Origin of the sequence: Stenotrophomonas sp. S49, assembly GCF_016624905.1 — a bacterium.
GTDB lineage: Bacteria > Pseudomonadota > Gammaproteobacteria > Xanthomonadales > Xanthomonadaceae > Stenotrophomonas.
Map to the genome: position 1 here is coordinate 1 of NZ_JACVUD010000001.1, position 111,438 is coordinate 111,438.

At 65.0% G+C, this 111,438-nt stretch carries 110 protein-coding genes and 5 tRNA genes; 89 read left to right on the forward strand and 26 right to left on the reverse strand.

Annotated features, from left to right (window positions below):
* Positions 1-550: 550 nt before the first annotated feature.
* The 5 genes from IAE58_RS00005 to ahpC form a co-directional block, all read right to left on the reverse strand.
* Positions 551-1,507 carry a transaldolase gene (locus tag IAE58_RS00005; RefSeq protein ID WP_108752237.1) on the reverse strand — a complete coding sequence of 319 codons (957 nt, stop codon included), beginning with the start codon at positions 1,505-1,507 and terminating at the stop codon, positions 551-553.
* A gap of 50 nt (positions 1,508-1,557) precedes the next feature.
* A complete protein-coding gene (gene rnk, locus IAE58_RS00010; RefSeq protein ID WP_108755472.1) occupies positions 1,558-1,962 on the reverse strand; it encodes a nucleoside diphosphate kinase regulator in 405 nt (134 codons plus the stop codon).
* Positions 1,963-2,084: 122 nt separating this feature from the next.
* A complete protein-coding gene (locus IAE58_RS00015; RefSeq protein WP_199932123.1) occupies positions 2,085-3,050 on the reverse strand; it encodes a LysR substrate-binding domain-containing protein in 966 nt (321 codons plus the stop codon).
* Between the two features lie 87 nt (positions 3,051-3,137).
* Complete coding sequence (gene ahpF / locus IAE58_RS00020) at positions 3,138-4,730, reverse strand: alkyl hydroperoxide reductase subunit F (RefSeq protein ID WP_199932122.1); 1,593 nt, start codon at positions 4,728-4,730, stop codon at positions 3,138-3,140.
* A gap of 228 nt (positions 4,731-4,958) precedes the next feature.
* The gene (ahpC, locus tag IAE58_RS00025) at positions 4,959-5,522 is read right to left on the reverse strand and encodes an alkyl hydroperoxide reductase subunit C (RefSeq protein WP_199932121.1); all 564 of its coding nucleotides are present in this window, start codon (positions 5,520-5,522) and stop codon (positions 4,959-4,961) included.
* Between the two features lie 394 nt (positions 5,523-5,916).
* On the opposite strand from ahpC, the gene prmC reads away from it, so the two are divergent.
* Both prmC and pip read left to right on the forward strand, forming a co-directional pair.
* Complete coding sequence (gene prmC / locus IAE58_RS00030; protein ID WP_199932120.1) at positions 5,917-6,774, forward strand: peptide chain release factor N(5)-glutamine methyltransferase; 858 nt, start codon at positions 5,917-5,919, stop codon at positions 6,772-6,774.
* Positions 6,775-6,823: 49 nt separating this feature from the next.
* Complete coding sequence (gene pip, locus IAE58_RS00035) at positions 6,824-7,765, forward strand: prolyl aminopeptidase (RefSeq protein WP_199932119.1); 942 nt, start codon at positions 6,824-6,826, stop codon at positions 7,763-7,765.
* A 176-nt stretch (positions 7,766-7,941) separates the two neighbouring features.
* On the opposite strand, the gene IAE58_RS00040 is transcribed toward pip, so the two are convergent.
* Positions 7,942-8,841, reverse strand: a complete 900-nt coding sequence (locus IAE58_RS00040) for a LysR family transcriptional regulator (RefSeq protein ID WP_199932118.1) — start codon at positions 8,839-8,841, stop codon at positions 7,942-7,944.
* A 90-nt stretch (positions 8,842-8,931) separates the two neighbouring features.
* On the opposite strand from IAE58_RS00040, the gene IAE58_RS00045 reads away from it, so the two are divergent.
* A complete protein-coding gene (locus tag IAE58_RS00045) occupies positions 8,932-10,344 on the forward strand; it encodes an MFS transporter (RefSeq protein WP_199932117.1) in 1,413 nt (470 codons plus the stop codon).
* Positions 10,341-11,012: a hypothetical protein gene (locus tag IAE58_RS00050; protein ID WP_199932116.1), complete on the forward strand. Its 672-nt coding sequence runs from the start codon at positions 10,341-10,343 to the stop codon at positions 11,010-11,012. Before IAE58_RS00045 ends, IAE58_RS00050 begins: the two co-directional genes overlap by 4 nt.
* A 96-nt stretch (positions 11,013-11,108) precedes the next feature.
* On the opposite strand, the gene IAE58_RS00055 is transcribed toward IAE58_RS00050, so the two are convergent.
* The 4 genes from IAE58_RS00055 to IAE58_RS00070 are packed head-to-tail and all read right to left on the reverse strand — an operon-like array spanning position 11,109 to position 13,975.
* Entirely contained in the window at positions 11,109-11,906 is a 798-nt protein-coding gene (locus tag IAE58_RS00055; RefSeq protein ID WP_199932115.1) for an N-formylglutamate amidohydrolase, read from the reverse strand.
* Positions 11,899-12,453, reverse strand: coding sequence for an NUDIX hydrolase (locus tag IAE58_RS00060; RefSeq protein ID WP_199932114.1), 555 nt, complete (start codon positions 12,451-12,453; stop codon positions 11,899-11,901). Before IAE58_RS00060 ends, IAE58_RS00055 begins: the two co-directional genes overlap by 8 nt.
* Positions 12,450-13,373 carry a 5'-3' exonuclease H3TH domain-containing protein gene (locus IAE58_RS00065; protein ID WP_108754732.1) on the reverse strand — a complete coding sequence of 308 codons (924 nt, stop codon included), beginning with the start codon at positions 13,371-13,373 and terminating at the stop codon, positions 12,450-12,452. The genes IAE58_RS00060 and IAE58_RS00065 overlap by 4 nt, the downstream gene beginning before the upstream one ends.
* 23 nt (positions 13,374-13,396) lie before the next feature.
* Positions 13,397-13,975, reverse strand: coding sequence for a nitroreductase (locus IAE58_RS00070; protein ID WP_199932113.1), 579 nt, complete (start codon positions 13,973-13,975; stop codon positions 13,397-13,399).
* A 331-nt stretch (positions 13,976-14,306) separates the two neighbouring features.
* Here IAE58_RS00070 and IAE58_RS00075 point away from each other — a divergent pair, with 331 nt between their 5' ends.
* Both IAE58_RS00075 and IAE58_RS00080 read left to right on the forward strand, forming a co-directional pair.
* On the forward strand, positions 14,307-16,625 hold the full coding sequence (locus tag IAE58_RS00075; RefSeq protein ID WP_108752246.1) for a DUF1631 domain-containing protein: 2,319 nt from the start codon (positions 14,307-14,309) through the stop codon (positions 16,623-16,625).
* A 52-nt stretch (positions 16,626-16,677) separates the two neighbouring features.
* Entirely contained in the window at positions 16,678-17,757 is a 1,080-nt protein-coding gene (locus IAE58_RS00080; RefSeq protein WP_199932112.1) for an NAD(P) transhydrogenase subunit alpha, read from the forward strand.
* Between the two features lie 115 nt (positions 17,758-17,872).
* Here IAE58_RS00080 and IAE58_RS00085 read toward each other — a convergent pair whose 3' ends face one another.
* The 3 genes from IAE58_RS00085 to IAE58_RS00095 are packed head-to-tail and all read right to left on the reverse strand — an operon-like array spanning position 17,873 to position 19,245.
* Complete coding sequence (locus tag IAE58_RS00085; RefSeq protein WP_199932111.1) at positions 17,873-18,334, reverse strand: DUF3106 domain-containing protein; 462 nt, start codon at positions 18,332-18,334, stop codon at positions 17,873-17,875.
* Between the two features lie 3 nt (positions 18,335-18,337).
* A complete protein-coding gene (locus IAE58_RS00090) occupies positions 18,338-18,664 on the reverse strand; it encodes a hypothetical protein (protein WP_199932110.1) in 327 nt (108 codons plus the stop codon).
* The gene (locus tag IAE58_RS00095) at positions 18,661-19,245 is read right to left on the reverse strand and encodes an RNA polymerase sigma factor (protein WP_199932109.1); all 585 of its coding nucleotides are present in this window, start codon (positions 19,243-19,245) and stop codon (positions 18,661-18,663) included. The genes IAE58_RS00090 and IAE58_RS00095 overlap by 4 nt, the downstream gene beginning before the upstream one ends.
* 98 nt (positions 19,246-19,343) lie before the next feature.
* Here IAE58_RS00095 and IAE58_RS00100 point away from each other — a divergent pair, with 98 nt between their 5' ends.
* Complete coding sequence (locus IAE58_RS00100; RefSeq protein ID WP_199932108.1) at positions 19,344-19,664, forward strand: NAD(P) transhydrogenase subunit alpha; 321 nt, start codon at positions 19,344-19,346, stop codon at positions 19,662-19,664.
* Positions 19,661-21,121, forward strand: a complete 1,461-nt coding sequence (locus tag IAE58_RS00105; RefSeq protein WP_199932107.1) for an NAD(P)(+) transhydrogenase (Re/Si-specific) subunit beta — start codon at positions 19,661-19,663, stop codon at positions 21,119-21,121. Before IAE58_RS00100 ends, IAE58_RS00105 begins: the two co-directional genes overlap by 4 nt.
* Positions 21,122-21,188: 67 nt before the next feature.
* Here the strand turns inward: IAE58_RS00105 and IAE58_RS00110 are convergent, their stop codons facing one another.
* Entirely contained in the window at positions 21,189-21,608 is a 420-nt protein-coding gene (locus tag IAE58_RS00110; protein ID WP_199932106.1) for a hypothetical protein, read from the reverse strand.
* A gap of 122 nt (positions 21,609-21,730) precedes the next feature.
* On the opposite strand from IAE58_RS00110, the gene sufT reads away from it, so the two are divergent.
* From sufT to IAE58_RS00125, 3 genes are all read left to right on the forward strand, one after another.
* Positions 21,731-22,282 carry a putative Fe-S cluster assembly protein SufT gene (gene sufT, locus IAE58_RS00115; protein WP_108748620.1) on the forward strand — a complete coding sequence of 184 codons (552 nt, stop codon included), beginning with the start codon at positions 21,731-21,733 and terminating at the stop codon, positions 22,280-22,282.
* Positions 22,283-22,341: 59 nt separating this feature from the next.
* The gene (locus IAE58_RS00120; RefSeq protein ID WP_199932105.1) at positions 22,342-23,436 is read left to right on the forward strand and encodes a branched-chain amino acid aminotransferase; all 1,095 of its coding nucleotides are present in this window, start codon (positions 22,342-22,344) and stop codon (positions 23,434-23,436) included.
* 427 nt (positions 23,437-23,863) lie between these two features.
* The gene (locus tag IAE58_RS00125) at positions 23,864-25,612 is read left to right on the forward strand and encodes a S8 family peptidase (RefSeq protein WP_199932104.1); all 1,749 of its coding nucleotides are present in this window, start codon (positions 23,864-23,866) and stop codon (positions 25,610-25,612) included.
* A gap of 200 nt (positions 25,613-25,812) precedes the next feature.
* On the opposite strand, the gene IAE58_RS00130 is transcribed toward IAE58_RS00125, so the two are convergent.
* The 3 genes from IAE58_RS00130 to wrbA all read right to left on the reverse strand — a co-directional run bounded on the left by IAE58_RS00130 (position 25,813) and on the right by wrbA (position 27,303).
* Complete coding sequence (locus IAE58_RS00130; RefSeq protein ID WP_108748623.1) at positions 25,813-26,298, reverse strand: asparaginase domain-containing protein; 486 nt, start codon at positions 26,296-26,298, stop codon at positions 25,813-25,815.
* 79 nt (positions 26,299-26,377) lie between these two features.
* Positions 26,378-26,713 carry a DUF2069 domain-containing protein gene (locus IAE58_RS00135; protein ID WP_108755485.1) on the reverse strand — a complete coding sequence of 112 codons (336 nt, stop codon included), beginning with the start codon at positions 26,711-26,713 and terminating at the stop codon, positions 26,378-26,380.
* Positions 26,710-27,303: an NAD(P)H:quinone oxidoreductase gene (gene wrbA / locus IAE58_RS00140; RefSeq protein ID WP_199932103.1), complete on the reverse strand. Its 594-nt coding sequence runs from the start codon at positions 27,301-27,303 to the stop codon at positions 26,710-26,712. The genes IAE58_RS00135 and wrbA overlap by 4 nt, the downstream gene beginning before the upstream one ends.
* Positions 27,304-27,380: 77 nt before the next feature.
* Here wrbA and IAE58_RS00145 point away from each other — a divergent pair, with 77 nt between their 5' ends.
* A complete protein-coding gene (locus tag IAE58_RS00145; protein WP_199932102.1) occupies positions 27,381-28,655 on the forward strand; it encodes a YihY family inner membrane protein in 1,275 nt (424 codons plus the stop codon).
* Positions 28,652-29,215 carry a TlpA disulfide reductase family protein gene (locus IAE58_RS00150; protein ID WP_199932101.1) on the forward strand — a complete coding sequence of 188 codons (564 nt, stop codon included), beginning with the start codon at positions 28,652-28,654 and terminating at the stop codon, positions 29,213-29,215. Before IAE58_RS00145 ends, IAE58_RS00150 begins: the two co-directional genes overlap by 4 nt.
* Positions 29,216-29,313: 98 nt before the next feature.
* On the opposite strand, the gene ppk2 is transcribed toward IAE58_RS00150, so the two are convergent.
* From ppk2 to hemA, 4 genes are all read right to left on the reverse strand, one after another.
* Positions 29,314-30,099 carry a polyphosphate kinase 2 gene (ppk2, locus tag IAE58_RS00155; RefSeq protein ID WP_199932100.1) on the reverse strand — a complete coding sequence of 262 codons (786 nt, stop codon included), beginning with the start codon at positions 30,097-30,099 and terminating at the stop codon, positions 29,314-29,316.
* A gap of 267 nt (positions 30,100-30,366) precedes the next feature.
* Positions 30,367-32,070: a tetratricopeptide repeat protein gene (locus IAE58_RS00160; RefSeq protein WP_199932099.1), complete on the reverse strand. Its 1,704-nt coding sequence runs from the start codon at positions 32,068-32,070 to the stop codon at positions 30,367-30,369.
* A gap of 5 nt (positions 32,071-32,075) precedes the next feature.
* Positions 32,076-33,158 carry a peptide chain release factor 1 gene (gene prfA / locus IAE58_RS00165; protein WP_199932098.1) on the reverse strand — a complete coding sequence of 361 codons (1,083 nt, stop codon included), beginning with the start codon at positions 33,156-33,158 and terminating at the stop codon, positions 32,076-32,078.
* Positions 33,136-34,419 carry a glutamyl-tRNA reductase gene (gene hemA / locus IAE58_RS00170; protein WP_108748631.1) on the reverse strand — a complete coding sequence of 428 codons (1,284 nt, stop codon included), beginning with the start codon at positions 34,417-34,419 and terminating at the stop codon, positions 33,136-33,138. The genes prfA and hemA overlap by 23 nt, the downstream gene beginning before the upstream one ends.
* Before the next feature lie 63 nt (positions 34,420-34,482).
* On the opposite strand from hemA, the gene IAE58_RS00175 reads away from it, so the two are divergent.
* From IAE58_RS00175 to ychF, 8 genes are all read left to right on the forward strand, one after another.
* A complete protein-coding gene (locus IAE58_RS00175; RefSeq protein ID WP_199932097.1) occupies positions 34,483-36,168 on the forward strand; it encodes a tetratricopeptide repeat protein in 1,686 nt (561 codons plus the stop codon).
* The gene (gene lolB, locus IAE58_RS00180) at positions 36,165-36,821 is read left to right on the forward strand and encodes a lipoprotein insertase outer membrane protein LolB (protein WP_199932096.1); all 657 of its coding nucleotides are present in this window, start codon (positions 36,165-36,167) and stop codon (positions 36,819-36,821) included. Before IAE58_RS00175 ends, lolB begins: the two co-directional genes overlap by 4 nt.
* Positions 36,818-37,687, forward strand: coding sequence for a 4-(cytidine 5'-diphospho)-2-C-methyl-D-erythritol kinase (ispE, locus tag IAE58_RS00185; RefSeq protein WP_199932095.1), 870 nt, complete (start codon positions 36,818-36,820; stop codon positions 37,685-37,687). The genes lolB and ispE overlap by 4 nt, the downstream gene beginning before the upstream one ends.
* 11 nt (positions 37,688-37,698) lie before the next feature.
* A tRNA-Gln gene (locus IAE58_RS00190) sits at positions 37,699-37,775 on the forward strand.
* 138 nt (positions 37,776-37,913) lie between these two features.
* Positions 37,914-38,873, forward strand: coding sequence for a ribose-phosphate diphosphokinase (locus IAE58_RS00195; RefSeq protein ID WP_108751479.1), 960 nt, complete (start codon positions 37,914-37,916; stop codon positions 38,871-38,873).
* A gap of 109 nt (positions 38,874-38,982) precedes the next feature.
* Positions 38,983-39,600, forward strand: coding sequence for a 50S ribosomal protein L25/general stress protein Ctc (locus IAE58_RS00200; RefSeq protein ID WP_199932094.1), 618 nt, complete (start codon positions 38,983-38,985; stop codon positions 39,598-39,600).
* Positions 39,601-39,648: 48 nt separating this feature from the next.
* A complete protein-coding gene (gene pth / locus IAE58_RS00205; RefSeq protein ID WP_199932093.1) occupies positions 39,649-40,227 on the forward strand; it encodes an aminoacyl-tRNA hydrolase in 579 nt (192 codons plus the stop codon).
* Positions 40,228-40,427: 200 nt separating this feature from the next.
* Complete coding sequence (ychF, locus tag IAE58_RS00210; protein ID WP_108752266.1) at positions 40,428-41,519, forward strand: redox-regulated ATPase YchF; 1,092 nt, start codon at positions 40,428-40,430, stop codon at positions 41,517-41,519.
* A 682-nt stretch (positions 41,520-42,201) separates the two neighbouring features.
* Here ychF and IAE58_RS00215 read toward each other — a convergent pair.
* Positions 42,202-44,940 carry a TonB-dependent receptor gene (locus IAE58_RS00215; RefSeq protein ID WP_199932092.1) on the reverse strand — a complete coding sequence of 913 codons (2,739 nt, stop codon included), beginning with the start codon at positions 44,938-44,940 and terminating at the stop codon, positions 42,202-42,204.
* A 221-nt stretch (positions 44,941-45,161) separates the two neighbouring features.
* Between IAE58_RS00215 and IAE58_RS00220 the strand changes: the two genes are divergently transcribed.
* The 47 genes from IAE58_RS00220 to IAE58_RS00450 all read left to right on the forward strand — a co-directional run bounded on the left by IAE58_RS00220 (position 45,162) and on the right by IAE58_RS00450 (position 81,695).
* Entirely contained in the window at positions 45,162-46,130 is a 969-nt protein-coding gene (locus IAE58_RS00220) for a cyanophycinase (RefSeq protein ID WP_233614456.1), read from the forward strand.
* Between the two features lie 52 nt (positions 46,131-46,182).
* Entirely contained in the window at positions 46,183-47,196 is a 1,014-nt protein-coding gene (locus tag IAE58_RS00225) for an isoaspartyl peptidase/L-asparaginase (protein ID WP_199932090.1), read from the forward strand.
* A gap of 136 nt (positions 47,197-47,332) precedes the next feature.
* Positions 47,333-47,418: transfer RNA gene (locus IAE58_RS00230), tRNA-Tyr, on the forward strand.
* Between the two features lie 24 nt (positions 47,419-47,442).
* A tRNA-Gly gene (locus IAE58_RS00235) sits at positions 47,443-47,516 on the forward strand.
* Between the two features lie 49 nt (positions 47,517-47,565).
* A tRNA-Thr gene (locus tag IAE58_RS00240) sits at positions 47,566-47,641 on the forward strand.
* 41 nt (positions 47,642-47,682) lie between these two features.
* Positions 47,683-48,873: an elongation factor Tu gene (gene tuf, locus IAE58_RS00245; protein WP_108752273.1), complete on the forward strand. Its 1,191-nt coding sequence runs from the start codon at positions 47,683-47,685 to the stop codon at positions 48,871-48,873.
* 103 nt (positions 48,874-48,976) lie between these two features.
* A tRNA-Trp gene (locus IAE58_RS00250) sits at positions 48,977-49,052 on the forward strand.
* Between the two features lie 50 nt (positions 49,053-49,102).
* A complete protein-coding gene (secE, locus tag IAE58_RS00255; protein WP_199932089.1) occupies positions 49,103-49,516 on the forward strand; it encodes a preprotein translocase subunit SecE in 414 nt (137 codons plus the stop codon).
* A 10-nt stretch (positions 49,517-49,526) separates the two neighbouring features.
* Positions 49,527-50,087 (forward strand): transcription termination/antitermination protein NusG, encoded by a 561-nt coding sequence (gene nusG, locus IAE58_RS00260; RefSeq protein ID WP_108748649.1) that lies wholly within the window; start codon positions 49,527-49,529, stop codon positions 50,085-50,087.
* A gap of 280 nt (positions 50,088-50,367) precedes the next feature.
* Positions 50,368-50,796 carry a 50S ribosomal protein L11 gene (gene rplK / locus IAE58_RS00265; RefSeq protein ID WP_004145248.1) on the forward strand — a complete coding sequence of 143 codons (429 nt, stop codon included), beginning with the start codon at positions 50,368-50,370 and terminating at the stop codon, positions 50,794-50,796.
* Between the two features lie 4 nt (positions 50,797-50,800).
* Complete coding sequence (gene rplA, locus IAE58_RS00270; protein ID WP_199932088.1) at positions 50,801-51,499, forward strand: 50S ribosomal protein L1; 699 nt, start codon at positions 50,801-50,803, stop codon at positions 51,497-51,499.
* A 386-nt stretch (positions 51,500-51,885) separates the two neighbouring features.
* Entirely contained in the window at positions 51,886-52,422 is a 537-nt protein-coding gene (rplJ, locus tag IAE58_RS00275; RefSeq protein WP_108748651.1) for a 50S ribosomal protein L10, read from the forward strand.
* Between the two features lie 63 nt (positions 52,423-52,485).
* Positions 52,486-52,854 carry a 50S ribosomal protein L7/L12 gene (gene rplL, locus IAE58_RS00280; protein WP_108752271.1) on the forward strand — a complete coding sequence of 123 codons (369 nt, stop codon included), beginning with the start codon at positions 52,486-52,488 and terminating at the stop codon, positions 52,852-52,854.
* A 357-nt stretch (positions 52,855-53,211) separates the two neighbouring features.
* On the forward strand, positions 53,212-57,366 hold the full coding sequence (gene rpoB, locus IAE58_RS00285) for a DNA-directed RNA polymerase subunit beta (protein WP_199932087.1): 4,155 nt from the start codon (positions 53,212-53,214) through the stop codon (positions 57,364-57,366).
* A gap of 89 nt (positions 57,367-57,455) precedes the next feature.
* Complete coding sequence (gene rpoC / locus IAE58_RS00290) at positions 57,456-61,676, forward strand: DNA-directed RNA polymerase subunit beta' (protein WP_108748653.1); 4,221 nt, start codon at positions 57,456-57,458, stop codon at positions 61,674-61,676.
* A gap of 282 nt (positions 61,677-61,958) precedes the next feature.
* A complete protein-coding gene (rpsL, locus tag IAE58_RS00295; RefSeq protein WP_004145320.1) occupies positions 61,959-62,333 on the forward strand; it encodes a 30S ribosomal protein S12 in 375 nt (124 codons plus the stop codon).
* Between the two features lie 12 nt (positions 62,334-62,345).
* A complete protein-coding gene (rpsG, locus tag IAE58_RS00300; protein ID WP_108748654.1) occupies positions 62,346-62,813 on the forward strand; it encodes a 30S ribosomal protein S7 in 468 nt (155 codons plus the stop codon).
* A gap of 138 nt (positions 62,814-62,951) precedes the next feature.
* The gene (gene fusA / locus IAE58_RS00305; protein ID WP_199932086.1) at positions 62,952-65,093 is read left to right on the forward strand and encodes an elongation factor G; all 2,142 of its coding nucleotides are present in this window, start codon (positions 62,952-62,954) and stop codon (positions 65,091-65,093) included.
* Positions 65,094-65,144: 51 nt separating this feature from the next.
* Positions 65,145-66,335 carry an elongation factor Tu gene (gene tuf / locus IAE58_RS00310; RefSeq protein WP_108752273.1) on the forward strand — a complete coding sequence of 397 codons (1,191 nt, stop codon included), beginning with the start codon at positions 65,145-65,147 and terminating at the stop codon, positions 66,333-66,335.
* A gap of 332 nt (positions 66,336-66,667) precedes the next feature.
* A complete protein-coding gene (gene rpsJ / locus IAE58_RS00315; RefSeq protein WP_005408208.1) occupies positions 66,668-66,979 on the forward strand; it encodes a 30S ribosomal protein S10 in 312 nt (103 codons plus the stop codon).
* 11 nt (positions 66,980-66,990) lie between these two features.
* Positions 66,991-67,641 (forward strand): 50S ribosomal protein L3, encoded by a 651-nt coding sequence (gene rplC / locus IAE58_RS00320; protein ID WP_004145336.1) that lies wholly within the window; start codon positions 66,991-66,993, stop codon positions 67,639-67,641.
* Positions 67,642-67,653: 12 nt separating this feature from the next.
* Positions 67,654-68,259 (forward strand): 50S ribosomal protein L4, encoded by a 606-nt coding sequence (gene rplD, locus IAE58_RS00325; protein ID WP_102944279.1) that lies wholly within the window; start codon positions 67,654-67,656, stop codon positions 68,257-68,259.
* Positions 68,256-68,555 (forward strand): 50S ribosomal protein L23, encoded by a 300-nt coding sequence (rplW, locus tag IAE58_RS00330; protein ID WP_049470489.1) that lies wholly within the window; start codon positions 68,256-68,258, stop codon positions 68,553-68,555. Before rplD ends, rplW begins: the two co-directional genes overlap by 4 nt.
* A 10-nt stretch (positions 68,556-68,565) precedes the next feature.
* On the forward strand, positions 68,566-69,393 hold the full coding sequence (rplB, locus tag IAE58_RS00335; protein WP_108748657.1) for a 50S ribosomal protein L2: 828 nt from the start codon (positions 68,566-68,568) through the stop codon (positions 69,391-69,393).
* 6 nt (positions 69,394-69,399) lie between these two features.
* Complete coding sequence (gene rpsS, locus IAE58_RS00340) at positions 69,400-69,669, forward strand: 30S ribosomal protein S19 (RefSeq protein WP_005415413.1); 270 nt, start codon at positions 69,400-69,402, stop codon at positions 69,667-69,669.
* Positions 69,670-69,681: 12 nt separating this feature from the next.
* Entirely contained in the window at positions 69,682-70,017 is a 336-nt protein-coding gene (gene rplV / locus IAE58_RS00345) for a 50S ribosomal protein L22 (protein WP_080375339.1), read from the forward strand.
* An 18-nt stretch (positions 70,018-70,035) separates the two neighbouring features.
* On the forward strand, positions 70,036-70,770 hold the full coding sequence (rpsC, locus tag IAE58_RS00350) for a 30S ribosomal protein S3 (RefSeq protein ID WP_005415414.1): 735 nt from the start codon (positions 70,036-70,038) through the stop codon (positions 70,768-70,770).
* 5 nt (positions 70,771-70,775) lie between these two features.
* Complete coding sequence (rplP, locus tag IAE58_RS00355) at positions 70,776-71,189, forward strand: 50S ribosomal protein L16 (protein ID WP_025879305.1); 414 nt, start codon at positions 70,776-70,778, stop codon at positions 71,187-71,189.
* Positions 71,189-71,374, forward strand: coding sequence for a 50S ribosomal protein L29 (gene rpmC, locus IAE58_RS00360; RefSeq protein ID WP_004154487.1), 186 nt, complete (start codon positions 71,189-71,191; stop codon positions 71,372-71,374). Before rplP ends, rpmC begins: the two co-directional genes overlap by 1 nt.
* 11 nt (positions 71,375-71,385) lie before the next feature.
* Positions 71,386-71,655 (forward strand): 30S ribosomal protein S17, encoded by a 270-nt coding sequence (rpsQ, locus tag IAE58_RS00365; protein ID WP_004145355.1) that lies wholly within the window; start codon positions 71,386-71,388, stop codon positions 71,653-71,655.
* A gap of 12 nt (positions 71,656-71,667) precedes the next feature.
* Complete coding sequence (gene rplN, locus IAE58_RS00370) at positions 71,668-72,036, forward strand: 50S ribosomal protein L14 (RefSeq protein ID WP_010483978.1); 369 nt, start codon at positions 71,668-71,670, stop codon at positions 72,034-72,036.
* A gap of 16 nt (positions 72,037-72,052) precedes the next feature.
* Positions 72,053-72,370, forward strand: a complete 318-nt coding sequence (rplX, locus tag IAE58_RS00375) for a 50S ribosomal protein L24 (protein ID WP_108748658.1) — start codon at positions 72,053-72,055, stop codon at positions 72,368-72,370.
* A gap of 11 nt (positions 72,371-72,381) precedes the next feature.
* Positions 72,382-72,924: a 50S ribosomal protein L5 gene (rplE, locus tag IAE58_RS00380; protein WP_004145361.1), complete on the forward strand. Its 543-nt coding sequence runs from the start codon at positions 72,382-72,384 to the stop codon at positions 72,922-72,924.
* An 18-nt stretch (positions 72,925-72,942) separates the two neighbouring features.
* On the forward strand, positions 72,943-73,248 hold the full coding sequence (gene rpsN, locus IAE58_RS00385; protein WP_199932085.1) for a 30S ribosomal protein S14: 306 nt from the start codon (positions 72,943-72,945) through the stop codon (positions 73,246-73,248).
* Between the two features lie 259 nt (positions 73,249-73,507).
* Positions 73,508-73,906: a 30S ribosomal protein S8 gene (gene rpsH / locus IAE58_RS00390; protein WP_005408210.1), complete on the forward strand. Its 399-nt coding sequence runs from the start codon at positions 73,508-73,510 to the stop codon at positions 73,904-73,906.
* Between the two features lie 18 nt (positions 73,907-73,924).
* A complete protein-coding gene (gene rplF / locus IAE58_RS00395; protein WP_199932084.1) occupies positions 73,925-74,449 on the forward strand; it encodes a 50S ribosomal protein L6 in 525 nt (174 codons plus the stop codon).
* Positions 74,450-74,505: 56 nt separating this feature from the next.
* The gene (gene rplR / locus IAE58_RS00400) at positions 74,506-74,859 is read left to right on the forward strand and encodes a 50S ribosomal protein L18 (protein WP_108748662.1); all 354 of its coding nucleotides are present in this window, start codon (positions 74,506-74,508) and stop codon (positions 74,857-74,859) included.
* 160 nt (positions 74,860-75,019) lie between these two features.
* Entirely contained in the window at positions 75,020-75,562 is a 543-nt protein-coding gene (gene rpsE, locus IAE58_RS00405; RefSeq protein ID WP_053448882.1) for a 30S ribosomal protein S5, read from the forward strand.
* Positions 75,555-75,746 (forward strand): 50S ribosomal protein L30, encoded by a 192-nt coding sequence (gene rpmD / locus IAE58_RS00410; RefSeq protein ID WP_004145412.1) that lies wholly within the window; start codon positions 75,555-75,557, stop codon positions 75,744-75,746. Before rpsE ends, rpmD begins: the two co-directional genes overlap by 8 nt.
* A gap of 6 nt (positions 75,747-75,752) precedes the next feature.
* Positions 75,753-76,196: a 50S ribosomal protein L15 gene (rplO, locus tag IAE58_RS00415; protein ID WP_004154498.1), complete on the forward strand. Its 444-nt coding sequence runs from the start codon at positions 75,753-75,755 to the stop codon at positions 76,194-76,196.
* A gap of 7 nt (positions 76,197-76,203) precedes the next feature.
* Entirely contained in the window at positions 76,204-77,571 is a 1,368-nt protein-coding gene (gene secY / locus IAE58_RS00420) for a preprotein translocase subunit SecY (protein ID WP_108752276.1), read from the forward strand.
* A gap of 347 nt (positions 77,572-77,918) precedes the next feature.
* Positions 77,919-78,275, forward strand: coding sequence for a 30S ribosomal protein S13 (gene rpsM, locus IAE58_RS00425; RefSeq protein ID WP_004145437.1), 357 nt, complete (start codon positions 77,919-77,921; stop codon positions 78,273-78,275).
* Positions 78,276-78,286: 11 nt separating this feature from the next.
* Complete coding sequence (rpsK, locus tag IAE58_RS00430) at positions 78,287-78,676, forward strand: 30S ribosomal protein S11 (protein WP_042614211.1); 390 nt, start codon at positions 78,287-78,289, stop codon at positions 78,674-78,676.
* A 15-nt stretch (positions 78,677-78,691) separates the two neighbouring features.
* Complete coding sequence (rpsD, locus tag IAE58_RS00435) at positions 78,692-79,321, forward strand: 30S ribosomal protein S4 (protein WP_004145446.1); 630 nt, start codon at positions 78,692-78,694, stop codon at positions 79,319-79,321.
* A gap of 55 nt (positions 79,322-79,376) precedes the next feature.
* Positions 79,377-80,375 (forward strand): DNA-directed RNA polymerase subunit alpha, encoded by a 999-nt coding sequence (gene rpoA / locus IAE58_RS00440; RefSeq protein ID WP_010483975.1) that lies wholly within the window; start codon positions 79,377-79,379, stop codon positions 80,373-80,375.
* A 199-nt stretch (positions 80,376-80,574) separates the two neighbouring features.
* Positions 80,575-80,958, forward strand: a complete 384-nt coding sequence (gene rplQ, locus IAE58_RS00445) for a 50S ribosomal protein L17 (protein WP_108748664.1) — start codon at positions 80,575-80,577, stop codon at positions 80,956-80,958.
* 230 nt (positions 80,959-81,188) lie between these two features.
* Complete coding sequence (locus IAE58_RS00450) at positions 81,189-81,695, forward strand: disulfide bond formation protein B (RefSeq protein WP_199932083.1); 507 nt, start codon at positions 81,189-81,191, stop codon at positions 81,693-81,695.
* A gap of 55 nt (positions 81,696-81,750) precedes the next feature.
* Here the strand turns inward: IAE58_RS00450 and IAE58_RS00455 are convergent, their stop codons facing one another.
* The gene (locus IAE58_RS00455) at positions 81,751-83,877 is read right to left on the reverse strand and encodes a TonB-dependent receptor (protein ID WP_199932082.1); all 2,127 of its coding nucleotides are present in this window, start codon (positions 83,875-83,877) and stop codon (positions 81,751-81,753) included.
* Positions 83,878-84,109: 232 nt separating this feature from the next.
* Here IAE58_RS00455 and IAE58_RS00460 point away from each other — a divergent pair, with 232 nt between their 5' ends.
* Positions 84,110-85,501 carry a 3-deoxy-7-phosphoheptulonate synthase class II gene (locus IAE58_RS00460; RefSeq protein ID WP_108748666.1) on the forward strand — a complete coding sequence of 464 codons (1,392 nt, stop codon included), beginning with the start codon at positions 84,110-84,112 and terminating at the stop codon, positions 85,499-85,501.
* A 374-nt stretch (positions 85,502-85,875) separates the two neighbouring features.
* On the forward strand, positions 85,876-87,018 hold the full coding sequence (locus IAE58_RS00465; RefSeq protein ID WP_199932081.1) for a mechanosensitive ion channel family protein: 1,143 nt from the start codon (positions 85,876-85,878) through the stop codon (positions 87,016-87,018).
* A 39-nt stretch (positions 87,019-87,057) separates the two neighbouring features.
* Here the strand turns inward: IAE58_RS00465 and IAE58_RS00470 are convergent, their stop codons facing one another.
* Genes IAE58_RS00470 through typA form a run of 3 tightly spaced genes read right to left on the reverse strand, consistent with a single transcriptional unit; the run spans position 87,058 to position 91,048 of the window.
* A complete protein-coding gene (locus IAE58_RS00470; protein WP_199932080.1) occupies positions 87,058-88,680 on the reverse strand; it encodes an amidase in 1,623 nt (540 codons plus the stop codon).
* 41 nt (positions 88,681-88,721) lie between these two features.
* Positions 88,722-89,189: a DUF2127 domain-containing protein gene (locus IAE58_RS00475; protein ID WP_108752281.1), complete on the reverse strand. Its 468-nt coding sequence runs from the start codon at positions 89,187-89,189 to the stop codon at positions 88,722-88,724.
* 11 nt (positions 89,190-89,200) lie between these two features.
* Positions 89,201-91,048 carry a translational GTPase TypA gene (typA, locus tag IAE58_RS00480; protein ID WP_108748670.1) on the reverse strand — a complete coding sequence of 616 codons (1,848 nt, stop codon included), beginning with the start codon at positions 91,046-91,048 and terminating at the stop codon, positions 89,201-89,203.
* Between the two features lie 221 nt (positions 91,049-91,269).
* Here typA and IAE58_RS00485 point away from each other — a divergent pair, with 221 nt between their 5' ends.
* From IAE58_RS00485 to IAE58_RS00570, 19 genes are all read left to right on the forward strand, one after another.
* Positions 91,270-91,764, forward strand: a complete 495-nt coding sequence (locus tag IAE58_RS00485) for a peptidylprolyl isomerase (RefSeq protein WP_108748671.1) — start codon at positions 91,270-91,272, stop codon at positions 91,762-91,764.
* Between the two features lie 118 nt (positions 91,765-91,882).
* Positions 91,883-92,869, forward strand: coding sequence for a malate dehydrogenase (locus IAE58_RS00490; RefSeq protein ID WP_108748672.1), 987 nt, complete (start codon positions 91,883-91,885; stop codon positions 92,867-92,869).
* Between the two features lie 270 nt (positions 92,870-93,139).
* The gene (locus tag IAE58_RS20035) at positions 93,140-93,274 is read left to right on the forward strand and encodes a hypothetical protein (protein WP_267908051.1); all 135 of its coding nucleotides are present in this window, start codon (positions 93,140-93,142) and stop codon (positions 93,272-93,274) included.
* A gap of 172 nt (positions 93,275-93,446) precedes the next feature.
* Positions 93,447-94,493, forward strand: a complete 1,047-nt coding sequence (locus IAE58_RS00495) for a hypothetical protein (protein WP_199932079.1) — start codon at positions 93,447-93,449, stop codon at positions 94,491-94,493.
* On the forward strand, positions 94,490-96,277 hold the full coding sequence (locus IAE58_RS00500) for an asparagine synthase-related protein (protein ID WP_199932078.1): 1,788 nt from the start codon (positions 94,490-94,492) through the stop codon (positions 96,275-96,277). The genes IAE58_RS00495 and IAE58_RS00500 overlap by 4 nt, the downstream gene beginning before the upstream one ends.
* A complete protein-coding gene (locus IAE58_RS00505) occupies positions 96,249-97,151 on the forward strand; it encodes a transketolase (protein WP_199932077.1) in 903 nt (300 codons plus the stop codon). The genes IAE58_RS00500 and IAE58_RS00505 overlap by 29 nt, the downstream gene beginning before the upstream one ends.
* Positions 97,148-98,059 (forward strand): hypothetical protein, encoded by a 912-nt coding sequence (locus IAE58_RS00510; RefSeq protein ID WP_199932076.1) that lies wholly within the window; start codon positions 97,148-97,150, stop codon positions 98,057-98,059. Before IAE58_RS00505 ends, IAE58_RS00510 begins: the two co-directional genes overlap by 4 nt.
* Positions 98,060-98,079: 20 nt before the next feature.
* Positions 98,080-98,898 (forward strand): galactosyltransferase-related protein, encoded by an 819-nt coding sequence (locus IAE58_RS00515; protein ID WP_199932075.1) that lies wholly within the window; start codon positions 98,080-98,082, stop codon positions 98,896-98,898.
* A gap of 3 nt (positions 98,899-98,901) precedes the next feature.
* Positions 98,902-99,927: a glycosyltransferase gene (locus tag IAE58_RS00520; RefSeq protein ID WP_199932074.1), complete on the forward strand. Its 1,026-nt coding sequence runs from the start codon at positions 98,902-98,904 to the stop codon at positions 99,925-99,927.
* Positions 99,928-100,097: 170 nt separating this feature from the next.
* A complete protein-coding gene (locus tag IAE58_RS20065) occupies positions 100,098-101,336 on the forward strand; it encodes a M1 family aminopeptidase (RefSeq protein ID WP_199932073.1) in 1,239 nt (412 codons plus the stop codon).
* 23 nt (positions 101,337-101,359) lie between these two features.
* Positions 101,360-102,679, forward strand: a complete 1,320-nt coding sequence (locus IAE58_RS00530) for an HlyD family efflux transporter periplasmic adaptor subunit (protein WP_199932072.1) — start codon at positions 101,360-101,362, stop codon at positions 102,677-102,679.
* Between the two features lie 37 nt (positions 102,680-102,716).
* Positions 102,717-104,816, forward strand: coding sequence for a peptidase domain-containing ABC transporter (locus tag IAE58_RS00535; protein ID WP_325166807.1), 2,100 nt, complete (start codon positions 102,717-102,719; stop codon positions 104,814-104,816).
* A gap of 165 nt (positions 104,817-104,981) precedes the next feature.
* Positions 104,982-105,533 carry a hypothetical protein gene (locus IAE58_RS00540; protein ID WP_199932070.1) on the forward strand — a complete coding sequence of 184 codons (552 nt, stop codon included), beginning with the start codon at positions 104,982-104,984 and terminating at the stop codon, positions 105,531-105,533.
* Positions 105,534-105,648: 115 nt separating this feature from the next.
* Positions 105,649-105,807, forward strand: coding sequence for a hypothetical protein (locus IAE58_RS00545; RefSeq protein ID WP_199932069.1), 159 nt, complete (start codon positions 105,649-105,651; stop codon positions 105,805-105,807).
* Positions 105,808-105,875: 68 nt separating this feature from the next.
* Positions 105,876-106,478: a TIGR02466 family protein gene (locus IAE58_RS00550; protein WP_199932068.1), complete on the forward strand. Its 603-nt coding sequence runs from the start codon at positions 105,876-105,878 to the stop codon at positions 106,476-106,478.
* Between the two features lie 31 nt (positions 106,479-106,509).
* A complete protein-coding gene (locus IAE58_RS00555; RefSeq protein WP_199932067.1) occupies positions 106,510-107,400 on the forward strand; it encodes a TauD/TfdA family dioxygenase in 891 nt (296 codons plus the stop codon).
* A gap of 269 nt (positions 107,401-107,669) precedes the next feature.
* Positions 107,670-108,302 (forward strand): hypothetical protein, encoded by a 633-nt coding sequence (locus IAE58_RS00560; protein WP_199932066.1) that lies wholly within the window; start codon positions 107,670-107,672, stop codon positions 108,300-108,302.
* Positions 108,299-110,518, forward strand: coding sequence for a TonB-dependent receptor (locus IAE58_RS00565; RefSeq protein ID WP_199932065.1), 2,220 nt, complete (start codon positions 108,299-108,301; stop codon positions 110,516-110,518). Before IAE58_RS00560 ends, IAE58_RS00565 begins: the two co-directional genes overlap by 4 nt.
* Before the next feature lie 166 nt (positions 110,519-110,684).
* Positions 110,685-111,299: an RluA family pseudouridine synthase gene (locus tag IAE58_RS00570; RefSeq protein ID WP_199932124.1), complete on the forward strand. Its 615-nt coding sequence runs from the start codon at positions 110,685-110,687 to the stop codon at positions 111,297-111,299.
* Positions 111,300-111,438 lie beyond the last annotated feature (139 nt).

Below are 111,438 nucleotides of genomic sequence, written 5' to 3' on the forward strand. Positions count from 1 at the left end.
CTGCCCTAGCCGCCTGATCCCCCACCTGTCCAACTTCAGGGGGTCACTTCACCATGGGGGCTCGGCCACGGCATCCATGCCGTGGACGGTCCCGCCATCTGTGCCCGCCCTGCTTTCGATCATTTCCTGGTGACGGTGGGCAAGAGCAGTGGGTTGGTGACGAACTGATGGAAAAGAAAAAGGACGCGGCTTTCGCCGCGTCCTTTTTCTTTGGCCGTGCACCGCGCCGTCGCCGCGATCGTGGTCTTTGGTCGTGCATTGCCCCGTAGAGTCGAGCTTGCTCGACTGCGAGCAAGCGCAGCGCGCGACCCACGTTTGCTCTTCTTTCTTTCTTCCGTGGCGGGCGGCCACCGGAAACTGTCAGAGGGCGGGTTGGGTTCGCGGGAGTGTCCGCGGCATGGATGCCGCGGCCAAGCCCCCATGGACGGGTTTACGGCGTCCCCCGCGAACCCGACCCGACCGCCCAGCGCGGCTGTTGTTCCAGCAGTCAGTCGAGCAAGCTCGACTCTACAAAGCCCCCCGCCACGAGGGGCTCAGCCGTTGGCCGCAATCACAGTTCCGAACGGATGCGCTCGCGCAGCGCCTGCAGGTCCTTGGCGAAGGCGTCGATACCGGTAGCCAGCTTCTCGGTGGCCATCGGGTCCGCTGCCAGGTCGGCCGCGAACTTCGCCGCGTCGATCGGGGTCACCGCCACGCCGTCGGCCGCACCGGCCACCAGCTTGCGCGGCAGTTCGCCGTGGTCGGCGTCCAGCTTTTCCAGCAGGTCCGGCGAAATGGTCAGGCGGTCGCAGCCGGCCAGCGCTTCGATCTGCGCGGTGGAACGGAACGAAGCGCCCATCACCACCGTCGGCGAACCACGGCGCTTGAACTCGGCGTACACGCCGCGCACGAACTTCACGCCCGGGTCTTCGTCGATGTTGGCCGGGGTCTGGCCGTTGGCCACGTACCAGTCCAGGATGCGGCCCACGAACGGCGAGATCAGGAACGCGCCGGCTTCGCTGCAGGCCAGCGCCTGGGTCGGGTTGAAGATCAGGGTCAGGTTGCAGTCGATGCCTTCGGCCTGCAGGATGCGCGCCGCTTCCACGCCTTCCCAGGTGGCGGCGATCTTGATCAGGATCTTTTCGCGCGGCACGCCGGCGTCGGCGTACATCTGGATGAACTGGCGGGCCTTGGCCACCGTGGCAGCGGTGTCGTGGGCCTGGTCGGCGTCCACTTCGGTGGACACGCGGCCCGGCACCAGGGTGCTCAGCAGGGCACCCACGCCGATGGTCAGGCGGTCGGCCACGGCATGCACCACGGCTTCGCGGTCGCCGCCCTGCTGGCGGCCCCAGGCCAGTTCGCGCTCGATCAGCTCGGCATAGACCGGCAGGTCCAGGGCCTTCTTCACCAGGGTCGGGTTGGTGGTGCAATCCACCGGCTGCAGGCGCTTGATCGCGTCGTAGTCACCGGTATCGGCAACGACTACCGACAGTTCGCGCAGCTGGGACAGTTTGGACGTGTTGCTCATTACGGCTCCTGGTGCAGGGAAATCGGATCGCGCGCGGTGCGCAGCGGGTTTCAGGGGCGGTCGTTGTGGACCGCGGTCACGCGCAGCCGCAGCTTGCGGCCGCCGGGGGCGTTCCAGTCGATGCTCTGGCCAACGGCCAGGCCCAGCAGGGCGCTGCCCACCGGGGCCAGCACGGACACCTTGCCTTCATCGACATTGGCTTCGCGGGGGAAGACCAGGGTCAGCACGTGTTGCTCGCCGGACACCTCATCTTCGCACTCCACGCGCGAATGCATCATCACGATGCCTTCGGGAATCTGATCCGGCGCCAGCACGGTGGCCCGGTTGAGTTCCTGGGAAAGCGCGAGCGCGGCAGGCGTCTGGCTCAGCGCGGGGGAATCGAGCATGGCCTCCAGGCGGTCCATGTCGAAGCTGGAAACGGTGATCGACGGCGGCAGGCCGCTGGCGGTGTTCATGGTGGTGCTCCTTGGTTGAAAGCCATGCAAAAGGCGGCGCTTCGAGCGCCGCCTGGGACTATTGTGGGGACAAATGTGGCCGGAATCGACTCCCGGCCGTGCCGCGGCAGGTTCGACGGGGTTCAGCCGTTCAGCAGCGGCGGCGCCACCACCGGCGCTTCGCCGGCCGGCACGCCCTGGTCGTCCAGGGTGAACAGCGCCTGCGGCAGCTGTTTGAACTGTTCGGCCAGGTCCATCAGGAAGCCATGCATGGCCGAGCTGCGCCGCCAGATCATGGCGATGCGGCGGCTGGGACGGCCTTCGCCGACGAAATCGATCAGGCGGATGTTGCTCGAGCGCGGTACCGGCGGCTGCACCGACAGGCTGGGCAGCAGGGTGATGCCCACGTCGGCGGCGACCATCTGCCGCAGGGTTTCCAGGCTGGTGGCGCGGAATTCGGATTTCTCGTTGGCGCCGAACAGGCGGCACACTTCCAGTGCCTGGTCGCGCAGGCAATGGCCGTCTTCCAGCAGCAGCAGCTTCTGCGTGGCCAGTTCCTGCACATCCATGTGTTCGCGGCGGGCCAGCGGATGGCGGCCGGAAACGGCCAGCAGGAACGGCTCTTCAAACAGGAATTCGGCATGCAGCTGGTCGTCCACCACCGGCAGTGCCAGCAGCGCCGCGTCCAGCCTGCCATCGCGCAGGCGCTCCAGCAGTACGTCGCTCTTTTCTTCCACCAGCAGCAGTTCCAGTTCCGGGAAGCGGCTGCGGATGCGCGGAATGACGTGCGGCAGCAGGTACGGCCCCAGGGTGGGGAAGATGCCCAGGCGCACGGTGCCGGCTTCCGGGTCGCGGTTGCGCCGCGCCGCTTCCTTCAACTGCTCCACTTCGGACACGATCACCCGCGCCCGCGCGGCCGCTTCCTGGCCGGCGGGGGTCAGCATCACCTTGCGTGGCGCACGTTCCACCAGCGGCAGCCCCAGCTCTTCCTCCAGCTTGCGGATCTGGGTGGACAGCGTGGGCTGGCTGACGAAACAGGAGGCGGCGGCCCGGCCGAAATGCTTGTGATCGGCCAGGGCCACCAGGTACTTCAGATCGCGTAGGTTCATCCTTCAGACCCCAGGGAAAACGGACCGGCGGTCGGCATGGTCGACCCAGCAGGCTAACGATGTTCCCGGTGGGCTGGGAACGGTGGATCAGGCCGCTTCGGCCACCGCACCACTGCCGGTGCTCACCGACGAGCGGATCAGGTGGTCGAAGGCGCTGAGTGCCGCGGTGGAACCGGCGCCCATGGCGATGATGATCTGCTTGTAGGGTACCGTGGTGCAATCACCGGCGGCGAACACGCCCGGCACGTTGGTCTGGCCACGGTCGTCGATCACGATCTCGCCGCGCGGCGACAGCGCCACGCTGTCCTTCAGCCATTCGGTGTTGGGCAGCAGGCCGATCTGCACGAAGATGCCTTCCAGCTCGACCCGGTGGGAATCGCCGCCCGCGCGGTCCTTGTAGACCAGGCCGGTCACCTTGCTGCCATCGCCCAGCACTTCGGTGGTCTGCGCGCTGGTCAGCACGGTCACGTTGCCCAGGCTGCGCAGCTTCTTCTGCAGCACTTCGTCGGCACGCAGGCTGGCATCGAACTCCAGCAGCGTTACATGCGACACGATGCCGGCCAGGTCGATGGCCGCTTCCACGCCGGAATTGCCGCCGCCGATCACCGCCACGCGCTTGCCCTTGAACAGCGGGCCATCGCAGTGCGGGCAGTAGGCCACGCCCTTGTTGCGGTACTGGTCTTCGCCCGGCACGTTCATCTGCCGCCAGCGCGCGCCGGTGGACAGGATGACCGAGCGCGACTTCAGCACCGCGCCATTTTCCAGCTGCACCTGCACCAGGCCGTCTTCACCGGCCGGCACCAGCGCGGTCGCGCGCTGCAGGTCCATGATGTCCACCTCGTACTCGCGCACGTGCTGTTCCAGCGCGGTGGCCAGCTTCGGGCCCTCGGTCTCCTTCACCGAAATGAAGTTCTCGATCGCCATGGTGTCCAGCACCTGGCCACCGAAACGCTCGGCGGCGATGCCGGTGCGGATGCCCTTGCGCGCGGCGTAGATGGCCGCTGCGGCACCGGCCGGGCCACCGCCGACCACCAGCACGTCGAAGGCGTCCTTGGCGGCGATCTTCTCGGCATCGCGCTTGCCGGCGTTGGTATCCAGCTTGGCCACGATCTGTTCCAGGGTCATGCGGCCCTGGTCGAACACTTCACCGTTGAGGTACACGGTGGGCACGGACATGATCTCGCGCTTCTCCACTTCGTCCTGGAACAGCGCGCCGTCGATGGCTACGTGCTGGATGCGCGGGTTGAGCACGGCGGCCAGGTTCAGCGCCTGCACCACGTCCGGGCAGTTCTGGCAGGACAGCGAGAAGTAGGTCTCGAAGCGGTAGTCGCCTTCCAGGTTCTGCACCTGCTCGATCAGCTCGGCGGTGGCCTTTGACGGATGACCGCCCACCTGCAGCAGGGCCAGCACCAGCGAGGTGAACTCGTGGCCCATCGGCAGGCCGGCGAAGGTCAGGTGGATGTCCTGGCCCGGGGTGCCCAGGTCAAAGGACGGCACGCGGCCCTGGCCGTCGCGCAGGACCTGCAGCGAGATCTTGTCCGACAGGCTTTCCAGGGTCTGCAGCAGTTCCAGCATTTCCTGCGACTTGGCACCGTCATCGGCGTGCGCGGTGATCTGGATCGGGCGGGTCACGCGCTCCAGATAGGTCTTCAGCTGCGACTGCAGGTTGGCGTCCAACATGGTCTTCTCCTGGCTTCAGGCAAACAGGGGGCGTGGCACCGCTGTGAAAGGTAGCGGACCAGCGAGGGGGTAGGGGTGAACCCAAGGCAGCAGAGACAGCTGTGGAAGGGGCTGGCGAGCGATGGCTTGCTTGCTCGGCTGTCTTGGGTTCACCCCCACGCCGGCGTGGGGCCGGCACGGGGATGAGGGGCGCGCGCTGGCGTGGGGCCAGCGCAGGCCGGTAGCGCTTTAGATCTTGCCGACCAGGTCCAGCGACGGGGTCAGGGTCTTTTCGCCTTCCTTCCACTTGGCCGGGCAGACCTGGTTCGGGTTGGCGGCGGTGAACTGGGCGGCCTTCAGCTTGCGCAGGGTCTCGGCCACGTCACGGGCGATCTCGTTGGAGTGGATCTCCTGGGTCTTGATCACGCCTTCCGGGTTGATGATGAAGGTGCCGCGCAGGGCCAGGCCTTCTTCTTCAATGTGAACGCCGAAGGCGCGGGTCAGCTTGTGGGTCGGGTCGCCCACCAGCGGGAACTGGGCCTTGCCCACGGCCGGCGAGGTTTCGTGCCAGACCTTGTGCGAGAAGTGGGTATCGGTGGTGACGATGTAGACCTCGGCTCCGGCCTTCTTGAATTCGGCGTAATGGTCAGCTGCGTCTTCGATCTCGGTCGGGCAGTTGAAGGTGAAGGCGGCCGGCATGAAGATCAGGACGGACCACTGGCCCTTCAGGCTGGCATCGGAAACCTTGATGAACTCGCCGTTGTGGTAGGCGTTGGCTTCGAACGGCTGGATCTGGGTGTTGATGAGGGACATCGTTTTTCCTCTGGGTGAAGGGGAGTGGGTGAATCGACAGGAGCTAGGTTACCGATTCCACATAGATAAGAACAATGCATTGATTTCATCCATTCAATAGATGATATCTATTGAAATTCAATGGGTAGCTTGCCAGTTGGACGCCAGCCGCCCTGCAACTGTCTGTATGGAAAGAAAAATTTCCAGAACCGGCAGCGTGAGCCTGATAGCCCTTTCTTATCCCGCCTCGGGTAACCTGAACGGACCCCGCTTTTGTAGGTCGAGCTTGCTCGACTGCTTTTGCCAGGAGCAGTCGAGCAAGCTCGACTCTACGAAGGGCGCGAAGCAGTCGAGCAAGCTCGACTCTACGAAGGGCGCGAAGCAGTCGAGCATGGCTCGACTCTACAATTGCGGCATGTCCTTTGAATCCGAATCATCGCTGCGCCAGGTCGTGGCCGCGGCCAGCGCCCGCCTTGGCGGCCTCGACGCCCGCCACGAGGCCGAACTGCTGCTGCTGCACGTGCTGGAGCGCCCGCGCAGCTGGCTGTTCGCCCACGCCACCGATCCGCTGCCGGAGGCTGAACAGGCAGCGTTCGAGGCGCTGCTGGCCCGCCGCATGGCCGGTGAGCCGGTGGCCTACCTGACCGGCCGCCGGGGCTTCTGGACCCTGGATCTGGACGTCGACGCCGCCACCCTGATCCCGCGCCCGGAAACCGAGCTGCTGGTGGAACTGGCGCTGGAGCGCCTGCCGCTGGACCGCGCCCTGCAGGTGGCCGACCTCGGCACCGGCAGCGGCGCGATCGCCCTGGCCCTGGCCAGCGAGCGCCCGCAGGCGCAGGTGCTGGCCACCGACGCCAGTACCGCCGCACTGGCCGTCGCCGCGCGCAATGCCACGCGCCATGAACTGCGCAACGTGCGCTTCGCCGAAGGTGGGCGTGACTGGTATGCGCCGCTGCACGGTGCGCGCTTCGATCTGATCGCCAGCAATCCGCCCTATATCGCCAGTGACGACCCGCACCTGCAGCAGGGCGACCTGCGCTTCGAACCGGCCACGGCACTGGCGTCGGGCGTGGATGGCCTGGACGACATCCGTGCCATCGCCGAAGGCGCCTGCGCGCACCTGCAGCCCGGTGGCTGGCTGCTGGTCGAACACGGCTGGGACCAGGGCGCGGCGATCCGCGCGCTGTTCGACGCCGCCGGCCTGGCCGAGGTAAGCACCGCGCAGGACCTTGAACAGCGCGACCGGGTCACCCTGGGGCGGCGACCGGCCTAGAATGGGGGTTCTCCTGCCAGCGGCAGGGCACCACCACGGAGCTGCAAGCATGCGTACGCTGTACCCTGCCATCACCCCCTACGACGTCGGCACCCTGAAGGTCGACGACCGCCACACGCTGTACTTTGAACAGTGCGGCAACCCGGACGGCAAGCCGGTGGTGATGCTGCACGGTGGCCCGGGTGGCGGCTGCAGCGACAAGATGCGCCAGTTCCACGACCCGGCCAAGTACCGCATCATCCTGTTCGACCAGCGCGGCGCCGGCCGTTCCACCCCGCACGCAGACCTGGTCGACAACACCACCTGGGATCTGGTGGACGATATCGAAAAGCTGCGCGAGCACCTGAAGGTCGATCGCTGGCAGGTGTTCGGCGGCAGCTGGGGGTCGACCCTGGCGCTGGCCTATGCCGAAACCCACCCGCAGCGGGTGACCGAACTGGTGCTGCGCGGCATCTTCATGCTGCGCCGCTGGGAACTGGAATGGTTCTACCAGGAAGGCGCCAACCGCCTGTTCCCCGATGCCTGGGAGCATTACCTGAAGCCGATTCCGGCGGTCGAGCGCCATGACCTGATCTCGGCGTTCCATCGCCGCCTGACCAGCGAAGACGAAACCACCCGGCTGGAAGCGGCCAAGGCGTGGGCGGTGTGGGAAGGCGCGACCAGCTTCCTGCACGTGGACGATGACTTCATCAACAGCCACGAAGATCCGCACTTCGCCCTGGCGTTCGCCCGCATCGAGAACCACTACTTCGTCAACGGCGGATTCTTCGAGGTGGAAGACCAGCTGCTGCGCGACGCGCACCGCATTGCCGATATTCCCGGCGTGATCGTGCACGGCCGCTATGACGTGGTCTGCCCGCTGGCCAACGCCTGGGACCTGACCAAGGTGTGGCCGCAGGCGAAGCTGGAAATCACCCCGGCGTCGGGTCATTCGGCGTTCGAAGCGGAGAACGTGGACGCGTTGGTGCGCGCCACCGACAGCTTCGCGTAATGCCGAAGGGGTCAGATCCCTTTCCCACGGAAAGGGCTCTGACCCCGTTCCGACCGTGTAGCACCGGTAGCGCCGGGCCACGCCCGGCGGCATTCCGTTCCGCCGTCGCGATGCGGCTCGCCGGGCATGGCCCGGCGCTACCGCGTATCAGGGATTCATCCACGCATGGCGTGGATCTACCAATGCCCGGCCAGCAGGGCTTCGGCCAGTACCTGCAGCTTCGGTGAGTGCTGCCGCGACGGCGGGTAGATCAGCGACAAGGCGCGGCTGCGGCCTTCGAACGGCTGCAGCACGCGCTGCAGGCGGCCGTCGGCCAGGGCGTCGGCCACGGCGAAATCCATCACCTGCACGATGCCGATGCCGGCGATGGCCGCTTCCACCAGCGGGTCGCCGCTATCGAACACCATGCGGGTAGCGGGCGCCATTTCGCACAGCTGGCCGTTCTGCATGAACTGCCATTCCACCACGCGCCCACTGCGCAGATTGCGCACCGCCAGGCAGGCGTGGGCCTGCAGATCGGCCACCTGCAGGGGCGTGCCGCAACGGGCCAGGTAGACCGGGCTGGCCACCGTGACCCAGCGCAGCGGTCGCAGCGCGCGCGCCACCATGCGCTGGTCGGCAATCGGGCCGGTGCGCAGGGCCGCATCGAAGCCTTCTTCCACCAGGTCCACCAGCCGATCGCTGAGCACGGCGTCCACCTGCAGCTGCGGATGCCGTTCCAGCAGTGGCCCCAGCATCGGCACCAGTACCTTGCGCCCGAACATCGAGGGCGCGCTGATCTTCAGCACGCCCGAGGGCATGCAGGGGCGATCGGCCAGTTGCCGTTCGGCGTCTTCCAGCCCGCACAGCAGGGGCGTTACCTGCTCCACGAACTGGCGGCCATCCGGGGTCAACGCCACGTTGCGGGTGTTCCGCTGCAGCAGCTTCACCCCCAGTGCGGCCTCCAGCCGCCCAATGGCGCGCGACAGGCCCGACTGACTCAGCCCGAGCTGGCCGGCGGCCACGGTGAAACTGCGCGCTTCGGCCACCTGCACCAGCATGCGCACGGCATTGAGATCGGTTGACGGTCCATTCATGCGAAAAATCATCGCAGATATCGACGCGAAGGGGTTTATTGATCCTGCTGCATCAATGAGACTGCGCTCCCCCCTTGTTCCAGACCGCCGATGCCTCCCCTCAAGTACCCCCGCTGGGCGCTGACCCTGCTTGCCACCGCGCAGCTGATCATCGCCCTGGATGCCACCATCATCTTCGTTGCCCTGCATGACATGGGCCGCGCGCTGCAGATCAACGCGCAGCAGCTGCAGTGGGTGGTCAGCGCCTACACCGTGGCGTTCGGCGGCAGCCTGCTGCTGGGTGGGCGCGCGGCCGACCTGATCGGGCGCCGCCGCTTCTACCGGCTGGGCATGCTGCTGTTCGCACTGGCTTCGTTGCTGGGCGCGCTGGCACCCAATGCCACGCTGCTGATCATCGCGCGTGCGGCCCAGGGCATCGGCGCCGCGCTGTTGTTCCCGGCCACGCTGGCGCTGATCAACACGCTGTATGCCGAAGGCCCGGTGCGCAACCGCGCGCTGGCGATCTGGAGCATGGCCAGCGCGGTCGGCCTGGCGCTGGGCACCCTGCTGGGCGGGGTGTTGACCCAGGCCTTCGGCTGGCCGGCGGTGCTGGCGGTGATCGTGCCGCTGGCCACCGCTTGTGCCATCGCCGCCGGTGCGTGGCTGCCAGCCGATGGCCCGCGTGCGCAGGGCCGTTCATTCGACCTGGCTGGCTGCATCACCGTCACCCTGGGCGGCAGCCTGCTGGTGACCACCCTGGTGCAGGGGCCGGAATGGGGCTGGACCGCGCCGGCCACGCTGGGCTGCCTGGTGCTGTCGGCGCTGTTGCTGGTGGCCTTCGTGCAGATCGAGCAGCGCAGCCGCGATCCGCTGATGCAGTTCGCGCTGCTGCGCCTGCCGGGCCTGCGCGCAGCGCTCGGCCTCACCTTCGCCTTCATGAGCAGCTATGGCGTGCAGTACTACTTCATGGCGCTGTACTTCCAGGATGGTTACGGCTGGAGCCCGCTGCAGGCCGGCCTGGCGTTCCTGCCAGCCACGGCGGTGTGCACGCTGGGCATCCAGTTGGCCGAGTGGGCCTTGCAGCGCTGGAGCGCACGCAAGGTGCTGGTGCTGGGCCAACTGGCCGGTGCCCTGGGCATCGCCTGGGTGGCGGCCACCCTGCCGCACGGATCGAACTTCTGGCCGCTGCTGCCGGGCGTGGTGGTGTTGAGCATCGGCCAGGGCATGACCTGGACCTCGATGTGGATCGTGGCCGGGCAGGGCGTGCCGGCTGCACAGCAGGGCGTCGCATCTGGCATAGCCGCCACCGCGCAGCAGATCGGCGGCGCACTGGGCCTGGCGGTGCTGGTGATGGTGGCCAATGCCGGCGCCGGTGCGGCGGGTTCGGCCACTGCGCTGGACGGCCTGGTGCGTGCCGAATACGGTGCCGCGCTGTTCGCCCTGTTCGGTGTGCTGATCGCGCTGGGCCTGCGCCCGGCAACGGTAGACTCGAACGCCCCTGCCTGCCTGGCCAATGACGCATGATCGAACTGCTGGACCTGGAACAGACGCTGCAGGCCTTCGCGGCCTGCAATGACGACCACGACGTGTATGCATCCTTCGGCTGGGTGCATGCCAGCGAAGGCGATCTGCTGCAGGCCCGCTTCTGGCTGCCGCCCGACGAAGACACCGCCTTCGACGATTACAGCGAGGTGCCGGCCGAGGCGCGTGCGCTGGGGCTGACCACCTACCTGGAGCCGGCCACGTTTGCCGACGTGCTGGACGTGCAGAAGCGCCAGCATCCGTTGTCCGGCCTGGCCGACTACGCAGCGGCGCTGGCGTACTACCACGAGTACGACGCCTTCCAGCAGGTCGAGGGCATTGACGAGGCGCTGGGCGAAGCCACGGCCGAAGCGCAGGCGGCGGCGCGCGCGGCCGGTGTGGGCGCGGGCATCTTCGCCGCGTTCGATCTGCAGATGGTGGCCTGTCCGGACGCTCAGCTGAAGGCCGCTGCACAGTGCGTGGCCCGTCTGCACGGGGTGCCGGTGGGTGAGGCGCTGGCACGTTGCCGTGCACTGCCGCTGCCATTGGGCGAAGCGCTGGACCGCAACCGCGCGCAGGCCATCAAGCACGAATTCGAGGCCATCGGCGCGACCGTGCAGGTGCACGGATTCAAGCCGTTTCCGTGGATGGACGCGCCCCGCCTGCGGTAGCGCCGGGCCATGCCCGGCGAGGCGCAACGCGGCGGTGGATTCCGATGCCGCCGGGCATGGCCCGGCGCTACCGTCCTTTGATTACGTGGATGGCGCTCATGCCGCCGCCAACAGCGCCGGCTGCAGTGCGCTGAACATCCGCGCCAACCGCTGCGCCCATGCCTGCTGGCCGGCGGCATCGGCAATCAGGTCCTGGCGGATCTCCAGTTCCACATGCACCAAGCCACGGTCTTCGCCATGCACCGGCACCGCGTAGTCGCTGTTGCGGTTCACCGAATACGGTTCGTTGTCGCCCACCACCAGATCGCCCTCGTTGCGCAGGGCCTGCAGCAGTGCCTGTGCGAAGCGGGTGTCCTGGTGGTAGAGCACGCCGGCGTGCCACGGTCGCTGCACGCCGTTCATTGCCGGGGTGAAGCTGTGCATCATCACCAGCAGGGTCGGCCGGCCCGCATCGCGGCGCGCGTCCAGTTCGGCATTGATGCGCGCGTGGTAGGGCGCATGGATCGCGTCGATGCGCTGCTGGCGCTGCGCTGCCGACAGCCCGGCGTTGCCCGGCACCACCGTGTGGTCGCTCACTTCCGGAATCAGCGTGGGCGATGCCAACGGGCGGTTGCAGTCGATCAGCAGGCGCGAATAGGTCTGTTCGATCGCCCAGGCATCAAGCAGCACGGCCAGTGCACGGGTGGTGCCGGCAATGCCGATGTCCCAGCCGATATGGCGATCCAGTTCGTGCTTCGGCAGGCCCAGCTGTGCCAGGCCGCGCGGTACCTGCTGGCCGGCGTGGTCGGCCAGCAGCAGGTAGGGCGACGCCCCCTGTGCGCGGTGGACGGTGTAGATGGCCGGGTCGTCGGCCCCCAGCAGGGCCGGCAGCCCGTGCAGGTCGGCGTCAGCCACGCGGGCGACCATCCAGGTGGTGTTCGATCATCCACAGCCCCGCCCACAGCTTGGCGTCCAGCTCGTAGCCTTCGCCCATCTTCTGCACCAGCCAGGCGGCCGCGTCGTTGCGCGGGATCTCGTGCACGGTGATGTCTTCGCTGTCATCGCCGCCGCCGCTGCCCACCCGGCGCAGGCCGGTGGCACGCACGAAGGCGATCTTCTCGCTGCTGGCGCCGGACGAGGTCGGGCCGATCATCAGCACTTCGGCATGGTCGGCGGTCCAGCCGGTTTCTTCTTCCAACTCGCGCACCGCCGATGCTTCGATCGATTCGCCCGCGTCCACATCGCCGACCAGGCCGGCCGGCATTTCGATGGTCGGGGCCTGCAGCGGCACGCGGAACTGTTCGACGAACAGCACCTTGTCCTCGGGGGTGACCGCAATGATGATCGCGGCCAGGCCGCCTGCGTGGGTGCGTTCGCTGTATTCCCAGGTGCCGCGCACCACCATGCGCTGGTACTTGCCTTCGTAGACGACACGCGGTGCTTCAGTGTTGCGCTGGCTCATGCGGGCTCGCTGGGTGTGGGAAGAGGGTCGGCCATGCCGGTGGCGGCGAACAGGCGGCGGCGGGTCAGCGGCCCGAAACGCAGGGTTTGGCACAGGCCATCCAGCAGCTCCGGGTCGGCGGGCTGGCGCAGCAGGCCCGGTGCGCTGCCGTCCAGCGGCGCGTCCAGGGCAATGGTGGTCAGCTGCCGCCACAGCAGGGCGTGCTCGCGCTGTTCGCGCAGGCGCACGGCCATCTGTGCCGCACCGCGCAGGCGCAGGAACGGCACTTCATCGATACGTTCAAACAGCGCATCCATGCTGCCGAAGTGGGCCAGCAGCACCGCCGCCGATTTGGCGCCCACGCCGCTGACGCCGGGAATGTTGTCCACCGCATCGCCGCACAGCGCCAGGTAGTCGGCAATCTGGTGCGCGTGCACGCCGTGGCGGGCCTTCACCCCGGCCACGTCCCAGCGCTGGTTGCGCGCGTAGTCCCACTGCTCGTCGTGGTCCAGCAGCAGCTGCGACAAATCCTTGTCGGCGGAAATGATCACCCCGCGGTGGCTGCCGCGGTGGCGGTGCAGGGCGCTGCCGATCAGGTCGTCGGCCTCGAAATCATGATGGGCCAGCACCGCCAGGCCCAACGCGGCGCACAGCGCCTTGCAGTGCACGAACTGGCGCTTCAGCGCTTCCGGTGCCGGGTCGCGGTTGGCCTTGTAGGCCGGGTACAGGCGGTGGCGGAAGCCGCTGTCCAGGGCTTCGTCGAAGGCGATGGCGATGTGCCGGGGGCGCTCGCGTTCCAGCAGGTCCAGCAGGAAGCGGGCAAAGCCATGCACGGCATTGGTTGGCCAGCCCTGGCTGTCCTGGAACTCGTCCGGCAGCGAGTGCCAGGCGCGGAACACGTAGATGCTGGCGTCGACCAGGTACAGCGGCGGTGCGGGCATGGCGCTCACGGCGCTCACGGCGCTCACGGTGCGGTCCAGTCCTGCAGCAGGGCCGCCGCATCCGGGCGTTCGCGCTCGGGCACGGCCGCCTTCGGCGTGCCGATATGGATGAAGCCGGCAATCCGCTCGCCGTCGGCCAGGCCCAGGTGCGTGTGCACGGCCGGGTCGAAGGCCATCCACGCGGTCAGCCACTGGGCGCCGAAGCCCAGCGCCTGCGCGGCCTGCAGCAGGGCGAAGCAGACGCAACCGGCGGTCATCAGCTGTTCCTGCTCGGGCACCTTGGCGTCCGGGCGCGGGCTGGCCACCACCACGATCACCAGCGGGGCGTGGCTGAAGCGCTGCCGGTCCTTCTCGAACACGGCATCGCCGGCGTGCGGATCGCGCTCGCGGCTGCGTTCGGCCAGAAAGTCGCCCAGAGTGTGACGCGCATCGCCGGCGATCTTCAGGAAGCGGAACGGCACCCGCTTGCCGTGGTCGGGCACGCGCACCGCCGAGGTCAGCATGCGCAGCAGGGTGGCCGGGTCCGGTCCGGGTTCGCCCAACTGCCGCGAGGGCACCGAGCGGCGGGCATCCAGGGCGAGCAGGGCAGCGGGGTCGGGCATGGAGTCTGAACCGGTCATCACGGGCACATGATTATAGTCGGGGTGGTTGATGACGCCCGTCGTGTCGCGTCTGCCATTCAAATAACAAACTGTGATGAACGTCATGCCACTGGCGCGGCGCCGAACGCCGCTTCCCCTCGCCTCGCAGGCCCCGCACGGCTTACGATACCCGTCTTGCCGGGCCGCCGGTCGTGAGGTTTGAAGTGAGGACTGTTTCACTGTCCGTGACAGGCTGGCCGGCCTACCATCGGCGTACCGGTGCATGGGGTGCACCGGCCGTCGCGATGTCCATGATGTCAGTCGCAATAGAGAAGGTGGGGAGCCTTCCCGAATGATGAGCGCGCCCACTCCGATGGGATCGCCGGGTCGTGACCCGGCCCAGCTTCAGCTTGCCCGGGACATGGTCCTGCCGGCGCTGTGCCAGGCATTTGCCGCGGCACTGGCCCGCTTCGACGATGCCCTGTTCGACCGTGCCGGCAATGCCGGCGCGTCGCAGCTGCTGTTCCTGGATGCCATGCGTGAACTGCGCCGCCGTCGCGCCGAGATCGAGGCCGCCTATGCCGGCCACCTGCAGCGGGCCTGGGCCGCATTGGCCACGGGCGAACCGTTGTCGGCCGAGGCCACCCTGTCCGGGCCGGCCGAAGAAGGCCTGAGCCTGATTCCCGAACATGTACTGGAATCGCGACTGGCCGTGCGCAACTTCGCCACGGTGCTGCTGCGCGATTTCAAGCCGGTGCTGGCGCGCCTGGACCGCCGGCTGGGCTGGCTGGTCGGCGCCGGCGAACTGGATGCCGACCGCAATCCGGTCAGCCCCGAGCATCTGGGTGTGGCCATCCACGAGGCGTTCGCGCACTGCGAGCTGGCCCCGGAAGTGCACCTGGTGCTGATCAAGCTGTGCGAGCGCGACCTGCGCGTGCCGGTGGGGCGCATCTACGAAAAGCTGGACGAACAACTGGCCGCCGCCGGGGTGATGCCGCAGATGGGCGCGCCGCGTCGTGCCCCCTCCGCCGCGCCGTCGCGGCCGCCGCCGGGCCTGGATGACCTGGTCGAACAGCGCGCCACGCCCGGCTTCGACACCGATTTCAGCGACGAAGAACAGGCCGCGCCGGCCTGGGCGCAGCGCTTTGCCGCGCGCTGGTCCGAGCGCCGTGGGCACATGCAGCAGCACCTGGGCGTGGAAGAAGGCCCGGCCGGTGAAGGCTACGGCGGCCAGCAGGGCATGCTGCTGGAAGCCCTGCATGAACTGCTGCAGCAGACCCGCCACGTGCGCGAAGACGCAACGTCGGCCGCGCAGGTGGCCGTGGGCCAGCATCGCCCGCTCAGCCAGCGCGAAATGATGTCGGTGCTGTCGCTGCTGCAGGCCACGCCCAGCGCCACGCTGCGGGCGGCCATTGGCGAAGACGGCGAATCGCTGGCGCAGCGCCTGAAGAGTGAAGTGCTGTCCAGCGCGACCCGGCTCGGCGCCGATCCCGGCCAGACCCGCCTGGACCCGCAGGACGAAGATGCGATCGATCTGGTCGGCATGCTGTTCGACGTGATGCTGGACGAGCGCGAGCTGGAAGGCCGTTCGCGCGAGCTGATCGGCCGCCTGGTGGTGCCGTTTGTGAAGGTGGCCATGCTCGACCGCCGCATGTTCGTGCAGAAGACCCACCCGGCACGCAAGCTGCTCAATTCGCTGGCCGAGGCCTGCGAGGGCAACACCGGCGAAAGCCAGGCCGAGCGCATGCTGATGGCCAAGGTGGAAGAAATCATCGAACGCCTGGTGGCCGAGTTCAACGAGAACCTGGCCATCTTCCTGACCCTGGAAGAAGAGTTCCGCGAATTCCTGGTGCAGCACCGCCGCCGCGTGGAAATTGCCGAGCGCCGTGCCGCCGAGACCCAGCGCGGCCAGGAAAAGCTGGAAATGGCCCGTAGCCGCGCCGGTGCCGAACTGGACCGGCGCATCGGCGATGCCACGCTGCCCTCGGCCATTGCCGAATTCCTGCGCCAGCCGTGGCAGCACCACCTGACCCTGGCGCTGCTGCGCGAGGGGGAAGAGGGCAGTTCGGTGGCCGAAGCCCTCAGCCTGGGCGATGGCCTGCTGGAAGAAGTGGCCGAAGCGCGCCGCCAGATCGTCGGCAAGCCGTGGCTGCAGGCCTGGCAGCCGGCGCTGGCCAAGGTGTTTGCCAGCGTGGGCGTGCACGGCGATGCCGCCAGCGCGGCGATCGATGCGCTGCACGACACGCTGCAGGGCATTGCCGAATCGCGCCCGGAACTGCAGCGCGCGCTGCCGGAGCTGCCGCAGGTGGCGCTGCCGACGCCGCCGGCGCCGGAAACGGCGGCCGTCGAACTGGGCGGGCAGGTGGATACCGACGATTTCGACAACGCCGACGCCGATCGCTTCCGCCGCATGGAAATCGGCAACTGGCTGGACTTCGTCGACAAGGACGGCAAGGTGCAGGCCGGCAAGCTGTCCTGGGTCAGCCCGATCTCCTCGCGCCTGCTGTTCGTCAACCGCCGCGGCGTGCGCTTCTGCGTGGCCTCGCCGGAAGAACTGGCGGTGATGGTGCGCCTGGGCCGCCTGCGCGCCCACGTGGACGATGGCGCCTTCGACAGCGCCATGCAGGGCGTGATCGACCGCCTGGACCCGGGCAGCGCCACCCTGCACTGAGCCGGGCACCCCTGCTAGGATCGGGAAAACTCACCGATCAGCGGGGACCTGCATGGCCGTGGCGTTGCTGGGGATGAAGGAGACCGCGCCGGGCGAACGGCGCGTGGCGCTGACGCCGGAAACGGCGAAGAAGCTGAGCGCACTGGGCATCACCGTCTGGTACGAAGCCGGCGCCGGCCTGGCCGCTGGTTTCCCTGATGCCGCCTATGACGATGCCGGTGCACGCGCGTTCGACGCGGCGCGCTGGCCCGAGATCGACATTCTGCTGTGCGTGCAGAACCCGCCGGCGGCGCAATTGAACCCGCTCAAGCCCGGTGCCAGCGTGGTCGGTCTGCTCGCGCCGGCGGCCGATCCCGCCCTGGCCGCGCTGGCGGCCGACGACCGCCTGCGGCTGTTCCCGCTGCAGCAACTGCCGCGCACCACCCGTGCGCAGGCCATGGATGTACTCAGTTCGCAGGCCGGCATGGCCGGCTACAAGGCGGCATTGATCGCCGCAGACCGCGCGCCACGCTTCTTCCCGATGCTGACCACCGCCGCCGGCACGGTGCGCCCGGCCAAGGTGCTGGTGATCGGCGCCGGCGTGGCCGGGCTGCAGGCCATTGCCACCGTGCGCCGTCTGGGCGCACAGGTGGAAGGCTTCGATGTGCGGCCGGAAACCCGCGAGCAGATCCAGTCGCTGGGTGCGCGTTTCCTCGACCTGGGCGTGAGCGCGGTGGGCGAGGGCGGTTATGCGCGCGCGCTGACCGACGAGGAGCGCGCCGAACAGCAGCGGCGGCTGGGCGAGCACCTGCGCAGCGTGGACGTGGTGATCTGTACCGCCGCGGTGCCGGGGCGACCGGCGCCGACGATCGTCACTGCGGCCATGGCCGAAGGCATGGCGCCGGGCAGCGTGATTGTCGACCTGGCCGCCGAAAGTGGCGGCAACTGTGCGCTGACCCAGCCTGGCCAGTGCATCGAACACCACGGCGTGGTGATCGACGGGCCGCTGCACCTGGCCAGTCGCGGCGCCACCCAGGCCAGCGAGATGTATGCGCGCAACCTGCTGAACTTCGTGGCGCTGTTCGTGCGCGAAGGGCAGGTCGCGTTCGATTGGGACGACGAATTGCTGGCGAAAACGCGCTGGCAGCCGTGAACCGCGCGGGCTCAGAGCCCTTTGCCTCGGGCAAAGGGATCTGACCCCGTTTCCCCCAGGCCAGGGGTCGGATCCCTTTGCGCCAGCAGAGGGCTCTGACCCCATTCCCGGCGCCTTACCGCGGCTTCGCCGGCGGCGGGTTGTCGCGCACCCAATCGCTGCGCTGCTCGGGCGTCATCTGCGACCAGCGCTCCCGCAGCGCATCGCGCTGGGCCGGGCTCAGCTGGCGCATCTGCCCGAACAGGGCGCGGGCCTGCTCGCGCTGTTCCGGGCTCATGTGCTCGAAGCGGCGCAACCCGCGCCGCGCCTTGTCACGTTCTTCCGGGCTCATCGACTGCCAGCGCTGGCCGTGCGACAGCATGCGCTGGCGCTGCGCGGCGTCGGCGCTGTTCCAGCGGTCGCGCAGTGGCGCCAGCAGGGCCTCACGCTGGGCCGGACTCAGCTGTTCCCACGCCGGCAGCGGCGCAGCGGGTGCCACGCGCGTGGGCGCGGCCGGTGCGGGGGACTGGGCCAACGCCGGCGCCGCCGGCAGCACGGCCAGGGCGATCAGGATCGGCAGGGTTGAAACTCGCAGCATGGTTCACTCCATCGCCAGGTCGGTGTCGCCCAGCCACAGGTACAGATCGGGATTCTCGTCGTACAGCGCGCCGTTATCGTCCACCGCGGCCACGGCAGGCGGCGCCACTTGCGCAGTATGCGGGGCGGTACCGGTGAACTGCACGCCGATGCCCAGCGCAACCACCAGCGAACACGCGGTGGCCAGCCACCAGCGGCCACGGTCGCGGCGCGCGCCTGAAGCACCTTGCCGGGCCTGGCGCAGCCTCGCCAGCGTGGCCGGGGAAAGCGACTGCAGCGCGTGCCCGTGCAGGCTGCGCAGGGCGTCGTCGGAAGGCAGGGAGCGGTTCACGGGTCGATCTCCAGGTGGTCCTGCAGCGCCTGTCGGGCGCGTGCCAGATGGGTTTTGACGGCACCTTCGCTGCAGCCCATGGCGCGCGCGGTGGTGGCGCCGTCCAGGTCCTGCAGCACGCGCAGGGTGAAGGCTTCGCGCTGGCGGGCGGGCAGGGTGCGCAGCGCCTGCACCAGCTGCTGGTACTGCTGGCGCTGCTCGTGCGCCTGCGCCGGGTCCGGGCCGGGGTCGGCCCAGTCGATCTCGCCGCCGTCGGCGTCCTGGTTGTCGCGCCAGAACGGCAGGCGGAAGCGGCGTCGCCGCTGCATGTCGATCACCCGCCGGCGCAGGATGCTCCAGAACAGCGGCGCCCACTCGGCGGCCGGCTTGTCGGCGTAGTCCAGCATGCGCATCAGCGCATCCTGCACGGCGTCCAGCGCATCGTCGCGCTGGCGCAGGCCGGCTTCGGCGAAGCGGAACGCGCGCGGGCCGACGCCGGCCAGGAACGCCTCCAGCGACGCCGGCACGGCCTCGCTGTCAGCGGTCGGGGGAAGAGGGCTGCTCACCAGCACAGGGTACGGTTCCTCGTTCACGGTCACCATCGACAACGCGTGAGCGCGGCCGCGGTTGACCGGGCCGCGCAGCGGGTTCAGCCCGTGGTTATGATGGGGCGACGAAGACAGAGCGGGAGGCGTTGCCGATGAGTGACGGGTTCGTGGCGCTGTACATCTTCATGCTGGCCGCCATTGCCGGCCACGTGATCATTTCGCGGGTGCCGGTCATCCTGCATACCCCGCTGATGTCGGGTTCCAACTTCATCCACGGCGTCGTGCTGATCGGTGCCATGGTGGTGCTGGGCCACGCACAGACACCGCTGGAAAAGGCGCTGGGTTTCCTGGCCGTGGTGCTGGGGGCGGGCAATGCCGCCGGTGGCTACGTGGTGACCGCGCGCATGCTGGAAATGTTCAAGCCCAGCGCGCCCAAGGGCGGCAAGGATGCAGCCAAGGAGCCGCAGGCGTGAACATCAGCACGGTTGAACTGCTCGATTGGCTGGTCAAGGCCAGTTACCTGGTGGCCGCCACCCTGTTCCTGCTCGGCCTGCAGCGCATGGCCTCGCCGCTCACCGCGCGCAGCGGCATCCGCCGGGCCGGGCTGGGCATGCTGCTGGCCACCGCGGCCACCTTCTTCCTGCCCGAACTGCACAACGTGCCGCTGATCCTGGTGGCGCTGCTGCTGGGTGCGGGCCTGGCGTGGTGGTCGGCCGGCAAGGTGGCCGTGACCGACATGCCGCAGATGGTGGCGCTGTACAACGGCATGGGCGGCGGTTCGGCGGCGGCCATCGGTGCGGTGGAACTGCTGCGCTATGCCTTCCTGGCCCACCGCGATACCAGCCACTGGAGCGCGCAGGCGCTGGCCGACCTGGCCGCGCGCCAGCCCTCGGCTACCGTGCTGCTGCTGGCGGTGGTCGGCGCGGCCATCGGTGCGGTGTCGCTGTCCGGTTCGGTCATCGCCTGGGCCAAGCTGGATGGCCGCCTGGACAAGCGGGTGACCTGGCCCGGCCAGCAGGTGCTGAACCTGCTGGTGGCGCTGGCCGTGGTGGTGCTGGGCATCATCGCCGCCAGCACGCTCAGCACCTGGGCCATCGTCGGCTTCTTCGTGCTGGCGCTGGCCCTGGGCGTGCTGATGACGCTGCCGATCGGTGGCGCCGACATGCCGGTGGTCATCTCGCTGTACAACGCCTTCACCGGCCTGGCGGTGTCCTTCGAGGGCTACGTGCTGGGCAACGAGGCGCTGATCATCGCCGGCATGATGGTCGGCGCGGCCGGCATCCTGCTGACCCGGCTGATGGCGAAGGCGATGAATCGGCCGATCCGCAACGTGCTGTTCTCCAACTTCGGCGGCGGTGCGGCGGGCGAAGCGCAGGCGATCAGCGGGTCGCAGAAGCCGATCGATGCGGCCGACGTGGCCGCGATGATGGCGTTCGCCGAACGCGTGGTGATCGTGCCCGGCTATGGCATGGCCGTGGCCCAGGCCCAGCACAAGATCTGGGAACTGGCGCAGCGGCTGGGCCAGCGCGGGGTGAAGGTGAAGTTCGCCATCCACCCGGTGGCCGGGCGCATGCCCGGGCACATGAATGTGCTGCTGGCCGAAGCCGGCGTGCCCTACGACCTGATCGCCGACATGGACGACATCAATCCCGAATTCGCCACCACCGACGTGGTGCTGGTGATCGGCGCCAACGACGTGGTCAACCCGGTGGCCCGCACCGACCCGGCCAGCCCGATCTACGGCATGCCGGTGCTGGATGTGGTGAATGCGCGCAACGTGGTGGTGATCAAGCGCGGCAAGGGCACCGGCTTTGCCGGCATTGAAAACGCGCTGTTCTATGCCGACAACACGCGCATGCTGTACGGCGATGGCGCCGAAGCCGCCGCCGCCTTGGTCAGCGAATTGAAGGCCCTGGACGGCGGGCATTGAGCGGAGGTTGCACCCGGTAGGTGCGGACCTTGGTCCGCACGCTCCTGCCGGGCAGCAATCGGCGCGCTCAGCGCGCCAGCCAGGCGCCGACGACCACGCCCACCGCCAGCCAGACCCATTCCATCGCCCCGTTGGCCAGGTTGGTCAGGGTCCAGGCCAGGTGCGGGCCCATCCGCAGCGAGGCATCCATCGGGTTCAGCCCGATCGAGCCACCCATCCACGCACTGGCAATGCTCCAGTACGCCACCGCGCTCACCAGCAGCGTGCCCAGCACCACCAGGGCAATGCGCAGCCGGCCCGGGCCCAGCGTGCCCAGGCGCAGCATGAACACCAGTTCCAGCGCGGTCACCACCGCCATCCAGCCGACCTGGCGGCCGGTCATCAGGGCCAGCAGCACCCAGGCCATGGGAGCAACAAGCAGGCCCAGCAGCAGCATGAAGGGCCAAAGCCAGGTCACGGTCCTGGCACGTGTGGCATTGGAGGACATCGAAGCTTCCTGAAGGTCAGCCACAGGATACTGTGGTTTGCCGCAGCGCACCGGCGTCGGTGGGGCCGGCGGGGTAGAATGCAGGCTTGCGCGGCCCGGTCCGCGGCCCCATATCGATCCCCATGTATTCCCGTAGCAGCGAACCTGTCCACTTCGAACGCGACTGCGAGGCCGTGATGGTCCCGCAGGGCGACACCGTCACCCTGCCTGCCGGCAGCTATGGGTACATCACCCAGGCGCTGGGTGGCAGTTATTCGGTGTTTGTCGAAGGCAATCTGTTCCGCATCGCCGGCAAGGACGGCGACGCCATCGGCAAAGAGGCGCCGGCGCCGCTGGAGCTGCCCGACGACGCCACCGACGAGCAGGTCGAACAACTGGTGTGGCAGCAGCTGCGCACCTGCTTCGACCCGGAAATTCCGGTCAACATCGTCGAACTGGGCCTGGTCTACGAAGTGGAGATCAAGCACCTGGACGAGGGCCAGCGCGAGATCGACGTGAAGATGACGCTGACCGCGCCGGCCTGCGGCATGGGCGACATCCTGGTGGACGATGTGCGCAGCAAGCTCGAAATGATCCCGACGGTGGCCCAGGCCGACGTCGAGCTGGTGTTCGACCCGCCGTGGAACCAGCACATGATGTCCGAGGCTGCGCGGCTCGAAACCGGCATGCTTTGACCCACGGTCCCGCAACTGGCGGGGCCGGCACTACCCGCAACCAGAACAGGAATCCTCCGGTGTCCCAGTCCATCCCCAGCTTCGCCGTTACCCGTTCGGACCACCCGCGCAGCGCTGAAGAGCGCGCCCAGATCCTGGAGAAGCCGGGCTTCGGCCTGCACTTCACCGACCACATGGTGGAAGTGCGCTGGGACAAGGATGCCGGCTGGCACAACGCCAACGTGCGTGCCTACGGCCCGCTGCAGCTGGACCCGGCCGCAGCCGTGCTGCACTACGGCCAGGAAATCTTCGAAGGCATCAAGGCCTACCGCCACGCCGACGGTTCCATCTGGACCTTCCGCCCGGACGCCAACGGCCGTCGCCTGCAGCGCTCGGCCCAGCGCCTGGCGCTGCCGGAACTGCCGGTGGAGATCTTCGTTGAATCGTTGAAGCAGCTGATCGCGCTGGACAGCGCCTGGGTGCCGTCGGCCGACGAATCCAGCCTGTACTTCCGTCCGTTCATGATCGGCGACGAAGCCTTCCTCGGCGTGCGCGGCGCGCACAAGGCCGGCTACTACGTCATCGCCAGCCCGGCCGGCCCGTACTTCGCCAAGGGCGTTGCCCCGGTCTCGATCTGGCTGTCCACCGAATACGCGCGTGCGGCCAAGGGCGGCACCGGTGCGGCCAAGTGCGGCGGCAACTACGCCGCTTCGCTGCTGCCGCAGCAGAAGGCGCAGGCGCAGGGCTGTTCGCAGGTGCTGTTCCTGGACCCGGTGGAAGGCAAGTACCTGGAAGAACTGGGCGGCATGAATGTCTTCCTGGTCTACAAGGACGGCACCCTGGTCACCCCGGAACTGTCGGGCAGCATCCTGGAAGGCATCACCCGCGAAAGCATCCTGCAGCTGGCGCGCGACCGTGGCATGAAGGTCGAAGAGCGCAAGGTCACCATCGATGAGTGGAAGAAGGGCGTGGCCTCGGGCGAGATCGCCGAAGTGTTCGCCTGCGGCACCGCCGCGGTGGTCACCCCGATCGGCCAGCTGAAGGGCGAAGGCTTCTCGGTGGGCGACATCAACGCACCGGCCGGCGAAGTGACCATGTCGCTGCGCAAGGAACTGACCGACATCCAGTACGGCCGCCTGCCGGACCGCCACAACTGGCTGGTCAAGCTGGGCTGATCGCCCGCCGCGCGTCCGTAGAGTCGAGCTTGCTCGACTGCTCTCCGCTTGGTTTCCCCAGAAAGCCCGTCCCCGCGACGGGCTTTCTGCGTTGTGGCGACCCATCCCGGCGGCCCCACCGCCGATGTCGGCAAAGACATCGCAGGACAGCCCAGGTCCCAGTCATGTCCGTGCACGTGACGTGAAAGTTCCTTCACCTTCACAAACCCTCCACACGGGAAGTCTCAGAACAGACATTTCATGTTGCTGAAAAGACACTGAAAATCTTGTGGTGTCCGGATCGAGCCTTTAGCGTCATCTGACAGCGGATCGACAGGGGAATCCGCTGGCTCACCGGACGCCGAGCCGCGCCCTCGTTCCTTGCCAAGCGCTCGCGCCGGTGCTTCTGCCGATTCCGGCATTCACACCACTAGAAAGGGAAATTCCGATGTCCCAGGTTTCGCATCTGCGTGCGCGCAAGTCGTGGGTGGTTCTCAGTGCGTCTGTTGTCACCTCCCTGCTGCTGGCCGCCCCGGCCTTCGCCGGTGACGTCCAGCTCAGCGGCCTGCAGTCCGCCCCGACGCACCAGCGTTTCATCGTGAAGTACCGTGAAGGCAGTGCCCCGGTGGCCAACACCACCGCACTGGCCTCGTCCCTGAAGACCGCCGCGGCCGGTCTGTCCAGCAGCCAGGGCCGCGCCCTGGGCCTGCAGGAAGTCCGCAAGCTGGCCATCGGCCCGACCGTGGTCAAGACCGACCGCGCGCTGGACCAGGCCGAATCCGAGCTGCTGATGCGCAAGCTCGCCGCCGACCCGAACGTGGAATACGTGGAAGTCGACCAGATCATGCGGCCGACCCTGGTGCCCAACGACGCCCGCCTGAGCGAACAGTGGGGCTTCGGCACCTCCAATGCCTCGATCAATGTCCGCCCGGCCTGGGACAAGGCCACCGGCACCGGCGTGGTCGTGGCGGTGATCGACACCGGCATCACCAGCCATCCGGATCTGAACGCCAACATCCTGCCCGGCTATGACTTCATCAGCGATGCCGCCATGGCCCGCGATGGCGGTGGCCGTGACAGCAACCCGAACGACGAAGGCGACTGGTACGCCGCCAACGAATGCGGCACCGGCTACCCGGCCTCCAACTCCAGCTGGCACGGTACCCACGTGGCCGGCACCATCGCTGCGGTGACCAACAACAGCACCGGCGTGGCCGGTACCGCCTTCAACGCCAAGGTCGTGCCGGTGCGCGTGCTCGGCAAGTGCGGCGGCTACACCTCCGACATCGCCGATGCGATCGTCTGGGCCTCCGGTGGCACCGTCAGCGGCGTGCCCGCCAACGCTAACCCGGCCGAGGTCATCAACATGTCGCTGGGTGGCAGCGGCAGCTGCTCCACCACCTACCAGAATGCGATCAACGGCGCCGTTGGCCGTGGCACCACCGTGGTGGTCGCCGCCGGCAACAGCAACACCAACGTGTCCTCGGCCGTGCCGGCCAACTGCCCGAACGTGATCGCGGTGGCCGCCACCACCTCGGCCGGCGCGCGCGCCAGCTTCTCCAACTACGGCACCGGCATCGACGTGTCGGCACCGGGTGCCAACATCCTGTCCACCCTCAACACCGGCACCACCGTACCGGCCAGCGCCAGCTATGCCTCCTACAACGGCACCTCGATGGCGGCACCGCACGTGGCCGGCGTGGTCGCGCTGATGCAGTCGGTGGCACCGAGCCCGCTCAGCCCGGCGCAGGTGGAAAGCATCCTGAAGAGCACCGCGCGTGCGCTTCCGGGCGCCTGCTCCGGCGGTTGCGGTGCGGGCATCGTCGACGCCGATGCAGCGGTCACGGCCGCCATCAACGGCGGTGGTGGCACCACTCCGGAACCGGGTGGCACCGTGCTGCAGAACAACGTGCCGGTGACCGGCCTGGGCGCGTCGAGCGGCGCCTCGCTCAGTTACACCGTGCAGGTGCCGGCCGGCAGCAGCCAGCTGCGCGTGGCCATCAGCGGTGGCAGCGGTGATGCCGATCTGTACATCCGCCAGGGCAGCGCCCCGACCGATACCACCTACACCTGCCGCCCGTACCTGAGCGGCAACAACGAGACCTGCACCGTGAACAGCCCGGCCGCTGGCACCTGGCACGTGCGGGTGAAGGCCTACAGCACCTTCTCGGGCCTGACCCTCAACGCCCAGTACTGAGCCCAAGTCCCTCTCCAAGGGCACGCCCCGGCTTCGGCCGGGGTGTTTTTTTCATGGGCGGCGGCTGCATCAAAGCGTCGCCGTGCAAGGTACTTGCTCCTGCTGGCCGCACGCGGCGATCTGTCAGGAGGGGATCATCCCCTCAACCCAGCAGCAACCGAAACGCCGAATCCATCCGCGCGACAGCGCGCCGTGGAACCTCAGACCGATTCGAAGCGGTTGGCGGCCACGTTCTTGCGCACGTGCTGCGGGTCGAAGATGCGGCCGTTCATGGCGATGTACACGCCCGACGGCAGCGACTGCACCGCGCCGATGGCACAGCCGATGTTGAATTCGGCATCCGAACCGCGGAAGCGCGCCGGGCTGAGCGCACCGGTCATCACGATGGTCTTGTCGGCGATGGTCGACAGCACCTTGCCGGTCTGCACCATCGAATCGGTGCCGTGGGTGACCAGCACGTGGCGGGTCGGCTGCGCGGCGATGGTGGCCCGGATCAGCTCACGGTCCTCATCGTTGATGTGCAGCGAATCCTTGCGCAGGATCGGAATCACATTGAAACGGAAGGTCACCCCCAGCTCGCGCAGGATCATGCCGATCTGCGGGTCGCCGATCTGGTAGTCCGACTTGTCGTCGAAGTAGATCTTGTCGATCGTGCCACCGGTGGTGACGACCAGGAGTTCTTCCATCATGTGCATGCGCGAAACCAGGGCTGGTACAGCGGCGCGGGGCCGGGGACACAGATGATACGGCCCGGCGGGCGCAGCGTCAGCGCCGCTTGCTGAAGCGGGCCCGCAGGCCGGGCAGGCTGGCGGCGAAGATCACCAGCAGCGCCAGCGCCACTTCGATCAGGGCCAGCGCGCGGGTCTGCGGGTGGCTCCAGGCGCTCATCACGCCGTGGCTGAACCAGCCCAGCGCCAGCACCGAGGCCCAGAAGCCGGCCTTGCGCCAGCCCAGGCGCAGGGCGATGGCCAAGGCCAGCGGCGGTGCGGTGAACACCAGCTGGGTCGCCAGCCAGTGCTTGTCATTGATGAACCAGCCCACGAACAGCGCGGCCAGGCCCAGCAGCGCCAGCAGCAGCACGGTATGGGGCGCGCGGCTCATCGGCCCAGGCGCTGCGCGATATCGGCCACGCGCCGGCCCAGCGCCCGCGCCAGCAGGGCTTCATCTTCGCTGGGCTGCGGGTCGTCTGCGGCGCCGGCCACGTGGCTGGCACCGTAGGGCGTACCGCCACTGGTGGTGTGGCTCAGCGCCGGTTCGGTGAAGGGGATGCCCACGATCAGGCAGCCGTGGTGCAGCAGCGGCAGTTGCATCGACAGCAGGGTCGATTCCTGGCCGCCGTGCATCGACGCGGTGGAGGTGAACACCCCCGCCGGCTTGCCGGCCAGCGTGCCGTTCACCCATTCGGCGCCCAGCCCATCCAGGAAATGCTTGACCGGCGCGGCCATGTTGCCGAAGCGGGTGGGGCTGCCCAGCAGCACGCCCTGGCATTCGGCCAGGTCCTGCACGCTGACATACGGGGCGCCTTCATCGGGCACCGGGGGCTGCGCGGTCTGGGTCACGGCGGCCACCGGCGGCACCGTGCGCAGGCGCGCGCTCATGCCCGGCACTTCGCCGATACCGCGCGCGATCTGGCGCGCCAGCCGTGCCACCGAACCGCCGCGGCTGTAGTACAGCACCAGGATTTCGCCCATCGTGCCCAGGTCTCCTCATCGTGTGGACGCCAGTATGGCTATCCTGCACGCATTCCGCATCGGGTACCCTTGCGCCGATGGAACCTCTGGATACGCTCAACCTGTGGATGGAGCGCGCGCGGGATCGCGCACGGACCGCCAGCTTCGGCCGCTTCCTGTGGCGGCGCTTTCTCGACGACCGCCTGTTCCAGGCCGCCGCCGCGCTGGCCTACACGACCGTGTTCGCGCTGGTGCCGCTGGCAATTGTCGTGTTCGGCGTGCTGTCGGCCTTCCCGGTCTTCGACCGCTGGAGTGACCAGCTCAGCGACTACGTGTTCTCCAACTTCGTGCCCAGCGCCGCGCGTGCGGCCGAAGGCTACCTGCGGCAGTTCTCGGCCAGTGCCGGCCAGCTCACCGCCGCCGGCTTCATCGCCCTGGTGGTGTCGCTGCTGATCACGCTCAACAGCGTGGAAGAAACCTTCAACCAGATCTGGCGGGTCGGCTCGACCCGGCCCAAGCTCACCCGCTTCCTGGTGTACTGGACCGTGCTGACCCTGGGCGCGATGCTCGCGGCCGCGTCGCTGGCGGTGTCGGCGCGGGTGCTGGCGCTGCCGTTGTTCGGCACCCAGGAAGGGCGCTGGCTGGCCGATCTGGGCCTGCGGCTGGCGCCGGTGCTGATCGAGTTCATCTGCATCATGCTGGTCTACCGCGTGGTGCCGCACCACACGGTGAAGTGGCGCCACGCGATTCCCGGCGCCGTGCTGGCCGCGGTGATGCTGGAACTGGTGAAGTGGGGCATCGGTGCCTACCTGGGCAGTTTCCAGTCGTACCAGAAGCTGTACGGCACCGTGGCCTTCGTGCCGATCCTGCTGCTGTGGATCTACCTGTGCTGGGTGGCCGTGTTGCTCGGCGCGTCGCTGGCCTCGTCCATGGCCGCCTTCCGCTACCAGCCGGTGGAACTGCGGTTGCCGCAGGGGTACGAGTTCTATGGCCTGCTGCGCCTGCTCGGCCGCTTCCATTACGCGCGCGCCGCTGGCAAGGGGTTGGATGACGATGAAATCCTGCGCATGGAGCCGATGCTGACCGACTCGCTGCTGCAGGACCTGGTCTGCAACCTGCAGGACATCGGCCTGCTGCGCCGCGATGAACGTGGCGAATGGCTGCTGGCGCGTGACCTGGAACAGGTCAGCCTGGCCGATCTGTACGAATGCACCCAGCTGCGCATTCCGGTGGCCGAGCAGCACCTGCCTTACCGCGACGATAGTCTGGGCCAGGCCGCGCTGGCGGCGCTGGACGAACTTCGCCTGCCGCTGCGCGAGCGCTTGAAGCGGCGCGTCAGCGATATCTATTCCGCTTCCGGAGACACCCCATGATGCACAAGATCCCGTTGTTGCTGGCCCTGCTGCTGGCCCTGGCGGCCTGCAAGCCGGCACAGGAACCGGCGCCCGCCAGCAGCGCGCCGCCGGCGCAGGCGCCCACCCGGGCCGCACCGGCGCCGGTTGAAGAGACCCCGGCCGAGCGCACCACGGCCGAATTCCCCACCCTGAAGATGAAGGCGGTGGACGGCAGCGACTACGACCTGGCCGCCCATCGCGGCAAGTGGGTGGTGGTGAACTTCTGGGCGACCTGGTGTGCGCCGTGCCGCAAGGAAATGCCCGAGCTGTCGGCGCTGCACGCCATGCGCAACAACATCGAAGTGGTGGGTCTGGCGTACGAGGAAATCGAAGCGCCGCAGATGCAGGCGTTCTTGGGCAAGCACCCGGTGACCTATCCGATCGTGGTGGTCGATCCTTTCGACCCGCCGGCCGATTTCGCCATTCCGCGCGGGCTGCCGCTCACCCACCTGATCGCCCCCGATGGCAAGCTGGCGCACACCTTCCTGGGCCCGGTCACCGCCGCCGACATCGAACAGCAGATCGCCGCAGCCCGGTAGAGTCGACCGTTGGTCGACTGAAAACCCGGTGGGGTCGGATCCCGTTGCCGCGCAACGGGCTCTGCCCCCTTCCCGGATCATCCACGCACGGCGTGGATCTACCGATCCTCGACCGGGAACGCCTCGATCGGCTTCAGCACGTCGTAGTGCTCGCGGTGCAGCTTGCCTTTCAGCGCCGGCAGTTCCGGCAGCGGTGCATCCACCCGCGTGTCCGGCAGCCGGTCCAGCAGGTTGCGTACCAGGGTCAGCCGCCCCAGCCGCTGGTCGTTGAAATCCACCAGTGTCCACGGCGCCTGCTCGCGGTGGGTTGCGCGCAGCATCGCCTCGCGCGCTTCGGTATACGCGCTGTACTTGCTGCGCGATTTCAGATCCACCGGTGACAGCTTCCAGCCCTTCAGCGGATCCACGTGCCGCTCGGCGAAGCGCTTTTCCTGCTGGGCCTGGTCCACGCACAGCCAGTACTTGAACAGCAGGATGCCTTCATCCACCAGCAACTGCTCGAACACCGGTGCCTGGCGCAGGAAGCGCTGGTACTCGCTTTCGCTGCAGTAGCCCATCACCCGTTCCACGCCGGCACGGTTGTACCAGCTGCGATCCATCAGCACGATCTCGCCCGCGGCAGGAAGATGGCTGGCGTAACGCTGGAAGTACCACTGGGTGGCTTCGCGGTCGGTAGGCTTGGGCAGTGCCACCACCCGGCACTGGCGGGGGTTCAGGTGCTGGCTGATGGCCTGGATCGCGCCGCCCTTGCCGGCGGTATCGCGGCCCTCGAACAGCACCAGCAGCCGCTGCCCGCTGTGCTGCACCCAGCGCGCCATGGCGGTCAGTTCCAGCTGCAGCGGCTGCAGCAGTGCGTCGTAGTCCTTGCGTTTCAGCTTGCCCATGGGTGCACCACGCGTGAAGGAACCCCGAGCCTAGCGCAGCGCTTGCCCAGCCGATGTCGACGCCGGGGTAGAGTCGACCGTTGGTCGACTATCGCGCGCAGCGCGGGGTTTCGCGGACGGTGACGGTAGAGTCGACCGTTGGTCGACTATCGCGCGCAGCGCAGGGTTTCGCGGACGGTGACGGTAGAGTCGACCGTTGGTCGACCATCGCGCGCAGCGCGGGCTGTTCCTGGGCCTCTGCGAAGGGCAGTCGACCAACGGTCGACTCTACCCAGCTACGCCCACCCAGCCGTGCTCACGCGCCAGCGCCTGCAGCAACGCGGAAAGATCCAACGCAAACCCGGCCATGTCGAACACGCCGCTGCGCTCGCGCGCCTGCGCCAGCTGCGCGCGCAGTGCCGACAGGGCTGTCGGGTCGTTGCCCAGCGCGCTGGCGGTCGCCACGAAGGCGGCATCGTCGGCCACGTTCATGGCCTGCAGACCCAGGTGATGGTTCAGGCTGCCGGCCACGCGTGCGGCGAAGGTGTCGCCCGGGCAGGTCAGCACCGGACAGCCGGCCCACAACGCATCGGACGCAGTGGTGTGCGCGTTGTAGGGATGGGTGTCAAGGAACAGGTCGGCCAGGGCGTAGCGCGCCAGGTACTGGGGGTGCGCGAGCTTGGCCATGAACACCAGCCGCGACGGGTCCACGCCCGCGGCCCGTGCGGCATCGCGCAGGCGCGCATCGGCCTTGCCCGGCCCGGACAGCAGCCACAGCACGCTGCCCGGTACCGCCTGCAGCACGGCAAAGGCGCGCGCCATGCTGCGCGGGTTGAGCTTGTAACTGTTGTTGAAGCAGCAGAACACCACGCCCTGTGCGGGCAGGCCGCAATCGGCGCGGCTGGGCGCCGGTTCCACACCGCGGGTGTTGTCCGAGGGCTGGAACGCGCGCGGCAGGCGCAGCACGCGTTCGCTGTAATGCGGTTCCAGCGCAGCGGGCAGGGCGAAGCCATCGGCCACCACGGCATCCAGCCACGCTGCACCGGACGTCCCTGGATACGCCAGCCAGTTCAGCTGCAGCGGGGCCGGGCGCATGGCCAGCACTTCCGGCGTGCCGCCGCCGCCCCAGCCGCGCAGGTCGAACAGCAGGTCGATGTCCTGCGCGCGGATGCGTGCGGCGGTCTCGGCGTGGCGCAGCCCCGCTACGTCATGCAGCGTGGTGGCCGCCTGCAGGCGCTGGCGGATGCGGCTGCCATCGTCGCGGTTCAGGGCAAACAGATGCAGTTGCAGTGCCGGATCGGCCCGCAGCTGCTCGAACAGCGCCACCGTCAGCAGACCGGTCGGATGGGCGCCGAAGCCGTTGGACAGAAAACCCACCCGCAACGGCCCGCGCGCGCGCACCTGCGCCGGCGGCAAGGGGCGCACCGAGGCAGCCACGGCCGTTGCCCGGCTGCGCGCGCAGGCCAGCTGTTCGGCCGCGCTGGCGTCTTCGCTCAGGAAAGCAAACGGTTCAACCACGCCCTGGCCCGTGGCCACCGCACGGCGGACCTGCGCGGCCAGCGCATCCAGATCGCGCCAATCGCACAACCGGCGCTGCCAGGCCAGGCGCTGGGCGGCAATGTAAGGCTCGCCTGGCATCAGGGTGTGTGCGCGCCGGTAGGCGTCGGCGGCGCCTTCGGCATCGTTGGCATCTTCCAGCGCATGGCCCAGCCACAGGGCAATGCCCGGATGCTGCGGCGCCAGCGTGGATGCCTGGCGCAGCAGGGTGGCTGCATCGGCATGGGCGCCGGCCATCCAGGCCACCCGGCCCAGCCGCGCCAGCGCTTCGGGGTGGTCGGGGCGCAGCTGCAGTGCGCGCCGCGCGGCGCTTTCGCCGGCAGCGATGTCGCCCGCTTCCAGTTCCACGTCGGCCAGCATCACCCAGGCAACGAAATCGCCCGGCTGGCGGGCCAGCGCCTGCTGCAGTTGCTGCCGTTGCTGCCAGGCCGACACCGTGCTCAGCCCGCCGAAAGCTGGGCCAGCGCGTCCACCTGGTGCTCGTGGCTCAGGCGCTGCAGCAGCGGGTCCAGATCGCCCGCCAGCACATTGGGCAGGTCGTACAGGGTCAGCCCTTCCACGCGATGGTCGGTGATCCGGCCCTGCGGGAAGTTGTAGGTGCGGATGCGCTGGCTGCGATCGCCGCTGCCCACCTGCAAGCGGCGTGATTCGGCCTGCGCGGCATCCTGGCGCTGGCGTTCGGCATCCAGCAGCTGCGCCTTCAGGCGCTTCATCGCCTTGTCCCGGTTGGCGTGCTGGCTGCGCTCGGTCTGGCATTCCACCACCACGCCGGTCGGCACGTGGGTGATGCGGATGGCCGATTCGGTCTTGTTCACGTGCTGGCCGCCGGCACCCGACGAACGGAACGTATCGACCTTCAGTTCGGCCGGATTGATGACGATCTCATCCACCTCGTCCGCTTCGGGAATGATCGCCACCGTGGCCGCGGAGGTGTGGATGCGGCCCTGCGATTCGGTGGCCGGCACGCGCTGCACGCGGTGCGTGCCCGATTCGAATTTGAGGCGCGAGAACGCACCGCGGCCGACCACGCGGGCCACCACTTCCTTGTAGCCGCCATGTTCGCCGGGGCTGTCCGATTCGATCTCGACCTTCCAGCCCTGGCGCTCGGCATAGCGGGCGTACATGCGGAACAGGTCGCCGGCGAAGATCGCCGCTTCGTCGCCGCCGGTGCCAGCGCGCACTTCCAGGAATAGGTTGCCGTCGTCGCGCGGGTCGCGCGGCACCAGCAGCAGCGCCAGTTCCTGCTCCAGTTCCTGCAGGCGGGCCTGTGCGGTGGCGATCTCTTCGTCGGCCAGCTCGCGCAGGTCCGGATCGGCGCGCATGCCTTCGGCGGCCGTCAGGTCGGCCTTGGCGCGGGCTTCTTCGGCCAGCGCGGTGGCGATCGGTTCCAGTTGGGCGAATTCGCGCGAAAGATCGCGGAAACGGGCATTGTCGGCAACCACGTCGGGTTCGGCGAGCAGGCGTTCCAGTTCTTCGCGGCGCTCGGCCAGCGCTTCCAGCTTACGGCGCAGGGTCGGCGTCATCGGGTCTCACGGGGGGATGGTGGTAGCCCGGCGTTGCCGGGAACAGGCGCTGCGCGGCGCGGGTCAGCTCGGCATCGCCGCTGAGTGCGGCCGCGCGCAGAGCCGCAGTGGGCGGGTGCAACAGGCGGTTGGTCAGGCCATGGGCCAGCAGTTCCAGGACTTCATCGGCCGATTTGCCGTTGGCCAGCTGCTGGCGCGCACGCTCCAGCAGTTCGGCGCGGGTGGCTTCGCCGAACGCGCGCAGCTGCCGCAGCGGCGCCTGGTGGGCGCTGGCCTGCAGGGTTTCCACATAGCGCGATACCTGCAGGTCGATGATCGCCTCGGCCTCGGCGGCGGCCTCGCGGCGCCCGCGGCGGTTGTCTTCCACCGCACGCTCAAGATCGTCCACCGTGTACAGGAAGGCGTCGTTCAGCGTGGCGACATCGGCTTCGATGTCGCGTGGCACGGCCAGGTCGAACAGCAGCATCGGCTTGTGCCGGCGCGCGCGCAGGGCATTGGCCACGGCGGCGCGGTGGATCACCGGTTCACGCGCGGCGGTGGCCGAGAACACCACGTCGGCCTCGGCCAAGTGGCGCTCCAGCTCGGTCAGGGGCAGGGCCACACCGCCGTGGCGGCTGGCCAGTTCCTGCGCATGGGCCAGGGTGCGGTTGGCGATCAGCAGGCGCCGCACCTTGCCTTCGCTCAGGTGGCGGGCGGCCAGTTCGATGGTTTCGCCCGCGCCGACCAGCAGCACGGTGGATTCATCCAGGCGCGCGAACGCGTTCTGCGCCAGGCGTACTGCCGCCGAGGCCACCGACACCGGGTTGGCGCCGACCTGGGTATCGGTACGGGCGCGCTTGGCCACCGAGAAGGTCTGCTGGAACAACCGGTCCAGTCGTTGGCCCAGCAGGCCGTGATCGCGGGCGGTGGACCAGGCGTCCTTCACCTGGCCCAGGATCTGCGGTTCACCCAGCACCATGGAATCCAGCCCGGTGGCGACCCGGAACAGATGGCGCACGGCATCGGCGTCGGCATGCTGGTACAGGTAGCCCTGCAGATCGCCGGCCTGCTGCTGCAGCCAGTGGTCCAGTGCCTGCGCCGAATCGGCTACCGCGTACAGTTCAGTGCGGTTGCAGGTGGACAGCAGCACCGCCTCGGCGATCTGCGGGGTATCGCGCAGCGAACCGAGCGCGCGCGGCAGCGCCTCACCGGCGAAGGCTGCGCGTTCGCGCAGTTCCACCGGTGCGGTCTGGTGATTCAGTCCGAGCACCCACAGGGTCATTGTTCAGTTGCTTGCGATAAGCTGCTGGCCATTGGACGACATTTTAAGGCCCCGATGCCGACGATGCCCGCATTGATTCGCATCCCCAGTGTTCTGCTGCTGTCCCTGGCCTGTGCCCAGGCGGTGTCGGCAGCGCCGGCCAAGGCGCCCGCACGGGCCCCGGCCGCTGAAGCACTGGCCCTGGAACCGGTGATCGCCGGCGAATTCGCCCTGCAGGCCGGCAAGCTGGCCGAGGCCGCGCGCTGGTACCTGCAGGCGGCCCAGCAGACCGACGGCGACGCTGGCCTGGCCGAGCGGGCCACCCGTATTGCCATGCTGGCCAACGAGGATGCCAATGCCGCAAAGGCGCTGGCCCTGTGGCAGCAGCGTGCCCCAGCGTCCCTGCCGATGCGCAGCGCCGCGGCCGCCCTGGCCATGCGCCAGGGCAATGTGAAGACGGCCCGCAGCGAACTGCAATCACTGCTGCAGGACCGCGACGAGCAGGGCTGGAAGTTCGCCCTGGCCGCCCTGATCGGTGGCGGGCGCGATCCGGCGGTACCGGCGCAGGTGCTGGGCGAGCTGGTCGATGCCAATGCCATTCCGGCCAGGATCGAGGTCTGGCAGGAGTTCGGGCGGCTGGCCCTGCGCATGGAAAAGCCGGAGCTGGCGCAGCGCATGATCGACGAAGTGGTGCGCCGCTTCCCGCAGGAACCGCGGGTGGCGCTGCTGCGCGCCAGCCAGCTGCAGCAGGCCGGGCAGACCGGTCAGGCGCTGACGCTCTTGCAGGGCGTGGAGCCGCAGACCCGCCAGGATCCAGACCTGCGCAACGCCGTGGCCATCGCATATGACAGCCTGGGCCAGCCGGCCGCGGCCGAACGCGTGCTGGCATACGGCCCGCAGGACGTGCAGACCTGGGGCATGCGCGCATCGCTGCTGGCCAAGCAGGGCGACAAGGCGGCGCTGGGCAATCTGTACAACGAGCTGTCGCGGCAGGCGGCCAAGCCGGATCCGGCGCAGCGCCTGCTGCTGGGCAAGATTGCCGAATACCTGCAGCGCTACCCGGAGGCGGTGAACTGGTACCACAGCGTGCCGGGCGGTGAAGAACTGAGCGAGGCGCGGCTGCGTGCGGCCAACGCGCAGGGTCTGGCCGGTCGCCAGGACCTGGCGTTGCAGGAGGTGCATGCCATCCAGTCCGACGCGACGGTCGATGATGACGTGCGCCGCGATGCCTACCTGCTGGAAGCCGAACTGCGCCAGCGTGCCGACGATCTGCCCGGTGAACTGGATGCCCTGGCGCGTGGCCTGGCCGCCTATCCGGATGAAAACGCGCTGCTTTACGCGCGTGGCCTGGCCTGGGAACGCCGCGACGATATTCCCCGTGCGGAGGCCGACCTGCGCAAGATCCTGGTGACCGAGCCGGAAAACGTGCCGGCGCTGAATGCACTTGGCTACACCCTGGCCGACCGTACCGGGCGTTACCAGGAGGCCTTGGAGCTGATCGACCGCGCGCGCGTGGCCGAACCGGACAACGCCGCCATCGTCGACAGCTACGGCTGGGTGCTCTACCGCCTGGGGCGCAACGAAGATGCCCTGGTGCAGCTGCGCCGTGCCTGGACCCTGGCCAAGGACCCGGAAATCGCCGCCCACGTGGGCGAAGTGCTGTGGGTGCTCGGCAAGCATGACGAGGCCCGCCACTTCTTCGACGAAGCGGCCAAGCTGGACCCCGAGAACCGCGCGCTGCTGCGCGCCCGCGAGAAATTCAATCCATGAGTGTTTCCTCGATCCGCCCGCTGCTGCTGGCGGCGGTGACCCTGGCGGTCAGTGCCTGCACCAGCGTCGGCACCCAGAAGACCCCCGCGCCGGAAGTTGTGTACACCGTTTCGCCGGCCGCCGAGCGCGCCGAAGAGGCGCGCGTGCAGGCGTTGCGTGCACAGCCGGATTACGCCTTCCAAGGGCGGGTTGCGGTCAGCAAGGGCAAGAACGGTGGCAGCGGCCGCATCGATTGGGTGCAGCAGGGCAGCGAGTACCGCGTGCAGCTGAGCGCGCCGGTCACCCGCCAGAGCTGGACCCTGCAGGGCGACGCGGTGCAGGGTGGGGCGCGGCTGGAAGGGCTGGGCGACGGCCCGCGCACGGGCGACGACGCGCGCCTGTTGCTGCTCGATGCCACCGGCTGGGACATCCCGGTCAGTGAACTGTCCGACTGGACCCGCGGCCTGGTGCTGCGCGGCAGCGGCGAAAGTGCCGTGGAGCGTGATGCCGAGGGCCGCCCGCGGCGCATGCAGCAGGCCGGCTGGCTGATCCAGTACCTGGACTGGTACCCGGCGCAGGACGGGCGCCCGGCCCTGCCGCGGCGCATCGAGGCCAGCCGCGAGGATGCCAAGGTGCGCCTGCTGGTGGACCAGTGGGGCGCCGACGCCCCATGACTGCGCAGATTGACGCCGACGGCTGGTCCTGGTGGCCGGCCCCGGCCAAGCTGAACCTGTTCCTGCATATCACCGGCCGCCGCACCGACGGCTACCACGAACTGCAGACCGTGTTCCGGCTGCTGGACTGGGGCGACCGCATCGGCCTGCGCCTGGGTGAAGACGGTCAGGTGCGCCGCGAAGGTGACGGCCTGGCCGGCGTGGCGGAAGACCAGGATCTGGCCGTGCGCGCCGCGCGGCTGCTGAAGAGTGTGGCGAATGTCGCCCAAGGTGCGGACATCATCGTCGAAAAGCATGTTCCTGCGGGCGGCGGCTTCGGCGGTGGCTCGTCCGACGCGGCCACCGTGCTGGTCGTGCTGAACCGGTTGTGGCAGGCCGGCCTGGACGAAGATGCGCTGGCCGCGCTGGGCCTGCAGCTGGGGGCCGACGTGCCGGTTTTCGTGCGCGGCCGCAATGCCTGGGCCGAAGGGGTGGGCGAGCGCCTGCAGCCGATCGCGCTGCCTGCGGCCTGGTATGTGATCGCCGAACCGGGCGTTCATGTTCCGACCCCGGCCCTGTTTGCTGACCCGGATTTGACGCGCGACAGCCCAGTTGCGAAAATAGAGGACTTCGCTTCCGGCGCTCTGGTCGGAAACGCGTTCGAGCCGGTGCTGCGCCGTCGCGAGCCTGCCGTCGAGGCGGTGCTTGCCGCGTTGAGCCGCATAGGCCGGGCACGTTTGACCGGGTCTGGAAGTGGTTGTTTCGTCGAGTTCGATTCGCAGGCTGCCGCAGAGCAGGGACGAGCGAAATTGCCGAAGGAGTTGCGGGCAAGGGTGGCAGCGGGCGTCATGCGTTCGCCACTGCTGGAAGCACTCGAGCAACACTGATTCATCACTGCAGGGGCGTCGCCAAGAGGCCCAAGGCACCAGGTTTTGATCCTGGCATTCGTAGGTTCGAATCCTACCGCCCCTGCCAATTGCGGCTGTGTCCGCGCCTTCCAGCGCATCGACCGCGCGGGACGTGGAAACAGCCGCGGTGTTGTCAGCAGCAAGGGCCCAACGGTCCTTGCCGCTACCGGATCCCCGCCACTCGTCCCCGCCCGAGACAATCATGATGCAAGAGTCCCCGAACCTGCTGGTATTTTCCGGCAACGCCAACAAACGTCTGGCGCAGAACATCTGCAAGGAACTGGGGGTTCGCCCGGGCAAGGCACTGGTCTCGCACTTCTCCGATGGTGAAGTGCAGGTGGAAATCGAAGAGAACGTGCGCAAGCAGGACGTCTTCGTGATCCAGCCGACCAGCGCGCCGAGCGCGGAAAACCTGATGGAACTGCTGGTGCTGATCGACGCGCTCAAGCGCGCATCGGTGAACAGCGTGACCGCCGTGGTGCCGTACTTCGGTTACTCGCGCCAGGATCGCCGCATGCGCTCCTCGCGCGTGCCGATCACCGCCAAGCTGGCGGCGAAGATGTTCAGCACCGCTGGCGCTGATCGCGTGCTGACCGTCGACCTGCACGCCGACCAGATCCAGGGCTTCTTCGATATCCCGGTGGACAACGTGTATGCGTCCCCGCTGCTGCTGGCCGACATCTGGCGCGCCTACGGCACCGAGAACCTGATCGTCGTTTCGCCGGACGTGGGGGGCGTGGTCCGCGCCCGCGCCGTGGCCAAGCGCCTGGATGATGCCGACCTGGCCATCATCGACAAGCGCCGCCCGCGCGCCAACGTCTCCACCGTGATGAACATCATCGGTGACGTCGAAGGCAAGACCTGCGTGATGGTCGATGACATCGTCGATACCGCCGGCACCCTGTGCGCTGCTGCCGCTGCCCTGAAGGCGCGCGGTGCGCTGAAGGTCGCCGCGTACTGCACCCACGCGGTGCTGTCGGGCCCGGCGGTGGACAACATCACCAACTCGCAGCTGGACGAACTGGTGGTGACCGACACCATCCCGCTGAAGGACGCCGCGCGCGTGTGCAGCAAGATCCGCCAGCTCAGCGTGGCGGAAATGCTGGCCGAAACGATGCGCCGCATCGCCTTCGGCGAGTCGGTCAGCTCGCTGTACGTCGATTGAGAATCCGCCCCTGCCAGCAACGGCGGGGGCATGCCCCGGATGCTTCTGGTCGCGGAAGCATCTTCAACCGCCTCGCCGCAAGGCAAGGCAACAACCTGAGTAGTCGAAAATGTCGAAGACCCATGAAATCAAGGTCACCAAGCGTGAACTGCAGCGTAAGGGTGCGAGCCGCCGCCTGCGTCACGCTGGTGTGATCCCGGCCATCGTGTACGGCGGCAACGCCGAGCCGGTCGCCATCAGCCTGGACCACAACGAAATCTGGCTGGCCCAGCAGAACGAGTGGTTCTATGCCTCCATCCTGGACCTGAACCTGGACGGCCAGGTGCAGAAGGTCCTGCTGCGTGACATGCAGCGCCACCCGTACAAGCAGCTGATCATGCACCTGGACTTCCAGCGCGTGAACGAGAACGAAGCCCTGACCGCTTCGGTTCCGCTGCACTTCGTCAACGAAGACACCTCGCCGGCTGGCAAGGCTGCCGACGTCGTGGTCACCCACGAACTGAAGGAAGTGACCATCACCTGCCTGCCGAAGGACCTGCCGGAGTCGATCGAAGTCGACCTGGGCGGCCTGAACGCCGGTGACGTGGTGTACCTGTCCAACATCAAGCTGCCGAAGGGCGTGGAAATCCCGGCGCTGGCGCTGGGCAAGGACCACGACGACGCCATCGTCACCGCCAAGACCGGCAAGGTCGACGCGGCCGACGAAGAAGCTCCGGCTGCCGAGTAATACCCAAGCGGTGCCTGCCTTCGGGCAGGCACCGTGCTGGAAGGAACCATGGCAGGATTGCGACTGATCGTCGGTCTGGGCAACCCCGGATCGGAACACGCCCGGACCCGGCACAATGCCGGGTTTCATTTCGTTGAGGCCCTGGCTGAAAAAGCCGGTGCGCGCTGGAACGTGGACAGCAAGCTGTTCGGCGAGACCGCCAAGGTCGAGATCGCCGGGCAGACGGTCTGGCTGCTGAAGCCGGCCACCTTCATGAACCTCAGCGGCAAGTCGGTCACCGCCGCACAGCGGTTCTGGAAGATCGAGCCGGAGGAAACCCTGCTGGCCCACGACGAACTGGACCTGCCGCCCGGTGCCATACGGCTGAAGTTCGACGGCGGCCACGGCGGCCAGAATGGCCTGCGCGACACCATGCGCCTGCTCGGCCACGGCAGGTTCCACCGCCTGCGCGTGGGCATCGGCCACCCCGGCCACAAGGATCGCGTGGTGGGTTGGGTGCTGGGTCGCCCGTCCAAGGACGATGACGTGCTGATTGCCCGTGCCATCGACGATGCCATCGACGTGCTGCCGCTGGCCGTACAAGGCGATTTCAACGAAGCAATGAAGCGCCTGCACACCCCGAAATAGCGCTTCTGGTAGGTGCCAACCTTGGTTGGCACACAATCAACCAGACCGGTAGGGTAGGTGCCAACCTTGGTTGGCACGGAATCAACCAGACCGGTAGGTGCCAACCTTGGTTGGCACACAATGATCGACACCGAGATGGATTGGCCAAGCAGCGCGCGCGCTGTTTCACCAATCACTTTCACCCCAGAGAGCTGTCACCCATGGGTATCAAATGCGGCATCGTCGGCCTGCCCAACGTCGGCAAGTCGACCCTGTTCAACGCGCTGACCAAGGCGGGCATCGCCGCGGCGAACTTCCCGTTCTGCACCATCGAACCGAACGTCGGCATTGTGCCGGTGCCGGACCCGCGCCTGGGCGAACTGGCCGGCATCATCAATCCGCAGAAGGTCATTCCGACCGCCGTGGAATTCGTCGACATCGCCGGCCTGGTCGCCGGTGCCGCCAGCGGTGAAGGCCTGGGCAACAAGTTCCTGGCCCACATCCGCGAAGTCGATGCGATCACCCACGTGGTGCGCTGCTTCGAGAACGCCGACGTCATCCACGTCAACAACAAGGTCGACCCGATCTCGGACATCGAAACCATCGATACCGAATTGGCGCTGGCCGACCTGGACAGCGTCGAGAAGGCCCTGAACCGCGCCGAGCGCGCCGCCAAGGGTGGCGACAAGGAAGCGGCCGCGCGCAAGCCGGTGCTGGCCAAGCTGCAGGCTGCCCTGTCCGACGGCAAGTCCGGCCGTTCGGTCGGCCTGGACGAGGAAGAGAAGGCGCTGGTCCGTGACCTGTTCCTGCTGACCCTCAAGCCGGTGATGTACATCGCCAACGTGCTGGAAGACGGTTTCGAGAACAACCCGCACCTGGACGCCGTGCGCGCCCACGCCGCCGCCGAAGGCGCGCAGGTGGTGCCGGTGTCGGCCGCGATCGAAGAAGAGCTGTCTCAGCTCGACGACGAAGACCGCGACACCTTCCTGGCCGACCTGGGCCTGAGCGAGCCGGGCCTGAACCGCGTGATCAACGCGGCCTACAGCCTGCTGGGCCTGCAGACCTACTTCACCGCTGGCGTGAAGGAAGTCCGCGCATGGACCGTGCGCAAGGGCGCCACCGCCCCGCAGGCTGCCGCCGTCATCCACACCGACTTCGAGAAGGGCTTCATCCGCGCCGAAACCATCGCGTATGACGACTTCATCAAGTACAAGGGCGAAGCCGGCGCCAAGGAAGCCGGTCGCCTGCGCCTGGAAGGCAAGGAATACCGCGTGCAGGAAGGCGACGTGCTGCACTTCCGCTTCAACGTCTGATCCTGCCGCAACGGATCGACCCCGAACGCCCCGCCCTGTGCGGGGCGTTCGCGTTTCTGGCGCCGCGGCGATGGCTGGTGAAAAAACAACCACGCACTGAAACGCTTGCCGTGCGTGGCTCTCAGCCACTTGTCCACACCAAACCCCCACCACTTTCCACGCGCGGTGTGGAAAACCATGGGGTGCACGCCAGGCAGGTGCCAACCTTGGTTGGCACAGCGCGTGGTGGATAAATTTTCACCACGCCCCGGAACGCCTGCGCCGCAACGCTCGCACCCACTTGTCCACACCAAGTTCCCATCGCTTTCCACGTGCCGTGTGGAAAACAAACATGGGCATGGACAAAAAATCACCACCCCTGCAAACGCTTGTACGGCAATGCTCGCGCCCACTTGTCCACACCAAGTTCGCATCGCTTTCCACGCGTGGTGTGGAAAACCCTGGCGGCGCGCTCTGGTAGTCGCCCGCCAGGGTGGGCGCGCGGCAAATCCATGCCCACCAAGGTGGGCATCTACCAAAGCCCGGATCACCTCGCATCCTGTGCTCTGGTAGTCGCCCACCTTGGTGGGCGCGCGGCAGGCCCATGCCCACCAAGGTGGGCATCTACCAAAGCCCGGTTCCGAAACGAACAAGGCCCGCCAATGGCGGGCCCTGTTCTCCACAGCCTGCGCTGCAGCCCGCCTTACAGCGCGCTGCCACCAAACTTGTGGGTGTACTGCAGGTTGATCGTGCGCCCCACCGTGTCGAACCAGGAAACGTCGTAGTAGGGGTACGCCGTATACGAGGCGTCCTTCGGCGGCATCTTGTTGAACACGTTCACCACCGACAGCGACAGCCGCGCATGGTCGTCGAAGCGGTACTGCACCGACGCGTTGTAGCGGTAGGTCGCCTTGATGTACGGGCTGTCACCGCTGTCCCAGTCGAACACCTGGTCGTAGCTGTCCGAGGTCGGCAGCTTGCCCAGGCGCGAACCGTACACCGTGGCCGACCACGCCGCCTTCTCCCAGGTCACGCTCAGGCTGGTCTTGGTGCGCGGAATGTCGAAGCCACTGTTCACCGCGAACTGGTCTTCCACCGGATCGCCCGGGAACTGCTGGAATTCGTGCTTCTTCACCCAGGTGTGGTTGCCGTTGAAGGAGAACTCGCCGATGCCGGTCTGCACGCGCCAGCGCAGGCCCACGTCCACACCCTGGGTGCGCTCGCGGGCGATGTTCACCGGGTTCACGTGCACGCCGTACAGGCGGCCGTCGTCGGTGCGGGTCACCCGGGCCAGGGCATCCACGCAGGTGGCCGAGGTGGCGTCCAGCTCGCCCAGGCGGCAGGCCGCCTCGTCGCGCAGGATCGCATCCACGTTCATGTCCTGCACCTGGTTGCGCATGTCGATGTCGAACCAGTCCGCGCTGATGTCGAAGCCGCCGCCGGGCGACCAGACGAAACCGGCGCTCCACGAGGTGCTGGTTTCCGGGTCCAGGCGACGGTTGCCTTCGCGGCTGCGCACCAGGTTCTCTTCGTAGTCGCTGCAGTCATCAGCGCCGTCGCTCAGGCAGCCGTAGTAGTCGTTGCCGGCGGTCTCGTCGTTGCCGGGGCCGGCGTACACGTAGTGCAGGTCCGGCGCACGGAACGCGGTGCCGTAGGAACCGCGCACCAGCAGCGTGTCGATCGGGCGCCATTCCAGGCCGCCACTCCAGGTGGCCTTGCCGATCGTGTTGCCCGAATAGCGGTACTGGTCGTAACGGCCGGCCACGCTCAGGTTCACGCTGTCCAGCAGCGGCATGCGCAGCTCGGCGGCGGTGGCCCAGCGGTTGCGCGAGCCTTCGCCGTTGGAATCCTTCCAGCTGTAGTAGTAGTACTGCGTGGCCAGCGGATCGGGATTCAGCGCGTAGGCCTGCTGGCCCACTTCCACGGTGGCGGCAAAGCCGGCATCGCCGCCGGGCAGGCCGAACAGCGCGCCATTGGTCAGGGTAAAGGCGGCCGTTTCCGTGCGCGACTTCGGCGTATAGGTGGTGCGCGCGGCGATCGAATCGTATTCGGCGCGGGTCAGCGGACGGTACAGGCGGTCCGGATCGGCGTTGTAGATCGGGAAGCCGTCGTCATCCTCGCCCAGCTGCGGGCCCAGGAACAGATCGTTGGCCTTGGCCGCCACGATCTGCGGCCAGCTGATCCGCGACTGGTACTGCGAATGGCTCAGGGCGGCTTCGTAATCCCAGTTGCCGGTAAGGTTGCCCTTGAAGCCGGTGGTCACGCTGAAGGTCTTCTGCGTGCTGCGCACCATGGCATTGCGCAGGCCGCCCATTTCCTCCGGCGAGAACTGGCGCTGCCAGAACTCGATTTCACCGGTGGCGGCATTGTTGAAGTAGCCCGACTCGTCACCATCGGGCGCCATGCGGCCCCACGAGGTGACATCGCGCATCAGCGCAAGGCTGTGGTAGCCCAGCTGCACATCGGCGAACCACTGCTGGCCGTTGTCGAAGTCGTAGCTGAGCGAGGCGTAGCCATTGGCGCCGCGGCGCTTGCTGAGGATGGTGCCGTAGCCGATCGACGCATCGCTGCCGCAGTAGTAGCCGTAGCGCGGGCGGAAGGCATGGTAGGTGCTGCCGTTGTTCTGCCCGGCCAGGGCATCGCAGGTGGCTGCGCCCGGGTCGAGGTAGTCATCGTTGTAGTCGGTGCGCAGGTAAGCGCGGCGGGCGATGCGCGAGCCCTCGGTGGGGCCGTCCTGGGTCGAATCCTGCTGTTCGCGCTCGTACGCCCACAGCGGGGTCTGCGACTGCAGCTCCACGCTGTACACCGCGTTGAAGTTGCCGCGGCTGAAGCCACTGGCCAGGCTCATGTCGAACGAGTCGCCGCCGCCTTCGGTGGTGGTGCCCATGCGCACGTCCACCGTGGTGCCATCGGCCTGCTTCTTCAGGATGAAGTTGACCACGCCGGCGATCGCGTCCGAGCCGTAGATGGCCGAGGCGCTGCCGGTCAGCACTTCAATGCGCTCGATCATGCCCAGCGGAATGTTGGACACGTCGGTGAAGTTGCTGCGGCCCTGGAACGGCATCGGGAAGTCGGCAATGCGGCGGCCGTTAACCAGCACCAGCGTGTGGTTCGGGCCCAGCCCGCGCAGATCGACCTGCTGTGCGCCGGGCGAGAAGTCGGCGCCGCTGGACGACTGCTGGCTCTGCGTCTCGCCGCCGTTCTGGGTCATCGCGCGCAGCACGTCCGGCACGCTGGTGAAGCCGGCCGACTGGATCTGTTCGGCGCTGATCACGGTGATCGGTGCCGGGCCTTCCACCTGCGCACGCGGAATGCGCGAGCCGGTGACGTGCACCGCGTCCAATTGTTGAACCGAAGCGGTCGCCGGATCCTGGGCCGCGGCCGAAGCAGCCACCCCCATCAACGCCAGCTGGATCGACCACGCCATCGCCTGTCTACGCATGAAGAATTCCCGGAAGTGATGCCGGCCCGCAGAGGAGGGGCCCTGTCCCCCATTCAGTTTTCCCGGATGGGCGCGCGCATTTAACGCCTTTTTTATGTCCTTGACTACTGTCTTTCTATCTGGCAAAGAGTGAAAACGGTTGCAAGTCGATTCTGTTCAGGGAGATCAGCATGCGACAGGCCTTTTCCGGTCTCTGGCTTCGCCTGGCCCTGTGCACGGGGATGGCGCTGGCATGGGCGCTCCCGGTTGCGGCCCAGAGCCTGCAGGAGCCCGGCTTTGCCTATTACGAGACCGGCAATCTCGACGCGCCCCGACCGGGCCCGCGCGCACCGGCGATGATGCTGATGGGCGGCGGCGAGTGGGTGCCGGAGGCCTTCCAGTGGTGGCTGCGGCAGGCGGGCAACGGCCGTGTGCTGATCCTGCGCGCCTCCGGCGACGACGACCTGCAGCAACGCCTGCACAACGACATTGGCGGCACCACCGCGGTCCAGACCCTGGTCTTCGACAGTCGCCGCGGTGCCGACGATCCCGCCGTGCTGCGGGTGGTAGCGGCGGCCGACGCGATCTTCATTGCCGGTGGCGACCAGGCCCGCTATATCCGCTTCTGGAAGGGCACTGCGCTCAATCGGGCCCTCAATGCCCACGTCCGCGCCGGCAAGCCGATCGCCGGAACCAGTGCCGGACTGGCGATCCTGGGCGGCTATGCCTATGGCGCGCTGGATGGCGGCAGCATCGATTCGGCCAGTGCGTTGGCCGACCCGCGTGGCGCGGCCGTCACCCTCGACCATGGCTTCCTGCAGATGCCTTACCTGCAGCGCGTGGTCACCGACACCCACTTCGACAAGCGCGACCGCCTCGGCCGCCTGATCGTCTTCGTCGCCCGGGCCGCGCAGGACAGTGGCGATCCGGACATGGTCGGCATTGGCGTGGACGAAGATACCGCCCTGTGCGTGGAGCCCGATGGCCACGCGCGTGTCTACAGCGCGGACGGGCAGGGCAAGGTATGGGTGGTGCGCCCCGGGCGTGGCGCCGACCACCTGGTCGAAGGCGAGCCGCTGCGCTTCCATGCCGTGCCGGTCACGGTGGTCGCCTCGGGTGGCCGCCTGCGGCTTGATGATTTCCAGGCCGACGTGGACGATCAGCTGCTGGCTGACATCGATGACGGCCTGATCGAGCTCACCCGCCGCTAGCGTCGGGCGTGGCCCGGCGCTACCGAACCTCATTCCCCTGGAGACGTACCCGATGAAACTGCGCCTGGCGCTGTCTGCCCTGTTGTCCCTGCCCCTGCTCGCGCAGGCGGCTGCGCCCTCACCGCTGCTGGTCATCCATGGCGGCGCCGGCGTGGAGCGCAAGGACCTGTCGCCTGCCGAGGAAAAGGCGGCGCGCGATGCCTTGAAGGCGGCACTGTTGAAGGGCCACGCCGAGCTGGCCGCGGGCCGCCCGGCGCTGGCCGCAGTAACGGCGGCGATCACCGTGCTGGAGGACGATCCGACCTTCAACGCGGGCAAGGGCGCGGTGTTCACCCATGAAGGGCGCAACGAACTGGATGCGGCGGTGATGGACGGCGCCAGCCAGACCGCCGGTGCGGTGGCGGGCGTGCAGCGGGTGCGCAACCCGATCCTGCTGGCGCAGACGGTCATGCAGAAGTCCCGCCACGTGATGATGGTGGGGCAGGGGGCCGAGGCGTTTGCCGCCGAGCAGGGCATCACCCTGGTCGACCCCTCCTACTTCCGTACCGACAAGCGCTGGCAGCAGCTGCAGCGGGCACTGAAGGAAGAGGCCAGTGGCCAGGCCCATGCCGATCTGGAAACGGCCAGGCATTTCGGCACGGTCGGTGCGGTGGCGCTGGATGCGCAGGGCCACCTGGCGGCGGGCACGTCCACCGGCGGCATGACCAACAAGCGCTACGGCCGGGTCGGTGATTCGCCGATCATCGGCGCCGGCACCTGGGCCGATGCACAGTGCGCCGTGTCGGGTACCGGCTGGGGCGAGTACTACATCCGTACCGCGGCGGCGCACGAGATCTGCGCGCGCATCCGCTACCAGGCGCAGTCGCCGGAACAGGCGGGCAGGGCGGTGATCAACGAGATGATTCCGAAGATGGGCGGCGACGGTGGCGCGATCGTGCTCGCGGCAGACGGAAAAATGGCCACGCCGTTCAACACTCAGGGCATGTATCGGGGCTGGATTGGCGCCGACGGCGTGCCACATGTCGCTATTTTCGCCAGCGATCCCCTGCCGCTTCCCGGGCAATAACCTTGTGCATCAAGGGGTTTGCAACAACGTGTGAAAAAAGTGGAAAAAAGCGTTGACAGCCCCCCGCCTCATCAGCAGAATAAGCGGCTCACCACCACACACCGCACCGCTTCGGCGGCACGGGATGGGGCGGTAAGGAGGGATACCCAAGCGGCCAACGGGGGCAGACTGTAAATCTGCTGGCTTACGCCTTCGGTGGTTCGAATCCACCTCCCTCCACCAGTTTCACGTTGTGACATTCCCGGCGCGGGAGTAGTTCAATGGTAGAACCTCAGCCTTCCAAGCTGATGGTGCGGGTTCGATTCCCGTCTCCCGCTCCATTGAATGAACTTTGAATATTATCGAGTTCGTGTCATAATGCAAAACTCGGCTCACGTAGCTCAGTCGGTAGAGCACTTCCTTGGTAAGGAAGAGGTCGAAGGTTCGATTCCTTTCGTGAGCACCATCTTAAGCATCACCTCTCAGACGAATTCGAGATAAGCAGCCATGGCCAAGGGTAAGTTCGAGCGCACCAAGCCGCACGTCAATGTCGGCACCATCGGTCACGTCGACCACGGCAAGACCACGCTGACCGCCGCACTGACCAAGATCGGTGCCGAGCGCTTCGGTGGTGAATTCAAGGACTACTCGGCGATCGACGCCGCGCCGGAAGAAAAGGCGCGTGGCATCACGATCTCGACCGCGCACGTCGAATACGAATCCACCACCCGTCACTACGCCCACGTCGATTGCCCGGGCCACGCTGACTACGTCAAGAACATGATCACCGGTGCCGCCCAGATGGACGGCGCGATCCTGGTGTGCTCGGCCGCTGACGGCCCGATGCCGCAGACCCGCGAGCACATCCTGCTGTCGCGTCAGGTCGGCGTCCCGTACATCGTCGTGTTCCTGAACAAGGCCGACATGGTTGACGATGCCGAGCTGCTGGAACTGGTCGAAATGGAAGTCCGCGAACTGCTGAGCAAGTACGAGTTCCCGGGCGACGACACCCCGATCATCTCGGGTTCGGCTCGTCTGGCGCTGGAAGGTGACCAGAGCGAAATCGGCGTGCCGGCGATCATCAAGCTGGTCGACGCGCTGGACACCTGGATTCCGGAGCCGGAGCGTGCAGTCGACAAGCCGTTCCTGATGCCGGTGGAAGACGTGTTCTCGATCTCGGGCCGCGGCACCGTGGTGACCGGTCGTATCGAGCGCGGCGTGATCAAGGTCGGCGAAGAAATCGAAATCGTCGGTATCCGTCCGGTGCAGAAGACCACCGTGACCGGCGTCGAAATGTTCCGTAAGCTGCTGGATCAGGGCCAGGCAGGCGACAATGCCGGTCTGCTGCTGCGCGGCACCAAGCGTGACGACGTCGAGCGCGGCCAGGTTCTGGCCAAGCCGGGCACCATCAAGCCGCACACCACCTTCGAAGGCGAAGTGTACGTGCTGTCGAAGGACGAAGGCGGCCGTCACACCCCGTTCTTCAACGGCTACCGCCCGCAGTTCTACTTCCGTACCACCGACATCACCGGTAAGGCCAACCTGCCGGAAGGCGTCGAGATGGTGATGCCGGGCGACAACGTGAAGATGGTTGTCGAGCTGATCAACCCGGTGGCAATGGACGAAGGCCTGCGCTTCGCCATCCGCGAAGGCGGCCGTACCGTCGGTGCCGGCGTGGTCTCGAAGATCATCGCGTAAGCCTGCAGTGCCGGCGGTTGCATAGCACCGCCGGTTACGCGAGTGGCGGGCCGGGAACCTCGGTCCGCCTTCGCCGTCTAAGGGAAGGCAAGTCTCAATCTGTACGCCAGTAGCTCAATTGGCAGAGCAGCGGTCTCCAAAACCGCAGGTTGGGGGTTCGAGTCCCTCCTGGCGTGCCATCTGCCACCCTATCCAGCGGCCCAGCCGTCGCTAAAGCAGATATAGCCCGATGAATAGCAAGATCGAACACTCCAAGGATACTTCCGCCATCGGTGGGGATATCGTCAAGTACGCCCTGGCCTCGCTGCTGGTGCTGGCTGGTCTGTTCGTCTGGTTCTGGTTCTCCGCTGATTCCGGTCGTGCCACCCAGTTGGGGGCGTGGACGGGTCAGCTGCGTGCGTTGGCGGTGGTGGTCGGTCTGGTTGGCGGTGTCGGCGTGTTCATGCTGACCGGCAAGGGGCGCGACACCCGCGAATTCCTCTCCGAGTCGCGCTTCGAACTGCGCAAGGTGGTCTGGCCGACGCGCCAGGAAGCCGTTCGCATGACCTGGGTCGTGATTGTCGTGGTGGTCATCCTCAGCCTGCTGCTGGGTGGCTTCGACTTCCTGATCCAGAAACTGACTCAGTGGTTCCTGAGCCGCTAAGGAGAAATGCATGAAGCGTTGGTACGTCGTTCACGCCTATTCGGGCTTCGAGAAGTCGGTTGCGCAGGCCCTGCGTGATCGCATCGCCCGTGACGGCATGGAAGAGCGCTTCGGCGACGTCCTGGTCCCGACCGAAGAAGTGGTCGAGATGCGTGCCGGTCAGAAGCGTCGTTCCGAGCGCAAGTTCTTCCCGGGTTACGTGCTGGTCCAGATCGAGACCCACGAAGAAGCCGGTATTCCGCGCATCGACAACGAAAGCTGGCACCTGGTGAAGGAAACCCCGCGCGTGATGGGCTTCATCGGCGGCACTGCCGATCGTCCGCTGCCGATCGCCGATTCCGAAGCCGAGGCCATCCTGAATCGCGTTCAGGAAGGCGTGGAAAAGCCGCGCCCGAAGGTGCTGTTCGAGCCGGGCCAGATGGTCCGCGTCACCGATGGCCCGTTCAACGATTTCAATGGCGTCGTCGAAGAAGTCAACTACGAGAAGAGCCGTCTGCGCGTCTCGGTGCTGATCTTCGGTCGTGCCACCCCGGTCGAACTCGAGTTCGGTCAGGTCGAAAAGGCCGTCTGACCAACGGTAGAGTCGAGCTTGCTCGACTTTCCGTTCAGTCGAGCAAGCTCGACTCTACAAGAGGAACCGGGCATTGCCCGGTTTCCTTCGTTTACGTGCCGCTTCAGGCACGTGAAGAAAAAACCTGCTATAGTGCGCGGCTCCCGCTGGGATGCCAGCGGAGCCAGGCCGCCGCAAGGTGGCCTTCGGCATGATTTCAAAACGCGATGCCGGGACGCGTGATTCCCGGTCCGATGGGGAGCCTGTTGTCGAAAGGCGCTAGCACCCGGAGAGCACTCAAATGGCAAAGAAAGTTGTCGGTTACATCAAGCTGCAGGTGAAGGCCGGTCAGGCCAACCCCTCGCCGCCGGTCGGTCCTGCGCTGGGTCAGCGCGGCCTGAACATCATGGAATTCTGCAAGGCGTTCAACGCTGCCACGCAGAAGCTCGAGCCGGGTCTGCCGGTTCCGGTGATCATCACGGCCTACTCGGACCGTACGTTCACCTTCATCACCAAGAGCACCCCGGCCACCACTCTGCTGAAGAAGGCCGCTGGCATCTCGTCGGGCTCCAAGCGCCCGAACACCGAGAAGGTCGGCAAGGTCACCCGTAAGCAGCTGGAAGAGATCGCCAAGGCGAAGGAACCGGATCTGACTGCCGCCGACCTGGACGCCGCCGTGCGTACCATCGCTGGCTCTGCCCGTTCCATGGGCCTCGTGGTGGAGGGTTAATAAGATGGCACAGACCAAGCGTGAGAAGGCCATCAAGGCCGCCGTTGTCCCGGGCAAGTCGTACGCCTTCGAGGACGCGATCAACATCCTGAAGAACGCCACCAAGGCCAAGTTCGTCGAGTCGATCGACGTTGCCGTGCGCCTGGGCGTCGATGCGAAGAAGTCCGACCAGCAGGTCCGTGGCTCCACCGTGCTGCCGGCTGGTACCGGCAAGTCGGTCCGCGTTGCCGTGTTCGCTCCGGCCGGTGCCAAGGCTGACGAAGCCCTGGCCGCTGGCGCCGAAGCCGTCGGTATGGACGACCTGGCCGAGAAGATGCAGGCCGGCGATCTGAACTACGACGTCGTCATCGCCACCCCGGACGCCATGCGCGTCGTCGGTAAGCTGGGCACCGTGCTGGGCCCGCGCGGCCTGATGCCGAACCCGAAGGTCGGCACCGTTTCCCCGAACCCGGGTGAAGCTGTGAAGAACGCCAAGTCGGGCCAGGTCCGTTACCGCACCGACAAGGCCGGTATCATCCACTGCACCATCGGCAAGGCCGACTTCGCCGAAGACGCGCTGAAGTCGAACCTGACCGCGCTGCTGCTGGACCTGATCAAGGCCAAGCCGGCCACCTCGAAGGGCACCTACCTGCAGAAGGTTTCGGTCAGCTCGACGATGGGCCCGGGCGTCACCGTCGACCAGTCGTCGCTGACCCTGAAGTAATTGTTTCAAGCGGTCACGGTACCTTCGGGCATCGTGACCGTGACATTTGAAGGCATCGCCGGCCGCACACCGCCGGCGGTAGCCGTCAAAGACCGCAGGCGCGGTCGTGGCAATACCGGCGACGGGCACGGAAGCTCGATATGGCAGGGAGTCGCCGCCGGCGCAGCAATGACCGCTTAATCGATTCCCCGGAATCAACCTGCGTAGATGGTGCCCTTCTGGAGTTTTTCTGGTTCACGCACGTCTGGGATCTTCCCCGATTGCACTCCAGGTCTGGAACGGCCCACCCCCGGAACATCATTCCGATGTTCCCGGCGTCCAGGACGGATGCCGCACAGGACCGCACACGGCAGGAGCCGTAAGCGGAGTTCAATTGGAGGAGTGCAATGGCTCTCAATCTGTCCCAGAAGCAAGAAGTAGTCGCCGAGCTGGCAGACGTCGCCGCCAAGGCCCACTCCTTGATCGCAGCTGAATACGCTGGCACCACGGTCGCTCAGATGACCGCGATGCGTAAGCAGGCTCGTGAAACCGGTGTTTTCTTGAAGGTTGTCAAGAACACCCTGGCGTCGCGCGCTGTTGAAGGCACCGAGTTCGCAGTCGCACAGGACCAGATGGTTGGTCCGCTGCTGTACGCGTTCTCGCTCGAGGAGCCCGGCGCAGCCGGTCGCCTGATCAAGGAAGCCGCCAAGGGCAACGACAAGCTGAAGGCTAAGGTCGTCGCCATCGGTGGTGAAGTGTTCCCGGCAAGCCACGTCGACGTGCTGGCATCGCTGCCGACCCGCGACCAGGCCCTGGCCATGCTGGCCCGCGTCCTGACCGAGCCGGTCACGATGTTTGCCCGCGCCATCAAGGCAATCGGCGACAAGCAGGGTGGTGGCGACGTCGCCGCCGACGCTGCTGAACCGGCCGCCGAGACCGCCTGAGTTTCTACTAATCGTGGTTCCTGACGGAACCTCAATCCAGAAAAACATCCAAAGGTAATTATCATGTCCCTTACCAACGAACAGATCGTCGACGCCATCGCCGAGAAGTCCCTGATGGAAGTGATGGAGCTGGTCAAGGCCATCGAAGAAAAGTTCGGCGTCTCCGCCGCTGCTCCGGTTGCCGTGGCTGCTGCCGCTGGCCCGGCTGCCGCTGTTGAAGAGCAGACCGAATTCACCGTCACCCTGAAGACTGCTGGCGACAAGAAGGTCGAAGTCATCAAGGCCGTCCGCGCCATCACCGGCCTGGGCCTGAAGGAAGCGAAGGACCTGGCCGAAGCCGGTGGCGTCCTGAAGGAAGGCGCTTCGAAGGACGAAGCCGAGAAGATGAAGAAGGACCTGGAAGCTGCTGGCGCGACTGTCGAAGTCAAGTAAGCACTTCCCTTGCATCGTCATCGATTCACGGCGATGCAGCCAAGGCTGGGGGCGTAAGCCCCCGGCCTTTGGTCGTTCCTGCGGTGGTGTGTATCCACGACCTGCGTGGAACCCATCGGTAGATCCACGCCATGCGTGGATGCAACAAGCGGCAAAAAAGCCCAACACGGGCTGCAGTCAAACCCCGGCCGGCCAGCGCAGCGCGCGGCAGCAGGGGCGTGGTAGCAGACGAGTTGGCAGTTGGAAGTAGCGGGAGAAGGCGTGCTGGTGCCGGCAATACCAGCGACTTCCAACTGACAATTTCAAGTTCCCTTCGGGTTGTGGACGCACGACCCGCACAACAAGGTGGAAGACCTCATGACGTCCTATTCGTTCACCGAAAAAAAGCGCATCCGCAAGGATTTCGGCAAGCAGCGCTCGATCCTGGAAGTTCCCTTCCTGCTCGCCATCCAGGTGGATTCCTACCGTGATTTCCTCCAGGAAAACGTCGATCCGGCCAAGCGCGCCGATTACGGCCTGCACGCTGCGCTGAAGTCGGTCTTCCCGATCGCCAGCTACAGCGGCAACGCCGCCCTGGAATACGTCGGCTACAAGCTGGGCGAGCCGGTCTTCGACGAGCGTGAGTGCCGCCAGCGTGGCATGAGCTACGGCGCGCCGCTGCGCGTCACCGTGCGCCTGGTCATCTACGACCGTGAGTCGTCGACCAAGGCCATCAAGTACGTGAAGGAGCAGGAGGTCTATCTGGGCGAAATCCCGCTGATGACCGAAAACGGCACCTTCATCGTCAACGGCACCGAGCGCGTCATCGTCTCGCAGTTGCACCGCTCGCCGGGTGTGTTCTTCGACCACGACCGTGGCAAGACCCACAGCTCGGGCAAGCTGCTGTACAGCGCCCGCATCATTCCTTACCGCGGCTCCTGGCTGGACTTCGAGTTCGACCCGAAGGACGCGCTGTTCACCCGTATCGACCGCCGCCGCAAGCTGCCGGTGTCGATCCTGCTGCGCGCGCTTGGCTACAGCAACGAAGAGATGCTGGCCGAGTTCTTCGAGATCAACACCTTCCACATCAACCCGGATGAAGGCGTCCAGCTGGAGCTGGTGCCCGAGCGCCTGCGTGGCGAAACCCTGGGCTTCGACCTCGCCGACGGCGACAAGGTCATCGTGGAAGCCGGCAAGCGCATCACCGCGCGCCACATCAAGCAGCTGGAAGCCTCGGGCATCGCCGCCCTGGCCGTGCCGGACGACTACATCGTCGGCCGCATCCTGTCGCACGACGTGGTCGATGCGTCGACCGGTGAACTGCTGGCCCAGGCCAACGACGAAATCAGCGACGAACAGCTGCAGAACTTCCGCAAGGCCGGCGTCGATGCGGTGGGCACCCTGTGGGTGAACGACCTGGATCGTGGCCCGTACCTGTCCAACACCCTGCGCATCGATCCGACCAAGACCCAGCTGGAAGCCCTGGTCGAAATCTACCGCATGATGCGTCCGGGCGAGCCGCCGACCAAGGATGCCGCGCAAAACCTGTTCCACAACCTGTTCTTCACCTTCGAGCGCTACGACCTGTCCGCGGTCGGCCGCATGAAGTTCAACCGTCGCGTGGGCCGCAAGGAAACCACCGGCGAAGCCGTGCTGTACGACCGCAAGTACTACGGCGAGCGTAACGACGAAGAATCCAAGCGCCTGGTTGCCGCCCACGGCGACAGCTCCGACATCCTGGACGTGATCAAGGTCCTGACCGAGATCCGCAACGGTCGCGGCGTGGTCGATGACATCGATCACCTGGGCAACCGTCGCGTGCGTTCGGTCGGTGAAATGGCCGAAAACGTGTTCCGCGTGGGCCTGGTCCGCGTCGAGCGCGCGGTCAAGGAACGCCTGTCGATGGCCGAATCCGAAGGCCTGACCCCGCAGGAACTGATCAACGCCAAGCCGGTCGCCGCAGCCATCAAGGAGTTCTTCGGCTCCTCGCAGCTGTCGCAGTTCATGGATCAGAACAACCCGCTGTCGGAAGTGACCCACAAGCGTCGCGTCTCGGCCCTGGGCCCGGGCGGTCTGACCCGTGAGCGCGCCGGCTTCGAAGTGCGCGACGTGCACCCGACCCATTACGGCCGCGTCTGCACCATCGAAACCCCGGAAGGCCCGAACATCGGCCTGATCAACTCGCTGGCCGTGTATGCCCGCACCAACCAGTACGGTTTCCTCGAGACCCCGTACCGCAAGGTCGTGGACGGCAAGGTGTACGACGAAGTCGAATTCCTGTCGGCCATCGAAGAAAACGAGTACGTCATTGCGCAGGCCAACGCGCTGACCGACGCCAACAGCGTGCTGACCGAGCAGTTCGTTCCCTGCCGCTTCCAGGGCGAATCGCTGCTGAAGCCGCCGGCAGAAGTCCACTTCATGGACGTCTCGCCGATGCAGACCGTGTCGATCGCAGCCGCGCTGGTTCCGTTCCTGGAGCACGATGACGCCAACCGTGCACTGATGGGCGCCAACATGCAGCGCCAGGCCGTGCCGACCCTGCGTGCGCAGAAGCCGCTGGTGGGTACCGGCATCGAACGCGCCGTGGCCCGTGACTCGGGTGTGACCGTCAACGCCCGTCGTGGTGGCGAGATCGTGCAGATCGACGCCGCGCGCATCGTGGTGAAGGTGGTTGAAGAAGAAATCGTCGGCGCCACCGATGCCGGCGTGGACATCTACAACCTGGTCAAGTACACCCGTTCGAACCAGAACACCTGCATCAACCAGCGTCCGCTGGTCCAGGTGGGCGACATCATCGCCCGCGGCGACGTGCTGGCCGACGGTCCGTCCACCGACATCGGCGAACTGGCCCTGGGCCAGAACATGCTGATCGCGTTCATGCCGTGGAACGGCTACAACTTCGAAGACTCCATCCTGCTCTCCGAGCGCGTGGTGGAAGAGGATCGTTACACCACGATCCACATCGAAGAGCTGACCTGCGTTGCGCGTGACACCAAGCTGGGGCCGGAAGAAATCTCCGCCGACATCCCGAACGTTTCCGAGCAGGCGCTGAACCGCCTGGACGAAAGCGGCGTGGTGTACATCGGTGCCGAAGTCCGCGCCGGCGACATCATGGTCGGCAAGGTCACCCCGAAGGGCGAAAGCCAGCTGACCCCGGAAGAGAAGCTGCTGCGCGCGATCTTCGGCGAGAAGGCTTCGGACGTGAAGGACAGCTCGCTGCGCGTTCCGCCGGGCATGGACGGCACCGTCATCGACGTGCAGGTTTTCACCCGCGATGGCATCGAGAAGGACAAGCGCGCCCGTCAGATCGAAGAATCTGAAATCAAGCGCGTCAAGAAGGACTTCGACGACCAGTTCCGCATCCTGGAAGCGGCCATCTACATGCGTCTGCGTTCGCAGATCGTGGGCAAGGTGGTCAACGGTGGCGCCGGCCTGAAGAAGGGCGACGTGATCTCCGACGCCTTCCTGGACGGTCTGAAGAAGGCCGACTGGTTCGCCCTGCGCATGAAGGACGAGGACGCCTCGGAAGCCATCGAGCGCGCACAGAAGCAGATCCAGGCGCACGAGAAGGAATTCGAGCGTCGCTTCGCCGACAAGCGCGGCAAGATCACCGCCGGCGACGACCTCGCCCCGGGCGTGCTGAAGATGGTCAAGGTGTTCCTGGCCGTGAAGCGCCGCATCCAGCCGGGCGACAAGATGGCAGGCCGCCACGGTAACAAGGGTGTGGTGTCCAACGTGGTGCCGGTCGAGGACATGCCGTACATGGCCTCGGGCGAAACCGTGGACATCGTACTGAACCCGCTGGGCGTGCCGTCGCGTATGAACATCGGGCAGATCCTGGAAGTGCACCTGGGCTGGGCCGCCAAGGGTCTGGGTCGCAAGATCCAGGCGATGATGGAAGCCCAGGCGGCCGTGGCCGACCTGCGCAAGTTCCTGGACGACATCTACAACCACGATGACACCAACGTGGCCAACCGTGTCGACCTGTCGCAGTTCAGCGACGAGGAACTGCTGCGCCTGGCCCGCAACCTGACCGACGGCGTGCCGATGGCCACCCCGGTGTTCGACGGTGCCACCGAAGCGGAAATCAAGCGGATGCTGGAACTGGCCGACCTGCCGAGCAGTGGCCAGACCCAGCTGTACGACGGCCGCACCGGTGAAGCCTTCGATCGCCACACCACCGTTGGCTACATGCACTACCTGAAGCTGAACCACCTGGTCGACGACAAGATGCACGCCCGTTCGACCGGTCCGTACTCGCTCGTCACCCAGCAGCCGCTGGGCGGCAAGGCGCAGTTCGGCGGCCAGCGCTTCGGTGAAATGGAAGTCTGGGCGCTGGAAGCCTACGGCGCGGCCTACACCCTGCAGGAAATGCTGACGGTGAAGTCCGATGACGTGCAGGGCCGCAACCAGATGTACAAGAACATCGTCGACGGTGAGCACGAGATGGTCGCGGGCATGCCGGAATCCTTCAACGTGCTCGTGAAGGAAATCCGCTCGCTGGCCATCAACATGGAACTGGAAGACAACTGATCCATGCCGGCGCGGCGGTTACCGCCGCCGCGCCGCTGGCAGTGAACTGAAAGCCCATCGACACAGCATTCCTCCTTTCGGAGAACACCATGAAAGACCTGCTCAACCTCTTCAACCAGCAGCGCCAGACGCTGGACTTCGACGCGATCAAGATCGCGCTGGCCTCGCCGGACCTGATCCGTTCGTGGTCCTTCGGCGAAGTGAAGAAGCCGGAAACCATCAACTACCGTACCTTCAAGCCGGAACGTGACGGCCTGTTCTGCGCCGCCATCTTCGGCCCGGTGAAGGACTACGAGTGCCTGTGCGGCAAGTACAAGCGCATGAAGCACCGCGGCGTGGTCTGCGAAAAGTGCGGCACCGAAGTGACCCTGGCCAAGGTGCGCCGCGAGCGCATGGGCCACATCGACCTGGCATCGCCGGTCGCGCACATCTGGTTCCTGAAGTCGCTGCCGTCGCGCATCGGCCTGATGCTGGACATGACCCTGCGCGACATCGAGCGCGTGCTGTACTTCGAAGCCTACGTGGTGACCGAGCCGGGCCTGACCGCCCTGGAGCGCCGCCAGCTGCTGACCGAAGAACAGTACCTGCAGGCCCGCCAGGAGCACGGTGACGACTTCGACGCCGCCATGGGCGCCGAGGCCGTGTACGAACTGCTGCGCACCATCGACCTGCAGTCGGAAATGACCCGCCTGCGCGAAGAAATCGCCAGCACCGGTTCGGAAACCAAGCTGAAGCGACTGACCAAGCGCATCAAGCTGATCGAAGCCTTCCTGGAATCGGGCAACCGTCCGGAATGGATGGTCATGACCGTGCTGCCGGTGCTGCCGCCGGACCTGCGTCCGCTGGTTCCGCTGGACGGCGGCCGCTTTGCGACCTCCGACCTGAACGACCTGTACCGCCGCGTCATCAACCGTAACAACCGCCTGCGCCGCCTGCTCGAACTGAGCGCGCCGGACATCATCGTGCGCAATGAAAAGCGCATGCTGCAGGAATCGGTCGATGCGCTGCTGGACAACGGCCGTCGCGGCCGTGCCATCACCGGCACCAACAAGCGCCCGCTGAAGTCGCTGGCCGACATGATCAAGGGCAAGCAGGGTCGCTTCCGCCAGAACCTGCTGGGCAAGCGCGTGGACTACTCGGGCCGTTCGGTCATCGTGGTCGGTCCGTACCTGCGCCTGCACCAGTGCGGCCTGCCGAAGAAGATGGCGCTGGAACTGTTCAAGCCGTTCGTCTTCGCCAAGCTGCAGCGTCGTGGCCTGGCCACCACCATCAAGGCCGCCAAGAAGCTGGTCGAGCGCGAAGAAGCCGAAGTCTGGGACATCCTGGAAGAGGTCATCCGCGAACACCCGGTGATGCTGAACCGTGCGCCGACCCTGCACCGTCTGGGCATCCAGGCGTTCGAGCCGGTGCTGATCGAAGGCAAGGCCATCCAGCTGCACCCGCTGGTCTGCACCGCGTTCAACGCCGACTTCGACGGTGACCAGATGGCCGTCCACGTGCCGCTCTCGCTGGAAGCCCAGCTGGAAGCGCGTGCGCTGATGATGTCCACCAACAACATCCTGTCGCCGGCCAACGGCGAGCCGATCATCGTGCCGTCGCAGGACGTCGTGCTGGGTCTGTACTACATGACCCGCTCGCTGGAAAACAAGAAGGGCGAGGGCATGGCCTTCGCCAACATCGCCGAAGTCAAGCGCGCCTACGACAACCGCGTGGTGGAACTGCACGCACGCGTCAAGGTCCGCATCACCGAAGTGGTGACCGACGAGGAAGGCAACAAGCAGAACAAGACCTCGATCGTGGACACCACGATCGGTCGCGCCCTGCTGGCTGAAATCCTGCCGGAAGGCCTGCCGTTCGCGCTGGCCAACACCGAGCTGACCAAGAAGAACATCAGCCGCCTGATCAACTCCAGCTACCGCCAGCTGGGTCTGAAGGACACGGTCGTGTTCGCCGACAAGCTGATGTACACCGGCTTCGCCTACGCGACCCGCGCCGGCGTCTCCATCGGCATCGACGACATGCTGATCCCCGACGAGAAGAAGGGCATCCTCACCGAGGCCGAAGCCGAAGTGCTGGAAATCCAGGAGCAGTACCAGTCGGGCCTGGTCACCGCCGGCGAGCGCTACAACAAGGTGGTCGACATCTGGTCGCGTACCAATGAACGCATCGCCAAGGCGATGATGGACACCATTGGTACCGAGAAGGTGGTCAATGCCAAGGGCGAAACCATCGACCAGAAGTCGATGAACTCGCTGTACATCATGGCCGACTCCGGTGCGCGAGGCAGCCAGGCGCAGATCCGTCAGCTGGCCGGCATGCGCGGTCTGATGGCCCGTCCCGATGGCTCGATCATCGAGACGCCCATCAAGGCGAACTTCCGCGAAGGCCTGAACGTGCAGGAGTACTTCAACTCCACCCACGGTGCCCGTAAGGGTCTGGCCGATACCGCGCTGAAGACCGCGAACTCGGGTTACCTGACCCGTCGTCTGGTCGACGTGGCGCAGGACGTGGTGATCACCGAGGTGGATTGCGGTACCACCGAAGGCCTGATCATGACCCCGATCGTGGAAGGCGGCGACGTGGTCGAGCCGTTGAAGGACCGCGTGCTGGGTCGCGTGGTTGCCGAGGACGTGTTCCTGCCGGGCAACGACGAAGATCCGATCGTGACCCGCAACACCCTGCTCGACGAAGCCTGGGTGGCCAAGCTGGAAGATGCCGGCGTGCAGACCATCAAGGTCCGCTCGACCATCTCCTGCGAATCGGCCTTCGGCGTCTGCGCTCGCTGCTACGGCCGCGATCTGGCCCGTGGCCACCTGGTCAACATCGGTGAAGCGGTCGGCGTCATCGCCGCCCAGTCCATCGGTGAGCCGGGTACCCAGCTGACCATGCGTACGTTCCACATCGGTGGTGCGGCGTCGCGAGCTGCTGCGGTCGACAACATCACCGTCAAGACCACCGGTTCGGTCAAGTTCAGCAACCTCAAGTCGGTCGAGCACGCCAACGGCTCGCTGGTGGCAGTGTCGCGCTCGGGCGAAATCTCGGTGCTCGATGCCCACGGCCGTGAGCGTGAGCGTTACAAGCTGCCGTACGGTGCCACCATCACGTCCAAGGACGGTGATGCGATCAAGGCTGGCCAGACCGTGGCCAACTGGGATCCGCATAACCACCCGATCGTGTCGGAAGTGGCCGGTTTCATCCGCTTCATCGACTTCGTTGACGGCATCACCGTCATCGAAAAGACCGATGAACTGACCGGTCTGGCTTCGCGCGAAATCACCGATCCGAAGCGTCGTGGTGCACAGGCCAAGGACCTGCGCCCGATCGTGCGCATCGTCGACGCCAAGGGCAACGACCTGTCCATCCCGGGCACCGATCTGCCGGCGCAGTACCTGCTGCCGCCGCGTTCGATCGTCAACCTGCAGGACGGCGCCCCGGTGGGCGTGGGCGACGTGGTCGCCAAGATCCCGCAGGAAGCGTCCAAGACCCGCGACATCACCGGTGGTCTGCCGCGCGTGGCCGATCTGTTCGAAGCGCGCAAGCCGAAGGATCCGGCGGTGCTGGCCGAGCGTTCGGGCATCATCAGCTTCGGTAAGGACACCAAGGGCAAGCAGCGCCTGATCATCAAGGACACCGATGGTTCGGAACACGAAGAGCTGATTCCGAAGTACCGCCAGGTGATCGTGTTCGAAGGTGAGCACGTGACCAAGGGCGAAACCATCGTGGACGGCGAACCGAGCCCGCAGGACATTCTGCGTCTGCTGGGTGTCGAACCGCTGGCCGCCTACCTGGTAAAGGAAATCCAGGACGTGTACCGCCTGCAGGGCGTGAAGATCAACGACAAGCACATCGAAGTCATCACCCGCCAGATGCTGCGCAAGGTCGAGATCACCGACCAGGGCAGCAGCAAGTTCCTGAACGGTGAACAGGTGGAGCGTCAGCGCGTGATCGAGGAGAATGCGCGCCTGGCCACCCGCAGCGAACTGCCGGCTCACTTCGATCCGGTGCTGCTGGGTATCACCAAGGCATCGCTGGCCACCGAATCGTTCATCTCGGCGGCGTCGTTCCAGGAAACCACCCGCGTGCTGACCGAAGCTGCCGTCCGCGGCACCAAGGACAACCTGCGCGGCCTGAAGGAAAACGTCATCGTCGGCCGTCTGATTCCGGCCGGTACCGGCCTGTCCTACCACAGCAGCCGCCGTCGTGGCGCTTCGGGTCTCACCGACTCGGAGATGCAGGCCCTGACCGGTACCCCGGCCGCGGCTGAAGCACCGGCCGCCGAAGTGGAAGCTGAACAGGCTTCGGAAGACTGAAACACCGGTCCGGCCGCAAAGCCGGACCACCCCGTCGGTGCAACGACGGGATTGGGACAGGGCAGGGTGGACCGCTCGCGGTTCACCCCGCCAACCTGAACGGGGTACATGGAGGCCCCCCAGTAACGTTCCAGGATCAGGAACGGGCTTGACAGAACGCGTTTGACTGCGTTCCTGACAGGTTGCTACAATCGTCTGTCTCAGCAGGCCAGAATTTTGGCCTGCTTTAACATTTCCGCATCTCTGGCCGGATTTCCGGCCACCAATCAGAAGAACCTACTGATGGCGACGATCAACCAGCTGGTCCGCAAGCCGCGGCAAGCTACTACGTACAAGAGTGCCTCGCCGGCGCTCGACAAGTGCCCGCAGCGCCGTGGTGTCTGCACGCGCGTCTACACCACCACCCCGAAGAAGCCGAACTCGGCTCTGCGCAAGGTTGCCAAGGTCCGCCTGACCAACCAGGAAGAAGTCATTTCCTACATCGGCGGTGAAGGCCACAACCTGCAGGAGCACTCCGTGGTCCTGATCCGCGGCGGTCGCGTCAAGGATCTGCCGGGTGTGCGTTACCACACCGTTCGTGGCTCGCTCGACGCCGCCGGCGTTGCCAAGCGTCGCCAGGCCCGTTCCAAGTACGGCGCCAAGCGTCCGAAGGCATAAGGAGAGACCACTATGTCGCGTAAGGGTAATACTCCGCAGCGTTCCGTCCTGCCGGATCCGAAGCACGGAAGCGAAACCATCGCCCGTTTCATCAACATGGTCATGCAGAGCGGCAAGAAGTCCGTCGCTGAAAAGATCGTGTACGGTGCCATGGACGTCATCTCCGAGAAGAACGCCAACTCGATCGAGCTGGTGCAGAAGGCTCTGGACAACGTCGCTCCGGCGGTCGAAGTGAAGTCGCGTCGCGTCGGCGGCGCCACCTACCAGGTGCCGGTCGAAGTGCGCGCCTCGCGCAAGATGGCCCTGGCCATGCGTTGGCTGATCGACTCCGCGCGCAAGCGTGGTGAGAACACCATGCCGAAGAAGCTGGCTGCTGAACTGATCGACGCCGCGGAAAACCGTGGTGGCGCCATCAAGAAGCGCGAAGAAACCCACCGCATGGCCGAAGCCAACAAGGCATTCGCCCACTACCGCTGGTGAGTTTGACGGCCTTGTAAAACAGGCAGGGCATCACCATCAAGGTGCTGCCTCGCGGCCCCAGAAGGGCTGCGCCAATCCGAAGGCCGCCGCAAGGCGGCGTTCGGCCATCCGAAATCCAAGAAATCTGAGAGGCTCCCCGTGGCCCGTTCCACTCCCATCGAGCGTTACCGTAACTTCGGCATCATGGCCCACATCGATGCCGGCAAGACCACCACGTCCGAGCGCATCCTGTTCTACACCGGCAAGAGCCACAAGATCGGTGAAGTGCACGACGGCGCCGCCACCATGGACTGGATGGAGCAGGAACAGGAACGTGGCATCACGATCCAGTCCGCTGCCACCACCGCGTTCTGGAAGGGCATGGACAAGTCCCTGCCGGAGCACCGCTTCAACATCATCGACACCCCCGGGCACGTCGACTTCACCATCGAAGTGGAGCGCTCGCTGCGCGTGCTCGACGGTGCGGTGTTCGTGCTGTGTGCCGTCGGTGGCGTGCAGCCGCAGTCGGAAACCGTGTGGCGCCAGGCCAACCGCTACAAGGTGCCGCGCATTGCGTTCGTCAACAAGATGGACCGCACCGGCGCCAACTTCTACAAGGTCCGTGACCAGCTGAAGGCCAAGCTCGGCGCCGTCGCCGTGCCGATGCAGCTGCCGATCGGCGCCGAAGATGGTTTCAAGGGCGTTGTCGACCTGCTGAAGATGAAGGCCATCCACTGGGATGAAGCCTCGCAGGGCATGAAGTTCGAATACGGCGACATTCCGGCCGAGCTGCAGGAAAAGGCTGAAGAAGCCCGTACCTTCATGATCGAGACCGCGGCTGAAGCCAGCGAAGAGCTGATGGAAAAGTACCTGGGCGGCGAAGAGCTGGCCGAGTCGGAAATCATCAACGCGCTGCGTACCCGTACCCTGGCCACCGAAATCGTCCCGATGTACTGCGGTTCCGCGTTCAAGAACAAGGGCGTGCAGGCCATGCTGGACGGTGTGATCCAGCTGCTGCCGTCGCCGGTTGACGTGCCGGACGTGACCGGTACCGACGTGGACGACGAAAACGTCGCCATGACCCGCAAGTCCGACGACAAGGCTCCGTTCTCGTCGCTGGCCTTCAAGATCATCACCGACCCGTTCGTCGGCGCTCTGACCTTCTTCCGTGTCTACTCGGGCACCCTGAATGGCGGCGACACCGTGCTGAACTCGGTGAAGGGCAAGAAGGAGCGCATCGGCCGCATCCTGCAGATGCACTCGAACAACCGCGAAGAAATCAAGGAAGTTCTGGCCGGTGACATCGCTGCTGCCGTGGGCCTGAAGGACACCACCACCGGTGACACCCTGTGCTCGATCGACCAGCCGATCATCCTGGAGCGCATGACGTTCCCGGAGCCGGTGATCTCGATGGCCGTCGAACCGAAGACCAAGTCGGACCAGGAAAAGATGGGTCTGGCCCTGGGCCGTCTGGCGCAGGAAGATCCGTCGTTCCGCGTCAAGACCGACGAAGAATCCGGCCAGACCATCATCTCGGGCATGGGCGAGCTGCACCTGGACATCATCGTCGACCGCCTGAAGCGCGAGTTCAACGTTGAGGCCAACGTCGGTGCGCCGCAGGTGGCCTACCGCGAAACCATCACCCTGGCTGACGTGAAGTCGGACTACAAGCACGCCAAGCAGTCCGGTGGTAAGGGTCAGTACGGTCACGTCGTGATCGAACTGTCGCCGATCACCGCTGAAGACCGTGCCGATGCCAAGATCGCTCCGCTGATCAAGGACGACTTCCTGTTCATCAACGACATCACCGGTGGTGTGATTCCGAAGGAATTCATCCCGTCGATCGAAAAGGGCCTGCGCGAAACCATCACCAGCGGTCCGCTGGCTGGCTTCCCGGTCGTGGACGTCAAGGTGAAGCTGGTGTTCGGCTCGTACCACGACGTCGACTCGTCGGAAATGGCGTTCAAGCTGGCCTCGTCGATGGCCTTCAAGCAGGGCTTCTCCAAGGCCAAGCCGGTCCTGCTGGAGCCGATCATGAAGGTCGAGATCGTGACCCCGGAAGACTACCAGGGTGACGTGATGGGCGACGTCAGCCGTCGTCGCGGCGTGCTGCAGGGTTCCGACACCACCGGTGACGGCTCCGCTTCGATCATCAACGCGATGATCCCGCTGGGTGAAATGTTCGGCTACGCCACTGCGCTGCGTTCGCAGACCCAGGGCCGCGCCACCTTCACCATGGAATTCGACCATTACGAGCCGGCGCCGAACAACATCGCCGAAGCCGTCATGAAGAAGGGCTGAGCCTCGCTCAGCCTCTCCTGAAAACCACTTTCAAAATCAAGGTAAACAACAATGGCAAAGGGTAAGTTCGAGCGCACCAAGCCGCACGTCAACGTCGGCACCATCGGTCACGTCGACCATGGCAAGACCACGCTGACCGCAGCACTGACCAAGATCGGTGCCGAGCGCTTCGGTGGCGAATTCAAGGATTACTCGGCGATCGACGCCGCTCCGGAAGAGAAGGCGCGTGGTATCACGATCTCGACCGCGCACGTCGAATACGAATCCACCACCCGTCACTACGCCCACGTCGATTGCCCGGGCCACGCTGACTACGTCAAGAACATGATCACCGGTGCCGCCCAGATGGACGGCGCGATCCTGGTGTGCTCGGCCGCTGACGGCCCGATGCCGCAGACCCGCGAGCACATCCTGCTGTCGCGTCAGGTCGGCGTGCCGTACATCGTCGTGTTCCTGAACAAGGCCGACATGGTTGACGATGCCGAGCTGCTGGAACTGGTCGAAATGGAAGTCCGCGAACTGCTGAGCAAGTACGAGTTCCCGGGCGACGACACCCCGATCATCTCGGGTTCGGCTCGTCTGGCGCTGGAAGGCGACCAGAGCGAAATCGGCGTGCCGGCGATCATCAAGCTGGTCGACGCGCTGGATACCTGGATCCCGGAGCCGGAGCGTGCAGTCGACAAGCCGTTCCTGATGCCGGTGGAAGACGTGTTCTCGATCTCGGGCCGCGGCACCGTGGTGACCGGTCGTATCGAGCGCGGCGTGATCAAGGTCGGCGAAGAAATCGAAATCGTCGGTATTCGTCCGGTGCAGAAGACCACCGTGACCGGCGTCGAAATGTTCCGCAAGCTGCTGGACCAGGGCCAGGCAGGCGACAACGCCGGTCTGCTGCTGCGCGGCACCAAGCGTGACGACGTCGAGCGCGGCCAGGTTCTGGCCAAGCCGGGCACCATCAAGCCGCACACCACCTTCGAAGGCGAAGTGTACGTGCTGTCGAAGGACGAAGGCGGCCGTCACACCCCGTTCTTCAACGGCTACCGCCCGCAGTTCTACTTCCGTACCACCGACATCACCGGTAAGGCCAACCTGCCGGAAGGCGTCGAGATGGTGATGCCGGGCGACAACGTGAAGATGGTTGTCGAGCTGATCAACCCGGTGGCAATGGACGAAGGCCTGCGCTTCGCCATCCGCGAAGGCGGCCGTACCGTCGGCGCCGGCGTGGTCTCGAAGATCATCGCGTAATCTGGTAGTATCTGCGCCCCGATGTTGCCTGGGTAGGGCATCGGGGCGTATCAAATGGGAAAGCAGGCACAGGATGTGCCTTGTGTTCCCCGGACCAGGAACGGTCAATGCCATTCAGGCGGCGTCAACAGGCAACTGTTGACAGCTGCCTTGCGTGCCATTATGCTTCCACGTCTGGGCAGACCGGGAAACTGGCCTGCCTACGTTTTTGGGGTCTATGGATTGACCTTGTCGGCCTGCAGGAGTGCGGGCCGTCTGTATTCAGGGATTTCACGGGACAAAGCAACCCAGAGGCTTTGTCTGTCGCTCTTTTAACGAAGGAACCTACCGCCATGGCGGACCAAAAGATCCGGATCCGGCTGAAAGCGTTCGATCATCGTCTGATCGACCGTTCGGCCAGCGAGATCGTTGAAACGGCCAAGCGGACCGGCGCGCAAGTGCGTGGCCCGATCCCGCTGCCGACCAAGATCGAGCGTTACACCGTCCTCGTTTCCCCGCACGTCGACAAGGACGCGCGTGACCAGTACGAGACCCGCACGCACAAGCGCGTGCTCGATATCGTTGACCCGAATGACAAGACCGTGGACGCGCTGATGAAGCTCGAACTGGCTGCCGGCGTCGACGTTCAGATCAAGCTGACCTGAGGACTACGACCATGACGAAGAAGTATTCGTTGGGCTTCGTGGGCCGCAAGGCCGGCATGAGCCGCGTGTTCACTGAAGATGGCCGCTCCATCCCGGTGACCCTGATCGAAGCAACCCCCAACCGCATCGCGCAGATCAAGACCGTCGAAACCGACGGCTACAGCGCCGTGCAGGTGACCGTCGGCGCGCGTCGCGCTGCCCTGGTCAACAAGCCGGAAGCCGGCCACTTCGCCAAGGCGAAGGTGGAAGCGGGTCGTGGCCTGTGGGAATTCCGCGTTGAAGACGCGCAGCTCGGCGATTTCGCCGTTGGCGGCGAAGTCAAGGCGGACATCTTCGAAGTTGGCCAGATCGTCGACGTCCAGGGTGTCACCAAGGGTAAGGGTTTCCAGGGCACCATCAAGCGCCACAACTTCCGTATGGGCGATGCAACCCACGGTAACTCGCTGTCGCATCGCGCGCCGGGTTCGCTGGGTCAGCGCCAGACCCCGGGTCGCGTTTTCCCGGGCAAGAAGATGTCGGGCCACATGGGCGCGGTGCAGCAGAGCACCCAGAACCTGGAAGTGGTCAAGGTCGACGTCGAGCGCGGTCTGATCGCAGTTCGCGGCGCCGTTCCGGGCGCGGCGGGTGGCGACGTGATCGTCCGTCCGGCGAGCAAGGCATAAGGAGAGATGACGATGGAACTCGTTATCACGGGTAGCAACAACAAGGTCTCGGTCTCCGACGCCGTGTTCGGTCGCGATTTCAGCGAAGATCTGGTCCACCAGGTCGTCGTTGCTTACCGCAACGCCGGTCGCGCCGGCACCAAGGCACAGAAGACTCGCTCCGAAGTGGCTGGTACCACCAAGAAGTCGAAGAAGCAGAAGGGCGGCGGCGCGCGTCATGGCGCACTGACGGCTCCGATCTTCGTCGGCGGCGGTGTCACCTTCGCGGCCAAGCCGCGCAGCTTCGAGCAGAAGGTCAATCGTAAGCAGTACCGTGCCGCCATGTGCGCGATCCTGTCCGAGCTGAACCGTCAGGGCCGTCTGACCATCGTGGAGTCCTTCGACGTCGAAGCGACCAGCACGAAGGGTCTGATCGCCAAGCTGGCCGGCCTGGAAGTGGGCAAGCGCCCGCTGATCGTCACCGAGGAAGCCTCCGAGCACCTGTACCTGTCGGCTCGCAACGTTCCCTACGTGGAAGTGCGTGACGTGCAGGGTCTGGACCCGGTGTCCCTGGTTGGTGCCGACACGGTCGTCATCACCGCTGACGCGGTCAAGAAGGTCGAGGAGTGGCTGGCATGAACAGCAACGAAAAAATCTTCAGCGTGCTGCGTGCCCCGCGTGTCTCCGAAAAGACCGCGCGCCTGCAGGAACTCTCCAACCAGTATGTCTTCGAAATTTCGAACGAAGCCACCAAGGCCGATGTAAAGGCCGCGGTTGAGCAGCTGTTCGACGTCAAGGTCGAAGCCGTCAACGTGGTCAACGTCAAGGGCAAGAACAAGTCCTTCCGTAACCGTGCTGGCCGCCGCGGCGATTGGCGCAAGGCGTACGTTCGCCTGGCCGACGGCCAGTCGATCGATGTAACGGCCAAGGCCTGAGGTACATCCCATGCCATTGATGAAATTCAAGCCCACTTCTCCCGGCCGCCGTTCGGCCGTGCGCGTGGTTACTCCCGACCTGCACAAGGGTGCTCCGCACGCCGCACTGGTCGAGTCGCAGAGCCGCTCGGGTGGTCGTAACCACCACGGCCGCATCACCGTGCGTCACGTCGGTGGTGGCCACAAGCAGCACTACCGCATCATCGACTTCAAGCGCAACAAGCTGGGCATCCCGGCGCGCGTGGAACGCATCGAATACGATCCGAACCGCACCGCCCACATCGCCCTGCTGTGCTACGTCGACGGTGAGCGCCGCTACATCATCGCCCCGAAGGGCCTGAAGGCTGGTGATCAGGTGATCGCTGGTTCGGACGCCCCGATCAAGGCTGGCAACACCCTGCCGCTGCGCAACATCCCGGTCGGTACCACCATCCACTGCATCGAACTGAAGCCCGGCAAGGGCGCTCAGATCGCCCGCGCCGCTGGTGCGGCCGTGCAGCTGGTTGCCCGCGAAGGCATCTACGCCACCCTGCGCCTGCGCTCGGGTGAAATGCGTAAGGTTCCGGTCGAGTGCTGCGCCACCATCGGTGAAGTCGGCAACGACGAGCACAGCCTGGAAAAGCTGGGCAAGGCCGGTGCCAAGCGTTGGCGCGGCGTCCGCCCGACCGTTCGTGGTGCTGCCATGAACCCGGTTGACCACCCGCACGGTGGTGGTGAGGCGAAGGCCGGCCAGGGTAACCCGCATCCGGTCACCCCGTGGGGTGTCCCGACCAAGGGTTACAAGACGCGCCATAACAAGCGCACTCAGCAGTTCATCGTCCGCGATCGTAGGGGCTAATCGACCATGGCACGTTCACTCAAGAAGGGCCCGTTCGTCGATCACCACCTCGTCAAGAAGGTGGAGGCCGCTGCGGGCAGCAAGAAGCCGATCAAGACCTGGTCGCGCCGTTCGATGATCCTGCCTGACATGGTAGGCATCACCATTGCCGTGCATAACGGCAAGAACCACATCCCGGTTCTCGTCAACGAGAACATGGTCGGCCACAAGCTCGGCGAATTTGCCATCACCCGGACCTTCAAGGGTCACGGTGGTGACAAGAAGTCGGGCAAGTAAGGAGAGATGACAATGGAAGCGAAAGCCATCCTGCGCACTGCGCGCATCTCCCCGCAGAAGGCTCGTCTGGTCGCTGACCAGGTGCGCGGTCTGCCGGCCGAGCGTGCGGTCAACCTGCTGAAGTTCTCGGACAAGAAGGCTGCCCACCTGATCAAGAAGGTGGTGGAGTCGGCTATTGCAAACGCCGAGAACAACCAGGGCGCCGACGTCGACGAGCTGAAGGTTCAGACCATCATGGTTGATGAAGGTCCGACCCTGAAGCGTTTCATGGCGCGGGCGAAAGGCCGCGGTACCCGCATCCTCAAGCGCACCAGCCACATCACTGTGGTTGTGGGCGCCGGCAAGTAAGCGGATAAGGAAAAGACCATGGGTCATAAAGTTCATCCGATTGGTATCCGCCTGGGTATTTCCAAGGACTGGAACTCCAAGTGGTACGCCAACAAGGCCGAGTTCGCTGGTTACCTGGCAGCCGACCTGAAAGTGCGCGACATGCTGCGCAAGAAGCTGGCTCAGGCCGGCATCAGCAAGATCCTGATCGAGCGTCCGGCCAAGACTGCTCGCGTGACGATCCACACCGCCCGTCCGGGCGTGGTGATCGGCAAGCGCGGTGAGGACATCGAGAAGCTGCGCAAGGAAGTGAGCGAGATGATGGGCGTCCCGGCGCACATCAACGTCACCGAAGTGCGCAAGCCGGAACTGGACGCGCAGCTCGTTGCCGAGTCGATCGCCCAGCAGCTGGAGCGTCGCATCATGTTCCGCCGCGCAATGAAGCGCTCGGTCGGCAACGCGATGCGCCTGGGTGCCCTGGGCATCAAGGTCAACGTCGGTGGCCGCCTCAACGGTGCAGAAATCGCCCGTTCGGAGTGGTACCGCGAAGGCCGCGTGCCGCTGCACACCCTGCGTGCCGACATCGACTATGGCTTCGCTGAAGCCAAGACGACCTACGGCATCATCGGCATCAAGGTCTGGATCTACAAGGGCGAAGTCTTCGATTTCTCCCAGGTTGGCCAGGAAAAGCAGGACGACACCCCGTCGCGCAACGATCGTCACGATCGCGGCGACCGCGGTGACCGTCAGCGCCCGGCTCGTGAAGCGAGGTAACGACAATGTTGCAACCCAAGCGAACCAAGTACCGCAAGGTACACAAGGGCCGTAACGAAGGCCTGAGCTGGAGCGCCAACGCTGTCAGCTTCGGCGAGTACGGTCTGAAAGCAACCGCCCACGGTCAGCTGACCGCGCGCCAGATCGAAGCGGCCCGCCGCTCGATCAGCCGCTACGTCAAGCGCGGCGGCAAGATGTGGATCCGTGTGTTCCCCGACAAGCCCATCACCAAGAAGCCCATCGAAGTTCGAATGGGTTCGGGTAAGGGTAACGTGGAATACTGGGTGGCCCAGATCCAGCCCGGCCGCATGATCTATGAAATCGAGGGTGTTACCGAAGAAGTGGCACGCGAGGCATTCCGCCTGGCCGCCGCCAAGCTCTCGGTCACCACCACTTTCGTGACCCGGACGGTGCGCTGATGGATATCAAAACTCTCCGTGAAAAGTCGGCTGACGAACTCAAGGCCCACCTGATCGACCTGCGTAAGGAACAGTTCTCTGTCCGTATGCAGCAGGTCACCGGCCAGCTGCCGAAGACCCACGACATCCGCCGGGTCCGTCGCGAGATTGCTCGCGTCAAGACCCTGCTCGGCAGCACGAAGTAAGGATGGCCGCTATGAGCGACAATACTGAAAACAAGGCGCTGCGCACGGTCGAAGGCCGTGTCGTCAGCAACAAGATGGACAAGACGGTTACCGTCCTGGTTGAGCGTCAGGTCAAGCACGCGCTGTACGGCAAGTACATCAAGCGCTCGACGAAGCTGCACGCCCACGATGCCGACAACGCCTGCAAGGAAGGCGATGTCGTCCGCGTGACCGAGATTGCTCCGATGTCCAAGACCAAGAACTGGCGCGTGGTGGAAGTCATCACGCGTGCGGCTGAATAAGGAGTCTGAATCATGATCCAGATGCAGAGCTACCTTGACGTCGCGGACAATTCGGGTGCCAAGCAGGTGATGTGCTTCAAGGTGCTGGGTGGTTCCAAGCGCCGTTACGCCGGTATCGGCGACATCATCAAGGTCACCGTGAAGGATGCGATTCCGCGCGGCAAGGTCAAGAAGGGTGAAGTGTATGACGCCGTCGTGGTGCGTACCCGCAAGGGTGTGCGTCGCGCCGACGGCTCGCTGATCCGCTTCGACGGCAACGCTGCCGTTCTGCTGAACAACAAGCAGGAGCCGATCGGTACCCGTATCTTCGGGCCGGTGACCCGTGAACTTCGTTCGGAGAAGTTCATGAAGATCGTCTCGCTCGCTCCCGAAGTGCTGTGAGCGACAGGAGATAATCATGGCTAACCGTATCAAGAAGGGCGACCAGGTTGTCGTCAATGCCGGCAAGGACAAGGGCGAGCGTGGCGAAGTGCTTCGCGTCGACGGCGACCGCGTGGTCGTTGCCAACGTGAACATCGTCAAGCGCCACACCAAGCCGAATCCGCAGGCAGGCGTTGCCGGCGGCGTGGTCGAGCGTGAAGCGTCGATCCATATCTCCAACGTGAATGTGCTGAACCCGGCTTCGGGCAAGGGCGAACGCGTTGGCTTCAAGGTGCTGGAGGATGGACGCAAACTGCGTGTGTTCCGCTCCAGCGGTGAGGCGCTCGACGCCTGAGGAATGTGAAGATGACTTCCCGTCTCGAAAAGTTTTACAAGGAAGAAGTGGTGCCGGCGCTGATGAAGCAGTTCGGCTACACCAATCCGATGGAAGTGCCGAAGCTGGTCAAGGTCACCCTGAACATGGGTGTCGGCGAAGCGGCCACCAACAAGAAGATCCTGGAAAACGCCGTCGGCGACATGACCAAGATTTCCGGCCAGAAGCCGGTTGTCACCAAGTCGCGTATCTCGGTTGCGTCGTTCAAGATCCGTGATGGTTGGCCGATTGGCTGCAAGACCACGCTGCGTCGCCACAAGATGTACGAGTTCCTGGACCGCCTGATCAACATCTCGCTGCCGCGCGTGCGCGACTTCCGTGGTGTTTCCGGTCGTTCCTTCGACGGTCGCGGCAACTTCAACATGGGTGTGAAGGAACAGATCATCTTCCCGGAAATCGACTTCGACGCTGTCGACGCGATCCGCGGCATGGATATCGCCATCACCACCACTGCGAAGACCGACGCGGAAGCGAAGGCGCTGCTGGCAGCGTTCAAGTTCCCGTTCCGTAACTGATCTGTCGAGGAAACCGAAATGGCAAAGACCTCCATGGTCAACCGCGACATCAAGCGGGAAAAGCTGGCCAAGAAGTACGCTGAAAAGCGTGCGGCTCTGAAGAAGATCGTGTCCTCGCAGGACGCGACCTACGAAGAGAAGATCGACGCCGCAACCAAGCTGGCCAAGCTGCCGCGCGATTCGTCGCCGAGCCGTCAGCGCAACCGTTGCGAGCTGTCGGGCCGTCCGCGTGGCGTCTACAGCAAGTTCGGCCTGGGCCGCAACAAGCTGCGTGAAGCCACCATGCGCGGCGACGTGCCGGGCCTGCGCAAGGCCAGCTGGTAATCCCAGCCGGTCCTGCGACCAGGAGCCCCTCCGGGAGTTCCTGAACAGGTCAGGGCAGGCATTCAGGCTTGCCCGAGCAAAAAAACCCGAAGAGCCCGGCGCAAGTCGGGCTCTTTTGGCGTATACTCCCGCGTCTTGCCCTGCGCGAGCGGGGTTGTAGGGGTGGGCCATTGGCCTGCCGCAAGAAGGGACCTGGCCCGTTTCCAGGAGACAACAGATTTTCGCGAAAGCGGATATCGGTGCACTCAAAGGTACTCATATGAGCATGACTGATCCCATCGCCGACCTGCTGGTCCGCATCAAGAATGCGGCCGCGGTTGGCAAGCAGACGGTGAAAGCCCCGTCGTCCAAGATCAAGGTTGCGATCGCCCAGGTCCTGAAGGACGAGGGTTACATCACCGACCTGCGCGTGACCCAGCTGGAAAACAACAAGTCCGAGCTGGAAATCGTGCTGAAGTATTTCGAAGGCAAGCCGGTCATCGCGACCCTGAAGCGCTTCTCGCGTTCGGGCCTGCGCCAGTACCGCGGCAAGAGCGAACTGCCGAAGGTCATGAACGGCCTGGGTATCTCCATCATTTCCACCTCCAAGGGCATCATGACTGATGCGCAGGCGCGCCAGCTGGGCGTCGGCGGCGAAGTCCTGTGCTTCGTGGCCTAAGGCGAGAGGAGTAAGAATATGTCCCGCGTAGCCAAGAAGCCCGTCGACCTGGGTAAGGTTGAACTGAACGTCCAGTCCGAGTCCGTCACCGTCAAGGGCCCGAAGGGCACCCTGTCGCTGCCGAAGCCGGCCGGCATTGCCATCAACGTCGAGAACGGCGTTGCCACCCTGAGCACCGAGAGCGCGGATCTGATCCCGCTGACCGGTACCGTCCGCGCCATCCTGTCCAACATGGTCAAGGGTGTTTCCGAAGGCTTCGAGCGCAAGCTGGAGCTGGTCGGCGTGGGTTACCGTGCTGCCATGCAGGGCAAGGACCTGAGCCTGTCGCTCGGCTTCTCGCACCCGGTGGTGTTCGTTGCTCCGGAAGGCATCACCATCTCCACCCCGACCCAGACCGAGATCCTGGTCCAGGGCGCCGACAAGCAGGTCGTTGGTGAAGTCGCCGCCAAGATCCGTGCGTTCCGCAAGCCGGAACCGTACAAGGGCAAGGGCGTGAAGTACTCCGACGAAGTCATCATCCGTAAGGAAGCCAAGAAGGCCTAAGCGCGAGTCCCTCACCAGGGAAAAGCCTGACCTTCAGCTTTCAAGGAAAACACATCATGAACAAGAACATCGCCCGCCTGCGTCGCGCCAAGTCGACCCGTGCTCACATCCGCGAGCTGGGTGTGGCCCGTCTGTCGGTGCTGCGCACCGGCCAGCACCTGTACGCACAGGTCTTCACCGCCGACGGCTCCAAGGTGCTGGCTGCTGCCAACACCACCCAGGCCGACATCAAGGACGGCCTGAAGAACGGCAAGAACGCCGACGCCGCTGCCAAGGTTGGCCGCATCGTTGCCGAGCGCGCCAAGGCCGCTGGCATCGAGAAGGTTGCCTTCGATCGTTCGGGTTACCGTTACCACGGCCGCATCAAGGCCCTGGCTGACGCCGCCCGCGAAGCCGGCCTGCAGTTCTAAGAGGTCAGGGCAGGGGACGTTCGTCTCCTGCCCGCCTGCTCGCCAGCCTGAGCGAGGCTGGACGGCGCCGTTCTTCTGCAGCGGCCCACCGGAACAACGCGGTACTCCACAACCATAAGCGGCCCCGAGCCGTACATACCCAAACAACCAAGGAATCAAGATGGCAGAAGAACGTCAGCAGCGGGGTCGCGATCGCGACCGCAACCGCGAAGAGAAAGTCGACGACGGCATGATCGAAAAGCTGGTCGCGGTCAACCGCGTCAGCAAGACCGTCAAGGGCGGTCGCCAGTTCACCTTCACCGCCCTGACCGTGGTCGGCGACGGCGAAGGCAAGGTCGGTTTCGGCTATGGCAAGGCGCGCGAAGTGCCGGTCGCCATCCAGAAGTCGATGGAACAGGCTCGCAAGAACCTGGTCAGCGTTGACCTGAACAACGGCACCCTGTGGCACACCATCAAGGATGGCCACGGCGCTGCACGCGTGTTCATGCAGCCGGCTTCGGAAGGTACGGGCGTCATCGCCGGCGGTGCCATGCGCGCCGTGCTGGAAGCGGTGGGCGTGAAGAACGTGCTGGCCAAGGCCACCGGTTCGCGCAACCCGATCAACCTGGTGCGTGCCACCGTGAAGGGCCTGACTGCAGCGCAGTCGCCGGCTCGCATCGCGGCCAAGCGCGGCAAGAAGGTGGAGGAACTCAACCATGGCTAATGAGTCCAACAAGACTGTGAAGGTGCGCCTGGTGCGCGGCCTGCGTGGTGCTCAGTCGCGTCACCGCCTGTCGGTGCGTGCTCTGGGTCTGAACAAGCTCAACGATGTGCGTGAACTGAAGGACAGCCCGCAGGTTCGCGGTCTGATCAACACCGTTCACTACCTCGTCAAGGTTGAGGAGTAATCGATCATGACTCTGCGTCTCAATGAACTGAGCCCGGCACCGGGCGCCCGCACCGAGCGCACCCGTGTCGGTCGCGGTATCGGCTCGGGCCTGGGCAAGACTGCCGGCCGCGGCCACAAGGGTTCGTTCGCCCGTAAGGGTGGCGGCAAGATCAAGGCTGGCTTCGAAGGCGGCCAGACCCCCATGCAGCGTCGTCTGCCGAAGATCGGCTTCCGTTCGCCGATCGCCAAGGACACCGCTGAAGTGCTGCTGTACGCGCTGGACAAGCTGCCGGCCGGCGAGATCGACTTCGCCGCCCTGCGTGCTGCCAAGCTGGTCCCGAGCACTGCCAAGAAGGCCAAGGTCGTCGTCAAGGGCGAAGTGACCAAGGCGTTCACCCTGAAGGGTATTGCTGCCACGGCTGGTGCCAAGGCCGCGATCGAAGCTGCCGGCGGCAGCGTAACGGAGTAAGAAAATCATGGCGCAAGCTGGCATCGGTAACCTCGCGGGCGGAATGGGCAAGTTCACTGAACTTCGCCAACGTTTGCTGTTCGTCGTCGGGGCTTTGATCGTCTATCGCATTGGCTGCTACGTGCCGGTGCCGGGCGTCAATCCCGATGCCATGCTTGCCATGATGCAACAGCAGGGCGGCGGCATCGTGGACATGTTCAACATGTTCTCGGGCGGCGCCCTGCACCGTTTCAGCATCTTCGCGCTGAATGTGATGCCGTACATTTCGGCATCGATCGTGATGCAGCTGGCCGTCCACATCTTCCCCGCGCTGAAGGCGATGCAGAAGGAAGGTGAGTCCGGCCGCCGCAAGATCACCCAGTATTCGCGCATTGGCGCCGTGCTGCTGGCAGTGGTGCAGGGCGGTTCGATCGCCCTGGCCCTGCAGGGCCAGGTCTCGCCGTCGGGCGCTCCGGTCGTCTACGCGCCGGGCATGGGCTTCGTGCTCACCGCCGTGATCGCACTGACCGCCGGCACCATGTTCCTGATGTGGGTTGGTGAGCAGGTGACGGAGCGCGGCATCGGCAACGGTGTGTCGCTGATCATCTTCGCCGGCATCGTGGCCGGCCTGCCGACCGCGGTCATCCATACCTTCGATGCCTATCGCGACGGCAACATCCAGTTCATCCAGCTGCTGCTGATCGCCATCGTGGTGCTGGCCTTCACCTTCTTCGTGGTGTTCGTCGAACGCGGCCAGCGCCGCATCACGGTGAACTACGCACGTCGCCAGGGCGGCCGCAACGCGTACATGAACCAGACCTCGTTCCTGCCGCTGAAGCTGAACATGGCGGGCGTGATCCCGGCCATCTTCGCCTCCAGCCTGCTGGCCTTCCCGGCCACGCTGACCATGTGGGCCGGCCAGGCCGCCAACCAGAGCACCTTTGGCCAGATCCTGCAGAAGGTCGCCAATGCCCTGGGCCCGGGCGAGCCGCTGCACATGATCGTGTTCGCTGCGCTGATCACCGGCTTTGCGTTCTTCTATACCGCGCTGGTGTTCAACTCGCAGGAAACCGCCGACAACCTGAAGAAGTCGGGTGCGCTGATTCCGGGCATCCGTCCGGGCAAGGCCACCGCCGACTACATCGACGGCGTGCTGACCCGTCTGACCGCAGCCGGTTCGGCTTACCTGGTGATCGTCTGCCTGTTGCCGGAATTGATGCGCACGCAGCTGAATGCCTCGTTCTACTTCGGTGGTACTTCGCTGCTGATCGTGGTGGTGGTGGTGATGGACTTCATCGCCCAGGTGCAGGCGCACCTGATGTCGCACCAGTACGAGAGCCTGCTGAAGAAGGCCAACCTGAAGGGTGGCAACCGCGGCGGCTTTGCTCGCGGCTGATCAGCCTGTTATACTTTCGTCTTCCTGACGTGATGGTCCCTCCGCTTCGCGGACTCCGGCCACACAAACGAAGGGCGGCCCCCGCAGCGGTTCCGGGTGGGGGTGTGATGAGGTGGTCCCGCGCAGGAGTAGCGCGGGCGGCCCCGGAGGAAACTCCAGGTCCAACCCCATCCGGCGCCGGAGCCTGGGCACACTCCCCAGGCCGGGTTCATGAAACCAATGGTTTCACGGGCTTCCATGTAAACCGGAACCTTGTTAGTATCGCTAGTTCACTTTTTTGATCCATCCTGCCGGATTGGCGCGCCTACGGTGCGCTGTCGGCCATCACTCAGCTGGAGAACCGCGTCATGGCGCGTATTGCAGGCGTCAACCTGCCAGCCCAGAAGCACGTCTGGGTCGGGTTGCAAAGCATTTACGGCATCGGCCGTACCCGTTCGAAGAAGGTCTGCGAAGTCGCAGGCGTTGCTTCGACCACCAAGATCCGCGATCTGTCGGAGCCGGAAATCGAGCGCCTGCGCGCCGAAGTCGGCAAGTACATCGTGGAAGGCGATCTGCGCCGTGAGATCGGTATCGCGATCAAGCGCCTGATGGACCTGGGCTGCTACCGCGGCCTGCGTCACCGTCGTGGCCTCCCGCTGCGTGGCCAGCGCACCCGTACCAACGCCCGCACCCGCAAGGGTCCGCGCAAGGCGATCAGGAAGTAAGGGACTGACAAATGGCTAAGCCCGCTGCTAAGACCAAGAAGAAGATCAAGCGCGTCATCACTGATGGCGTTGCCCACGTCCACGCTTCGTTCAACAACACCATCGTGACCATCACCGACCGCCAGGGCAACGCTCTGTCGTGGGCGACCTCCGGTGGCGCTGGCTTCCGCGGTTCGCGCAAGTCGACCCCGTTCGCAGCCCAGGTGGCTGCCGAAAAGGCCGGTCGTGCTGCGCTGGACTACGGCGTGAAGTCGCTGGAAGTCCGCATCAAGGGCCCGGGTCCGGGCCGTGAGTCGGCCGTGCGTTCGTTGAACAACGTCGGCTACAAGATCACCAACATCATCGACGTGACGCCTATCCCGCACAACGGGTGCCGTCCGCCGAAGAAGCGTCGCGTCTAAAGGGAGCGATAAGAAATGGCTCGTTATATCGGTCCTACCTGTAAGCTCGCCCGTCGCGAAGGCGCCGACCTGTCCCTGAAGAGCCCGGCGCGTGCGCTGGACTCCAAGTGCAAGCTGGAGCAGAAGCCCGGCCAGCACGGCGCCACTGCCCGTAAGGGCAAGCTGTCCGACTACGCCACCCAGCTGCGTGAAAAGCAGAAGGTCAAGCGTATCTACGGCCTGCTGGAGCGGCAGTTCCGCAACTACTACAAGAAGGCCTCGACCAAGAAGGGCAACACCGGCGAGAACCTGCTGCAGCTGCTGGAAACCCGCCTGGACAACGTCGTCTACCGCATGGGCTTCGCCGTGACCCGTCCGGCTGCCCGTCAGCTGGTGTCGCACCGCGGCGTCACCGTGAACGGCAAGTCGGTCAACCTGGCTTCGTACCAGGTCAAGGCTGGCGACGCCATCGCTCTGTCGGAAAAGGCTGCCAAGCAGCTGCGCGTCCAGGAAGCCCTGACCGTCGCCGCCCAGCATGACCTGAGCCCGTCGTGGGTCGAAGTGGATTCCGGTAAGTTCACCGGCATCTTCAAGGCTGTTCCGGATCGTTCGGACCTGCCTGCGGACATCAACGAAGCGCTGATCGTCGAGCTGTATTCGAAGTAATTCACATTGGAGAGCCCCCGGCGACGGCCGGGGGTTCACTAGGAGAACCCGCAACATGACGGTTACCGCCAACCAGGTTCTGCGTCCTCGCGGTCCGCAGATCGAACGCCTTACCGACACCCGTGCAAAGGTCGTTATCGAACCTTTGGAGCGGGGTTACGGGCATACGCTGGGCAACGCCCTGCGTCGCGTGCTGCTGTCGTCCATCCCGGGCTTCGCCATCACGGAAGTCGAAATCGACGGCGTGTTGCATGAGTACACCACGGTCGAAGGTCTGCAGGAGGACGTGCTCGAAGTCCTGCTGAACCTGAAGGACGTGGCCATCCGTATGCACTCCGGCGACAGCGCCACCCTGTCCCTGTCCAAGCAGGGCCCGGGCGTTGTCACCGCTGCCGATATCAAGGTCGACCACAATGTGGAGATCCTGAACGGCGAACATGTGATCTGCCACCTGACCAAGGACACGGCGATCAACATGCGTCTGAAGATCGAGCGTGGTTTCGGCTACCAGCCGGCTGCTGCGCGTCGTCGTCCGGACGAAGAAACCCGTGCCATCGGCCGCCTGGTCCTGGATGCCTCGTTCTCGCCGGTCCGCCGCGTCGCCTACGCCGTGGAAGCGGCGCGTGTCGAACAGCGTACCGACCTGGACAAGCTGGTCATCGATATCGAGACCAACGGCACCATCGACGCCGAGGAAGCCGTGCGCACCGCCGCCGACATCCTCAGCGACCAGCTGTCGGTGTTCGGTGACTTCACCCACCGCGACCGCGGTGCGGCCAAGCCGGCCAACAACGGCGTGGATCCGGTGCTGCTGCGCCCGATCGACGACCTGGAACTGACCGTGCGTTCGGCCAACTGCCTGAAGGCGGAAAGCATCTACTACATCGGCGATCTGATCCAGAAGACCGAAGTGGAGCTGCTGAAGACCCCGAACCTGGGCAAGAAGTCGCTCACCGAAATCAAGGAAGTGCTGGCCCAGCGTGGCCTGTCGCTTGGCATGAAGCTGGAGAACTGGCCGCCGGCCGGCGTCGCCAGCCACGGCATGCTGGGCTGATACAGCCCCCTGCTGTACCTGAAGGCTCCACCGTTCGCGGTGGAGCCTTCAACGGGTTTACGAAACACGCCACGACGAACCGAAGGTTCGCGGGCAGGTCGTCCAGGACGGATGACCAGGACCATCCGCAGTCCGTGCAGCAACGCCAGGAAGGCGACATCGATCCACAACGCCTCATCATTAACCAAGGAATTCCACCATGCGTCACCAGAAGTCTGGCCGTAAGTTCAGCCGCACCAGCGCCCACCGCGAAGCAATGTTCAAGAACATGGCTGCCTCGCTGTTCAAGCACGAGCTGATCAAGACCACCCTGCCGAAGGCCAAGGAACTGCGCCGCGTTGCCGAGCCGCTGATCACCCTGGCCAAGGTCGACTCCGTCGCCAACCGCCGTCTGGCCTTCGCCCGTCTGCGCGACAACGAAGCCGTGGGCAACCTGTTCACCATCCTGGGCCCGCGCTACGCGAACCGTCCGGGCGGCTACCTGCGTCTGCTGAAGTGCGGCTTCCGCGCCGGCGACAACGCACCGATGGCCTATGTCGAGCTGGTTGACCGTCCGGCCGTGGCCGAGGCAGTGGCCGAGTAATCGGACCGCTCCAACGCGACACAGCGAAAGCCCGGCGACTGCCGGGCTTTTGCGTTCTGGTAGCGCCGGGCCATGCCCGGCGTTTCCATGTCCGTTGCGCTCGCCGGGCATGGCCCGGCGCTACCTGCAAAGGGATCTGACCCACAGCGTTCCGACAAGCGTGGCCTGCAGCGGTTCGAACGGCGCGCGCTCTCGGTTACGCTTGGCGCCTGATCACTTGAGCGTTGACGATGAATCCACTGCGCTGGCCCTTCCGCGCCCAGTTTTTCCTGGGCTTCCTGATCTGCGCAGGCCTGCTGGGCTTTGCCATCTTCCTGCAGCTGAAGATGGGGCTGGAGCCCTGTCCGCTGTGCATCTTCCAGCGCCTGGCCTTCGCCGCCCTGGGGCTGCTGTTCCTGATTGGCGCCCTGCATGGGCCGTCGAACCGGCCGGGCCGGGCCACCTACGGGATTCTCGCCTTCATCGCCGCCGCGGTCGGGTTCGGCATTGCCGCGCGCCATGTGTACGTGCAGCTGCTGCCGCCGGAGATGGGCGCGACCTGTGGCCCGCCGCTGAGCTTCCTGAGCGAGACCATGGGGCCGCTGGAAGTGTTCCGCACGGTGCTGACCGGCACCGGTAACTGCGGCAACATCGACTGGAGCTTCCTGGGCCTGACCATGCCGATGTGGTCGGGCGTGTGGTTCGCGCTGCTGGCGCTGTGGGCGCTGGTGGTGTCGCTGCGCAAGATTTCGCGCTGAGAAACAAGCGGGGTCAGATCCCTTTGCGCAGCAAAGGGCTCTGACCCCTGTCTGCTTAGAAGTCCTGCTGCAGGCTGAGGTAGGCGCCGCGGCGCGGGCCCCATTGCGGGGCAAACACGCCCACGCCACCGCCATCACGCAGCTGGTAGCTGCGATCCAGCGCATTGATCACCGCCAGCTGCACGTGCAGCGGGTGGCCGCTGTCGGCGTTGAAATCGTGCCCGGCGCTCAGGTTCACCTGCAGGTAGGACGGCAGTTCGCCGCCATTGGGCACGGTGTCGGTGTCAGAACGCAGGCCACTGCCGAACACATAGTTCGCACCCACCCGGTTGTGCCCGGCAAAGGCGTAGCTCAAGCCGCCGGACGAGGTCAGCCGCTGGTCGTGGTCCAGGTGGATCCAGTGCTGGGCCGCATAGGCCAGCGCGTCTGGATCCAGGTTGTACTGGCCGGTGATGACGTCGGTGCCGATCGCCTTGCTCAGGGCCGCATTGAAGTAGGCGCTGAACGGCCCGTTGCTGTAGTCGGCGCTGAATTCCAGTCCGCGGATATGGCCACGGCGGTAGTTGAAGGTGGAATAGATGTAGGCCGCGCCGAACTGGCCTTCGTCCTGCAGGCGGTCCACCCGGCGGTCGTACGCATCCAGGCCCAGGGTGAGGTGATCGCCGACCTGCTGCGAAACGCCGATGTCGTAGTAATCGCTGCGCTCGGCCAGCGGCGTGGTAGTGCCGCCGGCAGGCTGTGCGTTGGTGGTGCCGTCGTACAGGGCGATGTCGGTGCTGCCGATCAGTTCGCTGGCCGGCGGGGTGAAGTAGCGCGAATAACCCGCGTGGACGGTCGTGCTGCTGCTGGCATTCCAGACCACGCCCAGGCGCGGGCTCAACTGGCCTTCGGTATGGCCGAAGGCGGTGTAGTGGTCGCCGCGCAGGCCGTAGTTCACTGTCCAGTCGTCACCGATGCGCCATTCGTCCTGCACGTACAGCGCGGCGGTGCGGGCGGTGAATGCGTTGGCATCGGCAATCTGCAGCGGCGTGGTGCTGGCCTGCTGGCCCTGCGCATCCACCGGGAACACCCAGCTGGCGTTGCTGGCGCGCGCATCTTCGTGGTTGCCGTACAGGCCATAGCGCAGGGTGTGGTTCATCCCCAGCGGGGTGGAGAAATCGGCCTGCACGGTGCTGGCGCGGTTGCTGCGCTGTACCTGCGAGGCGACGCCGCTGAATACCAGGTCGCCAGCGACGTCTGGATTGAAGCCCACATCGCTGTAGCGCTGGCCGGCCGAGAGCTGGTAGGCGGTGTCGCCCAGCTTGCCCTGCAGCACCAGCATGCCGAAGCGGGTGGTTTCGCGCTGGGTTTCGTCCAGCTGGCGGGAGTCGAAGGTGGTGGTGTCCAGATAACCGAACTGCGGTTCCTGGCCGGGGTTCACCGGAATCTGGAAGCGGTTGTTGGCGAAGCCGGCGAACAGGCTCAGGCGCGTGTTGTCGTTGACCAAATAGGTCAGGTCGGCGAAGGCCTTGCCCTGGTGGGTGTCGTCATGCTGCGGCCGGCGGGCATTGGTCGGGCTTTCCAGGCCGACCTCGTTCTGGTCGTAGTTGCCGGTCAGGAACCAGCTCCAGCGCCCCTGGCTGCCCCACCACGAGGCGTTGGGGTTCACCTTGCCGTACGAGCCGGTGGTGATGCCGGCGCTGCCGCCATTGCCCAGCTCGGCGCCGCTGCGGGTGGTGATGTCGACCACGGCGGCGGTGCGCTCGCCGAACTGGGCCGGCAAGGCGCCATCCATCAGACGGATGCTCTTGATGGTGCGCGCATCCAGGGTCTGGCCGAAGCCGGAGATGGATTCGGGCAGCAGTACGCCGTTGATCCGGTACTGCAGGTTGGCGTGGTCGCCGCGCACGTGCACGCCGCCGTAGGAGTCCTGGACCACGCCCGGGGCCTGCAGCAGCACCTGGCTGAGCGGCGCTGCGGCGCCCAGCGGCTGTTTCTGGATGTCCTCGGCGGTGATCTGGTACTGGCTGCTGCCGATATCCGGCGACAGCGCGTTGCGCGCCTGGTCGAGCTGGGCGCTGACCGTGACCACGTCGAGGTCTTTCACGGCCGGGGACGCGCTGTCGGCGGCCAGGGCGACGGTGGGCAGGCTGGCCAGGGCCAGGACGAGGGTGACAGCCGTTGCGAGCGGGGAGGGCTTCATGGTCGGGATGGGGTCGAAGGGAGGGAAGGGCCGGTCCATGACGGGAAGTGTTACTTCCTAACAACTGAGTGCGGATCATGCGCCTGCCCGGGGCGCTGTGGGCATGCCGGTTGTGGCGGATCGGCATGCGCTTTCTGCGCCGTTCAGCTGGCCGGCCCGGGCCAGGTGCTTTGCGTCAGCCGCGCCCTCTGCGACCATGAACGTCCCCCTCCTGTTCCTCCGGATGTCCGCAATGAGCCTGTCCGCCGTTCCGCCCGCCGCTGACCCTGCCACCGCCGCCGTGGGCGCTGCCTGGTCGCCGGAAAGCTGGCGCGGCAAGACCGCGCTGCAGATGCCGACCTACCCGGACCCGGTGGCCCTGGATGCCGCCCTGCACGAGCTCAAGCGCCTGCCGCCGCTGGTGACCTCCTGGGAGATCCTGGCGTTGAAGCAGCAGCTGGCCGACGCGCAGGAAGGCAAGCGCTTCCTGCTGCAGGGCGGCGACTGCGCGGAGAACTTCAGCGACTGCGAATCGGGCACGATTTCCAACCGGCTGAAGGTGCTGCTGCAGATGAGCCTGGTGCTGGTGCACGGCCTGCGCCAGCCGGTGATCCGCGTGGGTCGCTTCGCCGGCCAGTACGCCAAGCCGCGCTCGGCCGACACCGAGACCCGCGACGGCGTGACCCTGCCCAGCTACCGCGGCGATGTGATCAACGCGCCGGCCTTCACCGAAGCGGCGCGGCTGCCGGACCCGAAGCGGATGCTGCAGGCCCACGCGCATTCGGCGATGACGATGAACTTCGTGCGTGCGCTGATCGATGGCGGCTTCGCCGATCTGCACCACCCCGAGTACTGGAACCTGGACTGGGTGCGGCATTCGCCGTTGGCTGCCGAGTACCAGAAGATGGTGGCCTCGATCGGCGACGCCGTGCACTTCATGGAAACCCTGGCCGGGGCCCGCGTACACAACCTCAACCGCATTGATTTCTACACCTCGCATGAAGCGCTGCTGCTGCCCTACGAGCAGGCGCTGACCCGGCAGGTGCCGCGCCAGCAGGGCTGGTTGAACCTGAGCACGCACTACCCGTGGATCGGCATGCGCACGGCGGCGCTGGACGGCGCGCATGTGGAATACCTGCGCGGGGTGCGCAATCCGATCGCGATCAAGGTGGGCCCGTCGGTGCAGCCGGACCAGTTGCTGCGCCTGATCGATGTGCTGAACCCCGAGGACGAACCGGGCCGCCTGAGCTTCATCCACCGCATGGGCGCGGCGCAGATTGCGGAAAAGCTGCCGCCGCTGCTGGATGCGGTGAAGCGCGATGGCCGTCGCGTGCTGTGGGTGTGCGATGCCATGCATGGCAATACCGAAAGCACGGCCAATGGTTTCAAGACGCGTCGCTTCGACAATGTGCGCAGCGAAGTGGAACTGTCCTTCGATCTGCATGCGGCGGCGGGCACGCGGCTGGGCGGCGTGCACCTGGAGCTGACCGGTGAGGATGTGACCGAATGCACCGGCGGTGCGCGTGAACTGACCGAGCGCGATCTGGAGCGCGCCTACCGTTCGACGGTGGACCCGCGCCTGAACTACGAACAATCGCTGGAAATTGCGATGGCGATCGTGCGCAAGCAGGAACAGGCACGCTAAGGGTTTTTTCGGCAGGGCTGGCAGCCCTGCACCTGCTTTGGGGCAACATCAAAAGCGGATTTTCCGCGAGTGGGCGGGGCGGTGTCGCAGTGCGGGGACGCCGCAAGTACGTCCGTGTAGGCTTGGCCGCCGCATTCATGCGGCGGACACCCCGCACTGCGACACCGCCCCGCCTCTGACAGGTTCACGCGATCTGTCGGACCGGCACGGGCTCTGACCCCGCCATCCCACGGATACCCAGCTTTTGCCGTTGCCGCTGCCGTTGCTCCAGGCAGGTGCAGGGCCGCAGGCCCTGCATCAATCCTCACCCGCTGACGTGATGCTCATGCCGCCTGCGCGACCCTGTGGGTTCATGCAATGCGCGAGGGTCTGCGGTGGGCTGGCAACATGTGCAGGACTATCTGTGGCCGATCGGTGCGGCACTGCTGCTTGGCGGCCTGGCCGCGTGGGGCGTGCTGGCCCTGTACCGCCGCCTGCGCGGGCGCGACCGGCGGCGTGCGCGCATCGGTCGGGTGATCGGCCCGCCGTTGGCGATGGCGTTGCCGCTGTTGCTGCTGGTGCCCGCGCTGCAGGCCACGCCGCTGCCCGAGCGCATGCTGGACCAGGTCCTGCGTGGCGTGCATATCGGCCTGACGGCCTGCTTCATCTGGCTGCTGGTACGCGGCGTAGCGGCCGGCGAGCGCGCGATCCTGCGCAGCCATCCCATCGATGTGTCCGACAATCTGGAAGCGCGCCGCATCCAGACCCAGACGCGCGTGCTCAGCCGCGTGTTGATGGGCGGCATCATCGTGCTCGGCGCGTCGCTGGTGCTGCTCACTTTCCCGATGGTGCAGAAGATCGGCACCGCGCTGCTGGCGTCGGCGGGCTTGATCGGTCTGGTTGCGGGCATCGCGGCCAAGCCGGTGTTCGGCAACCTGATTGCCGGCCTGCAGATTGCCCTCACCCAGCCGATCCGGCTGGACGACGTGGTGATCGTGGAAGGTGAGTGGGGCCGCATCGAAGAGATCGGCAGCAGCTACGTGGTGGTGCGCATCTGGGACGAGCGGCGCATGGTGGTGCCGTTGACCTGGTTCATCGAGCACCCGTTCCAGAACTGGACGCGGCGCAGTGCCGATCTGCTCGGCACGGCCTTCCTGTGGCTGGACTATCGCGCGCCGATCGCGGCGATCCGTACCGAGCTGGAGCGCATCTGTCGCGGCGAGGCGCTGTGGGATGGCCGTGTCTGCGTGACCCAGGTGACCGAAACCAGCGAACGGGCGATCCAGGTGCGTCTGCTGGTCAGTGCGCGCAATTCCGGCGATGCGTTCGATCTGCGTTGCCTGGTGCGCGAGCGCATGCTGGATTTCCTGGCCCGTGAACACCCGCAGGCGCTGCCGCAGCTGCGCGCACGGCTGCACCAGGATGATGAGATGGACATGCCGCGTGGGCCACGCGCGCGTACCGCCGATGTGCGTTCGCCCGGTGCCGAGGATGGCGAGGCGGCCATCGTGCCGGTGGAATCGCTGCCGGACCGGTAGCGCCGGGCCATGCCCAACGCGCGCAGCGGCATGGCGCGATCAGGGATCGCCGGTGTCGATCAGGGCATCGGTATCGAAGTGCGGCGGCCTGCGCGCGCGGGTGCGCTGTTCGTAGGCATAGCCCATTTCGATCAGCTTCGGTTCGCTCCACGCGGTGCCCATGAACAGCAGGCCCGCCGGCAGGCCATCGATCTGCCCCATCGGCACGGTCAGGCTGGGGTAGCCGGCCACGGCGGCCACGCTGTAGCTCTCGCCCGGGAAATCGTCGCCGCGGCTGCGCAGCGGCCAGGCGGTGCCGGTGGTGGGCGCGACCAGGGCGTCCAACTGTTGTGCCGCCAATGCGGCATCGATGCCTTCCGGGCCCGCCAGGCGCCGGGCATCGCTGCGCGCGCGGATGTAGGCGGGGTCGGACAGGCCCGGGGTCGCGTTGGCTTCCTCCAGCAGCGATTGGCCGAAGCGGCCCAGTTCCTGCCCGCGGTTGGCCTGGTTGAAGGCGATCAGCTCGGACAGGCTGCGCAGTGGCGCGTGGTAGGTGGCGAAGTAGCGCTCCAGCCCGGCCTTGAACTCGTACAGCAGCACCAGGCGCTCGGCGTCGGCCCAGGCGCCGGCGTTGGGCAGTTGCACCGGCACCACCACGGCGCCGGCGCGGCGCAGTTCGGCCGCCGCGTGCTGCATCAGCGGGGCCATGCCGGGGTACTGCGACAGCGGCGTCTGCAGCAGCCCGATGCGCTTGCCGCGCAGGCCGTCCGGGTCCAGCCGGGCGGTGTAGTCGTAGACCGCCCGGCCGGGCATGGTGGCGGTGGCCGGATCGGCCGCATCGCGACCGGCAATGGCGGTCAGCACGGCGGCCGCATCGGCCACGCTGCGGGTCATCGGCCCGGCCGTGTCCTGGCTGAAGCTGATCGGGATGATGCCCTCGCGGCTGACCAGGCCGACGGTGGGCTTCAGCCCGACCACGCCATTGATCGCGGCCGGGCAGACGATGCTGCCGTCGGTTTCGGTGCCGATGGCAACACTGCCCAGGTTGGCGGCCACGGCCACCGCACTGCCGCTGCTGGAACCGCAGGGGGAATGGCTGAGCCGGTAGGGGTTGCGGGTCTGGCCGCCACGTGCGCTCCAGCCGGACACCGAGTTGGCATCGCGGAAGTTCGCCCACTCGCTCAGGTTGGTCTTGCCCAGCACTACGGCGCCGGCCTCGCGCAGGCGCCGCACCAGGTAGGCATCGCCCGGGCGGAAGCCCTGCAGGGCCAGTGAGCCGGCGCTGGTGGCCATGGGCGCGGCGTTGATGTTGTCCTTCAGCAGCACCGGGATGCCGTGCAGGGGGCCGCGCAGGCGCCCGCTGCGGCGTTCGCGGTCGCGCTCGCCGGCTTCCTTCAAGGCATCGGGGTTGATCTCGATGACCGCGCGCAGGCGCGGCCCGGCGCGGTCCAGCGCGGCGATGCGCTGCAGGTAGGCCCCGGTGAGGGTGACGCTGTCCAGTTCGCCCGACACCATGCGCGCCTGCAGGTCGGCCACATCGGTTTCGGCGTAGGGGAAGGGGGCGCTGCTGGCCGCGGGTTCGGCGGCATGGGCGCTGGGCGCGGGCGCGCTGCAGCCTGCACTGGACAGTGCCGCCAGGACGAGGATCAGACAGCTGGGCAGGGTCGGCAGGGACAGGCGCATGGCTGGGCGTGCGAGGCTCCGGCGGCCAGTCTAGCCGCTGCTCAGCGCTTGCGCTTGCGCAGGTCGCGCGCCAGTACGTAGACGACCACCAGGTTGATGGCCAGTACGCTGCCCGAGGCCCAGCCCGGGTGGCGGATGATCGCGTAGATATCGAAGGGCAGGTAGATCGAGGCGGTCAGGCAGCCCAGCCACGAGGCCCAGGCCTTGGCCTTCCACAGGCCCCAGGCTTCGACCAGGTGCAGCAGGCCGTAGCCGATCATCGCCGCCGCGGCCAGGTGCACCGCGTCGGGACTGATCATGTTCAACAGCGAGGGCAGGGTGCCGTGATCCGGGTCCAGACTGAAACGCCGGATCAGGGCATTGACCCCGTCGCGAAGCGGCTGCGGACCGAGCATTTCCAGCCCGGTCGCCGCCAACAACGCCAGCATCGCCTTGCTCGCTTCGAGCAGGGCGATGACATGGAGACCCGGATGCCGATGCGGATCCGGGTTGTAGCCGTTCTGGCTCACGGTCTGCTGGCTCAGCCGCCGCGCGAAGCCTTCTTGCGGTCGCTTTCGGTCAGGAACTTCTTGCGCAGACGGATCTCCTTCGGGGTGATCTCGACCAGCTCGTCGTCTTCGATGAAGTCCAGGGCCTGTTCCAGCGAGTACTTGATCGCCGGGGTCAGCTGGATCGCATCGTCCTTGCCCGAAGCGCGCATGTTGGTCAGCGGCTTGGTCTTGATTGCGTTGACGGTCAGGTCGTTGTCCTTGGAGTGGATACCGACCAGCTGACCTTCATACACGTTGTCGCCTTCAGCAGCGAAGAGCTTGCCGCGTTCCTGCAGCGGGCCCAGCGAGTAGGCGGGGGTGACGCCCGGCGCATTGGCGATCATCACGCCGTTGATGCGCTTGGCGATGGCGCCCTGTTCCTTCGGACCGTAGTGGTCGAATACGTGGAACAGCAGGCCCGAACCCTGGGTGAGGGTCTTGAACTCGTTCTGGAAGCCGATCAGGCCACGGGCCGGGATCGAGTATTCCAGGCGCACGCGGCCCTTGCCGTCCGGCTCCATGTTCTTCAGCTGGCCCTTGCGGGTGCCCAGCTTTTCCATCACGCCGCCCTGGTGCACTTCTTCGATGTCCACCACCAGCTGCTCGATCGGCTCCATCATCTGGCCGTCGATTTCCTTGATGATCACTTCCGGGCGCGACACGGCCAGCTCGTAGCCTTCGCGACGCATGTTCTCGATCAGCACCGACAGGTGCAGTTCGCCACGGCCGGAGACCAGGAACTTGTCGGCGTCTTCCAGCTGTTCGACCTTCAGGGCCACGTTGTGGACCTTTTCACGGTCCAGGCGGTCCTTGATCTGGCGGCTGGTCAGGAACTTGCCACCGGACAGGTCCTTGTTGCCGGCGAACGGCGAGTTGTTCACCTGGAAGGTCATCGAGATGGTCGGCTCGTCGACGGTCAGGGCCGGCAGCGCTTCCGGGGTGTCCGGGTGGCACAGGGTGTCGGAGATGGTCAGCTCCGGAATACCGGAGATGGCGACGATGTCACCGGCTTCGGCAGTGTCCTGCTCGATGCGCTCCAGGCCCAGGAAGCCCAGCACCTGCGCGACCTTGCCGTTGCGCTTCTTGCCTTCACGGTCGATGACCGCGACCTGCATGTTCTTCTTCAGGGTGCCGCGCTGGATGCGGCCGATGCCGATGACGCCCACGAAGTTGTTGTAGTCCAGCTGGCTGATGCGCATCTGGAAGGCGCCTTCCGGATCGACTTCCGGCTTCGGCGCGTGCTGCATGATCGCTTCGTACAGCGGGGTCATGTCGCCGTCGCGCACGGTGTCTTCCAGGCCGGCATAGCCGTTCAGGGCCGAGGCGTAGACGATCGGGAAGTCCAGCTGCTCGTTGGTGGCGCCCAGCTTGTCGAACAGGTCAAAGACCTGGTCGATCACCCACTCCGGACGCGAGCCCGGGCGGTCAACCTTGTTGACCACCACGATCGGCTTGAAGCCCATCGCGAAGGCCTTCTGGGTAACGAAGCGGGTCTGCGGCATCGGGCCGTCCATCGCGTCGACCAGGATCAGCACGGTGTCGACCATCGACAGCACGCGCTCGACCTCGCCGCCGAAGTCGGCGTGCCCCGGGGTGTCGACGATGTTGATCCGGTTCTTGATACCGGTCTTCTTGTCTTCCCAGGTGATGGCCGTGTTCTTGGCCAGGATGGTGATGCCGCGTTCCTTTTCCTGGTCGTTGCTGTCCATCACGCGCTCGGCGAGGACGGTGCGCTCGGACAGGGTGCCGGACTGCTTCAGCAGCTGGTCGACCAGGGTGGTCTTGCCATGGTCGACGTGGGCGACGATGGCGATGTTGCGAAGATTTTCGATGGACATGCGAAAGGGGGCCAGTCGGCGCCGGATTTGGAAAAAGAAGTCCAACATTATACGTCTAACTTGACGCTTGGCGAAAACCCATGTTGCAGGACCGACCGAGCCCCATTCAGCTGGGGCCTGAACGGGGGGCCGCGGCTGCGCCGATGGTCGAAGCCGCCAGCGCCACGGGGCGGGTGTAAACTAGGTGGCTAGACGCGTTCCCCTTTGCATCAAGGATCCTCATGTCCCTCATCGCCACTTTCGACACCACCCAGGGCCCGATCAAGGTCGAGCTGTTCGCCGACAAGGCGCCGCTGACCGTGGCCAACTTCGTGAACCTGGTCAAGCAGGGCTTCTATGACGGCCTGATCTTCCACCGCGTGATCGCCGACTTCATGATCCAGGGCGGCTGCCCGCAGGGTCGTGGCACCGGCGGCCCGGGCTACAAGTTCGAAGACGAAACCAACAACGGCGTGAAGCACGAGGTCGGCTCGCTGTCGATGGCCAATGCCGGCCCGAACACCAACGGCAGCCAGTTCTTCATCACCCACATCAAGACCGATTGGCTGGACGGCCGCCACACCGTGTTCGGCAAAGTGCTGGAAGGCCAGGCCATCGTGGATTCGGTCAAGCAGGGCGACGTGATCCATTCGATCACCCTGGAAGGCGATGTCGACGCCGCGCTGGCCGCCAAGGCTGATCGCGTGGCCGAGTGGAACAAGATCCTCGCCGCCTGATTCCCCTTTGAAACGGCCACCCACGGGTGGCCGTTTCCACGTTCCCCGCCGCCTGCCAGGCCTGCGTGGCCACGCCCGCGGCGTCCTATCCAACGCTTGCAAGCAAGAGGAAACCCCCATGAAAGCACCCGTTCGTGTTGCCGTGACCGGCGCTGCCGGCCAGATCGGCTACGCCCTGCTGTTCCGCATCGCCTCCGGCGAAATGCTGGGCAAGGACCAGCCGGTCATCCTGCAGCTGCTGGAACTGCCGGTGGACAAGGCCCAGGCCGCCCTGAAGGGCGTGATGATGGAACTGGAAGACTGCGCCTTCCCGCTGCTGGCCGGCATGGTCGGCACCGACGACGCCGAAGTGGCGTTCAAGGACGCGGACATCGCCCTGCTGGTCGGCGCGCGTCCGCGCGGCCCGGGCATGGAGCGCAAGGACCTGCTGCTGGAAAACGCCAAGATCTTCACCGCCCAGGGCGCGGCGCTGAACAAGGTCGCCAGCCGTGACGTGAAGGTGCTGGTGGTCGGCAACCCGGCCAACACCAACGCCTACATCGCCATGAAGTCGGCCCCGGACCTGAAGCCGGAAAACTTCACCGCCATGCTGCGCCTGGACCACAACCGCGCGCTGAGCCAGCTGTCGAACAAGCTGGGCAAGCCGGTTGGCGGCATGGAAAAGCTGGTGGTGTGGGGCAACCACAGCCCGACCATGTACCCGGACTACCGTTTCGCCACCGCCGATGGCGCGTCCATCGCCGATGCGATCAACGACCAGGAATGGAACGCCAACACCTTCATCCCGACCGTGGGCAAGCGCGGCGCGGCCATCATCGAGGCCCGTGGCTCGTCCTCGGCCGCTTCGGCTGCCAACGCCGCCATCGACCACGTGCGTGACTGGGTGCTGGGCAGCAACGGCAAGTGGGTGACCATGGGCGTGCCGTCCGACGGTTCCTACGGCATTCCGGAAGGCGTGATCTTCGGCTTCGCCGTGACCACCGAAAACGGCAAGTACACCCTGGTGAAGGATCTGCCGATCGACGACTTCAGCCAGAAGTACATCGACAAGACCCTGGCCGAGCTGGAAGAAGAGCGCTCCGGCGTGGCCCACCTGCTGGGCTGATACGCTCGGGAGCAGTCGGTGATCGACTGTTGCGAAAAAGACGCCGGATGATTCCGGCGTTTTTTTTGTGCGTCAGATCACACTGCCCTCGCAGCAGAGCTGCCGGCGATGCCCAAGTCCACAGGGGGGGGCTGGTCAAACGGCCGACATCCGCTGCTAGAATCGATCCGCGCTCATGATCGAGCGCACTCAACAGATACAGTGCTTCCGCCCCCTCTGGGTGCGTGAGCGCTTATCTGACATCAGGCGTATCACGCAAAGGAGAAGTGCATGAACGACAGCAAGAAGATGCTGCAGGACCTGACCCAGGACCAGATCGACCATGTTGCCGGTGGCGAGGGCGAGATCCTCAACAGCTACCTGCGGTTGAAGAGCGAAGACACCAAGACCACCGAGAATCAGTAAGGGGACTTGGGAGCGCGCGAGCCGGACGTGTCCGTAGCGCGCGCTTTTCGACAGACCGATGCAAGAGCATTGGTTGTCGCGCCGCTCGCGTGCCCCGTGCAGCAGGTTCTGCCCGGTGGCTTGGACACACGCTCTGAATGGATTCGGTACTGTGCAGGGACCTCGAATACTCTTGATTGGTGCAGGGGACCTGTGCCTGCGCATCTGCGCGCGCCTGGTTGTACGTTCCGATCTTTCGGCACTATGCATCGCCGGCCGTGATGCCCTCGTTGGCGTTTCCAAGGCGCATTTCGTCGCAAGCTGCGGATCGGTTCCTGTCGAATGGGCAACTTTGGACGCTGCTGATGTAGAGCAGGTCGCCACCCTGATCAGACAGTTCTGCCCCGATCTCATCGTTCATTGTGCGTCGCTGCATTCGCCCTGGCTGTTGGCAGGGCGCACCGATGCCGTTGCAGACGCTTTTCGCAGTGCGGGCTTTGCCGCACAGTTGCCGGCGCAACTGCCTCTGCTGATTTCCGTCATGGCTGCCGTGGAACAGACTGGCTTCGGTGGAGGCGTGATCAATTGTTCCTATCCAGACGCAACCCAGCCGATCCTCCAGGCATTGGGTAGTGCGCCGACCATAGGTGTCGGCAACTCCGGCATGATCCAGATGATGCTCGAGGCGCGTTTGCGTGCGCGCAAGCACCCACGGCGCGTGCACGTTTCAGCACACCATTCGCATGTTCCCTTGATCGCCTCGTGCCGCATCGCGGAGGTGGCCGAAGAGGATCTACCGCGCATCCACCTGGATGGAGAACGGCATTCAATTGCTGACCTGATGGTCCATGCTCCTGCGCTTGCACTCTCTCCGGGCCTCAACGAAATCACCGCTGCCCACGCGGTCGCGGTCATGCTGGCATGGCTGGGGCTTGAATCTCCGCTGGCCACCTCCGCGCCGGGCGTGCAGGGGATGCCGGGTGGCTGGCCGGTAATCGTGGGAAAAGCGCGGATCGAGCTTGACCTGCCCCGCACGGAAACAGTGGAGGGATTGATCGCCTACCAGACGCGGGTTGCACGCTTGGATGGCATCGAACAGATTGAACAAGATGGCACTGTCAGATTCACCTCGGCGCTTGCCAGTGCGCTCGTTCGGTGGCCTGCGCTGGCCGAGCCTCTTCGCCCCGACGGGGCAAAGGCAAGGCACGCACAGCTTCGACAGGCAATGGCCGTGTCATGACTACACTTTTCGGATTGGTTGCAAGAACGGTAGCCGCACGGCAGGCGTTGCGCGAAAACTGGCGGAATTTCATTCCCTCCACGTTCCCCGCAGCTGATGATGATGGCTGGAGCTGCGACCCCGACGTCGGTGTTGTGTTGTACCGCGCCCGATTCGACAGTGAGGGGCGCGCGCTGGTCGCGACACAGCAGGTTGACCCGGACCGTCTAATGGTCACCGTGGCTAGAGAAGGGGTGGACGCGCTTTGCCACCAGTCGGGGGGATTCGCCGCTGTATTCTGGGACGCGCCGCGGCGTGTACTACAGATGGTGCGTGACCCGGCGGGACAATGCTCGATCTTCATCCGTCAGGATCAGCTCGTGGATGTGTTCTGCTCGGAAATGACTCCGCTGCTGGAAGATCCTTCGTTCGATTGCCTTCTGGATGAGGAGTCGGCCCAGTACTTCCTCAGTTTCGGACTGCCGCTTCCCGGGCGTACGTTGGCACGCGGAATCGCACATCTGCCGGCAGGCCACGTCCGCCAGTATGGGCCAAGCGGCCCTGCATTAACGCGACGCTACTTCACGCCCTTGGACCTGGATCAGCGCAAGGTCGCTGACGACACCTGGCTTGAGCATATCGTGGCCACGCTCGACGCTGCCATCGATGAACAGAGCGCAGATGGGCGCGCTGCGATTCTGCTGTCTGGTGGCGTCGACTCCTCCTACATCGCTACAACCTGCGCCACACGTCACGGTGCGGAGGGTTACGACGCCTACACCATCGAATTCGAAGGGAAGGGTGTCGTCAACGAAGTAGAGTACGCGCAGCTGGCTGCCAACGCGGCAGGCATCCGGCTTCATCCGGTACGGATGACGGTCCGCGATGCGCAGGACGCGCTTCAGTCGGTGCTGGCTCAGGCTCAGCCCTGCGCCGCCTGGGCAGCGCTGACGCATCAGCACCTGATGCACCATATTGCGCAGAGTGGCCACCGCAGGGTCCTCTCCGGGCTTGGCGCTGACGAGGTGTTTGGAGGCTACAGCCGCTACCTTCAGTTCTATAAGCGCCTGCGCAGGAACGAGGATCGCCGTCCCTGTGATGGTGTCCCCACGCTTGATTCGCTTACCTGGCGAGAGAGCCACGCCGAGCGCGACCTGTTTCCCGGCATACCCCAGTTCTTTGATCAGGCGGCCCGCAGGAAGGGGTTGGACGTACCATTCTCGCACTGGAGCCATGCATCGACGCTGGCCTCGTTCTACCGCGAGTGTCGGCAGATCAAGAGCGATGCGCATGTCTTTGAGATGATGGTTGCGCATGAGTGTCAGCATCGCGTTCCTGATCTGCTGTTTGCTGGCTTCGAACCTATGACGCGCGCGCATGCGCTGCAGAGTGGCTATCCATTTCTTGCGCCGGACGTGATGAGGGTCGCGTGTGCATTGGGTGCCAGCGAACGATTCTGGGTGTCCGGCGGACGTTGGAAGAACAAGAAACTTCTGCGCAGGATCGCACTCAGGCGATTGCCTGAGCAGATCATCACCCGCAAACCGGCGTCCTATACCACGCCGATCCGCGCGTGGCTTGACACGCCGTCATTTTCCGCCGAGTTGCGCGATCGCCTTCACTCCAGCCAACTGTGGAGTGCGGGGCTGGTGAAGCGAGACTGGCTCCAGAGATTGGAACAGCAGTTGGCCGAAGGGGCGGCGAGGCGACAGCACGGGCTGGTGGTGGAGCAGTACTGGGTGTTGACGATCCTCGCGGCATGGGTCGATCGATGGTGTGATCGTGCTGTCGGTAAAAGGAGATGAAGTGATGGATCTGCAAAGTTTGGCTGAGCGCTCCTCGCCGCTTGCTGGGCCGGGCGTCCAGCCGGATGGGCTGGAACAGGAGGCATTGGAACTGCGACGTGACATCGTCCACGTGCTCCACCACACCGGTGGCGGTCATTATGGTGGCTGCCTCAGCGTGATCGACCTGCTTCTGGTGCTTTACCGGAAGGTCTTGCGGATTGATCCGCAGCGACCGCAGGACCCGCTGCGGGACCGGCTTGTCCTTTCCAAGGGCCACGCGGCATTGGCCCTGTACGCGGTGCTCCGTCGCGTCGGATACTTCAGTGATGAACTAACAACCTATGCCGACATGGATTCGCGCCTGGAAGGGCATCCGGACATGCTGGCCCTGCCCGGGATCGATTTTTCCACCGGATCGCTGGGGCAGGGATTGTCGGTAGGCGTGGGAATGGCGCATGCCCTCAAGCGAAGCGGCCAACAGGTTTGGGTCGTCCTTGGTGACGGTGAGTGCCAAGAGGGCCAGGTTTGGGAAGCGGCGATGCTGGCTTCCATGTGTGGCTTGAAGAATCTGCATGTTGTTCTTGACCACAACCAGTGTCAGGAATGGGGTTGGAACCAGGTGGCGGCTGCTACCCCGCCACCCATCCAGCAGGTTGCTGATAAATGGGCTGCATTCGGATGGCGCGTGTGGGAGTGCGACGGTCATGACCTGGATGCGCTGCAACAGGTGTTCAATGCAATGTTGCATGATGAGGTGGAACGGCCGTCGATCATCATCGCCAATACCGTGAAGGGGCGAGGAGTGTCCATCTGCGAAGCCGATCCCAAGCGTTTCCATTGTGATGCCGCTACGCCATTGGAACATCTCCAGATGGTGGGGGATCTGGCATGACCGCTGCAAAACTGGCCGACGTTCTCGGCCTTGCCCTGGCAGATGTCGCCCGAGAAGATCCGCGCGTATTCGTCCTGGACGGCGACCTCGCTGACTCCGATGGCGCGATGCACTTTGCCGAACGACATCCAGAGCGCTTCCTCATGGCCGGGATCGCCGAGCAGGGGATGGTGTCCACGGCGGCGGGCATGGCCGATTCGGGGTTGCGGCCGTGGGTTTTTTCGTTCGCAGCCTTCCTCTGCTATCGAGCGTTGGACCAGGTGCGGATCTGCCTAAGTCAGTCGCGTCAGCCGGTCGTACTGGTAGGCTCACACGCAGGCGGGCTTTCCGGCCGCAATGGCAAGACCCACGCAGCGCCCAACGACCTTGCGGTAATGCTGTCGCTACCAGCAATGGCGGTGTTCGCTCCGGCAGACGCCGCCGATGCGCGCTATGTCGTGGGCAAGGCGCTGGAACTTGGCGCGCCCTCCTATATCCGTACGCCCCGGCGTCTGATGACTGAATCTGAAAACCTGCCCGGGAACGCGGCGCCTCATCGCTGGGTGCTTCCCCGTCAGACAATCACCCTGGTCGCTTGCGGTCTTGCATCGCAATGGGCGTATCAGACCGCACAGTATCTGCGGGATCGCGGCATCGTTGTAGGTTTGATGCATTGCCTGCAATTGAAGCCTTTCCCTGATTTCGAGCGCGAACTGGCGGGCGTCCAGCACATCTTCTGCATCGAGGATCACAGCCGCTATGGAGGTCTGGCGTCGCTGCTTGCACATCAACTCCCGGCGCGTCATATCCATGCCTTCGGCTGGTCGCCTGAATTCTCCGGGAAGTCTGCGGCAGACGACGTACTCCTTGAGCGGAATGGCCTCACACCCCGGGCCATTGCCGACGCCATGATCGAGATTCTGCGCTGAGTTCGAACGAGGAGAAATCCATGCTTTCCATTGTTGTTTCCTGGCGCGACCGTGCTGAGCTCGGCCAATCGTTGCCAACCCTGCTGGCAGTAAGTGATGCTGTCGGCGGGGACGTAACCGTCGTGAACTTTGGCGGCGACCGCGAAAAGCTTGAACCGCAGGTGGCTCCCTACCGACAGCGCATTCGGATCATCGAGGTGCAGGGCGAGCAATACTTCAACAAGGCCGCTGCACAGAATGTCGGGGCATGGAGCACGCAACAGCCACTTCTCTTCTTCTGTGACTGCGACATCCTGCTTGATCTCCCGTCAACGGTGGCGTTGGTCGAACGTCTTGCCGCCAATCCTGGCTGCTTCGGAACACTGGCCGGCGTGCGTGAATCGGAACTCAACTCCCGGGGTGCGAATCACGTGGTTTCCTTCGGTTACGAGTTGAAGATCCGGACGGCGGACGGGCGCCAGTTGAACATCATCGACAATGAAGAAGATTCGGGCGATGGCACAAGGCAGGCGCCCGGTCTTCTTTTCGTTCATCGCAAGGATTTCGAAACCATCAACGGCTACAACGCCGGGTTGCACGGCTGGGGATGGGAGGATCAGGACATGATCTCGCGGCTTACGCTGGGCAATGGTCTTGTACGGATAAGTGATGGAAGTGCCATCCATATCTCCCACGGCGACGAGGCTCGAATCGGTGCCTATCCCCCCGTCAGTTCGCGTTGGGAGAGCCGCGACCGCATGTTCCGCAAGGCGCTAGCCAATTACGACGCAGCAAACTTCGATGGGACGTTCGCCCAGGATGTGGAGCGCCTGGCACCGCGCATCAACCGGATGAACTGAATCATGGCGTCGTCGGTGCCAAATCTGACGGTGTGCATGATTGTTCGTGACGAAGCACGGACATTGGACCGATGTCTTGCAAGCATTGCAGGACTGTACGATGAGCTGTGCGTCATCGATACAGGATCCAGAGATGACTCGGTGGCCATGCTGCTGTCTCGCGGCGCGCGGGTCATCACCGATACGTCGTGCAATGGAGAGGACGGGCGAATCGTCGACTTCGCAAAGGCGCGTAACGCCGTACTGGGGATGGCCACGGGCGACTGGATATTGCAGATCGATGCTGATGAAGTGCTCGCCGAGGGGCATGAACACGTACTGGAAAGCCTTGTTGGTGGGCATTCCTGTGTTGCAGTAACGATCGAGAGTGATGGCGCGCGCTGGACATCGGGGCGATTGTTCGAGCGCCGACGTATCAGCAGGTACTGCAGTCCAATCCATGAGTATGTGGAGTACGAAGGTCGGACACGAAAGGTCGCCGGAATTGTCGTTCGCAACCTACCCGACAAGTCTGGTAAAGAGTCGTCCGGCCGGCGCAACACCAGGATTCTGGAGCAGACGTTACAGAAGGTTCCAGACGATGGGCGGCTCTGGCACTTTCTCGGGAACGAGCACTACCGGGCCCAGCGGTTCCAGGAAGCTTGGCGGTGCTACGACAGAGCCGCATCGTTGGCGAATTTTCGCGCTGGACGCTACCACACGCTGTACTACCTGGGATGTTCGCTGCTGATGACCGGTGAGCGCGAGCGGGCCGAAGAAGCGGCCCGTCAGGCCGTGCGATTGGACGACCGATATGCCGAAGCGCATTGCCTGCTGGGTGACATCTTCTTCTTACGCCATCAGTTCGCTCAGTCGCGCGTTCATTACCAGCAGGCGCTGGCTTGTGTCTCTCCGCCCGAAGATGCAGTGATGGCGCCGCAGATGTGGGCCTATGACGTGCACCCCAAGGCTCAGATCCAGCGCATCGATGCGCTCGGTGAGCGTGCCCTGGCCGATGAGATCAACAGCGGAGATCAGAACGGATGGTAGACGCGCACAACGTGCGGCAAGGGCGGGCGGGGAGTACCTCGCGGATTCTGCGTGTGAGTGCGCTCCTGGTCCTGCTGAGTGGCGCAGTCACCAGTTCCTGGGCTGGTGTCGGTCGACCCAGCACAGTCGCCACTGATGCGACTGAGGCGGGCACGGCACGAGGATTCGACGTGCAGCACTACGATGTCCGGCTTGAACCGGACATCCATGATCGCCGGCTGCAGGGTACGGTAGTGGTCACCTTGCGGGTGACAGCTGACACGCTGCCGCGGCTTCGCTTTGATTCCGGCGAGCTGGTCGTTGATGCCGTGAGCGTCCATGGCAAAGCTGTGCCTTTCGCCATCGAGGACGGCGCAGTCGTCGTCACGCCCGGGAAGGCGCTGGAGAAAGGTTCCATCTGGGAGCCGGAATTCCGGTATCACGGTGCGCCCCGTTCAGGCATGGAGTTCCATCCCGAACGCGGGGAAGTCTACACCGTCTTCTCGACCAGTCAGTGGATGGTGTCCATCGACGCGCCCGATGAGCGTGCGAGCTTGGATCTTCGTGTCCTGCTGCCCGCCAAAACAGTCTTTGCGGGAACCGGAAGAGAGATCAGCACGACGCCGCAGAAGAACGGGCGACGGCTCCACCATTGGCGAATCAATGTCCCGGTTCCGGGTTTCGTATATGGGTTCGCAGCCGGGAACTACCGGGAAGTGGTGGACAGGAGGAATGAGGTCACTCTTCGCTATCTTTCCCGCGATCTTGATGACGCTGGACTGAGGCAGGTATTCGGTGACACGCCGGGCATGCTGCAGTTTTTCAGCCGGAAGAGTGGTGTTGATTTTATCGGGACGTACAGCCAGGCGCTGGTTGCCAAGACCATCGGGCAGGAAATGGATGGGTTGGCAGTGCTGTCCGAGGACTACGGAAGAGGAGTCCTGGAAGGGCGCAACGACAGGATGCTGATCGCACATGAAGTCGCTCATCAATGGTGGGGCGTGGCCATCACATGCCAGGATTGGCGCCACTTCTGGCTCAATGAAGGCCTGGCAAACTTCATGGCCCTGGCTTACATGCAGGATAAGCTTGGCGACACCTTCTACCAGCAGCGCGTTGAGGCTTGGGGCAAGCGCGTGCAGCGCCTGAAGGACGAGGGCAAGGATAAGCCGTTGATCTTTCCCGATTGGAGCGCGCCCACGGGAGATGATCGTGCCGTGGTCTACATCAAGGGAGCGTACGCCTTCGTAGTCCTGCGGCAGACGTTGGGCGAGGACGCTTTCTGGCGCGGTATCGAGATCTACACGAAGACCAACCTTGGCAGGTCCACCACAACAGCGGATCTGCGCAAGGCCATGGAACAGGCCAGCGGGCGTGATCTGTCTGGATTCTTCGCTCAGTGGGCGGGGATGCCTGCGACTGCGTCCTGACACGAGCGCCTTGCGGAGGAGGAATGATCGACAATACGTCTGCCGCATCCGACAGCACGACGGCGCATGGGGCCGATGGTGCGCCTGCATCCACGCTCTTCCGCATGCAGGTGGTGCAGGTGCGGCGAGAGGGCTGGTTGGGCTCACTTTCGCTGTCGCAACCGATTCGGATGCAGGTTTACGCCTGGATTGCTGTCGGATTGGCGTTGATGGTCATGACCGTGCTGATATTCGGCTCATATACACGTCGGGAACGGGTTCACGGGCGATTGGTTCCGGTCGAGGGCCTGGCCGATGTGATCGCCGTGGAAGCGGGTGTGGTTTCTTCCCTGTCCGTGGAAGAAGGGCAGCAGGTCAGCCGAGGACAGCTGCTTGCGATGGTGGACATGCCCAGCACTACCGCCCAAGGCAGCACGTTGACAGCCTTGCAGGAAGGTATTGGCGCGCGTCAACAAGCGTTGCGTGATGGCATGATGGCCGGCGATGAGCTGCAGCAGCTTCAGCGCAGCAGCCTGGCCGATCAGGTTCGTGCAAAGCAGACCGAGCTGCGGCAGATCGCAGACGAAATGGCACTGCGCAGGCGCCAGGTTGAAATCGCGCGGGATACGCTGGGGCGGATGCAGCAACTGCTGGACGATCGTTATGTCAGTAACCTGCAGGCCCGCCAGCAGGAATCGGTGGTGATCGACGGCGAGGCGGCCATGCAGGCACTGCAGCGCCAGGCAACCACCGTGCAGAAGGAGCGCGAGCAGCTTCAGTCAACGCTCCTTGGACTGCAGCCTCAACGCAATGTCCGACATGCAGATGCTGCACTTCGATTGCAGGAACTGGATGCGCAGCGCATTGAGACGGTCGCACGCGGAGAGCGGAGCGTGCATAGCCCACTGGCAGGCGTAGTCGCCAACCTGCAGGTCAAGGCAGGGCAGAGTGTGGGTGCTGGACAAGTGCTGGCCAGCCTGATCCCCGGTGATGGCCGGCTTGAGGTGGAGTTGCAGGTGCCAAGCCGAGGGGTGGGTTTCATCGCGCCGGGCGATAGCGTCCTTCTTCGTTTCGATGCCTATCCGTACCAGAAGTTTGGCCACCAGCGGGGGAAGGTAAAGCAGATCAGTCGCAGTGCGCAGACCGCGGCGCTGCCTGGCCCGGACGGCGCCTCCCCGGCTGTTGGCGAAACCTTCTACCGGGTTGCCGTTGAACTGGAGCGGCAGGATGTGTTGGCCTACGGACGCAAAGAGGCGCTGCGGCCGGGAATGCTGCTGGAAGCGGACATACTCGGTGAGCGGCGTCGGTTGATTGAATGGGTGCTCGAGCCGCTTTATTCGGTGAAGGGGCGCAACGGAGAATGAACATGATGATGGCGACGCAGTCCACAAGGGGACGCGCGTGATCGGTCGCGGAGGCGTCCGGGTCCACCTACAGAGCGAGGCCGCTGAATGCGGGCTCGCCTGCATGGCAACGATTGCGGACCATCACGGCATGCATACCAGCATGGCGGAGCTGAGGCAGCACTTCCCTCTGTCGCTGAAGGGCGTGAAGCTGACTCAGCTGATGCACATTGGCCGCCGTCTGGGGTTTCAGGTGCGTGCTGTGCGGCTGGAAATGGAAGGGCTGTCCCAACTGGCGCTGCCCTGCGTTCTGCATTGGGATCTGAACCACTTCGTCGTACTTCACTCCTTGAAGGCGGGAAAGGCGCGGGTGCTCGATCCCGCTCGTGGCGAGCGCGACTTGACACTTGCCGAGGTGAGCGAACACTTCACCGGCGTAGCATTGGAGGCGCGACCGGATGTTGGCTTCCAGATGCGTCGCAGGGCGCCGGCGGTCACGCTGCGCCAGTTGACCGGTGGCGTGCATGGATTGCCACTGGTGCTGTCACAACTGTTGGGCCTTTCCGTCGCGCTGCAGCTGATGGTCATGGTGGGGCCATTCTTCATGCAGTGGGTGGTTGACCAAGTACTGCTGGCGGCCGACAGGGGGCTTATGTTGGTGCTGGCTTTCGGCTTCTCTGCCATCCTGATCAGCCAGGTTGCGGTGGCACAGTTGCGTGGATGGGCAGTCATCCATCTGTCAGCGCGGTTGAACCAGCAATGGTCGAGCAATGTTTTCGCGCATGTGCTGCGACTTCCCATGGACTTCTTCGAGAAGCGCAACCTCGGCGACATAACGTCGCGTCTATCCTCGGTCCAGGCCATCCAGCGCACCATCACCACCAGCTTCGTGGAGGCCATCATGGATGGTCTGCTGGTGTTGGTCACACTGGCGATGATGCTGCTTTACAGCGCACCACTGGCGGCCGTCTCTCTGCTCTCCGTCGGCATCTATGCCGGCATACGCTGGTTGGCCTACCGTCGACTGCGGACGGTGTCCGAGCGCCAACTGATGGCCGTGGCATGTCAGCAGACGTACCTCCTCGAGTCGATACGCGGCATGCAAAGCCTGAAGCTGGCACGAGCAGAGTCCCTGCGCCGCTCCAACTACGAGAACCTGATTGTCGGTACAGTCAATCAGGACCAGTCCCTGGCCAAACTCAACCTCAGTTTTGTCAGCATCAACCAACTGCTGTTCGGGCTGGAGCGGATTCTGGTGGTTTCGATAGGCGCGTTGCTAGCGATGGACAACGTATTTTCCGTAGGCATGCTGATCGCGTACCTTGCCTACAAGGAACAGTTTGCGCTGAGGGTGGCCGCATTGATCGACAAGAGCGTCGACTTCCGTATGCTGCGATTGCATGGCGAGCGCTTGGCCGACATCGTGCTCACCGCACCCGAGGAGACGATGGCAAACGGTGTGGCAGTGAGACTCGAGGGGCCGCGCATTGATGTCGAGGACGTGTCATTCCGCTACGCAGACGGCGAACCCTGGGTCATCCGTCACTGCAGCTTCAGTGTGCAGCCTGGTGAGTCGGTTGCCATCGTAGGCCCATCGGGTTGTGGCAAAACAACATTGTTGAAGATGATGCTTGGTTTGCTGCGGCCGAGCGAAGGCGTCATCAGGGTCGGTGGCCGGGACATACGAGAGATCGGCAACGATCGCCTGCGAAGCATGGTGGCCGCGGTAATGCAGGAGGATCAGCTTTTCGCTGGAAGCATCGCTGACAATATCGCCTTCTTCGAGCCAGAGGCGGATCCGGCTGCCATCGAAGCGGCATCAAGGTTGGCAGCGGTGCATGATGAAATCGTGGCGATGCCGATGGGCTATCACAGTCTTATCGGTGACATGGGTACGACCCTGTCTGGCGGGCAGAAGCAGCGCGTGATCCTCGCCCGCGCGCTGTATCGCAATCCGCAGTTGCTGTTCCTGGATGAGGCGACAAGCCATCTGGATGTCATGAAAGAGAAGCTGGTCAATTCTGCGATCATGAATCTGCACCTGACCCGGATCATCATTGCGCATCGTCCAGACACGATTGCAAGCGCAGATCGCGTGATTGCGCTGCATGAGGGGCGCATCGTTTCCTCCGGCGTGCAGGATGCTGTTGAGGCATGATCACGCAATAGATCGATGTCGTTTCAGTCACTTGAAATACCTGGCGAATGCATGTAAATGTTGCTTGCACCAACGGCATCACGCAGTCGTCATCTGCAGGGTAGTGCTTTGGTTTTGCGCGCTGTGTGGAGGCCCTTTCCCCCCGATGGAATCGAGGACGAGAAGATGCACAGGGAAGTCGAGGATCATCTTGATCGCAATGAAGCTTCGCCCACGCCTCGGCATTGGAAGGCTCTGCTGGATGAGGTGGACGGCTACCGGAACGAGCAGGTGACCTTTCGGTTCTGTCGGCATTTCGATATCCCTAGAGAAGAGGCGACGGTCCTCCTCCGTCAGGTCATGAAGTGGCTGTGGTTGTGCGAATACAACCGCCAATGCAACCCCCGGCCGATCAGCCTTCGCATCGATCGTCCGTTGAAGATCGTCGATGAAATGTGGCACAACTTCATCCTTCACACGCATGAGTATGCCCGGGTCTGCGAACAGTATTTCGGGAGCTTCGTTCAACATTTTCCTGCGACGGAAGCCGATTTTGCGGCGCACGATGCGCTTCGCGGCAGCCTGCATCCACGGCAGTTCGCATCCGATCAGATGGATCGTCGGCGTGCCCAGTACGAGATGGTTTATGACCTGCTGGGCGAGCGCACGTTCCGCAGGTGGTATGTGGAATACCCGCGTGTGTACACGCCGGAGGCAATCAAGGCTTTGCGGCGCTAGGCAGTGGATGTCTCGCCGCATCATCGCTTTCTTGGAGAAGACCCGGGGTCGGATACTGAATCCGAGACTGAAGTGAGATCCCGAAGCCCGGGCAACAGAGGGAGTTCGTATCATCATGGAAAGCAAGAAGGATCAAGCTGTCGAATCGAAGATCAAGCTGATTGATGAGGCATTGCTGGACAACATCGCCGGTGGCTTTGGCGATTCTCCGAATGTGGAATGCGGCCCTGGTGACTGCACCAACCACGGCGGCTGCCAGACGCCGCCGCGCTGACGCGCAGTTGGGTGCCGCTCCCTTGGGGCGGCACCCTTGGGAAAATGAACCGTGCAAGGACCATGAATATGAAAGGAGTCGTGGAGCTGTTTCCAACAGCGTTGTTCGTTTCAGAGCACTTTGCGCTGGAGGAATCCGAGCGCAAAGTACTTCTTGATCGTGCATGGAATCCCAACCGGCTTGGCAATCGCAGCTCGGAAGATACCTATGCACTCGAACATTCGCAGTTGGGCCGCATGAAGGCCTTTCTTCAGGCGCAGACGGCGCATTTCGCGCATGAGGTCCTCGGTCTCCCCCGCTCGCTGGATGTCGCCATTACCCAGTCGTGGCTGAATCACAACCCGCCTGGATCCAGTCATCATCCTCATTTTCATCCAAACAGCATCATCAGCGGTGTCTTCTTCATCCAGGGAGGGGAATGCCCATTGACCGTGCACCGGGAGAACCTTCTTTTTGGCAGCATCAGTCTTCCTGGTGGCAAGCGAACCGCCTACAACGCCACGCGTCGCAGGATTTCCAACCGGGAGGGGCATGCGGTGCTGTTTCCTTCGTCGCTCAGGCACGAAGTCGAAGCGAACGCATCCGGCAGCGACCGGTATAGCCTGTCATTCAATACGTTTGTGAAGGGAACCATCGGTTCGAAGGAGCGATTGACGGAGCTGATTCTATGAACGGCAGGGTGAGAGTGTCGGAGGTCTTGCGATGAAGCTTCACACTTGGCCCATGGCACCGGCAGAGATTGCGCAGGAAATTGCCCGTGATGGCATCATCGTGCTTCAGTCAGGAGAGCTATGCGAGTCCCTGTTAGCAAGACCATTCCGTGCCGCCTCAGAACTGCTGGGTGCAGAGCCACTTCACTACGACGTCGTGGCCGTCAAGCCAGTGGACGGCCAAGCGTCAATCGTCGAAAGCAATCGTGATGGACGGCTCCATACTGATTCCTATCCGATGATGTCGCCGGATCTGGTCGTAATGTCTTGTCACCAACAGTCCGCCAGTGGAGGCGAGAGTGTCTTTGTCGACAGTTGGCAGGTCCTGGACGCTATTCGTTGCGAAGATCCGTCGCTTTACGCGAAGTTGTTCACGGTCTGCCGCGCCTTTCGCTTCCCCGCCTATCGTGTCTATGCGCCGACGTTCGGATTCAATCAAGGCTCATTTGTCTTTCATCATGCCACCTCCCCAGATGAAGGCGACCAGGTGGGGCGTGACTTCCAGCAATGGGTCGAGCGCGCGCGCAAACTGGCCTTTCGCCTGGAGCCGGGTCAGGTTTACCTGATCGACAATCACCGGATGCTCCATGGCAGGACCCGTTTCACTGGTCCGCGCCATTTGCAGCGGCTGCAGTTATGGAACGAAGCGCGTTCTTCGATTCCCGAGCGATTCCTCGACGCAGCCTCAGCAGCGTTGGAATGGCGCGATCATGCGGCAGCGCAGTACGTCGACGATGTTCGCAGTCGTCTAGGTCTTTCTCGCGTTTCGGAGCGCCGGTTCGCGGAACTTCCTTGTCGTGATCAGGACGTGGTGCTGGACCGCGCGCTGCAGACACTGCCTCCGCCCCCTGCGTGCCTTTTGGACAGGATCAGCCGCGGATGAGTGTGTATCCAAAACGTCTACGCCAGGGCGAGACAATCTACGTCCATGTAAGAGTCCGCAGTGTCATTCCCCGACGTCCCCTGATCAGGGTTCATCTGGAGGATCCCGCTGGCGATCGAACGGAGATCGGCCATTTCCATCCGTGGGTTTTCCCTGCAGCTGATGACGCCGCGATTGAGCCGACGTCGTTACCTGGGAGCCTGAAGCGCGTCTCACCTGTGTACCTGCTGGCGCGCCACCTCACAGGGCCGGACGGAGACGCAGGCTCCATGCTTGCGATTCTGGAGAAGACCCGCAGCAGCACGCATTTTCATCTCAGTCATACGCTGGCCGACGATGCCCCCCTTGGCCGCTATCAGGTCCACATCGAGATGCGCAGCAACGCACGTGTCTGGTGCTCGGACACCGCATCTGATGCGTACTTCCACGTCGAGAGCCTGCAGCGCATGGACGACCCGCAGGGGGCAACGGGTGGGCGTGCGTTGCTGCTCAATCCCGGGCCGGTGGTGGTCCCCGCCTGCGTCGTCAGTATCGACGATGGCACGCTGTGGCGGCGAGGCGTTGAATTGAGTCCGGGGACGAATGTAGTGAGTTTCCGCGGCGCGCGTGGATACGTCCTCTACTCGGACGAGCGTCATGTCCTGTCATTGCACCACGCTGAAGAGCCTCTCTGCATACGCAACGAAGCACTGGCTTGGCGGGACGATCCTGACCAGGACAGCGTATGGATTCATGGAGAGTCGTCTGATGCCCAAGGTTGGGCGCTCAGTGGTTCATCGCGCAGGATCTGGAAGGCGGCAAATGGAATGATCGGCCGATCAGCGCTGCGTATACCAGCCCAGTCGCGCGAGTACGATGCGATGCTGGCGGAAGGCTTGTTGCTGGAGATTGCGGAGGCATGATCGGTGTGGTCAATGGTGGTGTTGATGCGGGCACGCAAGCGGGGCGGAATCCTCGCGTCCAGAAGTTCCGTTTGATGGTCGCTTGTGGGCTGCTTGCACCGGGTGGGGCATGGGCACAGCAGATCGATGCGAACGCGCCGGTGGCGACCGAGCTCGACGCCGTGAACGTCATGGCGCAGCCCTATGATGCACAGCGCGACGAGACCGTGCTGCGTGTGGTGATGGAAAAGGAGGAACTTTCCCGGTTTGGTGACGACCGATTGGTTGATGCATTGCGAAGGATGCCAGGCGTCAGTGTTCGTGAAGCTGGGCCGGGACGTCGCGGCGGCGTAGCGCTGAGAGGTTTGGCGGATGGCTATGCGCAGATTCTTGTTGATGGTCAGCGGGCGCCTGCGGGATTCGACCTGGATTCTGTTCCGATGGTCATGGTGGAGCGCATCGAGATCATTCCGTCTGCCGTTGCAGATGCGAGCACACAGGGGATTGCCGGAACGATCAACTTCGTAATGAGCAGTGCCTATCGGAGACAGGGCGGCGAAGCAGTTCTTGCTCTGGGTAATAGTGCAGGCAGCGTGTTGCCTTCGGCCAGCTTGAGTCGTACGGTGCGGTCCGGTTCGCGTACAACGGCGATTGATGCATCGGTCTCACGGCGCGAGTACGACACCAGAATCCGACGTGGTGAGAAAGTGCTGGATTCATTCGGACGTGTAGTCGAGGAACGCGAGGGCGCCAGAGTCATCACAGGCGACCGCAGTTCAGGCTCGATTGCACCTCGTGTTGCGCTGGATCTCGCCCGAGGTGGAAGTCTGGAGGTACGCACCTTCCTGGAGGCAAGCGCCGCGCATCGTGATACGCGATCGACCTGGACATCGTCCATGGACGATGCATCTTCCGTGGCACAGTCCAATGGAAGCAATGCCATTGATGTTGTGCAGATGCAGTCGTCGCTGGACTGGACACACGTGTTCGCCTCGACTGCCCGTTTCTCGAGCCGCCTGGCGGTGGGTGGGAACCGGGAGCGGGCGCATTACGCAGAGAGCATCCAGGCCGATGACGGACGACTGCTTGCCGAGGAAACTACCGAGGCCCGGTTGCGGGTCTCCGGTTGGACTTCCTCCGGAAAGTACATGCCGGCACGGCTGGGAGACCACAGCTTCCAGTCTGGCTGGAGCGTCAGCGACGACCAACGAGCCGAGCGTAGTGAACGGACGTTCTTCGGCGGTGGTCTCCGCGTCACCGAGGACCGGTCATTCAAGGCTGGTATCCGTCGGACCGCGTTCTACAGCCAGGACGAATGGGAGGTCACCAGCAGATTTTCGATGTACATGGGCTTGCGTTGGGAACGGCTTGATACGTCCAGCCGCAGTGATGATGGCGAGGTTGCGAATACGTCGGATGTCATCTCTCCCATTCTGCAGACCTTGTGGAAGCTGCCTGGAAGCAAGCAGAGACAGGTCCGGCTCAGTCTGAGCAGCACGTATCGCGCCCCCGAGCTCCGACAGCTTGTGGCCACGCCCTACCTATCTCTGGACAACGGTCTCATGCAGCCCGATCTGAGCGGGAATCCCGACCTGATTCCGGAGCGGGCCAATGGATTAGATCTGGGCTTCGAACAGCATCTGACAGAGGACGCTAAGGTCACCGTGGGGGCATACTTCCGAAACGTACGAGACGTCATTCGTGACGACGTTCAGCTGGAGCAGGACAGGTGGGTATCGCGACCGATTAACGCAGGGCGCGCCCGCATATGGGGGGGCGACGTGGCAATAAAGTCCTCATTGCAGCGGTTCTTCAAGCGAGCGCCTGATATCCAGATGAATGCGAGCTTGGCATGGAACGACTCGCGGGTGAGCGGAGTTGCGGGCCCTGATAACCGATTGGCCAGCCAGACACCGTGGCAGGCACGTGTCTCTGCTGATTACAACGTGACTTCCCGTTGGAAGGTGGGGGGGAGCCTGGGCATAGAAGCGGCACGCAAGGTCCGGACGAGCCTGTATGAATGGGAGCGTGAATCCAGTCGGGGGGAATTGGATCTGTACGGGGTATGGACGGCAACGCCTGGCGGCCCCCGGGTGCGCCTCAGCTCCACCGTGCTGTTGGCTTCTGATCAGCAGAGTCAACGCTATGTACTGCATGAGCAGGGTGGGGCATTTGCTGAGTCCCGTCGCCGCAATGAACTGCTGGTCCGGCTTCGCTGGGAACTTCCCTTGAACTGATGAGCCAGCGCGGTAGGTATGACAACAGGCGGATACAATGTTCGGGCAGGATCAGATTTCACGGTCGAATCTGTGGTGATCTTTCTGCTTCGCGATTGGTGTGGTGTTCTCCGTTCGACGGCGAACATCGTGCCGATGCATCCGGTTTCTTCGTGTGATGACGAGCATGATTCTTCTACACCATGTCGACGAGGCATTGATCGTCGCTGAAAAGCCTGCTGGACTGCTTTCTGTGCCCGGCCGCGGCGCCGATAACGACGATTGCGTGGTGTCTCGTCTGCAGGTTGCATATCCGGACGCGCTTACCGTTCATCGCCTGGACCAGGTCACGTCCGGGCTTCTGCTGCATGCGCGCGGGAAGGCGATGCAGGCGGCGTTGTCGATGCAGTTCGAGCAACGACAGGTGGGCAAGCGTTACGAGGCGGTACTGCAGGGCCTGCTGGCCGACGATGCCGGTGAAGTGGATCTGCCGTTGATCGTGGATTGGCCGAACCGGCCGAAGCAGATGGTCGACCACGAGCGCGGCAAGCCGGCGCTGACGCGCTGGCAGGTGTTGGCGCGCGATGTGGAGGCGGGCACTACGCGCGTGGCGCTGGCGCCGGTGACGGGCCGCAGCCATCAGTTGCGCCTGCACATGGCCAGTCTTGGCCATCCCATCGTTGGTGACGTGTTGTATGGCGCCGCGCCGGCGCAGCGGGTGCATCTGCACGCGTGCGCGTTGGCGTTCACGCATCCGGTAACCGGTGCTGCGCTGGCATTCGAGTCCGCGGCGCCGTTCTAGAGGCTTCGGCAGGGCTTGCAGCCCTGCACCTGCTGTAGTCGAGCCATGCTCGACTGAAGCAACATCAAAGGCGGGCATTCCGTGGGATGGCGGGGCGGTGTGGGCTTGCAGGACACGCCGTAAACCCGTCCATGGGGGC

Bases quoted from the DNA above. Each gene is read 5' to 3' on its own strand.
- IAE58_RS00005 (WP_108752237.1), bottom strand. From the start codon at position 1,507: ATGAGCAACACGTCCAAACTGTCCCAGCTGCGCGAACTGTCGGTAGTC.
- rnk (WP_108755472.1), bottom strand. From the start codon at position 1,962: ATGAACACCGCCAGCGGCCTGCCGCCGTCGATCACCGTTTCCAGCTTC.
- IAE58_RS00015 (WP_199932123.1), bottom strand. From the start codon at position 3,050: ATGAACCTACGCGATCTGAAGTACCTGGTGGCCCTGGCCGATCACAAG.
- ahpF (WP_199932122.1), bottom strand. From the start codon at position 4,730: ATGTTGGACGCCAACCTGCAGTCGCAGCTGAAGACCTATCTGGAGCGC.
- ahpC (WP_199932121.1), bottom strand. From the start codon at position 5,522: ATGTCCCTCATCAACACCCAGATCCAGCCGTTCGAAGCCAACGCCTAC.
- prmC (WP_199932120.1), top strand. From the start codon at position 5,917: ATGTCCTTTGAATCCGAATCATCGCTGCGCCAGGTCGTGGCCGCGGCC.
- pip (WP_199932119.1), top strand. From the start codon at position 6,824: ATGCGTACGCTGTACCCTGCCATCACCCCCTACGACGTCGGCACCCTG.
- IAE58_RS00040 (WP_199932118.1), bottom strand. From the start codon at position 8,841: ATGAATGGACCGTCAACCGATCTCAATGCCGTGCGCATGCTGGTGCAG.
- IAE58_RS00045 (WP_199932117.1), top strand. From the start codon at position 8,932: ATGCCTCCCCTCAAGTACCCCCGCTGGGCGCTGACCCTGCTTGCCACC.
- IAE58_RS00050 (WP_199932116.1), top strand. From the start codon at position 10,341: ATGATCGAACTGCTGGACCTGGAACAGACGCTGCAGGCCTTCGCGGCC.
- IAE58_RS00060 (WP_199932114.1), bottom strand. From the start codon at position 12,453: ATGAGCCAGCGCAACACTGAAGCACCGCGTGTCGTCTACGAAGGCAAG.
- IAE58_RS00065 (WP_108754732.1), bottom strand. From the start codon at position 13,373: ATGCCCGCACCGCCGCTGTACCTGGTCGACGCCAGCATCTACGTGTTC.
- IAE58_RS00070 (WP_199932113.1), bottom strand. From the start codon at position 13,975: ATGCCCGACCCCGCTGCCCTGCTCGCCCTGGATGCCCGCCGCTCGGTG.
- IAE58_RS00075 (WP_108752246.1), top strand. From the start codon at position 14,307: ATGATGAGCGCGCCCACTCCGATGGGATCGCCGGGTCGTGACCCGGCC.
- IAE58_RS00080 (WP_199932112.1), top strand. From the start codon at position 16,678: ATGGCCGTGGCGTTGCTGGGGATGAAGGAGACCGCGCCGGGCGAACGG.
- IAE58_RS00085 (WP_199932111.1), bottom strand. From the start codon at position 18,334: ATGCTGCGAGTTTCAACCCTGCCGATCCTGATCGCCCTGGCCGTGCTG.
- IAE58_RS00095 (WP_199932109.1), bottom strand. From the start codon at position 19,245: ATGGTGACCGTGAACGAGGAACCGTACCCTGTGCTGGTGAGCAGCCCT.
- IAE58_RS00100 (WP_199932108.1), top strand. From the start codon at position 19,344: ATGAGTGACGGGTTCGTGGCGCTGTACATCTTCATGCTGGCCGCCATT.
- IAE58_RS00110 (WP_199932106.1), bottom strand. From the start codon at position 21,608: ATGTCCTCCAATGCCACACGTGCCAGGACCGTGACCTGGCTTTGGCCC.
- sufT (WP_108748620.1), top strand. From the start codon at position 21,731: ATGTATTCCCGTAGCAGCGAACCTGTCCACTTCGAACGCGACTGCGAG.
- IAE58_RS00125 (WP_199932104.1), top strand. From the start codon at position 23,864: ATGTCCCAGGTTTCGCATCTGCGTGCGCGCAAGTCGTGGGTGGTTCTC.
- IAE58_RS00130 (WP_108748623.1), bottom strand. From the start codon at position 26,298: ATGGAAGAACTCCTGGTCGTCACCACCGGTGGCACGATCGACAAGATC.
- IAE58_RS00135 (WP_108755485.1), bottom strand. From the start codon at position 26,713: ATGAGCCGCGCGCCCCATACCGTGCTGCTGCTGGCGCTGCTGGGCCTG.
- wrbA (WP_199932103.1), bottom strand. From the start codon at position 27,303: ATGGGCGAAATCCTGGTGCTGTACTACAGCCGCGGCGGTTCGGTGGCA.
- IAE58_RS00145 (WP_199932102.1), top strand. From the start codon at position 27,381: ATGGAACCTCTGGATACGCTCAACCTGTGGATGGAGCGCGCGCGGGAT.
- IAE58_RS00150 (WP_199932101.1), top strand. From the start codon at position 28,652: ATGATGCACAAGATCCCGTTGTTGCTGGCCCTGCTGCTGGCCCTGGCG.
- ppk2 (WP_199932100.1), bottom strand. From the start codon at position 30,099: ATGGGCAAGCTGAAACGCAAGGACTACGACGCACTGCTGCAGCCGCTG.
- prfA (WP_199932098.1), bottom strand. From the start codon at position 33,158: ATGACGCCGACCCTGCGCCGTAAGCTGGAAGCGCTGGCCGAGCGCCGC.
- hemA (WP_108748631.1), bottom strand. From the start codon at position 34,419: ATGACCCTGTGGGTGCTCGGACTGAATCACCAGACCGCACCGGTGGAA.
- IAE58_RS00175 (WP_199932097.1), top strand. From the start codon at position 34,483: ATGCCCGCATTGATTCGCATCCCCAGTGTTCTGCTGCTGTCCCTGGCC.
- lolB (WP_199932096.1), top strand. From the start codon at position 36,165: ATGAGTGTTTCCTCGATCCGCCCGCTGCTGCTGGCGGCGGTGACCCTG.
- ispE (WP_199932095.1), top strand. From the start codon at position 36,818: ATGACTGCGCAGATTGACGCCGACGGCTGGTCCTGGTGGCCGGCCCCG.
- IAE58_RS00195 (WP_108751479.1), top strand. From the start codon at position 37,914: ATGCAAGAGTCCCCGAACCTGCTGGTATTTTCCGGCAACGCCAACAAA.
- IAE58_RS00200 (WP_199932094.1), top strand. From the start codon at position 38,983: ATGTCGAAGACCCATGAAATCAAGGTCACCAAGCGTGAACTGCAGCGT.
- pth (WP_199932093.1), top strand. From the start codon at position 39,649: ATGGCAGGATTGCGACTGATCGTCGGTCTGGGCAACCCCGGATCGGAA.
- ychF (WP_108752266.1), top strand. From the start codon at position 40,428: ATGGGTATCAAATGCGGCATCGTCGGCCTGCCCAACGTCGGCAAGTCG.
- IAE58_RS00215 (WP_199932092.1), bottom strand. From the start codon at position 44,940: ATGCGTAGACAGGCGATGGCGTGGTCGATCCAGCTGGCGTTGATGGGG.
- IAE58_RS00220 (WP_233614456.1), top strand. From the start codon at position 45,162: ATGGCGCTGGCATGGGCGCTCCCGGTTGCGGCCCAGAGCCTGCAGGAG.
- IAE58_RS00225 (WP_199932090.1), top strand. From the start codon at position 46,183: ATGAAACTGCGCCTGGCGCTGTCTGCCCTGTTGTCCCTGCCCCTGCTC.
- tuf (WP_108752273.1), top strand. From the start codon at position 47,683: ATGGCCAAGGGTAAGTTCGAGCGCACCAAGCCGCACGTCAATGTCGGC.
- secE (WP_199932089.1), top strand. From the start codon at position 49,103: ATGAATAGCAAGATCGAACACTCCAAGGATACTTCCGCCATCGGTGGG.
- nusG (WP_108748649.1), top strand. From the start codon at position 49,527: ATGAAGCGTTGGTACGTCGTTCACGCCTATTCGGGCTTCGAGAAGTCG.
- rplK (WP_004145248.1), top strand. From the start codon at position 50,368: ATGGCAAAGAAAGTTGTCGGTTACATCAAGCTGCAGGTGAAGGCCGGT.
- rplA (WP_199932088.1), top strand. From the start codon at position 50,801: ATGGCACAGACCAAGCGTGAGAAGGCCATCAAGGCCGCCGTTGTCCCG.
- rplJ (WP_108748651.1), top strand. From the start codon at position 51,886: ATGGCTCTCAATCTGTCCCAGAAGCAAGAAGTAGTCGCCGAGCTGGCA.
- rplL (WP_108752271.1), top strand. From the start codon at position 52,486: ATGTCCCTTACCAACGAACAGATCGTCGACGCCATCGCCGAGAAGTCC.
- rpoB (WP_199932087.1), top strand. From the start codon at position 53,212: ATGACGTCCTATTCGTTCACCGAAAAAAAGCGCATCCGCAAGGATTTC.
- rpoC (WP_108748653.1), top strand. From the start codon at position 57,456: ATGAAAGACCTGCTCAACCTCTTCAACCAGCAGCGCCAGACGCTGGAC.
- rpsL (WP_004145320.1), top strand. From the start codon at position 61,959: ATGGCGACGATCAACCAGCTGGTCCGCAAGCCGCGGCAAGCTACTACG.
- rpsG (WP_108748654.1), top strand. From the start codon at position 62,346: ATGTCGCGTAAGGGTAATACTCCGCAGCGTTCCGTCCTGCCGGATCCG.
- tuf (WP_108752273.1), top strand. From the start codon at position 65,145: ATGGCAAAGGGTAAGTTCGAGCGCACCAAGCCGCACGTCAACGTCGGC.
- rpsJ (WP_005408208.1), top strand. From the start codon at position 66,668: ATGGCGGACCAAAAGATCCGGATCCGGCTGAAAGCGTTCGATCATCGT.
- rplC (WP_004145336.1), top strand. From the start codon at position 66,991: ATGACGAAGAAGTATTCGTTGGGCTTCGTGGGCCGCAAGGCCGGCATG.
- rplD (WP_102944279.1), top strand. From the start codon at position 67,654: ATGGAACTCGTTATCACGGGTAGCAACAACAAGGTCTCGGTCTCCGAC.
- rplW (WP_049470489.1), top strand. From the start codon at position 68,256: ATGAACAGCAACGAAAAAATCTTCAGCGTGCTGCGTGCCCCGCGTGTC.
- rplB (WP_108748657.1), top strand. From the start codon at position 68,566: ATGCCATTGATGAAATTCAAGCCCACTTCTCCCGGCCGCCGTTCGGCC.
- rpsS (WP_005415413.1), top strand. From the start codon at position 69,400: ATGGCACGTTCACTCAAGAAGGGCCCGTTCGTCGATCACCACCTCGTC.
- rplV (WP_080375339.1), top strand. From the start codon at position 69,682: ATGGAAGCGAAAGCCATCCTGCGCACTGCGCGCATCTCCCCGCAGAAG.
- rpsC (WP_005415414.1), top strand. From the start codon at position 70,036: ATGGGTCATAAAGTTCATCCGATTGGTATCCGCCTGGGTATTTCCAAG.
- rplP (WP_025879305.1), top strand. From the start codon at position 70,776: ATGTTGCAACCCAAGCGAACCAAGTACCGCAAGGTACACAAGGGCCGT.
- rpmC (WP_004154487.1), top strand. From the start codon at position 71,189: ATGGATATCAAAACTCTCCGTGAAAAGTCGGCTGACGAACTCAAGGCC.
- rpsQ (WP_004145355.1), top strand. From the start codon at position 71,386: ATGAGCGACAATACTGAAAACAAGGCGCTGCGCACGGTCGAAGGCCGT.
- rplN (WP_010483978.1), top strand. From the start codon at position 71,668: ATGATCCAGATGCAGAGCTACCTTGACGTCGCGGACAATTCGGGTGCC.
- rplX (WP_108748658.1), top strand. From the start codon at position 72,053: ATGGCTAACCGTATCAAGAAGGGCGACCAGGTTGTCGTCAATGCCGGC.
- rplE (WP_004145361.1), top strand. From the start codon at position 72,382: ATGACTTCCCGTCTCGAAAAGTTTTACAAGGAAGAAGTGGTGCCGGCG.
- rpsN (WP_199932085.1), top strand. From the start codon at position 72,943: ATGGCAAAGACCTCCATGGTCAACCGCGACATCAAGCGGGAAAAGCTG.
- rpsH (WP_005408210.1), top strand. From the start codon at position 73,508: ATGAGCATGACTGATCCCATCGCCGACCTGCTGGTCCGCATCAAGAAT.
- rplF (WP_199932084.1), top strand. From the start codon at position 73,925: ATGTCCCGCGTAGCCAAGAAGCCCGTCGACCTGGGTAAGGTTGAACTG.
- rplR (WP_108748662.1), top strand. From the start codon at position 74,506: ATGAACAAGAACATCGCCCGCCTGCGTCGCGCCAAGTCGACCCGTGCT.
- rpsE (WP_053448882.1), top strand. From the start codon at position 75,020: ATGGCAGAAGAACGTCAGCAGCGGGGTCGCGATCGCGACCGCAACCGC.
- rpmD (WP_004145412.1), top strand. From the start codon at position 75,555: ATGGCTAATGAGTCCAACAAGACTGTGAAGGTGCGCCTGGTGCGCGGC.
- rplO (WP_004154498.1), top strand. From the start codon at position 75,753: ATGACTCTGCGTCTCAATGAACTGAGCCCGGCACCGGGCGCCCGCACC.
- secY (WP_108752276.1), top strand. From the start codon at position 76,204: ATGGCGCAAGCTGGCATCGGTAACCTCGCGGGCGGAATGGGCAAGTTC.
- rpsM (WP_004145437.1), top strand. From the start codon at position 77,919: ATGGCGCGTATTGCAGGCGTCAACCTGCCAGCCCAGAAGCACGTCTGG.
- rpsK (WP_042614211.1), top strand. From the start codon at position 78,287: ATGGCTAAGCCCGCTGCTAAGACCAAGAAGAAGATCAAGCGCGTCATC.
- rpsD (WP_004145446.1), top strand. From the start codon at position 78,692: ATGGCTCGTTATATCGGTCCTACCTGTAAGCTCGCCCGTCGCGAAGGC.
- rpoA (WP_010483975.1), top strand. From the start codon at position 79,377: ATGACGGTTACCGCCAACCAGGTTCTGCGTCCTCGCGGTCCGCAGATC.
- rplQ (WP_108748664.1), top strand. From the start codon at position 80,575: ATGCGTCACCAGAAGTCTGGCCGTAAGTTCAGCCGCACCAGCGCCCAC.
- IAE58_RS00450 (WP_199932083.1), top strand. From the start codon at position 81,189: ATGAATCCACTGCGCTGGCCCTTCCGCGCCCAGTTTTTCCTGGGCTTC.
- IAE58_RS00455 (WP_199932082.1), bottom strand. From the start codon at position 83,877: ATGAAGCCCTCCCCGCTCGCAACGGCTGTCACCCTCGTCCTGGCCCTG.
- IAE58_RS00460 (WP_108748666.1), top strand. From the start codon at position 84,110: ATGAGCCTGTCCGCCGTTCCGCCCGCCGCTGACCCTGCCACCGCCGCC.
- IAE58_RS00470 (WP_199932080.1), bottom strand. From the start codon at position 88,680: ATGCGCCTGTCCCTGCCGACCCTGCCCAGCTGTCTGATCCTCGTCCTG.
- typA (WP_108748670.1), bottom strand. From the start codon at position 91,048: ATGTCCATCGAAAATCTTCGCAACATCGCCATCGTCGCCCACGTCGAC.
- IAE58_RS00485 (WP_108748671.1), top strand. From the start codon at position 91,270: ATGTCCCTCATCGCCACTTTCGACACCACCCAGGGCCCGATCAAGGTC.
- IAE58_RS00490 (WP_108748672.1), top strand. From the start codon at position 91,883: ATGAAAGCACCCGTTCGTGTTGCCGTGACCGGCGCTGCCGGCCAGATC.
- IAE58_RS20035 (WP_267908051.1), top strand. From the start codon at position 93,140: ATGAACGACAGCAAGAAGATGCTGCAGGACCTGACCCAGGACCAGATC.
- IAE58_RS00500 (WP_199932078.1), top strand. From the start codon at position 94,490: ATGACTACACTTTTCGGATTGGTTGCAAGAACGGTAGCCGCACGGCAG.
- IAE58_RS00510 (WP_199932076.1), top strand. From the start codon at position 97,148: ATGACCGCTGCAAAACTGGCCGACGTTCTCGGCCTTGCCCTGGCAGAT.
- IAE58_RS00515 (WP_199932075.1), top strand. From the start codon at position 98,080: ATGCTTTCCATTGTTGTTTCCTGGCGCGACCGTGCTGAGCTCGGCCAA.
- IAE58_RS00520 (WP_199932074.1), top strand. From the start codon at position 98,902: ATGGCGTCGTCGGTGCCAAATCTGACGGTGTGCATGATTGTTCGTGAC.
- IAE58_RS00530 (WP_199932072.1), top strand. From the start codon at position 101,360: ATGATCGACAATACGTCTGCCGCATCCGACAGCACGACGGCGCATGGG.
- IAE58_RS00540 (WP_199932070.1), top strand. From the start codon at position 104,982: ATGCACAGGGAAGTCGAGGATCATCTTGATCGCAATGAAGCTTCGCCC.
- IAE58_RS00545 (WP_199932069.1), top strand. From the start codon at position 105,649: ATGGAAAGCAAGAAGGATCAAGCTGTCGAATCGAAGATCAAGCTGATT.
- IAE58_RS00550 (WP_199932068.1), top strand. From the start codon at position 105,876: ATGAAAGGAGTCGTGGAGCTGTTTCCAACAGCGTTGTTCGTTTCAGAG.
- IAE58_RS00555 (WP_199932067.1), top strand. From the start codon at position 106,510: ATGAAGCTTCACACTTGGCCCATGGCACCGGCAGAGATTGCGCAGGAA.
- IAE58_RS00560 (WP_199932066.1), top strand. From the start codon at position 107,670: ATGCTTGCGATTCTGGAGAAGACCCGCAGCAGCACGCATTTTCATCTC.
- IAE58_RS00565 (WP_199932065.1), top strand. From the start codon at position 108,299: ATGATCGGTGTGGTCAATGGTGGTGTTGATGCGGGCACGCAAGCGGGG.
- IAE58_RS00570 (WP_199932124.1), top strand. From the start codon at position 110,685: ATGATTCTTCTACACCATGTCGACGAGGCATTGATCGTCGCTGAAAAG.